This is a genomic window from Knoellia subterranea KCTC 19937, assembly GCF_000768685.1.
GTDB lineage: Bacteria > Actinomycetota > Actinomycetes > Actinomycetales > Dermatophilaceae > Knoellia > Knoellia subterranea.
On the sequence record NZ_AVPK01000004.1, the window covers coordinates 169,017 to 281,870 of the forward strand.

At 69.6% G+C, this 112,854-nt stretch carries 106 protein-coding genes, 2 pseudogenes and 1 riboswitch; of the genes and pseudogenes, 52 read left to right on the forward strand and 56 right to left on the reverse strand.

The features are described 5' to 3' along the window. Positions 1-55 precede the first annotated feature (55 nt). Both N803_RS08635 and N803_RS08640 read left to right on the forward strand, forming a co-directional pair. Positions 56-1,834 carry an ABC transporter ATP-binding protein gene (locus N803_RS08635; RefSeq protein ID WP_035904231.1) on the forward strand — a complete coding sequence of 593 codons (1,779 nt, stop codon included), beginning with the start codon at positions 56-58 and terminating at the stop codon, positions 1,832-1,834. Between the two features lie 35 nt (positions 1,835-1,869). Further along, the gene (locus N803_RS08640; RefSeq protein WP_035904232.1) at positions 1,870-2,559 is read left to right on the forward strand and encodes a sirohydrochlorin chelatase; all 690 of its coding nucleotides are present in this window, start codon (positions 1,870-1,872) and stop codon (positions 2,557-2,559) included. Positions 2,560-2,630: 71 nt separating this feature from the next. Here N803_RS08640 and N803_RS08645 read toward each other — a convergent pair whose 3' ends face one another. Both N803_RS08645 and N803_RS08650 read right to left on the reverse strand, forming a co-directional pair. Continuing rightward, positions 2,631-3,746, reverse strand: coding sequence for a GNAT family N-acetyltransferase (locus tag N803_RS08645; RefSeq protein ID WP_342666687.1), 1,116 nt, complete (start codon positions 3,744-3,746; stop codon positions 2,631-2,633). Next, a complete protein-coding gene (locus tag N803_RS08650; RefSeq protein ID WP_035904234.1) occupies positions 3,743-4,543 on the reverse strand; it encodes an HAD-IIA family hydrolase in 801 nt (266 codons plus the stop codon). The genes N803_RS08645 and N803_RS08650 overlap by 4 nt, the downstream gene beginning before the upstream one ends. 29 nt (positions 4,544-4,572) lie before the next feature. Between N803_RS08650 and fumC the strand changes: the two genes are divergently transcribed. Continuing rightward, positions 4,573-5,988, forward strand: coding sequence for a class II fumarate hydratase (fumC, locus tag N803_RS08655; protein ID WP_035904235.1), 1,416 nt, complete (start codon positions 4,573-4,575; stop codon positions 5,986-5,988). A gap of 4 nt (positions 5,989-5,992) precedes the next feature. Here the strand turns inward: fumC and N803_RS08660 are convergent, their stop codons facing one another. Further along, on the reverse strand, positions 5,993-6,424 hold the full coding sequence (locus N803_RS08660) for a DUF5990 family protein (protein WP_035904236.1): 432 nt from the start codon (positions 6,422-6,424) through the stop codon (positions 5,993-5,995). A 62-nt stretch (positions 6,425-6,486) separates the two neighbouring features. Between N803_RS08660 and N803_RS08665 the strand changes: the two genes are divergently transcribed. Continuing rightward, positions 6,487-8,307, forward strand: coding sequence for an alpha-amylase family glycosyl hydrolase (locus N803_RS08665; RefSeq protein WP_035904237.1), 1,821 nt, complete (start codon positions 6,487-6,489; stop codon positions 8,305-8,307). Between the two features lie 140 nt (positions 8,308-8,447). Here N803_RS08665 and N803_RS08670 read toward each other — a convergent pair whose 3' ends face one another. Further along, on the reverse strand, positions 8,448-9,788 hold the full coding sequence (locus N803_RS08670) for an aspartate aminotransferase family protein (RefSeq protein ID WP_035904238.1): 1,341 nt from the start codon (positions 9,786-9,788) through the stop codon (positions 8,448-8,450). A gap of 288 nt (positions 9,789-10,076) precedes the next feature. Between N803_RS08670 and trxA the strand changes: the two genes are divergently transcribed. Then, positions 10,077-10,466: a thioredoxin gene (trxA, locus tag N803_RS08675; protein WP_035904241.1), complete on the forward strand. Its 390-nt coding sequence runs from the start codon at positions 10,077-10,079 to the stop codon at positions 10,464-10,466. A gap of 104 nt (positions 10,467-10,570) precedes the next feature. Continuing rightward, positions 10,571-11,506: an SGNH/GDSL hydrolase family protein gene (locus tag N803_RS08680; protein WP_052112074.1), complete on the forward strand. Its 936-nt coding sequence runs from the start codon at positions 10,571-10,573 to the stop codon at positions 11,504-11,506. 122 nt (positions 11,507-11,628) lie between these two features. Here N803_RS08680 and N803_RS18300 read toward each other — a convergent pair whose 3' ends face one another. After that, complete coding sequence (locus N803_RS18300) at positions 11,629-11,802, reverse strand: hypothetical protein (protein WP_156969710.1); 174 nt, start codon at positions 11,800-11,802, stop codon at positions 11,629-11,631. A gap of 82 nt (positions 11,803-11,884) precedes the next feature. On the opposite strand from N803_RS18300, the gene N803_RS08685 reads away from it, so the two are divergent. The 3 genes from N803_RS08685 to N803_RS08695 all read left to right on the forward strand — a co-directional run bounded on the left by N803_RS08685 (position 11,885) and on the right by N803_RS08695 (position 14,247). Beyond that, positions 11,885-12,796, forward strand: coding sequence for a LysR family transcriptional regulator (locus N803_RS08685; protein ID WP_035904242.1), 912 nt, complete (start codon positions 11,885-11,887; stop codon positions 12,794-12,796). Between the two features lie 105 nt (positions 12,797-12,901). Beyond that, the gene (locus N803_RS08690; RefSeq protein WP_035904243.1) at positions 12,902-13,252 is read left to right on the forward strand and encodes a PadR family transcriptional regulator; all 351 of its coding nucleotides are present in this window, start codon (positions 12,902-12,904) and stop codon (positions 13,250-13,252) included. Beyond that, complete coding sequence (locus tag N803_RS08695) at positions 13,249-14,247, forward strand: permease prefix domain 1-containing protein (protein ID WP_035904244.1); 999 nt, start codon at positions 13,249-13,251, stop codon at positions 14,245-14,247. Before N803_RS08690 ends, N803_RS08695 begins: the two co-directional genes overlap by 4 nt. Before the next feature lie 74 nt (positions 14,248-14,321). Here the strand turns inward: N803_RS08695 and N803_RS08700 are convergent, their stop codons facing one another. Together N803_RS08700 and N803_RS08705 are read right to left on the reverse strand one after the other, a co-directional pair. Beyond that, on the reverse strand, positions 14,322-14,672 hold the full coding sequence (locus tag N803_RS08700) for a DUF952 domain-containing protein (RefSeq protein ID WP_035904245.1): 351 nt from the start codon (positions 14,670-14,672) through the stop codon (positions 14,322-14,324). Further along, entirely contained in the window at positions 14,669-15,064 is a 396-nt protein-coding gene (locus N803_RS08705) for a PPOX class F420-dependent oxidoreductase (RefSeq protein WP_035904246.1), read from the reverse strand. The genes N803_RS08700 and N803_RS08705 overlap by 4 nt, the downstream gene beginning before the upstream one ends. A 39-nt stretch (positions 15,065-15,103) precedes the next feature. Between N803_RS08705 and N803_RS08710 the strand changes: the two are divergent. Beyond that, positions 15,104-15,592, forward strand: a pseudogene (locus N803_RS08710) (N-acetyltransferase family protein); the annotation flags it as partial. Between the two features lie 146 nt (positions 15,593-15,738). Here the strand turns inward: N803_RS08710 and N803_RS08715 are convergent. Continuing rightward, complete coding sequence (locus N803_RS08715) at positions 15,739-16,164, reverse strand: endonuclease I family protein (RefSeq protein ID WP_211253491.1); 426 nt, start codon at positions 16,162-16,164, stop codon at positions 15,739-15,741. A gap of 301 nt (positions 16,165-16,465) precedes the next feature. Between N803_RS08715 and N803_RS08720 the strand changes: the two genes are divergently transcribed. From N803_RS08720 to N803_RS19015, 3 genes are all read left to right on the forward strand, one after another. Continuing rightward, the gene (locus N803_RS08720) at positions 16,466-17,056 is read left to right on the forward strand and encodes a carboxymuconolactone decarboxylase family protein (RefSeq protein WP_035904249.1); all 591 of its coding nucleotides are present in this window, start codon (positions 16,466-16,468) and stop codon (positions 17,054-17,056) included. Between the two features lie 11 nt (positions 17,057-17,067). Beyond that, positions 17,068-17,955, forward strand: coding sequence for an RNA polymerase sigma-70 factor (locus tag N803_RS08725; protein ID WP_084764337.1), 888 nt, complete (start codon positions 17,068-17,070; stop codon positions 17,953-17,955). 226 nt (positions 17,956-18,181) lie between these two features. After that, on the forward strand, positions 18,182-18,421 hold the full coding sequence (locus tag N803_RS19015) for a TetR/AcrR family transcriptional regulator (RefSeq protein WP_281174988.1): 240 nt from the start codon (positions 18,182-18,184) through the stop codon (positions 18,419-18,421). A gap of 48 nt (positions 18,422-18,469) precedes the next feature. Here the strand turns inward: N803_RS19015 and N803_RS08735 are convergent, their stop codons facing one another. Continuing rightward, positions 18,470-20,572 (reverse strand): NAD(+) synthase, encoded by a 2,103-nt coding sequence (locus N803_RS08735; RefSeq protein ID WP_035904254.1) that lies wholly within the window; start codon positions 20,570-20,572, stop codon positions 18,470-18,472. A 13-nt stretch (positions 20,573-20,585) separates the two neighbouring features. Beyond that, positions 20,586-21,080, reverse strand: coding sequence for a DoxX family protein (locus N803_RS08740; protein ID WP_035904255.1), 495 nt, complete (start codon positions 21,078-21,080; stop codon positions 20,586-20,588). A gap of 98 nt (positions 21,081-21,178) precedes the next feature. On the opposite strand from N803_RS08740, the gene N803_RS08745 reads away from it, so the two are divergent. Continuing rightward, complete coding sequence (locus N803_RS08745; RefSeq protein WP_035904257.1) at positions 21,179-21,736, forward strand: TetR/AcrR family transcriptional regulator; 558 nt, start codon at positions 21,179-21,181, stop codon at positions 21,734-21,736. A 32-nt stretch (positions 21,737-21,768) separates the two neighbouring features. Beyond that, on the forward strand, positions 21,769-22,815 hold the full coding sequence (locus N803_RS08750; RefSeq protein WP_035904258.1) for a Y-family DNA polymerase: 1,047 nt from the start codon (positions 21,769-21,771) through the stop codon (positions 22,813-22,815). 1 nt (position 22,816) lies between these two features. Here the strand turns inward: N803_RS08750 and N803_RS08755 are convergent, their stop codons facing one another. Further along, a complete protein-coding gene (locus tag N803_RS08755) occupies positions 22,817-23,077 on the reverse strand; it encodes a hypothetical protein (RefSeq protein WP_052112075.1) in 261 nt (86 codons plus the stop codon). A gap of 38 nt (positions 23,078-23,115) precedes the next feature. On the opposite strand from N803_RS08755, the gene N803_RS08760 reads away from it, so the two are divergent. Next, positions 23,116-23,301, forward strand: coding sequence for an ArsR/SmtB family transcription factor (locus N803_RS08760; RefSeq protein WP_035904260.1), 186 nt, complete (start codon positions 23,116-23,118; stop codon positions 23,299-23,301). 22 nt (positions 23,302-23,323) lie between these two features. On the opposite strand, the gene N803_RS08765 is transcribed toward N803_RS08760, so the two are convergent. Next, a complete protein-coding gene (locus N803_RS08765) occupies positions 23,324-23,902 on the reverse strand; it encodes a TetR/AcrR family transcriptional regulator (protein WP_052112076.1) in 579 nt (192 codons plus the stop codon). Positions 23,903-23,971: 69 nt separating this feature from the next. On the opposite strand from N803_RS08765, the gene N803_RS08770 reads away from it, so the two are divergent. Beyond that, positions 23,972-25,969 carry a YhgE/Pip family protein gene (locus tag N803_RS08770; protein ID WP_245617130.1) on the forward strand — a complete coding sequence of 666 codons (1,998 nt, stop codon included), beginning with the start codon at positions 23,972-23,974 and terminating at the stop codon, positions 25,967-25,969. Beyond that, a complete protein-coding gene (locus N803_RS08775) occupies positions 25,966-27,129 on the forward strand; it encodes a DUF4185 domain-containing protein (protein WP_035904261.1) in 1,164 nt (387 codons plus the stop codon). The genes N803_RS08770 and N803_RS08775 overlap by 4 nt, the downstream gene beginning before the upstream one ends. Before the next feature lie 81 nt (positions 27,130-27,210). Here the strand turns inward: N803_RS08775 and N803_RS08780 are convergent, their stop codons facing one another. Next, positions 27,211-28,185, reverse strand: coding sequence for an NADPH:quinone oxidoreductase family protein (locus N803_RS08780; protein WP_035904262.1), 975 nt, complete (start codon positions 28,183-28,185; stop codon positions 27,211-27,213). A gap of 108 nt (positions 28,186-28,293) precedes the next feature. Beyond that, positions 28,294-28,707: a hypothetical protein gene (locus tag N803_RS08785; protein ID WP_035904263.1), complete on the reverse strand. Its 414-nt coding sequence runs from the start codon at positions 28,705-28,707 to the stop codon at positions 28,294-28,296. A gap of 124 nt (positions 28,708-28,831) precedes the next feature. On the opposite strand from N803_RS08785, the gene N803_RS08790 reads away from it, so the two are divergent. From N803_RS08790 to N803_RS08825, 8 genes are read left to right on the forward strand one after another with little or no spacing between them, the layout of a single operon-like run. After that, positions 28,832-29,728 (forward strand): ArgP/LysG family DNA-binding transcriptional regulator, encoded by an 897-nt coding sequence (locus tag N803_RS08790; RefSeq protein ID WP_035904264.1) that lies wholly within the window; start codon positions 28,832-28,834, stop codon positions 29,726-29,728. A gap of 25 nt (positions 29,729-29,753) precedes the next feature. Beyond that, complete coding sequence (locus tag N803_RS08795; RefSeq protein ID WP_035904520.1) at positions 29,754-30,935, forward strand: MFS transporter; 1,182 nt, start codon at positions 29,754-29,756, stop codon at positions 30,933-30,935. A gap of 24 nt (positions 30,936-30,959) precedes the next feature. Then, positions 30,960-31,772, forward strand: a complete 813-nt coding sequence (locus N803_RS08800; RefSeq protein WP_035904266.1) for a crotonase/enoyl-CoA hydratase family protein — start codon at positions 30,960-30,962, stop codon at positions 31,770-31,772. 6 nt (positions 31,773-31,778) lie between these two features. Further along, the gene (locus tag N803_RS08805; protein WP_052112077.1) at positions 31,779-33,947 is read left to right on the forward strand and encodes a molybdopterin-dependent oxidoreductase; all 2,169 of its coding nucleotides are present in this window, start codon (positions 31,779-31,781) and stop codon (positions 33,945-33,947) included. 25 nt (positions 33,948-33,972) lie between these two features. Continuing rightward, positions 33,973-35,250, forward strand: coding sequence for an acyl-CoA dehydrogenase family protein (locus tag N803_RS08810; protein ID WP_035904267.1), 1,278 nt, complete (start codon positions 33,973-33,975; stop codon positions 35,248-35,250). Then, entirely contained in the window at positions 35,247-36,038 is a 792-nt protein-coding gene (locus tag N803_RS08815) for an SDR family NAD(P)-dependent oxidoreductase (protein WP_035904269.1), read from the forward strand. Before N803_RS08810 ends, N803_RS08815 begins: the two co-directional genes overlap by 4 nt. Further along, positions 36,031-37,149: a phosphotransferase family protein gene (locus N803_RS08820; protein WP_035904270.1), complete on the forward strand. Its 1,119-nt coding sequence runs from the start codon at positions 36,031-36,033 to the stop codon at positions 37,147-37,149. Before N803_RS08815 ends, N803_RS08820 begins: the two co-directional genes overlap by 8 nt. 3 nt (positions 37,150-37,152) lie before the next feature. Further along, positions 37,153-37,908, forward strand: a complete 756-nt coding sequence (locus N803_RS08825) for an SDR family oxidoreductase (protein ID WP_035904271.1) — start codon at positions 37,153-37,155, stop codon at positions 37,906-37,908. 100 nt (positions 37,909-38,008) lie between these two features. Here the strand turns inward: N803_RS08825 and N803_RS08830 are convergent, their stop codons facing one another. Further along, positions 38,009-38,671, reverse strand: a complete 663-nt coding sequence (locus N803_RS08830) for a class I SAM-dependent methyltransferase (RefSeq protein WP_035904272.1) — start codon at positions 38,669-38,671, stop codon at positions 38,009-38,011. 33 nt (positions 38,672-38,704) lie between these two features. Here N803_RS08830 and N803_RS08835 point away from each other — a divergent pair, with 33 nt between their 5' ends. Further along, positions 38,705-39,007, forward strand: a complete 303-nt coding sequence (locus tag N803_RS08835; protein WP_035904274.1) for an MmcQ/YjbR family DNA-binding protein — start codon at positions 38,705-38,707, stop codon at positions 39,005-39,007. A 140-nt stretch (positions 39,008-39,147) separates the two neighbouring features. On the opposite strand, the gene N803_RS08840 is transcribed toward N803_RS08835, so the two are convergent. From N803_RS08840 to xylB, 4 genes are read right to left on the reverse strand one after another with little or no spacing between them, the layout of a single operon-like run. After that, positions 39,148-39,639: a GNAT family N-acetyltransferase gene (locus tag N803_RS08840; RefSeq protein ID WP_035904275.1), complete on the reverse strand. Its 492-nt coding sequence runs from the start codon at positions 39,637-39,639 to the stop codon at positions 39,148-39,150. A gap of 15 nt (positions 39,640-39,654) precedes the next feature. Then, positions 39,655-40,392 carry a lysoplasmalogenase family protein gene (locus N803_RS08845; protein ID WP_035904276.1) on the reverse strand — a complete coding sequence of 246 codons (738 nt, stop codon included), beginning with the start codon at positions 40,390-40,392 and terminating at the stop codon, positions 39,655-39,657. Further along, positions 40,389-41,663: a saccharopine dehydrogenase family protein gene (locus N803_RS08850; protein WP_035904277.1), complete on the reverse strand. Its 1,275-nt coding sequence runs from the start codon at positions 41,661-41,663 to the stop codon at positions 40,389-40,391. The genes N803_RS08845 and N803_RS08850 overlap by 4 nt, the downstream gene beginning before the upstream one ends. A 49-nt stretch (positions 41,664-41,712) precedes the next feature. Next, entirely contained in the window at positions 41,713-43,143 is a 1,431-nt protein-coding gene (xylB, locus tag N803_RS08855; RefSeq protein WP_035904279.1) for a xylulokinase, read from the reverse strand. A gap of 181 nt (positions 43,144-43,324) precedes the next feature. Between xylB and N803_RS08860 the strand changes: the two genes are divergently transcribed. Genes N803_RS08860 through N803_RS08870 form a run of 3 tightly spaced genes read left to right on the forward strand, consistent with a single transcriptional unit; the run spans position 43,325 to position 46,365 of the window. Then, positions 43,325-44,740, forward strand: a complete 1,416-nt coding sequence (locus N803_RS08860; RefSeq protein WP_035904280.1) for a YncE family protein — start codon at positions 43,325-43,327, stop codon at positions 44,738-44,740. A gap of 57 nt (positions 44,741-44,797) precedes the next feature. After that, the gene (locus N803_RS08865) at positions 44,798-45,082 is read left to right on the forward strand and encodes a hypothetical protein (RefSeq protein ID WP_156969711.1); all 285 of its coding nucleotides are present in this window, start codon (positions 44,798-44,800) and stop codon (positions 45,080-45,082) included. A gap of 32 nt (positions 45,083-45,114) precedes the next feature. Continuing rightward, on the forward strand, positions 45,115-46,365 hold the full coding sequence (locus N803_RS08870; RefSeq protein WP_035904282.1) for an ATP-binding protein: 1,251 nt from the start codon (positions 45,115-45,117) through the stop codon (positions 46,363-46,365). Positions 46,366-46,379: 14 nt separating this feature from the next. On the opposite strand, the gene N803_RS08875 is transcribed toward N803_RS08870, so the two are convergent. From N803_RS08875 to N803_RS08900, 6 genes and pseudogenes are all read right to left on the reverse strand, one after another. Continuing rightward, a complete protein-coding gene (locus N803_RS08875) occupies positions 46,380-47,417 on the reverse strand; it encodes an alcohol dehydrogenase catalytic domain-containing protein (protein ID WP_052112106.1) in 1,038 nt (345 codons plus the stop codon). Positions 47,418-47,422: 5 nt separating this feature from the next. Then, a complete protein-coding gene (locus N803_RS08880) occupies positions 47,423-48,496 on the reverse strand; it encodes an NAD(P)-dependent alcohol dehydrogenase (RefSeq protein WP_035904285.1) in 1,074 nt (357 codons plus the stop codon). Beyond that, on the reverse strand, positions 48,493-49,983 hold the full coding sequence (locus tag N803_RS08885) for a mannitol dehydrogenase family protein (protein WP_035904286.1): 1,491 nt from the start codon (positions 49,981-49,983) through the stop codon (positions 48,493-48,495). The genes N803_RS08880 and N803_RS08885 overlap by 4 nt, the downstream gene beginning before the upstream one ends. Positions 49,984-49,999: 16 nt before the next feature. Further along, positions 50,000-50,899 carry a carbohydrate ABC transporter permease gene (locus tag N803_RS08890; RefSeq protein WP_245617131.1) on the reverse strand — a complete coding sequence of 300 codons (900 nt, stop codon included), beginning with the start codon at positions 50,897-50,899 and terminating at the stop codon, positions 50,000-50,002. Positions 50,900-50,954: 55 nt separating this feature from the next. Then, positions 50,955-51,893, reverse strand: a complete 939-nt coding sequence (locus N803_RS08895) for a carbohydrate ABC transporter permease (protein ID WP_035904287.1) — start codon at positions 51,891-51,893, stop codon at positions 50,955-50,957. After that, positions 51,890-53,144: pseudogene (locus N803_RS08900) on the reverse strand (ABC transporter substrate-binding protein). The gene N803_RS08895 and the pseudogene N803_RS08900 overlap by 4 nt, the downstream one beginning before the upstream one ends. Before the next feature lie 361 nt (positions 53,145-53,505). On the opposite strand from N803_RS08900, the gene N803_RS08905 reads away from it, so the two are divergent. The 4 genes from N803_RS08905 to N803_RS08915 all read left to right on the forward strand — a co-directional run bounded on the left by N803_RS08905 (position 53,506) and on the right by N803_RS08915 (position 57,412). After that, positions 53,506-54,459, forward strand: coding sequence for a sugar-binding transcriptional regulator (locus N803_RS08905; RefSeq protein ID WP_169743069.1), 954 nt, complete (start codon positions 53,506-53,508; stop codon positions 54,457-54,459). A 129-nt stretch (positions 54,460-54,588) separates the two neighbouring features. Beyond that, the gene (locus N803_RS18305; protein ID WP_156969712.1) at positions 54,589-54,738 is read left to right on the forward strand and encodes a hypothetical protein; all 150 of its coding nucleotides are present in this window, start codon (positions 54,589-54,591) and stop codon (positions 54,736-54,738) included. Positions 54,739-54,748: 10 nt separating this feature from the next. Continuing rightward, a complete protein-coding gene (locus N803_RS08910; RefSeq protein WP_156969713.1) occupies positions 54,749-55,645 on the forward strand; it encodes a ferredoxin family protein in 897 nt (298 codons plus the stop codon). 42 nt (positions 55,646-55,687) lie between these two features. Beyond that, the gene (locus N803_RS08915) at positions 55,688-57,412 is read left to right on the forward strand and encodes an AMP-binding protein (RefSeq protein WP_035904289.1); all 1,725 of its coding nucleotides are present in this window, start codon (positions 55,688-55,690) and stop codon (positions 57,410-57,412) included. 87 nt (positions 57,413-57,499) lie between these two features. Here the strand turns inward: N803_RS08915 and N803_RS08920 are convergent, their stop codons facing one another. Together N803_RS08920 and N803_RS08925 are read right to left on the reverse strand one after the other, a co-directional pair. Continuing rightward, positions 57,500-57,895: a hypothetical protein gene (locus N803_RS08920; RefSeq protein ID WP_035904290.1), complete on the reverse strand. Its 396-nt coding sequence runs from the start codon at positions 57,893-57,895 to the stop codon at positions 57,500-57,502. Positions 57,896-57,900: 5 nt separating this feature from the next. After that, positions 57,901-60,075 carry a DUF998 domain-containing protein gene (locus N803_RS08925; RefSeq protein WP_052112080.1) on the reverse strand — a complete coding sequence of 725 codons (2,175 nt, stop codon included), beginning with the start codon at positions 60,073-60,075 and terminating at the stop codon, positions 57,901-57,903. Between the two features lie 22 nt (positions 60,076-60,097). Between N803_RS08925 and N803_RS08935 the strand changes: the two genes are divergently transcribed. Beyond that, a complete protein-coding gene (locus N803_RS08935; RefSeq protein ID WP_084764311.1) occupies positions 60,098-60,811 on the forward strand; it encodes an HAD-IA family hydrolase in 714 nt (237 codons plus the stop codon). Between the two features lie 95 nt (positions 60,812-60,906). Here the strand turns inward: N803_RS08935 and N803_RS08940 are convergent, their stop codons facing one another. Continuing rightward, positions 60,907-61,671: a peptidylprolyl isomerase gene (locus N803_RS08940; protein WP_035904291.1), complete on the reverse strand. Its 765-nt coding sequence runs from the start codon at positions 61,669-61,671 to the stop codon at positions 60,907-60,909. Between the two features lie 160 nt (positions 61,672-61,831). Here N803_RS08940 and N803_RS08945 point away from each other — a divergent pair, with 160 nt between their 5' ends. Beyond that, positions 61,832-63,484: an FAD-binding dehydrogenase gene (locus tag N803_RS08945; protein ID WP_035904292.1), complete on the forward strand. Its 1,653-nt coding sequence runs from the start codon at positions 61,832-61,834 to the stop codon at positions 63,482-63,484. Positions 63,485-64,144: 660 nt separating this feature from the next. Here N803_RS08945 and N803_RS08955 read toward each other — a convergent pair. The 13 genes from N803_RS08955 to mobA form a co-directional block, all read right to left on the reverse strand. Beyond that, a complete protein-coding gene (locus N803_RS08955; RefSeq protein WP_035904295.1) occupies positions 64,145-65,080 on the reverse strand; it encodes an acyl-ACP desaturase in 936 nt (311 codons plus the stop codon). Between the two features lie 123 nt (positions 65,081-65,203). Beyond that, positions 65,204-66,304 carry a WD40/YVTN/BNR-like repeat-containing protein gene (locus N803_RS08960; RefSeq protein WP_156969715.1) on the reverse strand — a complete coding sequence of 367 codons (1,101 nt, stop codon included), beginning with the start codon at positions 66,302-66,304 and terminating at the stop codon, positions 65,204-65,206. A gap of 80 nt (positions 66,305-66,384) precedes the next feature. Next, positions 66,385-67,026, reverse strand: coding sequence for a bacterial proteasome activator family protein (locus N803_RS08965; protein WP_169743071.1), 642 nt, complete (start codon positions 67,024-67,026; stop codon positions 66,385-66,387). A gap of 33 nt (positions 67,027-67,059) precedes the next feature. Further along, positions 67,060-67,635, reverse strand: coding sequence for a TIGR03086 family metal-binding protein (locus tag N803_RS08970; protein ID WP_035904298.1), 576 nt, complete (start codon positions 67,633-67,635; stop codon positions 67,060-67,062). Positions 67,636-67,669: 34 nt separating this feature from the next. Beyond that, the gene (locus N803_RS08975) at positions 67,670-70,492 is read right to left on the reverse strand and encodes an ABC transporter permease (RefSeq protein ID WP_156969716.1); all 2,823 of its coding nucleotides are present in this window, start codon (positions 70,490-70,492) and stop codon (positions 67,670-67,672) included. An 80-nt stretch (positions 70,493-70,572) separates the two neighbouring features. Further along, positions 70,573-71,304: an ABC transporter ATP-binding protein gene (locus N803_RS08980; protein WP_035904300.1), complete on the reverse strand. Its 732-nt coding sequence runs from the start codon at positions 71,302-71,304 to the stop codon at positions 70,573-70,575. Next, entirely contained in the window at positions 71,301-72,032 is a 732-nt protein-coding gene (locus N803_RS08985; RefSeq protein ID WP_035904301.1) for a PadR family transcriptional regulator, read from the reverse strand. Before N803_RS08985 ends, N803_RS08980 begins: the two co-directional genes overlap by 4 nt. 204 nt (positions 72,033-72,236) lie before the next feature. Next, a complete protein-coding gene (locus N803_RS18720) occupies positions 72,237-72,476 on the reverse strand; it encodes a hypothetical protein (protein ID WP_052112081.1) in 240 nt (79 codons plus the stop codon). After that, positions 72,473-72,721, reverse strand: a complete 249-nt coding sequence (locus N803_RS18725) for a maltokinase N-terminal cap-like domain-containing protein (protein ID WP_211253493.1) — start codon at positions 72,719-72,721, stop codon at positions 72,473-72,475. The genes N803_RS18720 and N803_RS18725 overlap by 4 nt, the downstream gene beginning before the upstream one ends. 49 nt (positions 72,722-72,770) lie before the next feature. Beyond that, the gene (locus N803_RS08995) at positions 72,771-73,751 is read right to left on the reverse strand and encodes an NAD(P)H-quinone oxidoreductase (protein WP_035904302.1); all 981 of its coding nucleotides are present in this window, start codon (positions 73,749-73,751) and stop codon (positions 72,771-72,773) included. Positions 73,752-73,808: 57 nt separating this feature from the next. Beyond that, positions 73,809-74,207, reverse strand: coding sequence for a type II toxin-antitoxin system VapC family toxin (locus tag N803_RS09000; protein ID WP_035904304.1), 399 nt, complete (start codon positions 74,205-74,207; stop codon positions 73,809-73,811). Continuing rightward, positions 74,204-74,455 (reverse strand): type II toxin-antitoxin system Phd/YefM family antitoxin, encoded by a 252-nt coding sequence (locus N803_RS09005; RefSeq protein WP_035904305.1) that lies wholly within the window; start codon positions 74,453-74,455, stop codon positions 74,204-74,206. Before N803_RS09005 ends, N803_RS09000 begins: the two co-directional genes overlap by 4 nt. Before the next feature lie 32 nt (positions 74,456-74,487). Then, on the reverse strand, positions 74,488-75,078 hold the full coding sequence (mobA, locus tag N803_RS09010) for a molybdenum cofactor guanylyltransferase (protein ID WP_169743072.1): 591 nt from the start codon (positions 75,076-75,078) through the stop codon (positions 74,488-74,490). 68 nt (positions 75,079-75,146) lie between these two features. Here mobA and N803_RS09015 point away from each other — a divergent pair, with 68 nt between their 5' ends. Continuing rightward, positions 75,147-76,643 (forward strand): PhoX family protein, encoded by a 1,497-nt coding sequence (locus tag N803_RS09015; protein WP_035904306.1) that lies wholly within the window; start codon positions 75,147-75,149, stop codon positions 76,641-76,643. 87 nt (positions 76,644-76,730) lie between these two features. On the opposite strand, the gene N803_RS09020 is transcribed toward N803_RS09015, so the two are convergent. Next, positions 76,731-78,494: a hypothetical protein gene (locus N803_RS09020; protein ID WP_035904307.1), complete on the reverse strand. Its 1,764-nt coding sequence runs from the start codon at positions 78,492-78,494 to the stop codon at positions 76,731-76,733. 187 nt (positions 78,495-78,681) lie between these two features. Here N803_RS09020 and N803_RS09025 point away from each other — a divergent pair, with 187 nt between their 5' ends. Then, positions 78,682-80,043 (forward strand): MFS transporter, encoded by a 1,362-nt coding sequence (locus N803_RS09025; RefSeq protein WP_245617132.1) that lies wholly within the window; start codon positions 78,682-78,684, stop codon positions 80,041-80,043. A 23-nt stretch (positions 80,044-80,066) separates the two neighbouring features. On the opposite strand, the gene N803_RS09030 is transcribed toward N803_RS09025, so the two are convergent. Both N803_RS09030 and N803_RS09035 read right to left on the reverse strand, forming a co-directional pair. After that, positions 80,067-80,906: an IclR family transcriptional regulator gene (locus N803_RS09030; protein WP_084764314.1), complete on the reverse strand. Its 840-nt coding sequence runs from the start codon at positions 80,904-80,906 to the stop codon at positions 80,067-80,069. Then, the gene (locus N803_RS09035) at positions 80,893-81,333 is read right to left on the reverse strand and encodes a MarR family winged helix-turn-helix transcriptional regulator (RefSeq protein ID WP_035904309.1); all 441 of its coding nucleotides are present in this window, start codon (positions 81,331-81,333) and stop codon (positions 80,893-80,895) included. The genes N803_RS09030 and N803_RS09035 overlap by 14 nt, the downstream gene beginning before the upstream one ends. Positions 81,334-81,582: 249 nt before the next feature. On the opposite strand from N803_RS09035, the gene N803_RS09040 reads away from it, so the two are divergent. After that, complete coding sequence (locus N803_RS09040; RefSeq protein WP_035904310.1) at positions 81,583-83,406, forward strand: ABC transporter ATP-binding protein; 1,824 nt, start codon at positions 81,583-81,585, stop codon at positions 83,404-83,406. Between the two features lie 4 nt (positions 83,407-83,410). On the opposite strand, the gene N803_RS09045 is transcribed toward N803_RS09040, so the two are convergent. The 3 genes from N803_RS09045 to N803_RS09055 form a co-directional block, all read right to left on the reverse strand. Beyond that, positions 83,411-83,653 (reverse strand): hypothetical protein, encoded by a 243-nt coding sequence (locus N803_RS09045; protein ID WP_052112083.1) that lies wholly within the window; start codon positions 83,651-83,653, stop codon positions 83,411-83,413. An 80-nt stretch (positions 83,654-83,733) separates the two neighbouring features. Further along, positions 83,734-86,316 carry an MMPL family transporter gene (locus N803_RS09050; RefSeq protein ID WP_084764316.1) on the reverse strand — a complete coding sequence of 861 codons (2,583 nt, stop codon included), beginning with the start codon at positions 86,314-86,316 and terminating at the stop codon, positions 83,734-83,736. 2 nt (positions 86,317-86,318) lie between these two features. Then, positions 86,319-86,999, reverse strand: a complete 681-nt coding sequence (locus N803_RS09055) for a TetR/AcrR family transcriptional regulator (RefSeq protein WP_156969717.1) — start codon at positions 86,997-86,999, stop codon at positions 86,319-86,321. Positions 87,000-87,239: 240 nt separating this feature from the next. On the opposite strand from N803_RS09055, the gene hutH reads away from it, so the two are divergent. The 3 genes from hutH (at position 87,240) to N803_RS09070 (ending at position 92,776) form a co-directional block, all read left to right on the forward strand. Beyond that, positions 87,240-88,805: a histidine ammonia-lyase gene (hutH, locus tag N803_RS09060; protein ID WP_035904313.1), complete on the forward strand. Its 1,566-nt coding sequence runs from the start codon at positions 87,240-87,242 to the stop codon at positions 88,803-88,805. A gap of 82 nt (positions 88,806-88,887) precedes the next feature. Continuing rightward, complete coding sequence (gene hutU / locus N803_RS09065) at positions 88,888-90,546, forward strand: urocanate hydratase (RefSeq protein ID WP_035904314.1); 1,659 nt, start codon at positions 88,888-88,890, stop codon at positions 90,544-90,546. A gap of 169 nt (positions 90,547-90,715) precedes the next feature. Then, entirely contained in the window at positions 90,716-92,776 is a 2,061-nt protein-coding gene (locus tag N803_RS09070) for an elongation factor G (RefSeq protein ID WP_035904315.1), read from the forward strand. On the opposite strand, the gene N803_RS09075 is transcribed toward N803_RS09070, so the two are convergent. Next, on the reverse strand, positions 92,760-93,251 hold the full coding sequence (locus N803_RS09075; RefSeq protein ID WP_035904316.1) for an aminoacyl-tRNA deacylase: 492 nt from the start codon (positions 93,249-93,251) through the stop codon (positions 92,760-92,762). The genes N803_RS09070 and N803_RS09075 overlap by 17 nt on opposite strands. Positions 93,252-93,326: 75 nt before the next feature. Between N803_RS09075 and N803_RS17465 the strand changes: the two genes are divergently transcribed. Next, positions 93,327-94,277 (forward strand): ArsR/SmtB family transcription factor, encoded by a 951-nt coding sequence (locus N803_RS17465; protein ID WP_052112084.1) that lies wholly within the window; start codon positions 93,327-93,329, stop codon positions 94,275-94,277. 27 nt (positions 94,278-94,304) lie between these two features. Here the strand turns inward: N803_RS17465 and N803_RS17470 are convergent, their stop codons facing one another. Further along, positions 94,305-94,799: a YybH family protein gene (locus N803_RS17470; protein WP_052112085.1), complete on the reverse strand. Its 495-nt coding sequence runs from the start codon at positions 94,797-94,799 to the stop codon at positions 94,305-94,307. A gap of 159 nt (positions 94,800-94,958) precedes the next feature. Here N803_RS17470 and N803_RS09090 point away from each other — a divergent pair, with 159 nt between their 5' ends. Genes N803_RS09090 through hutI form a run of 3 tightly spaced genes read left to right on the forward strand, consistent with a single transcriptional unit; the run spans position 94,959 to position 98,736 of the window. After that, positions 94,959-96,188: an allantoate amidohydrolase gene (locus tag N803_RS09090; protein WP_281174990.1), complete on the forward strand. Its 1,230-nt coding sequence runs from the start codon at positions 94,959-94,961 to the stop codon at positions 96,186-96,188. Further along, positions 96,185-97,516 carry a formimidoylglutamate deiminase gene (locus tag N803_RS09095; RefSeq protein ID WP_035904317.1) on the forward strand — a complete coding sequence of 444 codons (1,332 nt, stop codon included), beginning with the start codon at positions 96,185-96,187 and terminating at the stop codon, positions 97,514-97,516. Before N803_RS09090 ends, N803_RS09095 begins: the two co-directional genes overlap by 4 nt. Then, on the forward strand, positions 97,513-98,736 hold the full coding sequence (gene hutI / locus N803_RS09100) for an imidazolonepropionase (protein ID WP_052112086.1): 1,224 nt from the start codon (positions 97,513-97,515) through the stop codon (positions 98,734-98,736). Before N803_RS09095 ends, hutI begins: the two co-directional genes overlap by 4 nt. On the opposite strand, the gene N803_RS09105 is transcribed toward hutI, so the two are convergent. Together N803_RS09105 and N803_RS09110 are read right to left on the reverse strand one after the other, a co-directional pair. Continuing rightward, on the reverse strand, positions 98,696-99,403 hold the full coding sequence (locus N803_RS09105; RefSeq protein WP_035904318.1) for a helix-turn-helix domain-containing protein: 708 nt from the start codon (positions 99,401-99,403) through the stop codon (positions 98,696-98,698). The two genes, hutI and N803_RS09105, sit on opposite strands and share 41 nt — an antisense overlap. 244 nt (positions 99,404-99,647) lie before the next feature. Continuing rightward, positions 99,648-99,926, reverse strand: coding sequence for a DUF4235 domain-containing protein (locus N803_RS09110; RefSeq protein ID WP_035904319.1), 279 nt, complete (start codon positions 99,924-99,926; stop codon positions 99,648-99,650). A gap of 93 nt (positions 99,927-100,019) precedes the next feature. Next, positions 100,020-100,122: riboswitch (TPP riboswitch) on the forward strand. 89 nt (positions 100,123-100,211) lie between these two features. On the opposite strand from N803_RS09110, the gene N803_RS09115 reads away from it, so the two are divergent. The 3 genes from N803_RS09115 to N803_RS09125 all read left to right on the forward strand — a co-directional run bounded on the left by N803_RS09115 (position 100,212) and on the right by N803_RS09125 (position 104,509). Then, a complete protein-coding gene (locus tag N803_RS09115) occupies positions 100,212-100,928 on the forward strand; it encodes an ECF transporter S component (protein ID WP_084764318.1) in 717 nt (238 codons plus the stop codon). 91 nt (positions 100,929-101,019) lie between these two features. Next, positions 101,020-103,194 (forward strand): ATP-binding cassette domain-containing protein, encoded by a 2,175-nt coding sequence (locus tag N803_RS09120; RefSeq protein ID WP_035904557.1) that lies wholly within the window; start codon positions 101,020-101,022, stop codon positions 103,192-103,194. Positions 103,195-103,249: 55 nt separating this feature from the next. Then, positions 103,250-104,509, forward strand: coding sequence for an MFS transporter (locus N803_RS09125; protein WP_052112088.1), 1,260 nt, complete (start codon positions 103,250-103,252; stop codon positions 104,507-104,509). Here N803_RS09125 and N803_RS17935 read toward each other — a convergent pair. Further along, on the reverse strand, positions 104,496-105,467 hold the full coding sequence (locus N803_RS17935; protein WP_245617134.1) for a L,D-transpeptidase family protein: 972 nt from the start codon (positions 105,465-105,467) through the stop codon (positions 104,496-104,498). The genes N803_RS09125 and N803_RS17935 overlap by 14 nt on opposite strands. 261 nt (positions 105,468-105,728) lie before the next feature. On the opposite strand from N803_RS17935, the gene N803_RS09135 reads away from it, so the two are divergent. Both N803_RS09135 and N803_RS09140 read left to right on the forward strand, forming a co-directional pair. Next, positions 105,729-107,267: a multicopper oxidase family protein gene (locus tag N803_RS09135; RefSeq protein WP_035904320.1), complete on the forward strand. Its 1,539-nt coding sequence runs from the start codon at positions 105,729-105,731 to the stop codon at positions 107,265-107,267. Between the two features lie 23 nt (positions 107,268-107,290). Then, complete coding sequence (locus N803_RS09140) at positions 107,291-108,142, forward strand: alpha/beta hydrolase family protein (protein ID WP_052112089.1); 852 nt, start codon at positions 107,291-107,293, stop codon at positions 108,140-108,142. Positions 108,143-108,149: 7 nt separating this feature from the next. On the opposite strand, the gene N803_RS09145 is transcribed toward N803_RS09140, so the two are convergent. Next, positions 108,150-108,671 carry a MarR family winged helix-turn-helix transcriptional regulator gene (locus tag N803_RS09145; RefSeq protein ID WP_035904321.1) on the reverse strand — a complete coding sequence of 174 codons (522 nt, stop codon included), beginning with the start codon at positions 108,669-108,671 and terminating at the stop codon, positions 108,150-108,152. Between the two features lie 58 nt (positions 108,672-108,729). Here N803_RS09145 and N803_RS09150 point away from each other — a divergent pair, with 58 nt between their 5' ends. Further along, positions 108,730-110,013 carry an MFS transporter gene (locus N803_RS09150; RefSeq protein WP_035904570.1) on the forward strand — a complete coding sequence of 428 codons (1,284 nt, stop codon included), beginning with the start codon at positions 108,730-108,732 and terminating at the stop codon, positions 110,011-110,013. A gap of 31 nt (positions 110,014-110,044) precedes the next feature. On the opposite strand, the gene N803_RS09155 is transcribed toward N803_RS09150, so the two are convergent. The 3 genes from N803_RS09155 to N803_RS09165 are packed head-to-tail and all read right to left on the reverse strand — an operon-like array spanning position 110,045 to position 112,762. Next, positions 110,045-111,124, reverse strand: coding sequence for an SLC13 family permease (locus N803_RS09155; protein ID WP_035904322.1), 1,080 nt, complete (start codon positions 111,122-111,124; stop codon positions 110,045-110,047). Further along, positions 111,121-112,332 carry an L-2-hydroxyglutarate oxidase gene (lhgO, locus tag N803_RS09160; protein WP_035904323.1) on the reverse strand — a complete coding sequence of 404 codons (1,212 nt, stop codon included), beginning with the start codon at positions 112,330-112,332 and terminating at the stop codon, positions 111,121-111,123. The genes N803_RS09155 and lhgO overlap by 4 nt, the downstream gene beginning before the upstream one ends. Then, the gene (locus N803_RS09165; protein WP_035904575.1) at positions 112,325-112,762 is read right to left on the reverse strand and encodes a MerR family transcriptional regulator; all 438 of its coding nucleotides are present in this window, start codon (positions 112,760-112,762) and stop codon (positions 112,325-112,327) included. The genes lhgO and N803_RS09165 overlap by 8 nt, the downstream gene beginning before the upstream one ends. Between the last annotated feature and the right edge of the window lie 92 nt (positions 112,763-112,854).

Below are 112,854 nucleotides of genomic sequence, written 5' to 3' on the forward strand. Positions count from 1 at the left end.
GGCCGTACGGGTGTGACCTGTGGCGGACTGGCGGCGGCCACCTAGGGTTCTCGACGTGACCCGTACTGCCACGCCTGACCAACCGCTGCGCGCCCTGTGGAGCCGGCACCGCCGCTATCGCGGGCGACTCATCGCCGCCGTGACGATGTCGACCATCAACAAGGTCGCCGACGTCATCCCGGAGTTGCTCATCGGCGCCGCGGTCGACGTCGTGGTCCGGGGCGACGACTCGTTCGTCGGGTCACTGCTGGGGATCGAGTCGCGCTACTCCCAGCTCGGGTGGCTCGCCGCGTTCAACTTCGTCGTGTGGGTCATCGAGTCGGCGTCGCAGTACGTCGCTGACGTGCTCTGGCGCGGATTGTCGCAGGGTGTGGAGCACGACCTGCGCGTGGAGGCGTACGACCATGCACAGCACCTCGACATGGGCTGGCACGAGGGCCGGGCGAGCGGCACCACTCTTGCCACGCTCAACGACGACGTGAACCAACTGGAGCGCTTCCTCGACGTCGGTGCTGCGGCCATCCTCCAGACCGCGCTCAACGTCCTCCTCGTCGGTGCGGTCTTTGCCGCGGCGAGCTGGCAACTGTTCCTCTTGGCGTTCCTGCCGATCCCCGTCGTCATCGCTGGCTCGCTGTTCTTTCAGCGGCGACTCGAACCGCTCTATGCGCGCGTGCGCGAGACCGTGGCGGACCTGTCCGGGGCGCTGAGCGCCAACCTCGCCGGCATCTCGACGATCAAGGCCTTCACCGCCGAGTCACGGGAGCGGGACCGGATCGCGGCGCTGTCCACGGCCTATCGACAGGCCAACGTCGATGCCATCCGGCAGAGCGCCGCCTTCGTCCCGCTGGTGCGGATGGCGATCCTCGCCGGCTTCACGTGCACCCTCCTCTTCGGCGGTTGGGCGACGCTGCGCGGTGACCTGGAGATCGGGCTCTACTCCGTGCTCGTCTTCATGACCCAGCGCCTGCTCTGGCCACTCACCGAGGTCGCGACCGTGCTCGACCTCTATCAGCGCGGACGGGCGTCGGCGAGCCGGATCCTGCGACTGCTCGACGAGCCGGTCACGGTCCCGGCCGGCACCGAGGCGCTGGCACGCCCCGTGCGCGGGGCGGTGGAACTGCGCGGTGTGGTGGCTGGCTATGGCGAGGGGCCGGCCGTGCTCCACGGCATCGACATGGTCATCCCGGCCGGCGAGACCCACGCCATCGTGGGGTCCACGGGTTCGGGCAAGTCCACCTTGCTCCGGCACGTCCTCCGGTTCGACGACCCACGTGACGGGGCGGTTCTGCTGGACGGGCGGGACGTGCGCGAGCTCGACTGGGACTCGCTGCGCGGCTCGCTCGGCTACGTCGCGCAGGACGTCTACATCTTCTCCGGGTCGATCGCGGACAACATCGCCTACGGCCGGCCGGATGCCTCGCGTGCCGAGATCCGTGAGGCCGCAGTGGCTGCCGCGGCGGCGGACTTCATCGATGCACTGCCCGAGGGTTTCGACTCCCCGCTCGGAGAGCGTGGGGTCAACCTGTCGGGAGGTCAGCGCCAGCGGATCGCGCTCGCCAGGGCGCTCCTGCGCGACCCGGCCGTCCTCGTTCTCGACGAGGCCACGAGCGCTGTCGACAACGAGACCGAGGCGGCCATCCAGGCGTCGCTCCGCCGGGCCACGATCGATCGGACCGCCATCGTCGTCGCCCACCGGCTCTCGACCGTGCGGCACGCCCATCGCATCTGGGTGCTCGAGGGCGGTGATGTCGTCGAGGCCGGCACCCACGACGAACTGCTGGCGGTCGGCGGCAACTACGCCGGACTCTGGAAGGTCCAGACCGGCGAACTCTGACGCCTGCCGGTGTGCGCCTGTGCTGCACTAGCGGCATGGAGCACACCGCGGTCGTCCTTGTCGCCCACGGCACACGCGACGAGCGTGGCGCAGAGACGGTGAGGAGCCTGGCCCGCCGAGTGGCCGAAGCCCTTCCCGGACAGGAGGTGGCGCTCGCCTACGTCGACGTGCAGGAGCCGTTCGTCGGTGCCGTGCTCGACGACATCATGACGAGGCACACGTCCGTGGTCGTCGTCCCATTGCTCCTGAGTCGTGGTTTCCATGTTGACGTCGACATCGCCGATGCCGTGGCCGGGCACCCGGGCTCGCGTGCAGTGCCTCCACTCGGGCCCGACCCGCTGCTCGCCGAGCTACTAGCTGAGCGACTCAGGGCCGCGAAGGTGCCTGAAGGAGCCCATGTCGTGCTCGCCGCCGCCGGGTCGAGTCGACCGGTCGCTGCCGACGACGTCGAGACCGTCGCGCTCCAGCTCGGGCAGCTCTGCGACGGGCCGGTGATGGTGGCCTACGCCGCGGGCACGCAGCCGACCGTGGCCGATGCAGTGGCAGCGGCGCGATCAGCCGGGGCCGAACACGTGATGGTGGCGGCCTACCTCCTGGCCGAGGGCTTCTTCCACGACCGGCTCTCCGACGCCGGCGCCGACCTCGTCACGGCTCCGTTGGCTGCGGGTGACGATGGTCAGGACGCCCTGCTCGAGGTCATCCTCGCGCGCCTCACCCAGCACTGACCCGACCTATTGCGCGACTGATGGTGACTTCGCACAGTTCGTCGCTGCCCTCCTCATGTGCGAAGTCACCATCAGTCGCGGGTGGTGATGTCGCGATGCCAGGACTCGGTCTTGTGTGCCGTGACCCACCCCATCGAGAGATAGAGACCGTCCGCTCCGGTCGGGGAGTCGGCATCCACCTCGAGCCCGACGCGGTTGCGTCCACGTTCGGCCGCATCGCGAATCACGCTGTGCAACAACGCTTTCGCCACCCCACGACCTCGCGCGTCGCGGTGCACGCCGATGTAGTCGACATAGCTGCCCTCGACGCCGGAAGCATCCGGCTTGAGGATCGACGACACGAGTGCCCCTCCCGGCACGACCTCGCTGGTAACGCCCTCTGCGCCGTCGCCGTCAACCTCGATCTCGGCGATCCACCAGTGGTCCCACCGGTGGCCGGGGTCCTCGCGCAGTCGGGTCAGGAACTCGGGGAAGGACTCCCGATAGCTGTTGAAGTGGTCGGCGAACGACTCCTCGAGCATCCGGTGCACTGTCTGCAGGTCGGCCGCGACGGGCAATCCGTTGTCGTGCTTGGCCACTCGCCGGATCGTCACGCCCTCGCGCGGGCCGGGCAGGGCGCCCGCCTCCGCCTCATCCGCACTCACCGGTCGCGACATCTGCAGCCAGGTTCGGGTCTGGCGATAGCCGGCGGCGGCCAGCCAGCGCCGCTGCCGCGCATCGTCGGCATAGGCGCTCGCGTCCAGCTGCGTCCCCGGGAGGTCGCGTCCAGCGGCAAACACGCGCCCGGCATCCTCGACCCACGCGAACAACACTGACGCCAACCGATCGGCGTCCGCCTCGGACAGCCCTTCCACCGCCACGAGGACCTCGAGCATCGTGCGCCCGCCGGCTCGGTCGTGCACGGATGCCCACCCGAGGATCGTGTTGTCGGCATCGGTCACGACCGCCTGGTGCTTCGTCCACGACCCGGTCCCGGCGACGTTGCTCTCGACGAGGTCGGGGTCGACCGAACCCGAGCCCTTCGCGGCCACCTGGTGCGCCTCGGTGAGAGCGATCAGAGCCGGCACGTCGTCACGTGAGGGGACGCGCGCGACCCAGCCGGACGGCATACCCGTCAGGTCGGGCAATCCGCTCTGGTGCGGCGGAATCTCGGTCTCGGACAACGGATCTGGTGTCTCTGACGTCATGCGATGGGTCCTCTGGACTCGACGATGGGGACAAGGTCGGCGATCGAGTCCATCACAGCGGTGGGCCGATAGGGAAACAGTTCGATGGCTTCGGGACGCGTGGAGCCGGTGAGGACGAGGGCTGTTCGCAGCCCGGCTTCGAGGCCGGAGACGATGTCGGTGTCCATGCGGTCGCCGACCATGACCGTCGTTTCGGAGTGGGCATCGAGGCGGTTGAGGGCGCTGCGCATCATGAGCGGGTTGGGCTTGCCGACGTAGTAGGGCTGGCGGCCGGTCGCCGCCGAGATCAGCGCCGCGACCGATCCCGTTGCGGGGAGCGTCCCCTCGTGCGACGGGCCGCTCACGTCGGGGTTCGTCGCGATGAAACGGGCGCCGCGTTCGATGAGCCGGATCGCCTGCGTGATCTGCTCGAACGAATAGGTGCGCGTCTCGCCGAGGACGACGTAGTCCGGCGTGCGGCTCGTGAGGATGTAGCCGACGTCGTGCAGTGCCGTCGTGAGGCCGGCTTCGCCGACGACGTATGCCGTGCCGCCCGGTCGCTGGTCCGCGAGGAACTGCGCGGTCGCCATGGCCGAGGTCCAGATCGACTCCTCGGGGACATCGATGCCGCTGGCCAACAGCCGCGCCCGCAGGTCGCGAGGGGTGTAGATGGAGTTGTTCGTCAGCACGAGGAAGGGCCGCTCGTGCGCGCGCAGGGCAGCGATGAAGTCCGCTGCTCCCGGGATCGCGTGCTCCTCGTGGACGAGGACGCCATCCATGTCGGTGAGCCAGGTCTCGATCGGATGCGGCTCTGTCATTCCGCCATTGTGGTGCCTAACGTGGAGCCATGGCGGAACCCCAGCACAATGGCACTGCACACCGGACCGAGTCCGACACGATGGGCACCATCGAGGTCCCGGCCGATGCCTACTGGGGAGCACAGACCCAGCGGAGCATCGAGAACTTCGACATCGGGCGCGACACGTTCGTGTGGGGGCGGCCGATGATCCGCGCGCTCGGCATCCTCAAAAAGGCTGCGGCACAGGCGAATGGCGAGCTGGGCGAACTCCCCGCCGACGTCGCAGACCTCATCGTGCGCGCGGCGGACGACGTCATCTCGGGGTCCCTCGACGACCAGTTCCCGCTCGTCGTCTTCCAGACCGGCTCGGGAACGCAGTCCAACATGAACGCCAACGAGGTCGTGTCGAACCGCGCCATCGAACTCGCCGGCGGTGAACGCGGCTCCAAGTCGCCCGTCCACCCCAACGACCACGTCAACCGTGGCCAGTCGAGCAACGACACTTTCCCGACGGCCATGCACATCGCCGTCGTCCTCGAGATCGTCGAGCGGTTGGAGCCGGCGGTCGCGGAGCTGCGCGCAGTCCTCGATGGCAAGCGGACGGCGTACGCCTCGGTCGTCATGGTCGGCCGCACGCACCTCCAGGACGCCACGCCGGTGACCCTCGGTCAGGTCTTTGGCGGATGGGTCGCCCAACTCGATGACGCGACGCAAACCATTGCGTATGCCGTGGAGTCGGCTCGCGCTCTCGCCATCGGTGGGACGGCGGTCGGGACGGGGCTCAATGCCCATCCGCGTTTTGGTGAGCTCGCGGCCGAGAAGATCGCGGCCGAGACCGGGCAGGCGTTCCGTCAGGCACCCGACCTCTTCGCAGCACTGTCGGCGCACGATGCCCTCGTGAACGCCTCGGCCGGTCTCCGGACCCTCGGTGGAGCGCTCATGAAGATCGCCAACGACGTCCGTTGGTATGCGAGCGGTCCGCGAAATGGATTGGGGGAGTTGAGGATTCCCGAGAACGAGCCCGGCTCGTCCATCATGCCCGGCAAGGTCAACCCCACCCAGTGCGAGGCCCTGACCATGGTCGCGACCCGGGTCTTCGGCAACGACGCGACGGTGGCGTTCGCGGGGTCGCAGGGCAACTTCCAGCTCAATGTCTTCAAGCCCGTGATGGCGCACGCCGTGCTCGAGTCGACTCGGCTGCTCGCCGATGCCGTCCGGTCGTTCACCGTCCACTGCGCGACAGGGATCGAGCCGAACGAGGAGCGGATCGAGGCCAATCTCGCGAGCAACCTCATGCTCGTGACGGCCCTCAACCGGCACATCGGCTACGACAAGGCGGCGGCCATCGCCAAGAACGCCCACAAGAAGGGGCTGTCGCTCCGCGAGTCGGCCCTTGCCTCGGGCGACGTCACGGCCGAGCAGTTCGACGAGTGGGTCGTCCCCGAGGACATGACCCACCCCTGACCCGTCAGCGCTCGCTCGCGACGAGGCGCCAACGGATGGCGGGTGGTCGAACGGCGGCGCACACCGGCCCGCCTCGGGCGTCGACGAGTGACAGCCGCCCCTCGAGCACCGCGTCGGGTCGGGCATCGAGCATGTCCGCAGGGTCGAGCACGCCGAGCATGAGCTTGGCCCGCCGGTCGAGGACGAAACCGTCCCCGTCGTCGTGCCCCCAGCTCAGATAGAGGAAGCGCTCGCCCTTGCGGCCCTGGACCCAGGGCCCCCGGTAGTCCACCCCCTCGGGCGTCACCACCACGTCGAGCTCGGCCACGAACGTCATGGACGACCCGGCGACTGGGCGAGGCGACTCGACGACCCGGCCACGCGGCATACCGACAAGAACGGCGCGCCCGCCGACAACGGGATCGGGCAGCGGTTCTCCGACGATGCGGACCTCCATGGCGACATCCTCGCAACGGGACGCACGTGGCGGAGCGCTACGCGCGGACTAGGTTGATCGCCATGGACTTCACCGCTCCCTCACCCCACGGCGGCATGGGCGCCATCCCGGTCGACGACGGCGTGACGTTTCGCGTCTGGGCCCCGAACGCGCAGCATGTCTGGGTCATCGGGGACTTCAACGGATGGGACAGCGGCAACAACCCGCAGTTCGAGCGTGACGGTGACAGCTCGTCCGGGACCTGGTCGGTCCACGTGCCGGGGGTGCGCGCCGGGCAGGAGTACCAGTTCCAGGTCGACACCGGCTCCGAGGTCGTGTGGCGTGCTGACCCCTACGCCCGTCAGATGACGAACAGTGTGGGCAATTGTGTTGTGTACGAACCGAATTCGTTCGACTGGGGTGAGAACGACTTCCGTATGCCGGCGTGGGACGACGTGGTCATCTACGAGTTGCACGTGGGCACCTTTGGTGGCGGCGACGCCGGCCCCCGGGGGAGTTTCGAGTCCGCGATCGGTCGCCTCGGGCACCTGAGCGACCTCGGTGTCTCGGTCATCCAGGTGATGCCGCCGTTCGAGTACGCCGGTGACATCTCGTGGGGCTACAACCCCAGTCATCTCTTCGCCGTCGAGTCCGGTTATGGCGGGCCCGACGCGTTCAAGGCCTTCATCAAGGCGGCGCACGAGCACGGCATGGCAGTCATCGTCGACGTCGTCCACAACCACATCGGCCCATCGGACCTCGACCTGTGGCGCTTCGATGGGTGGTCCGAGAACGACGGTGGCGGCATCTACTTCTACAACGACTGGCGCGCAGCCACGCCTTGGGGCGCGACTCGGCCGGACTACGGGCGGCCCGAGGTGCGCGGCTTCCTCCGTGACAGCGCGCTGCTCTGGCTCGAGGAATTCCACTGCGACGGGCTGCGATTCGACGCGACGAACTACATCCGGTCCGTCACGGGTGGGACATGGGACGGGGGAGCGGCGATCCCCGACGGTGCATCGTACCTGTCATGGCTCACCTCGGAGATCCGGAGCCGCCAACCGTGGAAGCTGCTCATCGCCGAGGACCTCCAGAACGACCCCGTCGTGACGACGATGACCGAGCAGGGCGGCCTCGGCTTCCACGCGCAGTGGGACGCCGGCTTCGTCCACCCGGTCCGCCAGGCACTCACCGAACTCAGCGACGAGGACCGCAATGTCGAGGCAGTCGCGGCCTCCATCGACGGGGCGGGGCGGGGCCCGGCCGGCACGCGCGTCATCTACACCGAGTCGCACGACGAGGTCGCCAATGGCAAGACCCGCCTTCCCGAGGCCGTGGCGCCGGGCGACGCCGACTCGTGGGCGGCGAAGAAGCGGGCGGCCCTCGGGTTCGTCACCGTCATGTGCTCGCCCGGCATCCCGATGATGTTCCAGGGGCAGGAGTTCCTCGAGGACCGTTGGTTCGACGACTCCGTCGCGCTCGACTGGGGCAAGTCCGAGGCCAACGCCGGCATCGTTGCGCTGCACCGCGATCTCATCCGCCTGCGCCGCAACGCCGACAACGTGAGTCGTGGCCTGCGTGGGTCCGGCGCGAACTTCCTGCGCGTCGACAACGGCGCAAAGGTCATCGCCCTCCACCGGTGGGCCGAGGGCGGGGCGCACGACGACACCCTCGTCGTCCTCAACTTCTCGACGCAGGTCTACGGCGAGTTCGCCGTGGGCTTCCCGGCGCCGGGGGAGTGGAAGGTCCGCTTCAACTCCGACTCCCCGCTCTATGCCCCCGAGTTCGGTGGAGTCGACGCGTTCGACGTCGTCGCGGACGGCCCGCCGATGGACGGGTGCGAGCAGAGCGCCGTGCTCACGCTCGGCCCCTACAGCGCCATCGTCCTCACCCGCGAGTCCTGAGCCGGTCTCGACGTGCCCCCGCGGAACGTGGGGCCCGTCGCGAGACGTCACGAGTTCTCACTTCGCTTGACCGCGGCGATCAAGCGGAGTGAGAGGAACCCACTTCAGGCGGGAAAGTTGGGGCTGGTGGGGTGGGTCAGTCAGTCGCGGCAGTAGCCGTCGGCGACGGTGAGGGCGGCGTCGAGCTTCTCGAGGCCCTCGCGCATCTCGGCCGCGGTCGTCGTGCAGGGCGGCACGACATGCGTGCGGTTGAAGTGGACGAACGGCCACAACCCCTGCTCGCGACAGGCGGCAGCAAAGGCACCCATCGGAGCCGCAGCCGGGCCCGACGCATTGAACGGGACCAACGGCTCACGGGACTCCCGAGACCGAACCAGCTCCACGGCATACATGAATCCGACGCCACGGACCTCGCCGACGGACGGGTGCCGCGCGGCGATCTCCTCCAACCCGGGCCGCAGGATCGTCTCCTCGACGCCGCGTACGTGCTCGAGGACGCCCTCCTCCTTGAAGATGCCGATCGAGGCGACGGCCGACGCGCACGCCAGGGGGTGCCCGGAATAGGTCAGCCCTCCCGGGTAGGGCCGATCGGCGAAGGTCGCTGCGATCGCAGCCGAGATGACCACGCCACCGAGCGGCACGTAGCCCGAGTTGACGCCCTTGGCGAAGCAGATGAGGTCGGGCGTCACACCCCAGCGGTCGATGGCGAACCACTCACCGCACCGGCCGAACCCGGCCATGACCTCGTCGGCGATGAAGACGATGCCGTGCTCGTCGCAGATCTCGCGCACGCCGGCGAGGTAGCGATCCGGCGGCACGAGAACGCCATTCGTCCCCACGACGGTCTCGAGCATGATCGCGGCGATCGTCGACGCGCCCTCGACCATGATCGTGTCGCGCAGGTGCTGCAGCGCCCGCGTGCACTCCTCGGCCTCGGTCGTCGCGTGGAACGCCGAGCGATAGAGGTAGGGCCCCCAGAAGTGCACGATGCCGGGCACCGACGGTTCCGACGGCCAGCGCCGCGGCTCACCCGTCGCCGAGATCGCCCCCGCGGTGGCGCCGTGGTAGCTGCGGTAGGTCGTGAGCACCTTCTGCCGCCCGGTGTGCAGTCGCGCCATGCGCATGGCGTTCTCGGTCGCCTCGGCGCCACCGTTGGTGAAGAAGACGGAGTCCAGGTCGCCGGGCGCCAGTTCGGCGATGAGCCGCGCTGCCTCGGAACGCACGTCGTTCGCGTAGGCCGGCGAAACCGTGAGCAGCCGCCCCGCCTGTTCCTGGATCGCGGCGACGAGTTTCGGGTGCTGGTAGCCGATGTTGACGTTGACGAGTTGGCTCGAGAAGTCGAGGTACTTCGTCCCGTCGGCGGTCCAGAAGTGCGATCCCTGCGCCCGGCTGATCTCCGGCGGCGAGATCTGCGCCTGCGCGGACCAGGAGTGGAAGACGTGCTTGCGGTCGGCGTCGGTGGTGCTCACCCTCGGCAGCATATGGCGGTGCTTCCCGTCGCGTGGGCGCTCGCAGCGGCGCGCATCACATTCTCGAAACCTTTTCAACAACCCTTGGTTGTCGCTAGGCTGGCAGAAGCCGGGCGCGCGTCGTGAACCCCTGTACCGACGCGCGCCCTTGGCATGTCCCGGGGGCGGGTGCGGTTTTCGGGTGGGTTCGGCCAGACCGATTGCGTATGCCGTCCGCCCGCCTCGGATGATCCGAGCGACTTCCGGTGTTGTCATGCTGGAGAACGACACGACCCACCCCCAAGTTCCAGGAGTTCACGCATGGCCACTGTCGAGCTGACCGCCGACACCTTCGAGAAGACCGTCACGGGCAACGACATCGTGCTGGTCGACTTCTGGGCCGACTGGTGCGGCCCCTGCAAGCGGTTCGCGCCCGTGTTCGAGGAGGCGTCCGAGAATCACCCGGACGTCGTCTTCGGCAAGATCGACACCGAGGCGGAGCAGCAGCTCGCCGCCGCGGCCCAGATCACCTCGATCCCCACGCTCATGGCGTTCCGCGACTCGATCCTCGTCTTCTCCCAGCCCGGCGCCCTGCCCGGGCCGGCGCTCGAGGGCATCATCGAGAAGATCAAGGAGCTCGACATGGACGACGTGCGTGCCCAGGTCGCGCAGGCGCAGGCCGCCCAGGGTGGGACCGCTCCGCAGGCCTGACCTCGCTCCGGGCCGACCCGCCCGTCCGGTCGAGTGAGAGAACTCGCTGTCCAGCCACGCGCTGGCGCGGCGAGTTCTCTCCTTTCGACTGCTTGGATGGGCGGATGCCGCACCCGTACGTCGCACTCGGAGACTCGTATGCCGCGGGCGTCGGGGGTGGGGCCCGGCGCAGTGAGTGCTGGCGGGCCATGGACGGCTACCCCGTGCTGGTGGCCCGAGCCCTCGGACTCGACCTGGCCTACGAAGCCTGTCTCGGCGCGACGATCCGAGACGTCGAGCGGAAGCAGCTCTCCGCGCTGACGCCCGCCACGTCCCACGTCTCGCTCACGATCGGTGGCAACGACGTGGGGTTCACGCCGGTCCTCATCGAGTGCGCGAAGCCGTCCTGGATGGGGGACTCGGACGCGGCCATCGATGCGGCGCTCGCGACGCTTCGGACCGAACTGCCGTCACGGCTGGCGGGCGTTCTCGGGCGCATCACGCAGGGTGCGCCGACGGCGGAACTGGTGCTCACGGCATACCCCGTGTTGTTCAACGGCGATGACTGCAACGCGCTGACGTTCTTCAGCCCGCACGAGATGCGGCGGCTGGAAGCCGGCGTGGACGAACTCGCCGGCGTCATCGGTGCGGCCGCCCGCGATGCCGACGCGCAGTTCGTCGATCCGCGGGCGGCGTTCGACGGCCACGCGATCTGTGACGCGCAGGAGTGGCTCAACGGTGCGTCCTGGCCGCTCGAGGTGTCCTTCCACCCCAATGGGATGGGGCATGCGGCCTACGCGCGACTCGTGCTCGACGCCTTTGGTCGTGGCGACAGTGAGCTGGGTCGGGAGCGGGACATCGCCATTGCCGAGCGTCCCTCGGCCCGAGGCGAGGCGCCGACCTTCGGGCTGCCCGACCTGCTCTCGGCGGAGAGTCTCGACGGTGCGCGTCGGCACGGTCTCGACCCGGATCACGTCGAGCGACTCGTGCGGGAGGAACGCCACGACGAGCTGCACGCGCTCGATCGTCAGGTGAGGGCCCGGCTCGGGCAGCGTGACTGACGCCCTGAGCCGCCACCCCCGCGGCGGGGGCAAAAGAATCAGCGCTGAACCGAGAGCGGTTCAGCGCTGTGGGGGTGGTGCATCGGCGCTCGTGAGAGCGCGGTGACGTGCCCGATGGAGGCTCAGATGGAGCGGTTGACCTGCTGGAACTGCGAGGCGACCATGAGCTCGTGGCTGGCGCGGGTGCTGTCCATGTCGACGACGGTGGACCAGCCGGACGTGCCGGGGCGACGGAAGTTGCGGAGCTTGTCAGCGATGCGGTGGGCGGTGGAGAGCGTGTGCGTGCGAGGGATCATGGAGATAATGATCCAGCGTTCAACTCCTTAGCACAACGTGACTTTACTTAGCGGTAATTAAGCCATGCTTTAGAGTTGTGGGATGCTCGATCCGCATCGGCTCAGTGTGTTCCGTTCCGTCGTCGCCGGCGGGTCCGTGCAGGCCGCGGCCGACAACCTCGGCATGACCTCCAGCGCCGTCAGTCAGCACCTCAGCGCGCTCGCCCGTGAGACCGGCCTGACGCTCTTCCAGCGCGCCGGGCGAGGCATCGCCCCCACCCAGGCGGCCCTCGAACTCGCGGCCCAGAGCGAGGAGGCCATGAGCCAGTGGGGGCGCCTCGACTCCGTCGTCGCCGACCTGCGCGAGGGGCGCAGTGGTCGGCTGTCCGTCGGCTACTTCAGCTCGGCGGGCGCGGCCTGGATGCCGGCGCTCATCAAACGGCTCACCTTCGAGCACCCGGACCTCACCGTCGACCTCGTCCTCAACGAGCTCGCCAGCCGCAACATCACGCCGGACATCGACGTCGTCATCGATCCTCCCGAGGGGGGAGGTCGCGCGGGCTATCGCCACGTGCCGCTCGCGAGCGATCCGTTCGTGGCGGTGGTCCCGGCCGAGCACGAGCTGGCCAAGGTCCGTTCGATTCCCCTCGCCGACGTGCGTGGTGAGACGTGGGTGTCCAATGACCTTGCGGGAAGCCTCGGCCACCGGATCGTCGTATCCGCCTGTGCCGCAGCGGGATTCACGCCGCGGTTCCGGGTGCAGGCGCAGGAGCACTTCTCGGCCATTGCGTTCGTCGCGGCCGGAGTCGGCATCTCGATCATGCCGCGCCTGGCGGCCCGTTTGCTGCCGCCGGAAGTCACGCGCATCCGGGTCACCGACCCGACCCCCGTGCGCGAGATCTCCGCACTCGTCCGCGAAACGGCGCGCCCCAACCCGTCGGCGCAGCGCCTGCTCGAGATGCTCCTCGAGCTCAACGCCCACCCGACCCGTCGCGGGCGGTCCGCCGACGCCTGAGCTGCGCTGAGGAAGGTCTGAGCGACGCCTGAACCACGCTGGCCTCGGCCGCACGCAAACATGTGCCATTGACGATGCTGTGTCACACACACTATGGTGTGATGCATGGACGAAGACCTCATCGCAGGACACCTGCAGGAGCTCCGCAGGGGAACCGTGGTGCTCGCCTGCCTGACGACGCTGGCGCAGCCGCGTTATGGCTACGCCTTGCTCGAGACCCTCGCCGAGGCCGGTTTCGCGGTCGAGGGCAACACGCTCTACCCACTGCTCCGCCGACTCGAGAAGCAGGGCCTGCTGACGAGCGAGTGGAACACCGACGAGGCGCGGCCACGCAAGTTCTATCGGGTCAGCCCCGACGGCGCCGCCGTGCTCGACCAGCTCATGACCGAATGGCGATCGCTCGACGCGGCGATCGGCTCCCTCGACGGGGCCGCCGACAGAGGAGACACACGATGACTGCCAGGAACAACACCAACACCAAGACCAAGAGCACGCTCGCCGACCGCTACATCCACACGGTCACGCGGCACCTGCCCACGGACGGCCGAGACGATGTCGCCCGCGAGCTCCGCGGAACCATTGCCGATGCCGTCGACGACAAGACGGCGGGCGGCCTCACCCCCGAGGACGCAGAGCGTGAGGCCGTGACCGAGCTCGGCGACCCGATCACGCTGGCGCGCAGTTATGGCGGGCGGCCGGGCTACCTCATCGGGCCGGGCATCTATCCCGACTACATCCGGCTCATGCGGGTCCTGCCCGCGATCGTCCTCCCACTCGTCCTCGTCGCGAACTTCATCGCGAAGGCCACGACGAGCGACGAGCACTGGGGTTCGATCCTGCTCGAGGCGTTCCTGCTCATGCTCTCGGTCGCGGTCCACCTCGCCTTCTGGGTGACGGTGACTTTCGCGATCATCGAGTGGTCCCGTCCCGAGGAGGAGCGCAACCGCCCCCTCGACTCGTGGAACCCGGACCAGCTGGCCGAGGTCCCCGGTCGTGGTGTCGGCCTCGGCGAGACGATCTTCGGCGCGGTCTTCGCAGTGGCGCTCGCAGCCATCGTGGCGTGGCAGTTCGGCGGAGTCGGCGGCAACGCCATCCAGGTCCTCAACCCAGACGTGGACACGGTCTGGCAGGTCGCCCTCGTGGTGCTCATCGCACTCGATGCGGTGCTCGCCGTCCTCGTGTGGCGTGCCGGCCGGTGGACTCCGGTCCTCGCGGCCCTCAACGTCGCGACGAACGCCGCCTCCGCAACGCTGTTGCTCTGGTTGCTCAGCCGCGACGAGCTGCTCGTGGCAGATCTGCCGGGCCAGCTGGAGGAGAAGTTCGGCTGGTCGGCCGACTGGTCGGTACCCGTCGGCCTCGTGGGCGCGGGCATCGTCGTGGTCGCCGCGTGGGAGGCGATCGACTCGATCGTCAAGGCCCGCCGCGACGCCGGTGGTGCGGTCCGCTCCTGAGTCCTGACGTCAGCAGACAGTCCATTGCGTATGCCGGGAGCTCACCGCTCCCGGCGTACGTCGGGAGCGGTCTGTCAGGAGGGCTGGCCGTGGGGCGGGTGGAGGAGTTTCGTGGCGATGACGGCCGAGGGGTTGAGTGGCCCGTAGACGTGGGGGAACTCCTCACCCGTCTCCGGGTTGCCGACCTCGCGGACGAGCGGCGACTCCAGCAGCGTCGGGTCGATCGTCAGGCGGACGAGGTCGTGCGGGACGGCGGCGTAGAAGTTCGCGAGGACGAAGTCGAGCTGCTCCTCATCGCAGCAGTGGATGAAGCCCTCCTCCTCCAGGGACCGGCCGAGCGTCGACTCGGTGAAGGTCCCCTCCGCCACGGCCCGCTCCCACGTCTCGGGCGCGGTGACATGAAAGATGACCGGGGTGGCGCTCACTTCTGCGTCACCTTGTCGATCGACATGACGAGGATGACCCGGTCCGCCTTGTCCGGCGGGACGGGCGTGTCCGGATCGCCGTACCGCGCGCCGAGCACCGGATAGAACGCGCCCTCCGGGTCCGGCACGACCTCGGCCAGGCGCCCGCGCACCTCGATGAAGCGGAATGGGTTGTCCGGGTCGATGACCTCGAGTGCCATGCCGGGGTTGGCCTGCAGGTTGCGGAACTTCGCCCGCTTGTTCGTGTGCGTGAAACGCAACGTGTTGCTCTCCTCGTCCCACAGGAACCACATTGGGTTGACCTGTGGTGAGCCGTCGCGACGCACCGTCGCCAGATGGCCGTAGTTCGGGTCGCGCAGCAGGTGGGCCAGGGCCTCGGGAACGGTCGCCATGGAACCCAACCTACGCGTCCGGCATACCGGCGTAGTTTCGCCACCATGACGACTCGCATCCGCGAAGCCACGCCCGACGACATCCCGGCGATCCTCGACCTCGTCCACGCGCTCGCGGTCTATGAGAAGGAACCCGATGCCGTCGAGGCGACGGAGGAGCACTTCCTCGCGGCGCTGTTCCCGACCGAGGGGACGCCGACGACGTTCGCCCACGTTGCCGAGGTCGACGGGGAGGTCGTCGGCATGGCGGTGTGGTTCCTCAGCTTCTCGACCTGGACCGGACGCAACGGCATCTGGCTCGAGGACCTCTTCGTCCAGCCCGAGCACCGGGGGAGTGGGCTGGGGCGCGAGCTCCTCGCGAGCCTCGCCGCGCTCTGCGTCGAGCGCGGGTACACGCGGCTCGAGTGGTGGGTGCTCAACTGGAACGAGCCGTCGATCGGCTTCTACCGCAGCCTCGGCGCCGTCGCGCAGGACGAGTGGACGACGTTCCGCCTCGACGGCGACGTCCTCCGCGACCTCGGCACCTGAACCCCTGCCTTGTGTGCCTCAGCGGTCCCGTTTTGGGACCGCTGAGGCACACAAGGCAGGAGGTATGCCGTCCTGTCACCTTCGACTTCTTGCGCTGTTGGGACAACTCGCTGGCGCTCGCCGTCCCAACAGCGCAAGAAGTCGGGTCAGGGCCAGATGGACGTGACCCACTCGGGGTGGTCGATGAAGGGGTTGCGGTTGTGCTGCCACTGGGCGTGGATCCGCTCGTTGCGCCGCTTCTCGAAGGCGTCCGGCGGGTCGCCCGCACTCCACGCCTTGAGAACGGAGAGCATGCCGATGTAGGGAGCGGTGTTGTTGTTGACCGACTCGTTCGGCTCGAGGTTGGCGAAGCCGTCACCACCCTCGTAGCGGACCGCCATGTAGAAGATCATCCGGGCAACGTCACCCTTGACCGAGTCGCGCGGCTCGAACGAGTCGCCGTCGCGCCAGCAGTCCGAGCACTGGTTGACCGCCGAGCCGCCGTTGTCGAAGTCGAGGTTGCCGCGGTCCGAGTTCACCGTGACGTCCTCGGGGCGGAGGTGGTGGACGTCGGTGCCGGGCCCGGGCCGCAGTGGCCGATCGGGCCGTGACGGCGGTGAGCGCGAGGACGGTCAGGAGGGCAGTCACGAGGAGCGCGACGACAGTGGTGGCAGGCATCGAGGTGCGCATCGAGGTGCGCGACGCAAGGGGCGCGGTGGTGGGCATGGCGCTGAGCCTGCACCCGGCATACGCCGAGGTGGGCAAAGGCGAGGTGTGCGTTCGGCAAGGGTTTCGCAAAGTCGACCACCGCGTCCTGTCACAGGCCAGCGCCGGGCGGCGTCTTCATGTCAACAGGGCGCCAACCCGGCAGCCCGCCGCACGAAGGAGACGACGATGGACGCTCGCATCCCCGCAGCCGAGGTCACCGGGGTCAAGGGCTGGCTCGTGAAGAGGATGACGAAGCGCATCCTCGGCCAGACGCCCGAATCGATCGGCGTCATGTGGCACCACCAGAAGATCTTCATGGACCTCGGCGGCATCGGGCGCAAGGTCGAGTCCTGGGACGAGCTCGACAAGAACCTTGCGACGTATGCCGTCATGGCGGCTGCCGCTCGGATCGGCTGCAGCTGGTGCCTGGACTTCAACTACTTCATGGCCCACAACAAGGGGCTCGACGAGACCAAGGCCCGCGAGGTACCGCGGTGGCGCGAGTCGGACGTGTTCACGCCGGTGGAGCGGCGCGTGCTCGAGTACGCCGAGGCGATGTGCGAGACCTCGCCGACGGTCACGGACGAGCTGTCGGCGTCGCTCCTCGAGGACCTCGGTGCCGCCGGGCTCATCGAGCTCACCGCGCGGGTCGGGTTCATGAACCTGTCGGCGCGGAGCAACGTCGCGCTCGGCATCCACAGTGAGGAGTTCGCCGCGGCGTGCGGGCTCGCTCCACTCGCCGCACCGGCGAGTGCGCCCGTAGCCTCGACCGCGTGAGCAACCGCGAGATGCGCGACGAGGAGAGGGGCGAGGACCCGTTCACGACGCACCGGAGCCTGCTCTTCACCGTGGCCTACGAGATGCTCGGGTCCGCCGCCGACGCCGAGGACGTCGTTCAGGACGCGTGGCTCAAGTGGTCCAAGGTCGACGCCACGACGGTGCAGGATCCGCGCGCCTACCTCGTACGGATCGTCAGTCGCACGGCCCTCGACCGACTGCGCGCGGTGTCGCGCCGGCGTGAGGAGTACGTCGGTCCGTGGCTTCCCGAACCGCTGCTCACGTCGCGCGACGTCGCCGAGGACGTCGAGCTCGCCGACTCGGTGTCGGTCGCGATGCTCCTCGTCCTCGAGACGCTGTCGCCAACGGAGCGGGCGGTGTTCGTCCTGCGCGAGGTGTTCGGGTTGGACTACGACGAGCTGGCGGAGGCGGTCGACAAGAGCGAGTCAGCGGTGCGGCAGATCGCGCACCGGGCACGATCCCACGTCCACGCCCGCCGACCCCGGGTCGACGTGACGCGGCGCGAGGCCGAGGTGGCGGTCTCGGCCTTCCGCTCGGCCCTCGAGACGGGCGACCTCCAGGCGCTCGCGGACATCCTCGCGCCGGACGTCGTGGCGCTCGCCGACGGTGGTGGAGTCAAGCAGGCCCTGCCCCGCCCGGTCCACGGGCGCGACAAGGTGTCGCGGCTCTTCACGGCAGGGTTCGCGCAGTTCCCGGGGGCGATCACGTTCGAGCCCCTCGAGCTCAACGGCTGGCCCGCCCTGCTCGTCCGTCTCAATGGCGAGGTCGACAGCGTCTTCGCGTTCGCCGTCGAGGACGGGCGCATCACGGGCAGCTACGCCGTTCGCAACCCGGCCAAGCTGTCGCGCCTGCTCGCCGAGACGCACCTGTCTCGCTGAGACGAACCCTGACGGCCTTTGTGTGTATGAGGCCACGCCGGAGCGTGGGCCCATACACACAAGGCCGATAGGGGGCCGGACAGCGGGTTGCCGAGGAGCATGAGCAGGGCGGCGCCGAGCCCGATTCCGGCAGCGCCGAGAATGCGCTGGAGCCCGAGGATGGCGAGGAGGCCGGCCGCGATCGTGGCAGCCATGGCTCCGGCCTCGCCGAGGTAGTTGCCATCGAGTGTGCCGAACCAGAAGTCCAGGACGGCGGCGAAGGCGAGTCCCGCGACGACGCTGTAGATGGCGGCGGAGCTCAGCTGGATCCGGAGACGCGAGGAGAACCGCCTCACAACTCATCGGCATCGCCATGTTCCGGCACGTGCTCGGCATCGAACCGCACGCCAGCCTCCCGCGCGAGCGGATCGTGGCCATCGTCGGGCCGACCGTGCAGCACTACCTCACAGGCGACCTCGGCGGCTGAACCGGTCCGCGGAAGGCGGGCGGACGGCATACCGAAAGAGTGGGTGCCCTAGCCCTTCGGAACGTTGCGTTCGATCTCGGCCAGCCACGCCGCCGACGAGACGTCGGACGGCATGCGCCAGTCACCGCGAGGCGACATCGTGCCGCCGGAGACGACCTTGGGCCCATTGGGCAGTGCGCTGCGCTTGAACTGGTTGGCGAAGTAGCGCTTGACGAAGACTTCCAGCCAATGACGGATCGTCGCGAGGTCGTATGCCGGCCGCTCACCTTCGGGGTAGCCCGCCGGCCAGTCGCCGGTCGCCGCGTCGGACCACGCCTGCTCGGCGAGGAAGGCGATCTTGCTCGGACGGTAGCCCCGGCGAAGGACGTGGTAGAGCGTGAAGTCCTGCAGGGCGTACGGGCCGACGGAGTCCTCGGTCGACTGGATCTTCTCGCCCTTTTTCGTGGGGACGAGCTCGGGGCTGATCTCCTGGTCGAGGATCTCGGTGAGGGTGTCGTTGACTGACTCGCCGCCGCTGCCTTCTCCGTCGAACTGGCCGCTGCTCACGACCCAGCGGATGAGGTGCTGCATGAGCGTCTTGGGCACTCCGGTGTTCACGCCGTAGTGGCTCATCTGGTCGCCGACGCCGTACGTGCACCAGCCGAGGGCGAGTTCGGACAGGTCTCCGGTGCCCAGGACGATGCCGCCGCGCTGATTGGCCGCGCGGAAGAGGTAGTCGGTGCGCAGGCCGGCCTGGACGTTCTCGAACGTGACGTCGTAGACCTCCTTGCCCTCGCCGGCCGGGTGGCCGAGGTCCTTGAGCATCTGGGTCGCAGCCGGTCGGATGTCGAGCGTCTCGAAGGTGATGCCGAGGCTCTCCATGAGGTGGATCGCGTTGCTCTTGGTGCCGTCGGACGTCGCGAACCCCGGCATCGTGAAGCCGATGATGTCGGTGCGCGGGCGACCCAGCCGGTCCATCGCCTTGGCCGCGACGATGAGGGCGTGGGTGGAGTCGAGGCCACCGCTGACGCCGATGACGATCTTGGGCTGCCAGTCCTTCGTCGAGATCGCGCGAAGCCGCTGTTCGAGCCCGGAGACCTGGATGTTGTAGGCCTCGTAGCAGTCCTGTGCGAGGCGGGCCTCGTCGTCGGGGACGAACGGGAAGCGGTCGACCTTGCGCCGCAGGCCGAGGTCACCCGTGGGCGGGTCGAGTTCGAGTGCGATGACGCGGAACGCCTCTCCGCCGGGCTCGCCGATGCCCTCGACGCGACGGTTGTCGTCGAAGCTGCCCTGGCGGATGCGCTCCTGACGGAGGCGGTCGAGGTCGACGTCCACGACAGTCGCCTGCGGTCCGGACGGGAAGCGCTCGGTCTCGCCGAGGAGGTCTCCCATCTCGTAGACCATCGTCATGCCGTCCCACGACAGGTCCGTCGAGGACTCACCCTCGCTCGCCGCGGCATAGAGGTAGGCCGCGTTGCAGCGAGCGCTCGCGGAGCGGGCGAGCAGGTGGCGGTCATCGGCCCGGCCGACGGTGATGGGGGAGGCGCTGAGGTTGAGCAGCACGGTCGCCCCGGCGAGGGCCGCGCGGTGGCTCGGCGGGATCGGGACCCACATGTCCTCGCACACCTCGACGTGGACGGTGAGGCCCGGGACGTCGGTGACCTCGAAGAGCAGGTCGGTGCCGTAGGCGATGTCACCGTCCTCGTCCGCTCCGGGCCAGTGCGGGCGATTGATGAGGGTGTCGACGGCGTCGTCCCCGGCGGCGAACCAGCGCTTCTCGTAGAACTCGCGGTAGTTCGGCAGGTAGGACTTCGGTGCGACGCCGATGACCTCGCCGCCCTGGATGATGACCGCGCAATTGAGGAGCCGGTTGCCGATGAGCAGCGGCGCCCCGACGACGACGATCGGGCGCAGGGAGGCTGTCGCCTTCGCGAGCGCCACGATCGCCGCGTCGACCTCGTCGAGGAGCACGTCCTGCATGAAGAGGTCATCGATGGCGTAGCCCGAGATGCCGAGCTCCGGGAAGAGCGCGACGGCGACGCCGTCCTTGTGGAGGGCCTTGGCCTGCTCGAGGGTGGCCTCGACGTTCCTGGCCGGGTCGGCCATGAAGACCGGGAGGGTGCAGGCGGCGACGCGGGCGAATCCGTGCGCGTAGGCGTTGCGGAAGTCCATGCCGCCGAGTCTGTCAGAGGCGGGCGTCCGTCAGGGTGCGACCCGACCCGGTGCCGGCCCCCGCGCTGGGCCGCCCGGTGCGGCGTCCGCGGATCTCCACCCACGTGAGGTAGCCGGTGGCGGTGAGGAAGACGATCTGGAGCAGCGTGCGCGGCAGGAGTTGGTCGTGCCAGGGGATGTCTTCTCCTGAGAGGGCCAATTGCACGTTCGCCGGGAAGAGTGCGAAGAGCGTGAGGAAGAGGCCTCCCGCGGCAGGCAGGCGCAGTCGGTCGAACCACAGGCCGACCGCTCCCGCGATCTCGAGGATTCCCGAGATCGTGACGAGCAGCCCCGGGTTGGGGAGGGCTGGCGGCACCATGTCGATGAGCTCCTGCCGCATGCCGACGAAATGCACGACGCCGGTGAGGAGGAACATCGCCGTGACTCCGGCGCGGACGGCGAGGGGGAGGTCGCGACGCCATGCGTACGTCGCGAGGGTGACGGCCACGAGGGCGATGAGCGGTTCCATGACGGTCTCCTGGGGATGCGTTGAAATCTTTGCAGTGGCTAGATTGCCGTGATTGCAATGAACTTGTCAATGGAAAGATTCCCGCTAGGCTGCAGGGCATGGCACCGGACGGCTCTCACCACGGCTACCACCACGGGAATCTGCGCGATGCCGTCGTCGCCGGCGCGGTCGAGGCGATCGGACGCTCGGGCGTCGTCGCGCTCAGTCTGCGTGAGGTCGCGCGGGCAGCCGGCGTCTCGCACACGGCACCGGCACACCACTTCGGCGACAAGACGGGAGTGCTGACCGCCGTTGCGGCACAGGGCTATTCACTGCTTGCGGACGCCCTTGCCGCTCCGTCCGTGCGGTCTCTCGTCGATGCCGGGGTGGCCTATGTCGAGTTCGCCGTGGCGCATCCCGCGCACTTCGACGTGATGTTCCGACGTGAGCTCCTGCGGTGGGACGATGCCGACCTCCTCCGCGAGGGCCAACGCGCTCGCCAGGCACTGCGTGCGGCGCTCGCCGACGGGGGACCGGTCGATGAAGCCGCGGCGTGGTCGGTCGTCCACGGCTTCGCCACCCTGTGGCTCACCGGCGCCATCCCCGACGACGGCACCGATCTCGGGGACGACCCGGCAGTGGCCGCGCGGCGAGTCCTCGAGTCCCGCTTCGGCTGAGTCCTGTCGGTGGCCGGTGCGACCGTGGAGCCATGCTCATCCATGCCGACGCCGACGCGTTCTTCGCGTCCGTCGAACAGCGCGACCACCCGCACCTGCGCGGGGTGCCGATGGTCGTGGGTCCGCAGGTGGTCGCCTGTGCGAGTTATGAGGCCCGAGCGCTGGGCGTTCATGCCGGTATGCCGTTGCGTCACGCCCTGCGCCGCTGGCCCGAACTGCGGGTGGCCGAGTTCCGGGGCGAGGTCTACGAGGCGGTCAGTGCCGAGCTGATGACGATGTTCCGGGACGTCACTCCGCTCGTCGAGCCCGGCTCGATGGAGGAGGCGTTCCTCGACGTGACGGCTCTCGACGGGGGAGGGCAGGACGACGCAGCCGCCCACGAGGCCGGCCGCATCGCGGCCCACCTGCGCGAACGCGCCCGGCGCGAGCTCGGCCTGCCTGTGTCGGCCGGTGTCGCTCGGGCCAAGCTCTTCGCCAAGCTCGCCAGCCGCCGGGCCAAGCCGGACGGCCTCGTCGTCGTCGATGCGGCCACCGAGGCGCGAGTCCGTCCCCGGCTCCCCGTCGCCGACCTCTGGGGCGTCGGCCCGGCCACGACAGCCAAGCTGCACGAGGCCGCCATCGTCCACGTCGCCGACCTCGCAGGGTGGACCGTCGAGGGTCTCGTCGAGCGCCGCGTCGCCAAGGCCATGGCGAAGAACCTTCTCGCCATCCGTGACGGCGTGGATGACGCCACCATCAAACTGCCCGGACCGCGCAAGTCGATCTCGTCCACACGCTCCCTCGGTCGCGCCACGCGTCAGCGCTCGATGGTCGAGAAAGCATTGCAGGACAACGTCCTTCGCGCGCTCGATCGCCTTGGTGAGGATCCGCGTGAACCCACTCGCCTCGACGTCCACCTACGCTTCGACGACCAGTACGCCGTCATCCAGCAGGGCCACCTCGATGAGCCGACGCGCGACCCGACCACGCTCGTGGGTGCGGCGCTCGCGGCACTGGAGCGGACGGCATACGAAGAGGATGGGAGGGGAGTCGCGATGGTGGGTGTCTCCTTCGCACTCCCCTCACCCCCGCAGGACTGAGTCAGGCGCGCCAGGTCTCGCCCCAGCTGAGGTAGGCCGACGTCCACGGCCGGTCCGGGATGTCGTAGTTGACGACTGCACCCGGCAGCGAGCGACCGGCGACCGAGATCTGGCCGTGCGCGCACGGACCGACGACGAAGTTGAGCGACTCGATGCGGCCCCCGAGCTCGAATTCGGGCACGTCGACCCACCGCCGGTCGAGCACGCCGCTCATGCGCACCGTGATGTCGCCGGCGCGGGCGACGAGGCGACCGGCTGCCATGTCGAGGTCGAAGCTGACGTGCTGCCGACGGTGGGTCGGTGCCGGCAGCGGCGGGTGAGCCGGCGGCCACGTCGCGGCTGGCCCGGGCGTCGGGCTGGTCGCAGGCGACGGTCTCCTACCACCTCGGCATCCTCGCGAGGTCCGGTCTGGTGGAGGGGCGGCGTCGAGGGCGGATGGTCGTCTACCGGCGCACGGTCCGCGGGGACTCGCTCATCGGCGGCTGACTCACAATCAGTCGTCTGGCGGTCAGGGGGTCGTGACGACGGCGGTGATGAAGTCGACCGCGGCATCGACGTGAGCGGGGCGATCGAGGCGCTCGTCGTCCAGGGCCGCCCGCAGTGTCAGCTCGGTGAGGCCCGCGACGACGGCGACGGACTCGGCCTCGGACAGGGCCCGCAGGTCCGGGTGGTGGGCCCGCGCCCGGTCGACGAGGTCGCGGACATAGGCGGCGTGGCTGTCGATGAGGGTCCTGCGCGCCTCGAGTCCGGTGCGGCCGAGGGAGTGCGACTCGAGCATGTGGGCGCGGGCCAGTGCAGGGTTGGCCGCGAGGTGCCCGAGGTAGGCCTGCACCCCGCCGCGGATCTGGTCCGCGATCGGCGCCGAGGGATCGGTGACCACAGCGGAGATGGCGGCGATGAGCTCGGCTGCACGGCCGGCATACAGGGCCAGGAAGGCCTCGTCCTTTGTCGCGAAGTGCTCATAGAACGTGCGCTTGCTGGTGCCGGCGATTCGCGCGATGTCGGCGACGGTGGTGCGGGCGAGACCCTGGTCGACGAGTGCTTCTCCGAGGGCGTCGAGCAGTCGGTTGGCGGCGGGCGAGGTCATGGTGGTACGGTAGCGTACCGAAGTGGTACGCACCAGTACCAGCGACGATGGAGCGGGAAACTTCTCGCGATGGGAGACCACATGACCGCGCTGCGTGTCGCGCTCACCGAGCTGCGACGGCTCACCGACTCGACCTTCGCGAGGGTCGCACTCGCGGCCATGGTCCTCGTCCCGTCGCTCTACGCCGGGCTGTATCTCTATGCCAACAAGGACCCCTACGCGAACCTCGACGGTCTGCCGGCGGCGGTCGTCGTGCAGGACCGCGGGACGACCCTCGCGACCGGCGAGAAGCTCCAGGTCGGCGACGAGGTGGCCGACACCCTGATCACCGGGCGCGACCTCGAGTGGCACCGGGTGGACGAGCAGCAGGCACACCACGGACTGGAGGAGGGCGACTACGCCTTCGTCCTGACGATCCCGGAGTCGTTCTCCGCCGACCTGGCGTCGAGCGCCGACTTCACCCCACGCCTGGCCAACCTCGAACTCGAGACCAACGACGCGACGAACTACCTCGCGGGGACCATCGCGGAGCGCGTCGTCGACCAGGTGCAGACCTCGGTCGCCCAGCAGGTGAGCCGGACGGCCGCGAGCCAGCTGCTCGGTGGCCTCTCCACCGTCCATGACCAGGTCGGCAAGGCCGCCACCGGCTCGGCCCAACTTGCGTCGGGGGCCCACGACGCCCACGCCGGCTCCACCAAGCTCGCCTCGGGTGCCGCCGAACTCGTCACCGGACAGCAGCAACTCGCCAACGGTTCCGCCCAACTCTCGTCCGGTGCGGCCCGGCTGAACAGTGGCCTCGCCACCCTCGACCAGCGCACGAATTCCCTTCCGGGACAGACGCAGCAGCTCGCCAAGGGCGCGCGCCAGGTCGCCGACGGCAACGCCAAGGTCGCCGAGGCAGGCGCCCGGGCTGCTGCCGCCGGGTCGCGCATCACCCGCGACCTCGAGGCCTTCGACAGCGAGTTGCCGACGCGTCTCGCCGGGGCCGGGCTGACCCAGGACCAGATCGACGCCGTCCTCGCTGAGACGGCCCGGCTCCGCCAGCCCATCGCCGATGCGAACTCCACCCTCCAGTCGACCTCGAAGGACCTCGGTGCCCTGTCGAGCGGCGCCAACCAGGTCGCCGACGGTGCCGAACAGCTCGCGAGCGCGTCGTCGGACCTCGAGTCAGCCATCGACACGGCCGCCGCCGGCAGCGCCGAGTTGGCGACTGGCGCGCGGGACCTCAACGCCGGTCAGCAGAAGGCACTGACGGGATCCAAGGACCTCGCCCAGGGTGCGAAGGATCTTGATGCCGGTCTGGCCAAGCTCGATTCCGGTGCGGCACAGTTGAGTTCGTCCCTTGCAGAGGGAGCGAAGGGCATCCCGAACCCGACCGACGCGCAGCGCACGGCCGTGGCCCAGACCATCGGTTCGCCGGTCGGCATCGTGTCGGAGGCCCTCGCCAGGGCGGGCTCCTACGGAGCGGGCCTCGCCCCGTTCTTCCTCTCGCTCGCGCTGTGGATCGGTGGATTCACGCTCTTCACCCGCGCCCGACCGCTCGTGGAGGAGGCCCTGACGACCCGGTGGGCCATCCTGCCAGTGGCCCTCGGAGGCTGGCTCGCGCCGGCCATCATCGGTGTGGCACAGGCGATCCTGACGTGGGTCATCGTCCGCTTCGCCGTCGGCATCGACCTCGCGCACCCGTGGTGGATGCTGGCCTTCATGGTGCTCGTGTCGATGGTCTTCATGGCGATCATCCACGGCCTCATGGCCCGACTCGGGGACACCGGGCAGTTCATCGCTCTCGTCCTCATGGTCCTCCAGCTCGTCAGCGCCGGCGGAACCTTCCCGTGGGAGACGCTGCCCGGACCGCTCCAGTGGCTGCACCACGTCCTGCCGATGTCCTACTCGGTCGCCGGACTGCGGACCCTCGCCTATGGCGGTCCCACGACGCACCTCTGGCTCGACGTCGCCGTGCTGCTCGCGTGGGGTGCCGGGGCGCTCTTCCTCTCGACCGCGGCCGCGCGCCGGGTCCACCTCCGCGTCCGCGACCAGGGCTCGCTTGCCGAGCCGGTCGGCGCATGACGTCACGCCGGTATGCCGTCTTCGCAGCGGCGCTCGCCACCTCGCTTGCGCTCGGCGCGTGTTCCACACTGCCGGGACTCGGAGGTGAGGGAACCGGAGAAGGCGAGGGAGCGGCATACGCCATGTCTGTCGACTGCCCCGCAGCGCCAACCGAAGGGCACCTCAAACCCACTGTGGCCCAGCTGAATTCGATCCTCGCCGAGGCCGACCTGCCCTATTGGCAGGCAGCCGACATCGGGGCCAGTGCGCGCCTGGACGACGGTCGTCTCGTGTGGGTCTTCGGAGACACGATCCGACGATCCGGCATCGGCCCCTCCATGGTCGCGAACTCCATGCTCATCACGTCCGGGCTCTGCCTCAGCCAGCTCATGGCGCCGTCGCGCGGCCCGATCATCCCCGACGTCGAGCCCGGGACGGTGCGCTGGCCGATGTCGGTCTCCGTCGTCGAGGAGGGCGGTACCGAACGCATCGTCGTCTTCACCGCACGCATCCGACGTGGCAGCGGCAACGACGTGTGGGGGTTCCGCTACCTCGGCTCGGACGCCGTGACGTTCACCGTCGCCGAGGGCGAGGCGCCGCAGCTCGAGCAGATCCTCGAACTCACCCCCGACCGCGACGACGCCTACCAGGTGAACTGGGGGTCGGCGTCGATGGTGTCCGGCGACCACATCTATGTCTATGGGACGGAACTGCCCAGGGCGACGGCGTTCGGACGATCCCTGCGGGTAGGTCGGGCTGCGCTCGCGACGGCGCAGGATCGCGGGACGTGGGAGTTCTGGGACGGCGAGAGGTGGCAGGCCGACGAACTCAGGGCCACGGCGATCATCCCGTCCCAGGGCGGGGTGTCGCAGACCCTGTCCGTGCACGAGATCGACGGCAAGGTCGTCGCCGTCTCCAAGAAGGACGGCGACCTCGGCTCGACCGTTGCGACCTGGGCGTCGACCGAACCCGTGGGCCCGTGGAAGGTGAGCGCCGCCCTCGATGCGCCGTTCCTCACGGGCAAGGACGAGTTCGCCTACGCACCTCTGGCCCACCCCGAGGTGGCGCTCGCGAGCGGCAAGCTGCTCGTCTCGATCTCGCGCAACACCACCGACCTGGCACGGCTCAAGCAGAACCCCGTCATCGGCCGACCCCGGTTCGCGGAGATCGCCCGTCCCTGATTCCCCAACAGCTCGACTCATTGCCCTCTTGGGACAGGCTCGCTGGCGCTCGCTGTCCCAAGAGGGCAATGAGTCGAGGGCTCAGGGAGTGAGGAGGATCTTGCCCGTGGCCCGGCGCTCGTCGATGTCGCGCAGCGCCACCGACATCTCGTCGAGTGACCGCACCGAACCGATGACCGGATCGAGCTTCCCCGCCTCGAGCAGAGGCACCAGCTCGTCCCACTGACGGCGCACGAACGACGGGTCGGCCCCACCTCCCGTCCAGAAGGCGCCCCACCCGACGCCGACGACGTCGATGTTGTTGAGCAACAAGCGGTTGACCTTCACTTCCGGGATGGCCCCGGCGGTGAAGCCGATGACGAGGAGCCGACCCAGTGCAGCCAGCGAGCGCAGTGAGTCGGTGAAGCGGTCACCGCCCACGGGGTCCACGACGATGTCGACGCCGCGGCCCGAGGTGAGGTCGGCCACGGCCTCCCTGAACCCGTCGGCGAGCACCACGTCGTCGGCCCCGGCCGACCGCGCGACGTCCGCCTTCGCGGAATCCGACACCACGGCATACACGGTTGCTCCCCACGCCTTGGCGAGCTGGATCGCGGCGGTGCCGATCCCGCCGGCAGCGCCGTGGACGAGCACCTTCTCGCCCTCGGCAAGGCGACCACGCACGCGCAGCGCGAAGTGGCAGGTGAGGTAGTTCATCGGAAGCGCCGCGCCCTGCTCGAAACTCACCGAATCCGGGAGCGGGAAGACGAGGGAAGGATCGCAGACGACCTGCTCGGCAAACCCGCCGAGGAACGGGAAGGCGGCCACACGGTCGCCGGCCTCGAGGCCGCTGCCTGCCGGCGCCGACTGCACGACGCCGGCCACCTCGGATCCGGGCACGAAGGGGAGTGGCGGCTTGATCTGGTACTCGCCTCGCGAGATGAGGACGTCGGGGAAGGTGACTCCGGCCGCGGCGACGTCGATGAGGACCTCACCGGCGGCGGGCTCGGGGTTCGGCACGTCGCCGACCTCCACCGCGTCGGGTCCGTCGAGTCGGGTCACCTGGGCAGCTCGCATGCCCGCGATCCTAGGTGTCGTTGCGGCTGGTGTGGCGCACCAGTGGTGGACGCGACGAGGACCCGCCGACAGCCGGTGCGACGGGTCCTCGCCAGCTCACCGGACCGGTCAGCCGCAGCTGGTCGCGGCCGCTGCCCCGACCCACGTCCCGAGCATCTCGTCGGCGAGGGTGGATCCCTGCTCGAAGTCCTCGAGACCCACACCGTTGGAGCGGTTCGGGTTCTTGCTCTGCCCGCCGATGACGCCGTGCTCGAAGATCTTGATCGCCACGGGGAGCCCCGCAGCCCGGAGGGCGGCGTACCCGGCGTCGACCTGGGCGTCGCACTCGGGCGTGAAGATGCCGAACTCCTCCGCGGCTCCGGCGGCAGTGAACGTCAGCCAGTTCGGGGACGCCGGGGCGTTGAGCGTGTACATCGGGATGTAGCAGTGGTGAGCGGATGCGGCGCTGACACCGAGGCCGAGGGCCGCGGCACCACCCACCGTGCTGAAGAGGGCTCGGCGCCCCCATCGGGACAGGCTCATGGTTCCTCCTGGGTCGGGCACCTCCTCCGGGTGCGTGTTTCGACGCTACGGAGAGGTGGATCGGCCCACCTCGGATTTGGGGGATCGCCCGATGAAACCTCCTGAACGGTGGTGAACTGGATTCATGAACCTGGAGCAGGTTCGCGCGCTCGCGGCCATCGTCGACACGGGCAGTTTTGAGTTGGCCGCGCGATCCCTGCACCTCACCCCATCGGCGGTCAGCCAGCGGGTGCGCGCCCTCGAGTCGAGCGTGGGCCAGGTCGTCGTGCGTCGAACCCACCCGTGCACGGCCACCCCGGCGGGGGCCGTCCTCGTGCGCCTGGCGCGGCAGGTCGAGCTGCTCGAGGAGGAGTCGCGCGACCTCCTCGGGATCACTCGCGCGGAGCCGCTCGCACTGCGGGTCGCGGTCAACGCTGACTCCCTCGACACCTGGCTGATCGGACTCCTCGACGCCGCCTCGACCTGGCCGGACGTCCGGTTGCGGTTCGAGGTCGCCGACGAGGACCACACCCTGGCTCTCCTCCGGGCGGGGCAGGTCGGCGCGGCGATCACGACCGAGTCGGAGCCGGTCCCCGGGTGCCGGACGTTCCCGCTCGGAGTCATGCGCTACCTACCCGTGGCCTCCGCTGACCTCGCCGCGCGGTTCACCGGCCCGGATGGCGTGGTCGACTGGGCCGGCATCCCCGGCCTGCGCTACGACGACCGCGACGACCTGCAGGAGCATTTCCTCGCGGCCCGCGGAAGTGAGGCCGAGACTCCGGCGTCGCAGATCCCGTCGGCAGCCGGACTGCGTGCTGCACTTCGCGCCGGGCTGGGTTGGGTGCTGGTGCCCGAGAGGACGGTGGAGGACGAGTTGGCCGCGGGGCTCCTCGTCACGTTGTCGGACGACGTCGTCGACGTGACGCTGCACTGGCACGTGTGGAAGGTGCCGTCGCACCGGCTCGACCGCCTCAACGAGGCGATCGCGCGGGCCGCTCGCGACGGCCTGGGTCCACTGCCCGGAGGTGCCCGGGGAATGTGACGGCCGTCTCGTACATTGAGTGTTCGTGCCGCAGCCTCGCCATGCCCTCCTCGCCACCATCGCCCTCGTCGTGGGCGGATTCGCCATCGGCACGACCGAGTTCGTCACGATGGGGCTCCTCCCCGAGATCGCCGACGGCGTGTCCGTGTCGATCCCGACGGCCGGGCACAGCATCTCCGCGTATGCCGCGGGGGTCGTTGTCGGGGCGCCTCTCCTCGCGATCCTGGGTGCGACGTGGCCCCGCAAGGAGCTCCTCATCGGGCTGACGGTCGCGTTCGTCATCGGCAACGTCATGACGGCGCTGGCGCCGGACTACGGCTGGCTTCTCGTGGCCCGCTTCATTGCCGGTATGCCGCATGGCGCCTTCTTCGGTGTCGCCGCCCTCGTGGCGGTGGACCTGGCGCGAGCCGGTCAGGCCGGGCGCGCGGTGAGTCGGGTCATGCTCGGTATCCCCATCGCGAACGTCGCCGGCGTGCCGGGTGCGACGTGGCTGGGCCAGCAGTTCGGGTGGCGCTCGGCCTATTGGCTCGTCGCCGTGCTCGGAGTGCTGACGGTGGGGCTCTTGGTCGCGTTCGTCCCGCACATCGAGCGCAACCTCGAGAGCACCATCAAGCGCGAGCTGCGCGGGTTCGCCACCACTCAGGTGGCGTTGACCCTGCTCGTGGGCGCGATCGGCTTCGGTGGCATGTTCGCCATGGCGAGTTACATCGCGCCGACGGTCACGGATGTCACGGGCCTCGACGCGAGCGCAGTGCCGATCTTCCTCCTCGCGGCCGGTCTCGGCGGGCTCGTCGGGACGCCGTTGGCGGGTCGGCTGGGGGAGTGGTCGGTCCTCCGGTCGATCACGATCGGCTGCGTCGGCATGGGTGCCAACCTCGTCGCCTTCGCACTCACGGCGCAGTGGTGGCCGACCGCGATCTTCTTCTACTTCCTGTCGTCGGTGCTCGCCGGAATCCTCGTCGTCAACCTGCAGCTGCGCCTCATGCAGGTCGCCGGTGAGGCCCAGACCCTCGCCGCCGCGAGCAACCACGCCGCCCTCAACACCGCCAACGCGCTGGGAGCCTGGCTCGGTGGTGTCGTCATTGCGGCCGGCTACGGCTACACCGCGCCGAGCTGGGTCGGGGCCGGGTTGTCGGTCCTCGGCGCCGGTGTCCTCGGTGTGAGCCTTCTCAAGCACCGCGCCGACACGAGGCCAGTGACCGCCTGACGGTGCGGGCCTAGAGTTCGGGTCATGGCCGAACTCGTCACCACCCGCATCGAGGACGGCATCGCCCATGTCGCCCTCAACCGCCCGGACAAGCTCAACGCGCTGACCCTCGACACGCTCGAGCAGCTCATCGACACGGCCGGTCGGCTGCGCAGCGACCGCACTCTGCGCTCGGTCGTCGTCTCCGGCGAGGGTGACGCCTTCTGCGCGGGACTCGACTTCGGCACCGTCCTGCGCGAACCCCGTCGCGTCGCGGGCGCCTTCACCCCGCGCCCCTGGCGCGGCACCAACACCTTCCAAGAGGCGTGCTGGGCCTGGCGTCGACTGCCCGTCCCGGTCATCGCCGCAGTGCACGGTCACTGCCTCGGCGGCGGTGTGCAGATTGCGCTCGCGGCCGACTTCCGCATCACCGCACCCGACGCGAAGTGGTCGGTCCTCGAGGCGCGCTGGGGGATCATCCCGGACATGACGGGCATCAAGGCCCTCTCCCAGCAGGTCGGCATGGACATCGCCAAGCGACTCACGATGACCGGAGAGACGGTCCCCGGGACCGAAGCCGTTCGGCTCGGCCTCGCGACCGAGGAGAACATCGACCCGTATGCCGGTGCGCTGGCCCTCGCGGGTCGGCTCGCCGAACGCTCGCCGGACTCCGTCGCTGCGGCCAAGCGTCTCTTCAACCGGACGTGGTCGGCCAGTGATCGACGCACCTTCATGTGGGAGCGCCTCGAGCAGGCCCGGCTCCTCATGGGCGCGAACGCGGCGGAGGCGCGGCGGGCCAACACGAATCGGGAGAAGCCGGCATACAAGCCGCGCGCCGGAATCAACCCGAGAGGGTGACGTCCGATGGCCGCCGGTGAATCGGCAGAGGTCACGCGACACATCACCTGCGTCCTCTGCGAAGCGTCGTGCGGGCTGGAGGTCCGGCTCCGCGGCGAGGAGATCCTCAGCATCAAGGGCCACGCCGACGACCCGCTCTCACGGGGGCACATCTGTCCCAAGGGCGTTGCGCTGCAGGACATCCACGCCGATCCGGACCGGCTGCGGCGCCCCGTCAAGCGGGTCGGCGACGAGTTCGTCGAGATCGGCTGGGACGAGGCGATCGGTCTCGCGGCGGAGTTGCTTGTCGGGGTCCAGCAGCGACACGGGCGTGACGCCGTCGCGACCTATCTCGGCAATCCCAACGTGCACAGCCTCGGCGCGCTGACGCACGGCACGGCCATCCCCCGCGCGCTGGGGAGCAAGCACGTCTTCAGCGCGACGAGCGTCGACCAGCTGCCGCACCACGTCGTGGCGTGGGCGATGTATGGCCACCAATTCCTCCTCCCGGTCCCCGACATCGACCGGACGAAGCTGCTCGTCCTCGTCGGGACGAACCCCATGGCATCCAACGGCTCGCTCTGGACGGTGCCCGACTTCCCCGGTCGATTGCGTGAACTGCGTTCTCGCGGTGGCCGACTCGTCGTTCTCGACCCGCGCCGCACGGAGACGGCAGCCGTGGCCGACGAACACCACTTCGTCCGCCCGGGCACGGACGCGGTGGTGCTGCTCGCTCTCGTCCACGTGGTGCTGGCCGAAGGTCTGGCGCGGCCGCCGGCGTGGGCGGACGGTGTCGAGCAACTGCGTGTTGCCGTCAGCGACTTCACTCCGGAGTTGGCAGAGTCGGTCAGCGGCGTTGCGGCAGAGTCCATTCGACGTCTCGCGCGGCGCATCGCCAGCGGCTCTGCAGCCGTCCACGGCCGAATGGGTGTCTCGACGCAGGAGTTCGGCGTCCTGTGCCAGTGGGCCATCCAGTGCCTCATGGTCATCACCGGGAACCTCGACCGTCCCGGCGGCACGATGTTCACGACACCCGCCGTCGACATCGTCGGGCGAGGTCTGGTCGGGCGGGGGCACCGAGGACGGACGGTTTCTGGAGTGCGTGGTCTGCCCGGGTTCGCCGGTGAACTGCCCGTGTCTGTTCTGGCCGAGGAGATGGAGGGCCCGGCTGCGGCGATTCGCGGTCTGCTGACGGTGGGTGGTAACCCCGTGTCGTCGACGCCAGCGGGTTCGAGACTCAGTGACCGCATCGTCGGCCTGGATGCCTATGTCGCCATCGACCCGTGGATCAACGAGACGACCCGTCACGCGCACGTCATCCTGCCGCCGACCGGACCGCTCGAGCGGGACCACTACGACCTGATCTTCCACACCCTCGCCGTCCGCAACACCGCTCGGTGGTCGAAGGCTCTCTTCCCGCGCGGTGAGCACCAGCGACACGACTGGGAGATCGCCCGCGACCTCGTCCTCGCGTTGCACCAGTGGCGCGGGACGCGTCTCCCGCTGCATCGCCGCGTGCGACTCATGGCTTCGCCCCGCCTCACGATCGACGCCCTCCTCCGGTCCACCCGGCAGGGGCTGTCGGTGCGGCGTCTCTCCCGCACTCCCGGAGGGGTGGACCTCGGTCCGCTGGAGCCCCGCCTGCCCGAGCGGCTCATGACCGAGAACAGCCTCGTCGACCTCACCCCACCCGTCGTCACCTCCGGGCTCGCGACGCTGAGGGCACGGGTCCCTGAGCTCCGCACGGCCGCCGCGAGCGATGACCTCCTCCTCATCGGTCGCCGCCACCAACGTGACAACAACTCGTGGATGCACAACTCCCCGAGGCTCACCAAGGGCCGTCCGCGTCACCACCTCCTCATGCACCCGGATGACCTGACGGCGCGAGGAGTGGCCGACGGTGACCTCGTCACCGTGACCTCCGAGGTCTCGTCGCTGCGGGTCGAGGTGCGGGCCAGTGCCGACGTGATGCGCGGGGTCGTGTCATTGCCGCACGGCTACGGCCACCGGCGACCGGGCGTCCGACTGGGCAACGCGGTCGAGGTCCCCGGCGTGACGATGAACGACCTCACCGACCCATCCCGGGTCGAGGGGGTGTCGGGCAACGCGGTGCTCAACGGCATACCCGTCGTCGTGACGTCCGCAGTCGGAGTCGACGACGTGGCCCATGCCCTCGACAGCGGGGCTTCCCACTAAGCGAGCGCTCACCTAGGGTCGGGGCATGGACTTCTCACCGTCGGCGCGTTCCGTCGATCTGGCCTCGCGCGTGCGCGCCTTCGTCGACACCGAGGTGGCCCCGGCCGAGGTCGTCATGGCCGCCGACGTGGCGGACCGGAGGGCCCGCGGCGAGGACCCCTGGCCGGCCCACCCGCTCATCAAGGAACTCCAGGACAAGGCCCGCGCCCAGGGATTGTGGAACCTCTTCCTCCCCGCCGGCCACGAGGGTCCCTATGCCGAGCGCTTCGGCACGGACGGTGGCACTGGTCTGACGAACGCCGAGTACGCACCGATCGCCGAGGAGATGGGCCGGTCCTTCTCCGCGCCGCTGATCTTCAACTGCAACGCCCCCGACACGGGCAACATGGAGGTGCTGCTCAAGTACGGCACCGACGAGCAGAAGGCGGAGTGGCTGGAACCGTTGCTGGACGGGCGGATTCGCAGTGCGTTCCTCATGACGGAGCCGGGGGTCGCGTCGTCGGACGCCACCAACATGGAGGCCACGGCGACGATCGACGGTGACGAGGTCGTGCTCAATGGGCGCAAATGGTGGTCCACCGGCGTCGGTAACCCCGACTGCAAGGTCGGCATCTTCATGGGCGTCACTGACCCGGGGGCCTCCCGCCACTCCCGGCACTCGATGGTGATCGTGCCGTTCGACCACCCCGGTGTGAAGGTCGAGCGGATGCTGTCGGCACTCGGCCACCACGACGAGCCGATCGGGCACGGCGAGGTCTCGCTCACCGATGTCCGCCTGCCCGTCACCAACATCATCGCGGGGCCCGGGCGCGCCTTCGAGATCGCCCAGGGACGGCTCGGGCCGGGCCGCGTGCACCACTGCATGCGCCTCATCGGACTGGCCGAGCGTGCGCTCGAGCTCGCCTGCGAACGCGCCACGAGTCGGGTGGCGTTCGGCAAGCCCCTGGCCAACCTCGGCGGCAACCGTGAGCGCCTCGCCGAGGCTCGCATCGCCATCAACCAGGCCCGGCTCCACGTGCACCACGCCGCGTGGAAGCTGGACACCGTGGGCTCTCTGGGTTCGATGAGTGAGGTGAGCGAGATCAAGGTGGCCGTGCCGCGCATGGCGTGCAACGTCATCGACATGGCGATCCAGCTGCATGGAGGCGCCGGCATGTCCGACGATTTCCCCCTTGCGGCGGCGTACTCCGCGGCCCGTTCGCTCCGCCTTGCCGACGGACCCGACGAGGTCCACCTCGGCGTCATCGCGAAGATCCTGCTCCACCCCTACGCCGAAGCCGCAGAGAAGGCGAGCCACTCATGACCCGTCGAGTCCTCATCACGGGAGGCGCGTCCGGTCTCGGACTCGCCCTGGCCAAGGCCTTCCACGGTCGCGGCGACAAGGTTCTGATCGGTGACCTCAGCGAGACCCGACCCGACAGCGTTCCGGACGGGACGGCATACCTGCGCCTGGACGTCCGCAGCCAGCAGGACTGGGATGCCGCGCTCGCGCACGTGCGCGAGACGTGGGGCGGTCTCGACGTCCTCGTCAACAACGCCGGCGTCGCGACGGGCGGACGCATCGACGTCGAGTCGATCAGTGACTGGGAGCGGGTCATCGACATCAACCTGCTCGGTGTCGTGCGCGGCTGCCAGACGTTCACACCGCTGTTCAAGGAGCAGCGCTCCGGGCACATCGTCAACACGGCTTCCCTCGCCGGGCTCGTGCACGGTCCCGGGATGTCGTCCTACAACGCGGCCAAGGCCGGGGTCGTCGCGCTGTCGGAGACGCTCGGGTTCGAGCTCGCGCCGTGGAAGATTCACGTGTCGGCGATCTGCCCGGCGTTCTTCCGCACCAACCTGCACGAGTCCCTCCAGGGCAAGGACGTCGCCATGGAGGAGACGGCGGTCAAGCTCATCACCCGCGCGTCGATGACGGCCGAGGAGGTCGCGGAGGTCGTGCTCAAGGGCATCGACAAGCACAAGCGGATCATCCTGACGGACCGGATGGGGCACCAGGCCTACTGGACCAAGCGACTGGTGCGGCCGGCATACAACGCCGTCGCGACGAAGGCGGGAGCCCGCCTGGCCCGGAAGTCCCGGGATGTCTGAGCCCTCGCCGGACGCACGCTCGACACCCGGCAACGCCGTTGCGGTCCGCGACGAGGACGCGTTCGACGTCGAGGCGCTCGCCTCGTGGTTGCGCGAGCACACGACCGAGCCCGGCCTCGACGGGGTGCCGGAGGTGCGGCAGTTCAAGGGCGGAGCGTCGAACCTCACCTACCTGCTCCGGTATGCCGGCCGCGATCTCATCCTTCGACGTCCCCCCATCGGGACGAAGGCCAAGGGCGCGCACAACATGCGTCGCGAGAGCGACATCCAGGCATCGCTGGGTCGTGTCTATGACCAGGTGCCCCGGATCATCGCGTGGTGCGGCGACGAGGCGGTCATCGGCTCCGAGTTCTATGTCATGGAGCGGATGGTCGGCACCGTCCTGCGGCGGGACATCCCGGACTCGCTCGGTATGAGCCGTGGTGACGTGAACCTGTTGTGCCGCAACGCTCTTGACACCCTGGTCGACCTGCACCGGGTGGACGTGGAGGCCGCCGGGCTGGGTGGGCTCGGCAAGGGCCCGGGCTACGTCGAGCGGCAGGTGACGGGGTGGTCGGCGCGGTTTCGCAAGGCCCGGACCCCCAACGTCGGGTCGTTCGAGAAGACGATGGCGTGGCTCGAGGAGAACCGGCCCGAGGACGTCGGCCAGGTCCTCATCCACAACGACTTCCGCTTCGACAATCTCGTGCTCGCCGAGGATGACCCGACCCGCATCGTCGGTGTCCTCGACTGGGAGCTCGCCACGGTCGGCGATCCGCTCATGGACCTCGGTGGGGCGATGGCCTATTGGGTGCAGGCGAAGGACGACCCCGCGGCGAAGTTTCTTCGGCTGCAGCCGACGCACACGCCGGGGATGCTCACCCGGATTGAGGCCGTCCGCTACTACTGCGACCGGATGGGCATCCCGATGGACGCGCAGAAGTGGGCTTTCTACGAGGTGTTCGGGTTGTTCCGGCTCGCCGTCATCGCGCAGCAGATCTACCTCCGCATCTATCGCGGAGAGACCACCAATCCCCAGGCGAGCCGGATGCGCTGGTTCGTCGTCTACCTGGACCTGAAGTGCCGCTGGCTCATCCGGCAGCACCGACGTCGCACCTCGAGGAGCTCCTGACCCATGACGACCACCCTCATCACCGGGGCCAGCTCGGGACTCGGCGCCGAGATGGCGCGCCAGTTGGCCGCGGCCGGGAACGACCTGGCCCTGTGTGCCCGCCGAACCGAACGGCTCGAGGAGCTGCGCGCGGAAATCGTTGCGGCACACCCGGATCGGCGCGTGGCCATTGCTGCACTGGACGTCACCGACGATGCTGCGGTGTTCGACGTGTTCCGGGTGTTGACGGATGAGCTCGGTGGTCTGGACCGGGTCATCGTCAATGCGGGTCTCGGCAAGGGCGCGCCGATCGGCAAGGGCCGCTTCGACGCGAACCGCGAGACGGCGATGACGAACTTCGTCGGCGCCCTCGCCCAGTGTGAAGCGGCGATGGAGCACTTCCGTGAGGTGGGCAAGGGCCACCTCGTCGTCATCTCGTCGATGTCGGCCCTGCGCGGGATGCCGAAGTCCATGACGGTGTATGCCGCGACGAAGGCCGGGATCGCCGCGCTCGCCGAGGGCATTCGGTCCGAGATGCTCGGGCGCCCCGACCTCGACATCACGGTGACGACGATCTATCCGGGCTACATCCGTTCGGAGATGAACGACAAGGTCGAGCAGCAGACGAAGTTCATGGTCGACACCGAGACGGGCGTGCGGGCCATGGTCGAGGCCATCGAGAAGGGCGTCGACACCGCCCGAGTGCCGGCGTGGCCGTGGAAGCCGCTCGGCACGGCGATGCGCCACCTGCCGCTCAAGGTCGTCCGCAAGCTCGGCTGAGCCTGCCCGAGTCTCACCGATCCGGCTCGCGAGCCGGGTTGGCTCTCGGGAGCCGCATCGATGAGGCCCGCGAGGCAACCCCCGGCTCGCGAGCCGGATCTCAGAGGGGCAGCTGCGCGAGGAGCACGGTCTGGTCGTCGCGATCGGGACCCTGCGCTCGTCGCACCATGCGGGCCACCTCCGTCAGGCCGGCGTCGGTGACGAAGCCGACGACCTGGTCGGGCGTGTAGAGGTAGCGCTCGAGTTCGACCTCGAGGTTGAACCGTGCATAGGACGGGCCGGCGTCACGCACACCCTCGCCCGACTGGAACGCCACGACGAGGTGCCCACCGGGACGCAGCACCCGCGCCAGCTCCGCGAAGATCGCGGCCTGCCCGGAGAGGGGTGTGTGGATCGCGGAGTACCAGACCATGACGCCTGCGAAGGTGGCGTCGTCGAACGGGAGGGCATCGAGCGATGCGACCTCGAACGACAGGTCGGGGTGGTCGCGGCGGGCCATCTCGATCATCCCGGGGGAGAGGTCGACGCCCGTCACGTGGCATCCGCGGTCCGCGACGTAGCGGCTCACGCGCCCGGCGCCACAGCCGGCGTCGAGCACCTGCCCCTCGTGCCCCGCCGGTCCCGCCAGCACCGCCGCGATGAAGGCGTCCAGCACCGCAAGGTCGAGTGCTGACTCGGCACGCGTGTCGGGGAGGTGCTCCGCGTACAGCGACGCCACCACGTCGTAGGCCCGTCGCACGTCATCCTGCCCCTGTGAAGTCATGCCTGTGATGGTGCCACGGGCTACGTTGGGGCGATGACGCTCGATGAGATCGACGCGTACGCCACGTCCCTCGAGGGCTGCAAGCGCAAGGGTCACCCGGGTCGGGTTGCGTGGTACGTCCACGACCGGCTTGTCGTGCGCCAGGACGAGCCCGGCACAGTCCTCGTCCGCGTCGGGTTCGACGATCGCGAGAGTCTCCTCGCGGCATACCCGGAGACCTTCGGAGTCCCGCCCCGCTGGGAGGCGCACCTGAAGGTCCAGGCCGACCTCGACGGCGACCCGGATGCGATTCGTGAGGCGATCCGACTGGCCTGGGCGATGCAGCGCAGCTCCTGAGCCCGCACAAGGCGACCGGCGGACGATCAGCTCGTGCCCCGCCGCCCGAAGTTCATGCTCGGACGGCTGGGCCCGAGTTCGAGCTGCTGGTCGGGCCGTATGCCGGACAGTCGGTCCGGATCCCGGAAAGCGGGGAACGCTCAGAGGTACTGATGCATGACGTGCAGACCCACCCGCCCGTGGGCACGGCTGTCGAACGCCTCCGGAACAGTCCCAATGATGGTGAAGCCGAGGTCCTGCCACAGCTTCACCGCGACGGTGTTGGTCTCGACGACGGCGTTGAACTGCATCGCGGCATAACCCTGTTCGCGCGCCCACGCCAGCACCCACTCGCCGAGGGCACGCCCGACGCCACGACCCCGGGCGCCCGACGAGACCATGAACGACGCGGTCGAGATATGGGACCCGCGACCGGGACGGTTGGGACCGGTCTTGGCCGACCCGAGCACCTCACCGGTCTCCTCGTCGACCGCCACGACAGTCACCCCCGGAGGTGACTCGAGCCACCACCCGCGCGCCTCGTCGATGTCCAACCCGGCCGGGAACGCATAGGTCTCTCCGGCCTCCACGACCTCGGTGAACGTGGGGAAGAACGCGGTCCAGTCGGCCTCGGTGATCGAGCGGATGAGCATCCGGTGGAGGGCCTCTCAGGTGTGGGGAACGGTCGGTGAGTCGCGCAGCCCGTGCACGAGGAGCGCGAGTGCTGCGGCATACGTGGACATGACGATGCCCGACGCGACGGCCTGCTGTCGCGGGGTTTTCGCCAAATGCTCGCCCACGATGATCGCGGCGTCGGACAGGAGGAACAATCCGCCACCCACCGCGACCGATCGCCGCCTCCGACCCGTGCTGGCCTCCGACAGAGCCAGGGCCGACATCGAGCCGAGCAGGAGGCCGTAGCCGGTGAGGACCGGATCGGGCTCCCCGGTGCCGACCGCATCCACGGCGCCAAGTCCGGCCAGGACCGCGGAAACCACTGCGGCAGAACGGAGTTCGGGGCGGGCGCCATCGCGGAGCTGCATGCCGATGAGTCCCGCCTGTTGCACGGCGAAAGCGCTGGCGCCGCGTCGAATCAGGCTCCGGCGAGCGGCAGGAGTGGTTGTGCGCCCGGAGGCGTTCATGAACCAGTCGCCGACCGCCGATCCGACGAGAGCGACGGTCAGGGCAGCGGTCCGCCCGGCTGGGCGCCGGTCGCGCGAGGCGAGGACTCCCGCGGAGAGCGTCGGTGCCAGGAGCAACTTGGTGGCGAGGTGGGCACGTTCGCGGCCCGCGACAGATGCGGCTGTGGTCGCCACGGCCAGCGGCAGGTATGCCGTGAGGTCGCCTCGCGCTCGAAGCGCACCTGACCGGGTGAGCCGGTCCCGGACGCGCCCGTGCCGACTCACACGCGGTCCGCGGAGAACTCGAAGTCAAAGACCTCGAGTCGCTTCACGAGAGCCTCGCCCAGCGCGACGGAAGGCGTGAGCACCCCATTGCGAGAGGGGAGCTCGTCGAAGGCGAGGGCGAGTCCGGCCTGGCCGAGCATGATCGCCGTCCCCGAGTAGCCGGGGTCATAGGGAGCAGCCACCCTCGCCCGGTAGCGGACGCCGGTCGTCGTCGTGGTCTCGATCTCGAAGACGAATCGACCGCGAGCCTGGGACTCCTCCGACGGCCCCTCACCGGGCTTGGGCAGCACGCGGTCGAGCACGGACCGCGTCGGCCCGGTCGACATGCCCGCGAAGAGCCCACCCAACACGGCCGACGTCAGCCCGGCCTTGACCGCCCCCATGGGACCGCGACCGGTGTCCATCACCTCGTCGTAGCGGAACTCCCGACCGTAGGACCAGTTGGTCAGAGCGTTGCTGCGGCGCACGATACGCGTGTTGAACGAGGCCATGAAGAAGGGCGCGACCCACCGCTGGGTCACCTCGTCGAAGCGCACACCCGCAGCGGACTGCACCTTGCCGAGCGCTCCGGCCACACCCGACGGGGCCGGCCCGGTCGGGCGGTTGCGCGACGGCGGCTCGGCCTCGCGGTCGGGGGACAGGCCGTAGGGGTCACCCACGGCACGCCGACGCTCGCGCGATCCGGAGGACTCGATGGCCTGTTGGCGCATCGAGTCGATCGTCCCGCCGCTCACGCCACCGCGCAGGGTGCGCACGTGGGTCACGGTCTCGCCGAGCGTCCCCTCGCCGTCGGCGGCCACCTTCTGTGCCAGCGTCCACACGCCGAGGTCGGACGGGATCGAGTCGAAGCCGCACGAGTGGACGATCTTGGCGCCGCTGATCTCGGCGAGCGTGTGGTTGGCCTCGGCACTGTCCTTGACGAACAGCACCTCGCCCGTGAGGTCCGCGTAGTGGGTGCCGGCGGCAGCGCACGCGGACGCGAGCGGCATACCCAGCTTGGCGTAGGGACCCACGGTGGTGACGACGACGCGGGCCCGCGCGGCGAGATCGACGACCGCGGCGGAGTCCGTCGTGTCGACGACGATCAGCGGCCACTCGGCGGCGGCACCCGGCAGTGAGGCGCGCACCTCCGCGAGGCGGGCCTCGGACCGGCCGGCCAGCGCGATCCGGACCGTGTCCGGGGCGTGCTCGGCCAGGTGGGCGGCCGTCAACTTGCCGACGAAGCCGGTGGCGCCGACAAGGACCAGGTCGAACTCGCGTGCTGTGCTCATCACCCGAATCTAGGCGACCCGTCTGTGGCCGCCGAGGGCGACCGTGTCTTCACTTCCCTTGTATGCCGTGGAGCTGGGTTCTCAGGTCGGCGTACCGTCCGCGGAGCTCACCCACTGAGCCGGCCGCGTCGGCATTCGGTTCGAGCACCGCGTCCGTACGGACGTCCCAGTCCGGCTGGTCGCTGCCGACGAGTGTGGCAGCCGCCTGGCGGGCAGCGCCGAGTGCCACGTATTCGCCGGAAGCGGGGACGTGCACCTCCGCCTCGAAGAGGTCAGCGGCCAGTGCACGGACGGCGCGTGAAGCGGAGGCGCCTCCGATGAGCAGCACGCGCTCGACACGAACTCCCTGTCCCCGCAACGCATCCAGCGCCTCGGCGAGGTTGGTGAGCATGCCCTCGACGATGGCCCGGGCGAGGTTCTCAGGGGTGGCGTTGGCCCGAGTGAGGCCGTGCAGGGAGCCGGTCGCCTCGGGCAGGTTGGGGGTCCGCTCGCCATCGAGGTAGGGCAGCAGGGTGAGTCCGCCGGCACCGGGTTCGGCGGCAAGCGCGAGGTGGTCGAGCTCTGCGAGGTCGACGCCGAGCATGGACGCGCCCGCGGTGAGGACCCGCGCCGCGTTGAGGGTGGCGAGCAGGGGCAGGAAGCCGCCCGTGGCATCGGCGAACGACGCCACTGCGCCGCTGGCGTCAGAGATCGCGGCATCGTGCCGGGCGAAGGCCGTGCCGCTCGTGCCGAGGGAGATGACGGCGTCGCCGGGACGCAGGCCGAGGCCGAGGGCCGCGCCCATGTTGTCGCCGGTGCCCGGGGCGACGACGAGGCCGGAGTCCGTGCGGCCCGCTGCCTCGGTCGGACCGAGGACGTGCGGGAGGTCAAGGGGGCGGCCGACCGCGAGGTCGAGCACGTCGGGGAGATAGTCGCCGGAACCCGCCGACCAGTAGCCCGTGCCCGACGCGTCGCCTCGGTCGGTCGTCCAGCGCTCGAAACCGCTGCCCTGCTTGAGGATTCGCCCGGTCAGCCAGTCATGGGGGAGGACGCACGTGCGGGTGCGCCCGAGGTTGTCCGGCTCGGACCGGCGCAGCCAGCGCAGCTTGGTCACGGTGAACGACGCCACCGGGACGACGCCCACGTCGTTCGCCCAGCGCTCGGCCCCACCGAACTCGTCGATGAGGTCCGTCGCGTCCTGGGCGGACCGGGTGTCGTTCCACAGCAACGCGGGGCGCACGACCTCGTCGGCTGCGTCGAGGGTGACCATGCCGTGCTGTTGCCCGCCAACCGAGATGGCACTCACCCCGTCGAGGAGCCCACCCACGGTGGCTTCCTCGTATGCCGTCCACCAGGCTCCCGGGTCCACCTCGGTCCCGTCCGGGTGCGACGCGCGGCCCTCACGAACCACCTCTCCGGTCTCGGCATCACACACAAGGACCTTGCACGACTGGGTCGACGAGTCGACGCCGGCGACGAGTTGTCCGTGAGTCGAAGGCATGTCCCCATCCTCGCCGAAGTCCTCGTGACCTGCACGGAGATGAACCAGTGGGGAGTTCTCCCCACTGCCGACTTCGCCGATGCGTGCTTGGATCGGAGGATGCGACCTGCGTGATCCGGCAGGTGGGTCAGGAACGCGACGGGGGCACCCGGCATACCGGCATCGCAGAGGAGGAGCGGGTGTGGTCGATCCGGAGGAGCTGTACGGCAAGCTCGTCTCGGGCAACTCGTCGACCGTTCGCGGTCAGGCCGACTCCGTCGGCGACGCGATCAAGAAGGTCAAGGAGTCCTCGAGTCGGGTGGCCGAGGCGGCGGAGCGGCCCAAGTGGACGAGCGACGCATCGACGGCCTACAAACTGCGGACTGCCGGCCTGACCCAGGGTCTCAACGTCAACGTCTTCGCGCTCGGGCGCATGCAGACGGCGCTGAGGTCCGGGGCCAGCGCCTACGACGCGATGGCGAGCAAGGCCAAGGAGGTGATCCCTCCATGGCGCAACCGACCCGCTGGTCTCAACCCCGTGATCGAGGACCTGCTCGCGCTCGGCGTCCACCTCGGACTCGTGACCATCGCGGCGTCCTATTCCTCCCGACTGAGGACGATCGCGGCGTTCGCGTCGGGCGAGACGATCGACGAGAACGCCCTCGACGAGGACACCCGCAAGTGGCTCGCGAACGGCATGGACAAGACCGCCGAGTGGCTCAAGGAGAACGGGGGCGGCCTCGGACCGCAGATTCCCAACCTCGGCCTGGGCGGCGACGACCGCGGCCTCATCCCGCAGGGGCTCGGAATCGATCCGGACACGGGCTGGATCATCCAGACGAACTACTCCAAGAACGGTGACCCCTCCACGCTTTCCATGATCGACCCGACGACGGGCCGCGAGATGGTCGACGTGCAGCTCGGTGGCACCGAGGAGATCCCGACTCCCGACCACGCCGGTGGCGTCGCGTCGGACGGCAAGTACACCTACGTGACGTCGAGCGGGGACCCGTCGCACGTGTTCACCTACCTCACGTCGGATCTCCGCAAGGGCGGCACCGAGCCGGTCGATCCGATCGGGCCACCGACCCGCATTCCCAGCGGTGCTGGCGCGTACGGCACGGTCAAGGACGGGATGCCATATGTCGGCACCCACAGTGAGGACATCGGCGGCGGGGGCAACAAGTACGACGGGGAGAACGACGACGGGCGGATGTATCGCTCCATCTCCGATGGGCACGGTGGCTGGGTTCCGGACCCGAGTTTCGGCGGGGGCACCGGCTACGTGCACACGCCACCCCAGGCCCAGGGTGTCGTCGTGCGAGACGGGGAGTACGTCTTCAGCACGTCCCTCGGCCGGGACAATCCCGGGCGACTCATCACCCAGGAGCGACAGGACGACCAGCCCGGCAACGGTGACCGTGGCGATCCCTACGAGCTGCCCTACATGTCCGAGGGCATCATCGAACTCGACGGCAACATCATCGCGACCTACGAGTCCGGCGCCGACTACTACGGCCCGCACGCCGACAGCAGCGTCGACGACGACGACCTGTGGGCCAACCCCTACATGACGAAGACGTCGCTGGAGGCCCTCGGGCTGAGCCCGGACTTCTAGGTCTCGCCGCAGTCGTTGCGGGCAGCTGCCACGGACCTGGACACGGCGGCGGGTCCGTTGACCAAGGGCGCCGACTTCCTCGCGGCCGTCACGGTCTCGGCCGGCGACTTCGGGGAGGTGGCGGCTGCGACCACGCTCGCCACGGCACTCAACGACCAGTTGGGCAAGGGCGAGCGCAGTCTCGATGCCGGAGGCAAGGTCGTCCGCCGCACCGCGAACGGGCTGACGAGCAACGCGAGGGTCTACACCGACACGGACGACAACGCCCGGGACACGATCGTGGGGCCGCAACAAGCCGTAGGCGCCCTGCTCATGGTAGCGCTCAGCGACTGCTATTGGTAGCGTCCATCACCGGCTATTGGTAGCGTAGAAACATGGTGTATCTCCCCCGAACTGTCGATCGGGAGCTGGATGACCTGCTTCCGTTCGCGCCCGCCATCGCTTTGGACGGCGCGAAAGGAGTCGGGAAGACGGCAACCGCGCGGCGGCGCGCAGATCACAGTTGGCTCCTGGACGACCCGGCGCACCGTGCTCTGGTCGAGGCTGACCCGTCCTTCCGCGCCGCTCCTGCCGGAACGTTGCTCCTTGACGAGTGGCAACGCAGCCCGGAGGTGTGGGACTCGGTCCGCCGTCAGGTCGACCAGGGGGCAGGCCCGGGCCGCTTCCTGCTGACGGGGAGTGCGACGCCATCCAGGGGTGTGGACACGCACAGCGGCGCCGGTCGCATACTGTCCCTCCGGGTGAGGCCGATGGCACTCCATGAGCGAGGCGTCGGGCAGCCGTCGGTGAGCCTCGGTCGACTGGTGCGCGGCGAGGAGTCGGACGTCCGCGGCACGACGGAGATGTCAGTGCTCGACTACTTCGAGGCGATCGAGAGGAGTGGCTTCCCGGGCATCAACCGCCAGCCCCGACGACTCGTGCGCGGTCATCTGGAGACCTACCTCCAGCGCATCATTGACCGAGATCTCCCGGACGTCGGTCTCGCGATCCGCCGACCCGAAACGCTGCGTCGCTGGCTCGCCGCATACGCCGCTGCCTCCTCGACGCCGACGTCGTACACGAGGATCCTCGACGCCACGACGTCGGGCGACGGTTCGCAACCCGCCAAGACGACCACGATCGCCTATCGCGACCACTTGACGCAGTTGTGGCTGCTCGACCCCGTGCCGGGCTGGAGTCCGGCGCGCAATCCCCTGGCTCGGCTCCAGCAGGCACCCAAGCACCAGTTGGCCGATCCGGCGCTGGCCGCTCGGCTTCTCAACCTCTCCGCGCACACTCTCATGACGGGACCGGGGGCACCCATGGCCGGGCCGCTGTTCGAGTCGTTGGCGACGTTGACGGTTCGAGTGGCTGCGCAGGCGGCCGAAGCGCGCGTCGGTCATCTCCGAACTCGCAACGGGGACCACGAGGTCGACCTGGTGGTCGAAGGTCCGGACGGTCAGGTGGTCGGAATCGAAGTCAAGCTGGCAGCCAACGTGAGCGATGCCGATGTCCGCCACCTTCGATGGCTTCGGGGCCAGCTTGGTGACGATGTCGTCGACCTCATGGTCATCACGACGGGGACCACGGCATACCGTCGCTCCGACGGGATCGCCGTTGTGCCCCTGGCGCTGCTCGGCGACTGACCGCGCTGCGTCGCTCAGTCCCAGGTGATGACGACCTTGCCAGCGGCCCCCTCGGCGGCCACCGCATAGGCCTCGCCCGCGTCGGACAGGGCGAAACGGTGCGTGACGATGCGCTCCGGACTCTCGCCCCAGCGGTCGAGAAGGTCGAGGAGCTCCGCCATGTGTCCGAGCGACGTCACCCACGAGCCGAGGAGCGAGGCCTGCTTGTGGATGAGCAGGTCGGACACGGCGAAGTCGATGCGGCCGCCCTCGCCCACCATGACGCACCGACCGCGGGCGGCGGTGTGGGTGAGGGCGGCCTCGCGCGCGTTGGCGTTGCCGCTGCAGTCCATGGTCACCTCGCACCCGTGTCCGTTCGTCGCATCTCCGACCGCGCCGGCCAGGTCCGCTGGGTCGGTCACGACGACGTCGAGGAGCCCGAGCTCCGTTGCGAGAGAGGCGCGTTCGGCAACGGGCTCGAGACCGATGATCGTGGTGGCGCCGAGGTGGCGTCCGAGCATCGCCGCTGCCAGACCGACCGGGCCGAGGCCGGTGATGAGGAGTCGGTCGCGTCCGCTGACCTGGCCCCGCAGCAACCCTTCGTATGCCGTCCCGAAGCCGCACGAGACCAGCGCACCATCGACGTGGGTCACGTTCTCGGGCAGGCGGAGGCAGGACACGGCCTCGGCGAGCATGAACTCCGCGTGCCCGCCGTCCCGTTGCCAGCCATGGGCGGCACGGGTCGGCGCAGTGCATCCGATGGGATAGCCGCGACGGCATTCGGCGCAGGACCCGCAACCGGTGATGTGGTAGACCGCGACCCGGTCGCCAACGTCCAGAGTCGTGACGCCTGGGCCGAGCTCGACGACGTCCCCGGCGGGCTCGTGCCCGGCGATGACGCCCTGGTAGGCCTCGGCGCCGTGGCCCAGGTGCTCTCGATAGATCGCCCGGACGTCACTGCCGCAGATCGAGGAGGCCCGCATGCGCAGGAGCACCTGTCCCGGGCCGGGGACGGGCACGGGGACGGTGACGTGCCCGACGGTGCTGTTCCCGGGGAGTCGCACTCCCGGCATCGTGCTCACGGGTTGACCCCCTTGGGGTGTCCGGCCGGGTGGATGATCGACTTGATGGCACGCGGGTCGGACCGGGCTGCCGTGAGCGCTGCCTCGGTCTCGTCAAGGGAAAAGTGCCCGGTGGCCAGTGGAGCGAGCGTCACCCGCCCTGTTGCGACGAGGTCGATGGCCGTCGGCCAGGTGTTGGCGTAGCGGAAGACGCCCGTCACCCACAGCTCGCGCCCCTGGACGACTCCCAGCGGGAGGCCCACCGTGTCACCGCCCATGCCTATGAGGACGACCCGGGCTGCCGGTGCAGCGACACCGATGGCAGCCGCCGTCGAACCCTCGTGGCCCGAGCACTCGAGGATGACATCGGGACCGGGGCGGCCGGCATACACGTCGGAGAGCGAGCGCGATGTGACGTCGACGACCTCGGTGGCTCCGAGTGACGCGGCGACGTCAAGACGGTGCGAATTCACGTCCGCCACAACGACTTCCGTCGCACCGAAGGCAACCGCCACCTGCGCGGCGAGCTGACCCACGGGGCCCGCGCCGGTGATGAGGACACGCGTCCCGGGCGCAGCGCCGGCACGCCGGCACGCCCAGATGCCGACGGAGAGCGGCTCGAGCATGGCGCCCTCGTCGAACGAGATCCCGTCGGGCAGCGCGAAGGTGAAGACGGACGGGTGGGTGACGTACTCCGCGAGCGTCCCGTCGACCGGCGGAGTCGCGTGGAAGACCATGTCGGGGCAGAGGTTGTAGCGCCCGGCAAGGCACTCGCGGCACGACCGACACGGCACACCGGGCTCGATCGCGACACGTTCGCCGACTCGCTTGGTATCCACTCCGGACCCGACCGCAACGATGACTCCGGCGCTCTCGTGTCCGAGGACGAGTGGACCGGTGACGACGTGGTCACCGATGCGTCCGTGGTCGTAGTAGTGCGTATCGGACCCGCACACGCCGACCGATCGGACCTCGATGAGCACCTCGTCGCCGGCCGGAGTGGGGACCGGACGGGACTCGACGACGATGCTGCCGGGCTCGGCGAGGATGGCCACCCGCATTGCGTCGAGCGGTTGCCCTCCGCTCGTCATCGACTGGACTCCAGGTCCTCGAGGGTCGTGCGAGCACCGTTGTCGTGCAACGACTTCAGGAAGGCCGTGTATGCCGTGGTGAAGTCCTCGTCGTCGACGAGACTTCCGAAGAAGTCCCGGTCGCGCAGGAACGCGAGCTCGTCCTCGTCGTAGGCGCGCGCCGCCACCATGACCTTGTCCTTGAACCGGTCGACGAGCTCGATCGGCTCACCGGACTCGTCGACACCCTCGGCGTAGCGGGCCCACGACGCGACGACGAGGGCGCTGCGCTCAATGGACCCGCCAGTCTCGAGGTTGCGTTGGATGACGGGCACGAGCCACTTAGGGATCCGGTCCGAGCTCTCGGCGCACAGCCTCGCGAGGGTGTCGCGGACCTCGGGGTTGGCGAAGCGCTCGATGAGCTGGCGGCGATAGACGTTGAGGTCGACGCCGGGCACGTCGGGCAGCGTCGGGGACCCCTCCTCCTCCATGTAGCCGAGGAGGAAGCCGGCGAAGAGCGGGTCCTGCGCGACCTCGTGCGCGTAGCGGTATCCGGAGAGGTAGCCGAGGTAGCAGAGGGCCTGGTGGCTCGCGTTGAGCAGCCGCAGCTTCATGAGCTCGTAGGGCACGACGTCGTCGACGATCTGGACCTCGACGTCCTCGAACGACGGTCGACCCGTGGGGAAGTGGTCCTCGAGCACCCACTGCGTGTAGGGCTCGCAGACGACCGGCCACGCGTCCTCGACCCCGAACTGCTCGGCGAGCGCCGCGATGTCCTCCTGCGAGGTGACCGGTGTGATCCGGTCGACCATGCAGTTGGGGAAGGCGACGTTGGCCTCGATCCAGTCGCCGAGGTCCGCGTCGCGGAGTCGAGCGAACGCGACGATCATCTTCTTCGCGACGTCGCCGTTGCCGGGCAGGTTGTCGCACGACATCACGGTGAAGGGGTCGGTGCCGGCCTCGCGCCGACGCCGTGCGGCCTCGACGACGAAGCCGAACATGCTCTGCGGTGCGTCCCCGCCGGCGTGGTCGGCGGCCAGGTCCGCCTGCAGCACAGGGTCGTTCGCGTCGAACTCACCCGTCACCTGGTTGACGTGGTAGCCACCCTCGGTCACCGTGAGCGACACGATCCGCGTCGCCGGGTCGACCATGCGGTCGAGCACCGCGCCCGGGTCGTCGGGGGCGAAGAGGTAGCCGACCATCGACCCGATGACGCGCGGCTCGAGGCGCCCGTCGGGGTGCTTGACGACGAGCGTCCAGAGGTTGTCCTGCCCGGCCATCGCGTCGCGCATCCTCGCGTCGCCGGGCATGAGCCCGACGCCGACGATGCCCCAGTCGAGGGCCTTGCCGTCGTTCATGAGCGCGTCGAGATACATCGCCTCGTGCGCGCGGTGGAAGCCACCGACGCCGAAGTGGACGATGCCCGGGGTCACCTCCGACCGGTCGTATGCCGGCCGCGCCACCTCCGCGGGCAGGTCGCCGAGCGTTGCCTGGCTGAGCTTCACCACTGGGGAACTCCTCCGATCACTTGACGGCACCCATCGACAGGCCCTGGACGAGCTTGTCCTGCGCCGCGAACCCGGCCGCGAGCACCGGCAGCGAGACGACGAACGACGCCGCGCAGACCTTGGCGAGGAAGAGGCCCTGGCTGGTCACGAACCCAGTCAAGAACACCGGGGCCGTTCCGGCAACGGTCCCGGTGAGGACACGCGCGAGGAGCAGCTCGTTCCAGCTGAAGATGAAGCAGATGAGCGCGGCCGCCGCGATGCCCGGCATGACGACGGGAGCGATGACCTTGCGCAGCGTCGTCATGAGTGAGGCGCCGTCCACCTGGGCGGCCTCGAGCATCTCGACCGGAACCTCGGCGAGGAAGGAGCGCAGCATCCACACGGCGATCGGGAGGTTCATCGACGTGTAGAGGATGATGAGCAGCCAGATGTTGTCGAGCAGGTTGACCTTCTGCGCGAAGAGATAGATCGGCAGGATGCCCGCCACGATCGGGAGCATCTTGGTCGAGAGGAAGAAGAAGAGGACGTCGGTCCACTTCTTCACCGGCCGGATCGACAGCGCGTAGGCCGCGGGGAACGCGAGCAGCAGCACGAGGATCGTCGACAGGACGCTCGCGGTGAGGGAGTTGAGCAGCGGCGGCCACGGCCCGGCGTCGAAGAACGACCGGTAGCCGTCGAGGCTCAGTGGCGCGAAGAGGCTCGGCGGGTTCGTCGCCGCGTCCTCCTCCTTGTGGAACGACGTGAGGATCATCCACAGGACGGGCAGGGCGAAGAGGATGCCGCACGCCCACGCCGCGATGGTGAGCAGGATGTGCGACTTGGGATTCCTGGCGTGGTTGACCTCCTGCGGTTCACGGCCCTCGGCCGCCACCTCGGCGCCGTTCACGGTCTCGGTGGGTGGGGTGCTGGTGCTCATCGGGGTCCTCGCAAAGTATCGGAGCGACGCAGGAGCGGAGAACTTTGTGGGGTGATCACTTGCCCTCCTCCTTGAACAGGCTGAACGCGGTTCGCAGGGCAGCGGTCGCGATGAGGATGGTGCCGATGACGACGACCACGCCTGCGGCAGAGGCGCGTCCGTAGTCCTGCGCGGTGTAGAAGGTCTGGTAGATGAAGTACGGCAGGTTCGCCGTGCCCAGACCACCGGACGTGATCGTGAAGACGTGGTCGAAGTTCTGCACGACATAGATCGCGCCGAGCAGGGCCGACAACTCGATGTACTGCCTCATGTGCGGCAGCGTCATCGACCGGAAGATCTGCCATGAGCTGGCGCCGTCGATGCGGGCCGCCTCGACGACGTCCAGGGGCCGTGACTGCAGACCGGCCAATAGGATGAGCATCATGAACGGCGTCCACTGCCACACGAGCGCCGCGACGATCGCGAGCAGCGGGTTGTTGGAGATCCAGTCCGGCTGTGGAGCGTTGTCGCCGAGGACGGCCTTGAGGGTGCCGTTGAGGAGGCCGTACTCGGGGTTGTAGAGGGCGTGCTTCCACAGCAGCGCCGCGGCCACGGGCACGACGAGGAACGGCGTGATCATGAGCGTGCGCACGATGCCGCGACCCATGAACTTGCGGTCGAGCAGCAGCGCGATCGCCATGCCCAGCACGAGGGAGATCCCGACGACGAGCACCGTGAGCAGGATCGTCACGATGACGGCGCTGCGCGTGTTGGAGTCGGTGAAGACCCGCGCGAAGTTGTCGAATCCCGCGAACCCGCGCTCGTCCGGGTAGTACGCGTTCCAGTTCATGAACGACACGACGAGCGTGGCAATGAACGGCAACTGGGTGAGGATGATGACGAAGATCAGCGCCGGCAGCAGGGGTGCTCGCCGGGACCAGTCGCCAGCCTTCGCCAGGCGGGTCGCCCGTGCCGTCTCGTCCGACGCGACCTTCTCGGCAGTTTCGGCGCTCATCCCTCACTCCTCTTCTGGTAGCGCTCGGCCACGTCCTCGGCGAGCTCCTGCCCCTTGTCGAGGGCGTCCTTGACCGACGTCTTGCCGGCGATGGCCGAGCTGACGTCCTGGCTGACCTGGGTGCCGAGGTCGGGGAACTCGGGGATGTCGACGAACTGGATGCCGATGGCCGGCCGTGGCTGGAGTCCGGGGTTGGTCGGGTCGGCCGCCTCGATCGCGGCCTTCGTCGGCTCGGCGAACGCCGATGCCACCGCCAGGTAGTCAGAGTTCTCATAGGTCGACGCCCGCTTGCCCGAGTTCCTCGCCGACGAGCTGCTCGTACTCCTTGCTCGACGCCCATGAGATGAACTTCCAGGCGTTGTCCTTCTTCTCGCTCGCCTGCTGGATGCTCCACGACCAGGCGTAGAGCCAGCCGGCGGAGTCGGTCTTGACGACCGGCGCGGGCGCGTAGCCGAACTTGCCCTTGTTGGGGGAGTCGTCGGCCTCGAGTGATCCGGCGGCCGACGTGGCGTCGTACCACATGGCGACGTTGCCCTGGACGAGGTTGTTGAGGCACTCGGTGAAGCCGGCCTGCGGTGCGCCGTTCTCGCCGTGCTTGCGGACGAGGTCGACGTAGAACTGCACGGCCTCGCTGAACTCCGGCGCGTTGACCTTCGGCGTCCAGTCCTCCTCGAACCACGTCCCGCCGAAGGTGTTGACGACGGTCGTGAGCGGCGCGAAGAGCTGTCCCCATCCGGGTTGGCCGCGCAGGCAGATGCCCTTCATGCCGGGCTCCGCACCGTCGACCTGGGCCGCAATGTCCGCGACCTCCTGCCACGTCGGCTTGGCCGGCATGGTGATGCCCTTGGCGTCGAGGATGTCCTTGCGATACATGAGGAACGAGCTCTCGCCATAGAACGGCTGGCCGTAGATCTTGCCGTCGCTCGAGAGCGATTCGGTCATGGGCCCGAGGATGTCGTCCTGGTCGAACTCGGGGTCGGCGGCAATGAAGTCGTCCATCGGAGCGATCCACTTGGCCTTGGCGTAGATCGGGATCTCGAAGTTGCTCAGGGAGGCGACGTCGTACTGCCCGGACTGGCTCGAGAACTCCTGGCTGATCTTGTCGCGCACGTCGTTCTCGGGCAGGACGGTGAAGTTGACCCGGATGCCCGTCTCGGCGCTGAAGTGCTTCGCCGTGAGCTGTTGGAGGTCGACCATCTGCGGGTTGTTGACCATCAGGACGTCGATGGAGTTGGCGCCGCCGCCGCCGATCCCGCCACCGCCCCAGCCGGCGCAGCCGGTGAGCGCCGCGACGAGACCTGCGGTCGTTGCGACAGCCGCCCAGCGGTGCCTTCGGTGACCGCGCCGTCGCCGCACAACCTTGCGGGTATGCCGTGTGCTCCCGGGCATCGTTGCCCTCCCGTTCTCCGCTGGATCAGTTCGTTCCGCTGCTGCGGGGTTCCACTGGTGCTGCAGTTGAGATGGTGATGCGCTCAAATGAGCGCCTATGCTGCACACATGAGCCTGTCGGAACCCGGGCGTCGTGTCAACAGGTCGCCAGTCGGCCTCGTGTGCATGAGCCCACGCCCGAACGTGGCCACATACACACGAGGCAACAGGGAGGATGGGAGGCGTGCCTGAATCGCTCGGTCCCTCGGAAGCCGTCCTCGCGGCCGCCGTCGCGCGCCGTCACCTCATCGACGGCGAGTCCAAGGTCGACCTCGCGAACGCGCTGGGGATCAGCCGCTTCAAGGTCGCGCGCCTCCTCGACGCGGCCAGGCAGAGCGGCATGGTCCGCATCGAGATCGTCTCGCCCCTGGGCATCGACACCGACCGCTCGGCACGCCTGCGTGAGGCGCTGGCACTGGAGCACTGCGTCGTCGTGCCGGGCTCCGGGACGCAGGCGGACCCGGGCGTATCCGCCGCAGCCGCAGCCCTGCTCACCGAAATGGCCACCGACAAGGACGTCCTCGGGCTCCCGTGGAGTCGCTCGGTCAGTCGCATGGTCGACGCGCTCGAGTGGTTGCCCGAGATTCCGGTCGTCCAACTGTCCGGCGCCATGGTCACGCCGGAGGAGGACAGCAGCTCGGTCGACGTCGTGCGGCGGGCCGGCCGTATCGCCGGCGGCAGGTGGCACGTCTTCTACTCGCCGCTGTTGCTCGACGACGCGGCGAGTGCGGACGTCATGCGCCGTCAGCCACCCGTCAAGGCGGCGCTCGACCATGTCAAGGACGTCACCCTCGCCGTCATTGGGCTGGGGGCGTGGACGTCCGGACGGTCCACGATCCACGACGTCCTCAGCGTCGCCGAACGCAGGGCGGTCACTCGGGCCGGTGCCGTGGGGGAGGCTGCCGGTGTCTTCTTCGACACCGAGGGTCGCGTGGTCGAGACCCCACTCACCGCGCGAGTCGTCGGTCTCACCGGAACCCAGCTGCGCGGCATACGCCATGTCGTGGCGATCGCGCACGGCGCCGAGAAGGTGGACGCCATCGCGGCAGCGGTCCGCGGTGACCTCATCGACTCCCTCGTGACGACCGCCGAAACCGCCGACGCCCTCCTCGCCGCGTCACCCGACTCCCGTCCCTGACTCACCCAATTCCCGGGTTGGGGACACGAGTGGCCGGTATGCCGTCCGCCAACCTTCGCGTCCCTAACTCACCCAATTCCCGGGTTGGGGACATGAGCGGCTGGTACGCCTGCTGCTCACCTCCGTGTCATGGCGCACGGCATGGCCAACTGGTCGGCGGTCTTCGGCCTCGTGAGCTTCGCGCTCTTCCCCGCGTACGGACCCCTGTCGGCACCCGAGGAGCTCTTCGACGACCAGGTGCGTGCCATCACCTGTCTGCTCGGTCTGGCCCGCACGTAGCATCGACCGCGTGAGTCCCGAAGCCGTCCGCTGTTCCAACGCCTTCCGTGAGCGTGGGGAACCGATGCTCGGGTCGGCGCCGGTCGCGCGTCGCTGGCTGCTCATCGAGCACCCCGGTCCGTGGGCGAAGAACCATCTCGAGACCACGCCCATCGCCGGCGGTGTCGCGACGACCATCGAGAAGGCGTGCGCGGAACTGCAGGGCCGCTCGCTCCTCATCCGTCGGACGGGCCGCCGCCAGCCCGGTCAGGACCCGTCGTGGTTCGCCATCGACACGGCGATGGGCACGTGGGTCACCGGCACGTGGCGCACGAGCGACGACCTCCTCCATGCGACCGCAGCCCTCGGGACGCAGCTGTCGCAGTCGGAGAGCCTCGCCGAGCCGATGCTCCTCGTCTGCACCCAGGGCACGCGCGACGCCTGTTGCGCCCTGCGTGGCCGCCCCGTGACGGCGGCGCTCGCCAGGGTCTGGCCCGACGAGGTGTGGGAGTGCACGCACCTGGGCGGCCACCGCTTCGCCGGCACGTTCATCTCGATGCCCGACGGCACTTGCTACGGAACCGTCGACCTGCCCAATGCCGTCGACGTCGTGCGCGCCCATCGGGCCGGCCAGGTCGACGCCACCCACCTGCGTGGAGTCGCGCGCTACTCACCTGCGGTCCAGGCCGCGACCGGCGCAGTCCTCACCGAACACGGACCGGCGCCCATCGGATCGGCACGCCCCGGTGCCGTCGACGTCATCTCGGAGACGGTGACGCGGGTCGAGGTCATCGGCGACGAACCCGTCCCCGACACCACCTGGGTCGAGGTGACCGCTGAGGCCCTGCCGCCCGCCCCGCTCTCGTGCGGCAAGGGACCGGGTGAGCACACGGCATACCGAACGGTCTTCATCCCCGACCCCCGCTGAGTCGCGCTGGAAATCGCGACACTCGCGCGGCACAGTGAAGCCATGACAGAGACGTCGACGCCGACCACGGAAGCCACCGAGAAGTACCGCGCCGCTCGTGACCAGATCCTCGCCCTGCGAGGCGACCACGAGCGAGCCGTCCGGGAGTTCTCTTTCCCCGATCTGGGGGAGCGCTTCAACTGGGCGATCGACTGGTTCGACGTCATCGCGCGGGGCAACGACACGAACGCGCTCGTCGTCGTCGAGGAGGACGGGTCCTCGCGCGCCATCACCTTCGACGCCATGGCGAATCGCTCTGACCGTGTCGCCCACTGGCTGGCGGATCGCGGTGTGGCACAGGGGGATCCGGTCATCCTCATGCTCGACAACCAGGTCGAGTTGTGGGATTCCATGCTCGCCGTCATGAAGCTCGGCGCGGTCATCATGCCGACGACGTCAGCGGCGGGCGCGGCCGACCTCGAGGACCGCGTCACCCGTGGCGGCGCCCGACACGTCATCACCAATGCGTCGCAAGTCGAGAAGTTCGGTGGGCTCGCCGGGGACGTGACGCGGATCAGCGTTGGGCCAGCGGACGGGTGGCACGACCTTCATGACGCGTATGCCGTTGACTCGCCTCCGCTGCCCCACCCCGGCACCGCGCCGGGGGACCCGGTGCTGCTCTACTTCACGTCGGGGACGACGAGCAAGCCCAAGCTCGTGCAGCACACGCAGGTGTCGTACCCGCTGGGGCACCTCTCGACTGTCTATTGGCTCGGGCTCCAGCCGGGGGACGTGCACCTCAACATCAGCTCGCCGGGTTGGGCGAAGCACGCCTGGTCCTGCTTCTTCGCGCCGTGGATCGCAGAGGCGACGATCCTCGTCTACAACTACGCACGCTTCGACGCGCCGTCGTTGCTGAAAGTGTTGCGGGACAACGGAGTCACGACGTTCTGCGCTCCACCGACGGTGTGGCGGATGCTCATCAACGCCGACCTCTCCGACGGGCCGGGTACGCTGCGCGAGGTCATCGGTGCAGGTGAACCGCTCAATCCCGAGGTCATCGCCCAGGTGCAGGACAAGTGGGGTCAGGCGCTTCGCGACGGCTACGGACAGACCGAGATGACGGCGGCTGTCGGCAACACCCCGGGATCGCCGCTCAAGCCGGGGTCGATGGGCCGGCCCCTGCCCGGCTGCCCCGTCGTTCTCGTCGACCCGACGACGGGCGAGCGGGTCGAAGGGCCCGGCGAGGGCGAGATCTGCCTCGACCTCGGCGCGTCGCCGCTGCCGCTCATGACCGGCTACCAGGGCGACGAGGAGCGCAACGCCGAGGCGATGGACGGCGGTTTCTATCACACGGGTGACGTCGCCTCGATCGACGCGGACGGCTACATCACCTATGTCGGCCGCACCGACGACGTGTTCAAGGCGAGCGACTACAAGATCAGTCCGTTCGAGCTCGAGTCGGTCCTCATCGAGCACCCCGCCGTCGCGGAGGCGGCTGTCGTGCCCGCGCCCGACGAGGTGCGGCTGGCCGTGCCCAAGGCCTATGTCGTCCTCGCGCCCGGGCACGAGCCGACCGAGGAGACGGCGCGGTCGATCCTCGGCTACGCGCGCGAGCACCTCCAGCCGTGGCAGCGGATCAGGCGCCTCGAGTTCGGCGAGCTGCCGAAGACGATCTCGGGCAAGATCCGCCGGGTCGAGTTGCGTGGGCGCGAGGAGGAACTCGCCGCCGGCACCGCGGAGGCGCCCACCACCGAATGGCGAGACGACCTCCTCAAGGACGACTGACCGGCATACCCGATCGTTCGTCCGTCTTTTTGCCCAGAACGGACAGCTCGCTAGAGCTCGCCGTCCGTTCTGGGCACAAAGACGGAGCTAGCCGAGGGCGGCCTTGACCTTGTCGAGGACTGCCTGCTCCTCGGGTGCGACGCCGTCCGATGCGTCGGCGACGGCCTGGGCCGCCTCGAGGATGACGCCCTTGAACGCCTCGGCGGAACCGTCCGCCTTGGCGTTGAGGATGCTCACGGCCTGGGTCAGGCCGCTCGTCACGGCCTGTTCCTGAGCGGCGGCGTCACCCGTGGGCGGTGTGGGGAAGCCGCCGGAGCGGAGGATCTCGGTGATCTCCTTCGGCCCGGAGGCGAGGGCCTTCGAGCCGGCAAGGCTCTCCTTGAAGGACGAGAAGAAGCCCGGGTCGGCCTTGCTGACCAGGGCAATGGCACCAAATGCTGCGGTGCGGATCGTGTCGCGTTCTGCATCCGTGTACTCAGCCATGCTCGTCAGTCTGCCGCGTTCGGTGCGGTTGCGGGGGCGTCGGCCGCGGGGACTTCGGTGAGCGTGAGCGAGTCCAGCGGACCGGTTCCCTTCTCGGGTCGGGTGCAGCGCCGCGACGCGTCCTCGGTCGCCGTGTCGATGCGGCTCCCGTTGACGAGGCTGACGTCGTCGTATGCCGGGCGCCCCTCGATGACGTTGCGGAACCGGTAGCGCGTCACGGACGTGAGGTGGCATGCCTCGCCGAAGGCCAGCACGTCGAACGCCGACGGCTGCCCGACGAGCTCCTCGCCGTTCTCCTCGCCGACGAAGTGGGTGAGCGGCCCGCCGCCGGTGAACGTGCCTGCCTGGATGCGGTCCCCCTCGAGGTCAGGCGTGTGCATGTGCCCGTTGACGGCGACGTCGGCGCGCGGGACGTCCTGCACGGCCCACGGCTCGTGGGAGACGAGCAGGTCGAGCTTCGGCTCCTCGGCGAACGCCGCCTCGAACGCCCGCTTCGCGGGCTGTTGCTTGTCGCGGCTGCGCTTGCCGTCGTCGCCGAACCAGCGTGGGTCGTTGAAACCGCCGATGCGTATGCCGCCTGCGTCCACAACGTTGTAGGTCGCCTCATCCGGTTGCAGGAGAACGACATTGGGGATCTGCGCCATCCGGTCGAGGATGGTGCGGTCGGTGGCGGAGGTGGCGTCGTGGTTGCCGCGCGTGAAGATGTAGGGGACCGGGAGGGACGCGATCCCGGCGAACATGCCCGAGGCCTCGCCCTCGGTCACGGTTCCGAAGTTCACGAGGTCGCCCGTGTCGACGACGACGTCGACGTCCTCCTGCTCGATGATCGTCCGCATCAGGGAGTACTGGTTGCCGGCGTGGAGGTCGGACACGAGGAGCACCCGCAGCGCCACCGGTTGACCCAACTCTGTCGGTGAGTACTTGTCCTGCAGCGCCGACGACAGGGCGATGAGGTTGACGAGGTAGGGGGAGACCTGGTTGGCGCGGGCCTCGACGTCGCTGAGCAGCGACTGGTTGCGCTGCACCGTGCCGAGCACGCCGGTCGACGTGAATTCGTGCTGCCGGTCGGGTTGGTAGGTCTGCCAGATGCCCAATCCCGTTGCGGCGCAGGCGATCGCCCACGCTGTCGTGGCTCCGACAAGGGCGCCCGCGGTGGGTCGGCGACGACGCACGAGTGTGGTTCCGAGGACCGTCAGGGCAGCGACCCCCAGCGCGCCGAGGGCAAACCGCAGGCCCACGCCGATGGCGGCGCGACGGATGGCCGCACTCAGGTCGAGCGGACCCGGCTGGAGGTCGGAGATCGTCACCCCGGGCCGGCCGAGAACCTCGGCGATGGAGGCCTTGACCTGAGGCGTCGCCTCGATGCCGGGAGCGAGTCCGGTGAACCCGACGTCGATGTCACCGAAGAGCGTGCGTGCGACGAGCCGGGTGGAGTCCCGCGGATCCATCGACAACTGAACCTGGGCGGAGTAGTGCTTCGTCTCGGCGCTCGCCGGAGCCAGTCGAGTCGCGGCGACACCGCCCGCGGCGCAGGCGAGGGTGAGAGCCACGACAGCGAGGAGGCCACGCGCCCGCCGCCCACCGACGCGGTGCCCAAGGGCCCACCACGCCGTGACTGCCGTCGCCAGTGGCCAGAGCACGAGCAGGCCGGCGACGATGCGCTCGTGCGCACCGAACGGCATACCGGCTCGAACGCCGACCGTCAGGGAGGCGACGAGAACGAGCAGGAGGCCGGCCACGGGGCGAGCGACGCGCCGCCGCTGCAGTGGCCCGGCGTCGTCGTCGGCCGCGAACCACGGCCACGCCGCAAGCAGGACGAAGCTGAGCGAGGCGACGAGCGTGTGCGCGAGCGAGCCGTCCGAACGCGAGGGGAGTGGGACGAGGGCGACCGCGATGGTGGCGAGGCCGGCGCCCGCGAGGACGAGACGGCCCGCGCGCCGGGCGCCGGGCAGCAGCGCGGCCGTGCCGAGGTGGGCCACGCCGGTGAGCAAGAGCGCCACCGTCATGATCCAGCGGTGCGGCGTCTCGACGGCCGCGAGCGCGCTGATCGACTCGCGCACGCTGTCGAAGCCGGGAGGCTGCTGCATCGCCGCCCACGTCCATCCACCGATGAGGGCGACGGCAGCGAGGACCGCAGTGAGGAGGGCGCCCCGGGGGCGTCCCCCGAGTGGGGTAGCCATGCCCCAACCCTAGGCTGACGTCATGCCCGAACCTCAGTCTGCACCGCTCGCCGGGCGGTTCCCCGATGGCACGTTCGCCGGTGTCCTGTTCGACATGGACGGGACGCTCATCAACTCCACGACCGCTGTCGTGCGGTCGTGGTTGCGGTGGGCCGAGGAGTTCGGCGTCGACCCCAAGGCGCTCGAGCACTCGCACGGCATGACGAGCATCAACACGATCCGGTTGGTCATGGCCGATCGGCCCGAGGCCGACCAACTGCGCGCGCACGCACGCATCCGAGAGATCGAGCTGGCCGACGTCGACGACATCACGGCGCTCGTCGGGGCGCGCGAGGCGTTCGAGGAGCTCGACCGGTTCGGCGTGCCCCACGCCATCGTGACGTCGTGTGAGCGCGAACTGGCGGCGGTGCGCATCGAGGCCGCGAGGCTGCCCCGCTCGACCGTGGTTGTCACGGCGAGCGACGTCTCGCACGGCAAGCCCGGGCCGGAACCCTATGAGCTCGGGGCGTCTCGTCTCGGGCTCGCGCCGGCGGAGTGCGTTGTCGTCGAGGACGCCACGTCGGGGCTCGTGTCCGGACGCGCGGCCGGCGCGGGAGCGGTGATCGCCGTCCTTGGGACGACCCCGGTCGAGGTGCTGGCCCGGGATGCCGACGTCGTCCTCACGTCCGTCGGCGACATCCCCTGGCCAACCCTCGTCACCGGCGCCCTCGCCGACGGCACCCCTGCGCGTCCCTAACTCACCCAATTCCCGGGTTAGGGAGGGGGAAGTCTGTCCGCAAGCCGGGAATTGGGTGAGTTCGGGACAGGAGTGTGCGAGTTGGGGACAGGGAGTCAGTGGCCGCCGGAGCGCTTGGCGCGCTCGATCGTCGCGCCGATGGCGGGGGCGCCGTCCTCGGGCGTGCCCTCGGTGCCCGGGTCGATGCCGCCGGCGACGATGGTGTCGAGCACCTTCATGCCCTCCTCGGTGACGTGCCCGAAGACGGTGTAGTCCGGGCGCAGCCGCGAGTCCGCGTAGACGAGGAAGAACTGGCTGCCGTTCGTGTCCGGGCCACCGTTGGCCATCGCGAGCGTGCCCCGCGGGTAGACCTTGCGTGAGCCGTCGGGGAAGCCGGGCCAGTTCTCCAGGGCCTGCGCCGAGTCGAGCTCGTCCTTGAAGGAGTAGCCCGGATCGCCCCACCCGGTCCCGAGCGGGTCACCGCACTGGAGTACCGACAGTGCCGCTGGGGGAGTCGTGTATGCCGTGAGTCGGTGGCAGTTCGTGCCGTCGAAGTACTTGGCCCGGGTGAGGAACTCGAAGTTGAGGACCGTGCAGGGGGCCTTGTCGCGCTCCAGCACGATCGGGATGTCGCCGTGGTTCGTCGCCAGCATGACCTGCGAGTCGCCTCGGCTCGGTGTGACCGCCGGGTCCTGCGGCATGCCGACGAACGTCGAATACGTCTGGTCCTCGAGCGGCGCGAACGCGCAGGCACCGGACGTCGGCTCGGTCGGTACGTCGGTTCCGGTCGGTGCGGCGCTCGCGGTTGCCGTGGCCAGTCCGCCGGTGAGGACGACGGTCGCAGCGGTCGCTGCCAGCCGTCGGGTCAGGGTCAGGGACATCGTTGTCCTCCTGGGTTGGTGTTCAGGGGTTCGAGTGTTCGGGTGATTTCGACCCTAGGGCGGTGGGCACGGTCTCGCCTGTTGAGCGGAAGGTGGGCGGACGGCATACCGCAACGGGGTTTGGTGTGACCGACGAGTATTGGCGCACTAGGGTCGCGTAATGGACGCTGACGCCCTCGTCGTCGGGGCCGGTCTCGCCGGTCTCGTCGCTGCCAATGAACTCGCCGATGCCGGACGATCCGTCGTCCTCCTCGATCAGGAGAGCGAGGCGAACCTCGGGGGTCAGGCGTGGTGGAGCTTCGGTGGCCTGTTCATGGTTGACACCCCGGAGCAGCGCCGGATGGGCATCAAGGACTCGTTCGACCTCGCCTGGCAGGACTGGGAGGGCACCGCCGGCTGGGACCGCGACGAGGACCATTGGCCGCGGCAGTGGGGGCGTGCCTACGTCGAGTGGGCGGCGGGTGAGAAGCGAGAGTGGTTGCGGCAGTTCGGGATCAGCTTCTTCCCGGTTGTCGGTTGGGCCGAGCGCGGCGACGGTCGCGCGGGCGGCCACGGCAACTCGGTGCCGCGCTTCCACATCCCGTGGGGGACCGGCACAGGTGTCGTGTCGCCGTTCATCGAGCGGGTGCGCGCACACATCGCCGGCGGACGCATCATCTATCGCCCGCGCCACCGCGTCGATGAGCTCGTGACGACCGGTGGCTCGGTCACGGGAGTGCGCGGAGCCGTTCTCGCAGAGGACAATTCGGCTCGAGGTGTCGCCTCCAACCGCGACGCTATTGGTGACTTCGAGTTCGGCGCCCATGCCGTCCTCGTCACGAGCGGAGGCATCGGCGGCAACCACGACCTCGTGCGCGCCAACTGGCCCGAGCGGCTGGGATCGGCGCCCGAGCACATGATCACCGGCGTGCCCGAGTACGTCGACGGCCGGATGATCGCCATCACCGAGGCGGCCGGTGGCACGGTCATCAACCGCGACCGCATGTGGCACTACGTCGAGGGCATCAACAACTGGAACCCGGTGTGGCCCAACCACGCCATCCGCATCCTCCCCGGCCCGTCGTCGCTGTGGTTCGACGGCAATGGCGACCGCCTGCCCCCGCCGCTCTTCCCCGGCTTCGACACGCTCGGCACGCTCGCCCACCTGCGGACCACCGGCCACGACCACTCGTGGTTCATCACGAACCACGCCCTCGTCGGCAAGGAGTTCGCGCTCTCGGGCAGCGAGCAGAACCTCGACCTCACCGAGCGCAACTATCGCGATGTCGCCAAGCGGCCGATCACACCGGTCCCGCCGGCGGTCAAGGCATTCCTCGACCACGGCATCGACTTCGTCCAGGCGACGACGCTCAGCGAACTCGTCAGCAAGATGAACGCCCTCACCCCCGAGGCGCCCCTCGACTTCGCCCACATCGAGCGCCAGGTCCTCGAGCGCGACCGGCAGCTCGACAACCCCTACACGAAGGACGCGCAGATCGCGGCCATGTACGTGGCCCGCCAGTACCGCGGCGACAAGCTCACCAAGCGCGCCTTCCCGCCGCACAAGATCCTCGACCCCAAGCGCGGCCCGCTCGTCGCGGTGCGACTCAACATCCTCACCCGCAAGTCACTCGGAGGCCTCCAGACCAACCTCGACTCGCAGGTCATCGGCACGTCCGGCGAACCGATTCAGGGCCTGTATGCCGCGGGCGAAGTTGCCGGGTTCGGCGGCGGTGGGGTGCATGGGTACCGATCGCTCGAGGGCACGTTCGTGGGTGGCTGCCTCTTCTCCGGTCGCGCCGCGGGACGCGCGGCAGCCCGCCAGCTCGGCTGACGCCCACCACCTCGACTTATTGGGCTCTCCTGCCGCATGTGTGGGTCGGTGGGGCCTGGATGCAGGTGCGCACGCCGTTCTCGTGACTAGGTTTCTGGCTTGTCTAGAGTCCGAAATCTGGTGCAACGGAGAGCGGCGTGCGCGGTGCAAGCCTATGGCGTGTCCTGGTTGGTGCGGAGAGGACGGTCGTTCAGGGGGTGGAGTTCGACGACGAGAACGCGACCGTCGTTGTCGCTGTGCGCCCCTCGAGCCGGGCTGCGGGCCGGTGCGGCGTCTGTTCTCGTCGTTGTCAGCGCTATGACGCGGGACGGGCTCAGCCACGCCGTTGGCGCGCGCTGGACCTGGGCACGCTGCGACTCGAGGTTGAGTACCGGTTGCCGGGTCGTGTTCAAGACCCGCGGCACCGACCAGGACGACGGGCTGGACGGGTGGATCGCGTGGGCCGCCAGCAGCGACGTGCCCGCGTTCGTGAAGCTCAGCAGACGCATCACCAAGCACCGGGCCGCGATCAGAGCGACCCTGAAACACGGACTGACGCAAGGGCTGATCTCCCGGGCCGGAAATGACCCACACATTCAGCAGGAGAGCCACTTATTGCGACTTCGCAGAGTGGCTCGCTGCCCTCGCAACTCCGCGAAGTCGCAATAAGTCGAGGTGGTGTCAGAGGTTCATGCGGGCGGCGAGGGTGTCGCGCTTGTCCTCGAACCGTGAGGCCTTGGTGTCGAGGTCGTCCATGAACGCCGACAGCTCGAGCCGGGCCGCCTCGCCCTCGCCCGACAGGCCCTCGAGGTCCCACACCTTCCAGTAGCGCAGCACCGGCGCTACGACATCGTCGCGGTGCTGGCGCAAGTCATAGATCCCCGCGACCGCCATCTCGACGGCCTTGCGCTGGAACCCGGGGATGTCCGTGCCCGGCATCTGGAAGCCCTTGACCACGTCGCGGATCGCCATCATCGCGCCGTTCGGGTCGAGCTCGAGCGCCGCGCCCAACAGGTTGCGGTAGAAGATCATGTGGAGGTTCTCGTCGGCCGCGATCCGCTGGAGCAGCTGGTCGCACATCGGGTCCTTGGTGAACTTGCCCGTGTTGCGGTGCGACACGCGGGTCGCGAGCTCCTGGAACGACACGTACGCCAGTGAGTGCATGAGCTCGCCACTGTGCGCCGACTCGTAGCCCTGCGACATGTGCGTCATCCGGAAGTCCTCGAGGGCCTTCGGGTCGACCATGCGCTTGACGAGCATGTAGTCGCGCATCGCGATGCCGTGCCGCCCCTCCTCGGCCGTCCAGCGGTGCACCCACTCACCCCACGCGTCGTCGCGGCCGAAGATCAGCGCGATCTCGTGGTGGTAGCTCGGCAGGTTGTCCTCGGTGAGGAGGTTGACGATGAGCGCGCTCCGGGCGACGTCGGAGACGTCCGCGTCGTCGGGGCTCCACGGCTCGCCACCCATGAGCCCGTCGAAGTTGCGGCCGTCGCTCCACGGGATGAAGTCGTGCGGGTACCACTCCTTCGCGACACCGATGTGCCGGTTGAGGTTGGTCTCGACGACCTGGTTCATCTCGCGCAGGAGATCGGTCTGGCTCCACTGGGTCGCGGTCATGTGCGCCAACCTACGCTTCCGTAGGTTGGCCCCGCCAGTTACTCGTGAGTTCGATCCAACCCACTCGTCTTGTGTGTATGAGGCCACGCCGGAAGGTGGCCTCATACACACAAGGCTGGGGTTTCAGAGGCGGCCTACGCGACCCTGGCCGCCCGCCGCCCAGCAGGCACCGTCGCGGGTGCAGCCGAGCGTGTGGAAGCCGATGTCGCTGAACCGCTCCCACGTCGCCCCACCATCACGGGAGACGCTGCTGCCGCCGATCGGTCCGCCCTCGCCCACCGCGATGAGTGAACGACGCAGGTATGCCGCGTCTTCGCCGAGGTGGGTCAGCTCGCCTCCGTCGCTGGTCCAGGTGCGTCCGCCGTCGCGCGTCACCGAGACCGCGTCGACGCCGTCCGCTGCGTCGGCGAAGTCGCCGCCCACGGCCACGCCGTGGCGCGGGTCGGAGAAGGCCAGCCCGAAGACGCCGGCAGCCTCTCCCGCGGGGATGCCGGAGTCGGTCGCGGTCCACGTGAGGCCGTGGTCGCGCGAGTGGAAGACCCGCGCCTTCGCGCCACCACTGCCGAACCACGCGTCGCGTCCGCTGATCGTGAGGCACTCTCCGCTGGCCGAGAAGTTCGCCTCGCCGGTGGAGTCCGGCATCCCGGCGGTGGGCAGGACCTCCCACGACTGACCGCCGTCCTCCGTGGAGATGATCCGGAACGTCCCGTCCACTGGGTCGCTCACGGCCAGCCCGCGCTTCCCACCCGGATAGAACGCCATGCAGTTGAAGAACGCCGTCGACTCGGTGTTGCGGAAGGTCTCGGTCCAGGTCGCGCCACCATCGGTCGTGCGGTAGATCCGCGACGCCTCGCCCTCACCGATCGCGAGAACCGTTGCGACAGAGGCACTTTCGGCTTCGACGTCACGGAAGTTGAGGCCCGTGGTCTCCGGCGGGCTGACGTCCTTCCAGGCGGTCCCGCCGTCCGTCGTCCGATAGACCTTGGCGGCCCCACCGCTGAGACTCGCCCCCGTCACCCACGCCGTGGATCGGTCGAGGGCGTCGAGTCCGCGGAAGCTCTGGTCGGCGTCCACCGTCGTCACATCCCACGCGAGCTCACTCGATGCAGGGCCGGCAACGGGGGGTGAAGCGACGGGCGGTGCGGCGACCGCAACGGGAGCCGACAGCGCCAGGAGCGCGACGGCATACAGCGGAGCGGTGATCGTTCTCGTGAAGATGCGCATCCCAGCACCCTGCCCCACCCACCCCTGCCTTGTGTGCCTGAGCGGTCCCACATTGGGACCGCTCAGGCACACAAGGCGGGTTAGAGGTACTGGCCCGTGCCTTCGGCCGGCCCGGTGTCTGCCGACCCCGACGACCCGCCCGGCATGTTCGGCATACCCATCGGCGAGCCCATCTGACCCGGCGCCGGCGCGTGGCCCGGCGGCAGGGCGCGCATCTGCTGGAGCTGCGCCTGCGCCGCCATCTGCTGCGCGACGAGCGCGGTCTGGATGCCGTGGAAGAGGCCCTCGAGCCACCCGACGAGCTGGGCCTGGGCGATCCGGAGTTCGGCGTCGGTCGGTGCCTCCTCGCTGAAGGGAAGCGAGATGCGCTCGAGCTCCTCGACGAGCTCGGGAGCGAGGCCGTCCTTGAGCTCGGAGAGGGAGCGGTCGTGGATCTCGGCGAGGCGGGCACGGCCCTTCTCGTCGAGCGGGGCGTTGCGCACCTCCTCGAGGAGCTGCTTGATCATCGACCCGATGCGCATGACCTTGGCCGGCTGCTCGACGAGATCGGCGGGGTTCTGGCTCGGTTTGCCCTCCTGGTCGCGCTCCGCCACGCCCATGCCGTCGGGCGTGACGATGACGACGCGGTCGTCGTCGACCGTGGCGGTGGCGTGCACCTCGCGCGGCTCGTCGGCCGACTCGTCGGTGGGCTTCTCCTCGGACTGGTGCGGCTGCTCCGTCATGTCACCCATCCTGCCCCACCGGTCCCACAGCCCTCAGGAAGGCGGCCGCCAGGCTGGGTCACGGCCGATGAACCCGATGATCCTGTCCGTGATGTCGGCGTCGTCCGGCACGGGGACGCGCGGGCCGTACTGGCCGGACGTGCGCAGCACCTCGTCGTACTGCTCCATCCCCGCGAACATCTGCGTCGCGAACTCCTCGTCGAGCCGGTCGCGTTGCCCAGTTGCACGGGCCAGGTCCCACGTGTGCATGAAGACGTCGGCCGTGTAGAACTGGTCGATCGCCTGCGGCAGCGGCATCGCACCGATGTGCCGGTTCTCGAGAATGATCTCGGCCTTCGCTGGGTCGTCGAGAAGCGCCTGAATCGCCGTGGTCTGGCTCGTCCACGCACCGGCCGGGTCGTCGTCGACCGACGGCCCCTCGGGCAGGTGCACCCCCGCGCCCGAGGCGAGGAATCCGGGGAACCACTCCACGAGGTGGCGGACGACATCGCGGGCGGTCCACTCGGGCACGGGGGAGGGCACGTCCCAGTCGTTCACCCCCAGCACCTTGTCGGTGAACACTCCGGCAATGGCCCAGTGACGTCCGGCTGGGTCGGTCGGGAACGGCATACGGCTCAGTCTGTCAGCCGGTTCGCGAATCCGGTCAGGAAGCGCGGTGGGTGGCGTTCGGAGCCTTGCGTATGCCGGCCGCAGCAAGTCCCGCTGCGACCGCCGGGACGGCCATGGCGAACCCGAGCAGGATGAGCCACGGGAACACGAGGATGGGATCGCCCATCATCGGGTTCCCCGTGATCGGGTTGTACGACTGGGCCGTCAACGGGTGGGCGAGGGCGATGCCGGGCACGATGCCGACGGCCACGCCGAGCACCGCTCCGATGACGCCGAGGACGAACGCCTGCGCTGCCGCCATAACCCGTCGTGTCCCGCGTCCGGAGCCGAGCGCGGCCAGGGTGGCCTGGTCGTTCTCCTGCTCGGCGAGCGAAAGCGCCGTTGAGGTGAGCGTGATGACGAGCAGGAGCAACGTGAAGATCCCGAGGAGGACGGCGATGATCGTGCCGTACTCGGAGACGTAGCCGCGTTCCGTGGTGAGGTGGACGTTGTCGTCCACGCCGAACCCCAGGCGATCCGACAGGTCCTGCGAGATCGGGCCGGCCGGGTCGTGCACCGTGAGGCGCGTCGTCAACGTGGGCCAGCCCTGCTTGGTGGCGGTGTCGGTGGACACGAGCATGCGCCCACCGAAGAACGCGGCCGAGGATTTCCGATCGAGGGGTACTTCGACTGCTGGGACGGCTGTCGTGCGGACGTCACGCAGGTTGGCCGCCGGATCGACGTTCTCGGTGGTGGCACGGGGATCGACAGGCGTCGTTCCGGTCATGACGGTGACGTGCCCGTTCTCGAGCAGGGACGACTGCCCTTCCGGGAGGCCAACGACGACAGCCCCGGCCCGGACGGCCGCCACATCGCCCTCGCGGTCGAGGGCCACCAGCCGTCGTTCGAGTTCGGCTGGGGTCAGGACGACGATCTGTCCGCCGTTGCCCATGCCGTTGGTCCCGAGGACCTGGCACGGAGGCACCTCCGCGTTACTCGTGGGTGCGAAATCCGCGTCCCAGACCGTGTCGGCGGGAGAGCAGCCGCGCGGGACGACGTTGACGGAGTGCAGTTCGTAGGGCTCCGTGGGCATCGAGCCGTCGGTCGAGTATCTGAGAGGGTCCCCGTTGTCGATGTCGGACACCGGCGAGATGTCCAACCCGGGACGAATGGCCCTGAACTGGTCGGCGACCCTGGTCTGAGCCTCGGCGTCCAGCAGCCCACTCCCGCCGTAGACGATCGTGTCTCCGAAGAGATTCTGGGCGGCGTACTCACGCCGTCGCTGTTCTTCGTCGCTGCCGCTCGCAATGAGCGTCATGGTCAGAACTGCGACGCCGGCGAGGATGGCGGCGACGGCCGGCACGCTGCGTGACCGCTGTCGGCCCGCATCGCGCGTGGCCATCCGCAGGGCGACGGGAAGGCGTGAACTCCCTCGGGCGATGGCGACGAGGAGCATCGGCGACAGCATGACCGCCCCGACCACGAGGGCAATGGCCGTAACCACCGTGCGGATCTCTCCGCCATCCGTGCCCGTCTGCGACTGCTGGCTGGCCAGGGCGATGAGGGCGACCCCACCGAGAGCCGCTGCGATCGCGCCGATGGCGAAGACGACCACGCTGGGGCGCGGCGAGACGCTCTGCCCCTTCATCACGCCGATGATGTCGAGGCGGCCCAGCCGACGCGCCGGGAGGAGTGCGGCGATGACGGCACTGGCCATGGCGATGACGGTCGTGGCGAGGACGGCCACGACGGGAACGTCGAGCGGTCCCGTCATGCCGAGGGTGCTGGCGAGCCACTCGGAGCGAGCGACGAGCCAGCCCGCAGCGACGCCGAGAACGGCACCGGCACCAGCTGCGACCACGCCCAGGACGATTGCTTGCGCCAGGACCGTGTGGCGCAGTTGGGCGGTGGTCGCGCCGTTGCTCGCGGCGAGGGCCAGGGCTCGGCGTTGGCGGGCCGCGCTCACAGCGAACGCCGGGCCGACGAGGAGGGTCGTGATGACGAGGAGGAGCGCCCCACCGATCGCCAGGAACGAGCCCATGCGGTTCTCGTTGAAGTTCTCCATCGACGCGACCTCGGGGGAGAGGGCGCTGGCCGGCGGGGGGTTACGCAGCACGTCGGCGGACCAGACGGTGAAGCCCTGGCGGTTGAGCCCTTTCACCTCGTCCCACCCGACGGGGTCGCCACCCAGGAGGATCCAGCCACCTCCGGTCGTTGCTGGCTCGAAGGGGACAGGGGTGACGATGTGGTTCCAGGACGGGCCACCGTACTCGGAGAGCACCTTCGCAGTTCCGACAACGGTGACGTCGACGTCCTTGTCGTGGACTCGGAGCCGGAGAGTCCCGCTGGTGGGCAGTCCCGCCCTGACGCCGGCAGTCGCCACGAGGATCTCGCCTGCGCGCTCGGGGAGGCGTCCGGCAGTGAGGGTCAATTTGTCGACCACACCAGGCTGTGGGTCGAAAGCGAGTGACTGGACGGAGAGCCGACGACCGTCCAATCGGGTGCTGGCCGACTCCTCGAGCAGTGGCACTGCTGTCCGACCGGTGAGCCGGCTGACGGCGCCGGCGTTCTCGAACGACGAACCGCCCTCGACCCACCCCGGGATCGGCGCCGCGGTCTCACCGCCCATGGTGCCGATGCCCGGATTAGGGGTCTGCTCGAGCGCATTCGGCTGCGGGTACTCGAGCATGGCGACGCCATTGCCCATCCGTCCCGGGATCGCTTCGACGCTCGTGACCTGACTTGTCATCGCGGCGACGAGTGCGAACGTCAGCAGCATGGTGGGCAGGGCGACCATGATGACGATCAGCGCGCTGCGTCCCTTGTGTCGACGCACGTCGCGCTTGGCCATTCGCAGGGCGATGCTCCAGCTGCCCACGAATCGTCCCCAGGCAGAACGGTTTTCGGGCGCAGACAGGTTGGCGGGGGCCGCGTCGGCCGCCCGCTCGAGCACTGAGGTCACCGCCGCGCGCCAGCCGTGTCGAGCAGGTCCTCTGCCCGTGACGCGTGCCCGGTCGAGTCGACCACCACGCCGTCACGGAGGAAAACGACCCGGTCGGCCCATGCCGCGTGCCGCGCCTCGTGCGTGACGAGGAGCCCGGCCACGCCTTCGTCGCAGCGCTCGCGCAGGACTCTCAGCACGTCCTCACCGGTGTGGCTGTCGAGGGCACCGGTCGGCTCGTCGGCGAGGACGAGACGGCGCGAACCAATGAGCGCGCGAGCGATGGCGACACGCTGCTGCTGGCCGCCCGACATCTGGTCGGGGAAGCGGTCACTCAGCTCCCGCAGTCCCATGAGGTCGAGGGTCTGGCGGGCGTGGCGGCGTGCCTTGCCCGGGCGCTCGCCATCGAGTTCGAGGGGGAGGGACACGTTCTCCGCGGCCGTCAGGCTGGGGATGAGGTTGTAGTCCTGGAAGACGAATCCCACTCTCCTGCGCCGCAATTGGGCGACGCCCTTGGCGCCGAGCGTTGAGAGGTCCTCGCCCTCGATGACGACTCGACCACTGGTGGCGAGGTCGAGTCCGCCGGCGAGATTGAGGAGCGTCGACTTGCCGGACCCGCTCGGTCCCATGACGGCGACGAGCTCGCCGGGCATGACCTCGAGGCTGACGCCGTCAAGCGCGCGGACGGCTGTCTCACCCGATCCGTGCACTCGCGTGACGTTGTCGAGCAACAGGCTGGGGGTGCTCATCGTCGTGCCCCCGCCCGGCCGGTCTGCGGCTGGCCCTCGTCCTCAAGCCGGTATGCCGTCTCCTCGGCTTCCACGCGTGCCGTCGCCTCCGCCGCTGTCTCTCCGGCGGAGGAACGGCGAAAAGGTCGCAGCGACTCCCGGTGCAGGCGGGTCTCGACGTGGTCGAGCCATCGGACCTCGGCCTCGGCGGTGAAGATGAGGTTCTCGAGGACGAGCAGCCACGCGAGGTCGTGATTGCCATCCCGTCCTGCCTCATCCCCTTCGTTGGCGGCCGGGGCCTCCGAAGGGGCGGCGCCGGACTCTGCCGCACGCTGCTTGCGCAGCACGTCCTGCTTGAGTCGGGTGAGGTCGTGGAGTTGGCGCAACGTCGCGGTGCGCTGGGTCTGTGCCACGGCCTGCACGTCGACGCCGGGCACCGTCACGGCGAGGGCAAGCTTGATCGTCAGCTCGTCGCGAGGGGTGTTGTCGCGGTCGACCGGCGTCGACCACCAGGTGCCCACCTCGGCCTTGCCGGCGTCCGTCAGTCGATAGGAGATCCGGCCCTCGGCATCGGGCTCGCCGACAGGCTCGACCAGCCCGTCGCGCTCGAGGCGGGCGAGGGTCGTGTAGACCTGCCCGACGTTGAGCGGCCACGTGCCGCCCGTGCGCTCCTCGAACTCCGAACGCAGTTGCGCGCCGTACATCGGTGCCTGCGCGAGGAGGGCCATGAGTCCCTGCTTGACCGACATCCTGCGATCCCCTTTCGATCTTCCGGAACGTCTGGCCGCGAGAACCCCTGCGCTCCCGCGGACCGTGCCGAGCCGGCATACCGAGCGGTTCAGTTGGCCCCTGATCCGACTGAATACTCGGTATGCCGCGCTCGGGCAAGGCATGTATACCGAGTATTCAGGCAGTTCGCAAGCCCCAACTTCCCAGCCCGAAGTGGGTTCCTCTCACGTCGCCTGATCGCGGCGATCAAGCGAAGTGAGAGGTTGTTGCCCCTCGGTCAGGCGGACACCGGTGCCGTGGGCGCGGGCGTTGCGTTCGCGGGTCACGACGGACCCGTCGGCCCAGTGGACCTCGAGCTCGGCCTCGCCCGTGCCGTTGCGGATCGCGTCGACGAGGGTGGCGACGAAGACGGGGTCACCGCAGCCGTCGTAGACCCACCGCTCACCAAGCGCCGAGTGGGTCACGTGCCGAGGAGGTGCTGCTCGGCCCCAGCGAGTGGCGCACCGCGATAGGTCAGGGGAACGAAGAGCGTCGACCCACCGGCCGAGCCGAAAAGGAAGCACTCCATACCGACCTCACCGGCTGGGTCGTCGAGGCGGAACGTTCCGACGGGCCCGCGCTCGGCGATGCCGTCCCACCACGCTCGGGTCGGGAGCCAGGGCTCGACGAGCTCGCCCTTCGTCGGAGTGATCGTCGCCCGGTGAAGGATCGCCGTGCTGCGAGTATGCCGGTCGGTCGAGCCGCGCGACCCTGTCCCGTCAGCGCGTGACGAGGAGGATTTTGCCGATGTGGCCGCTGGCCTCCATCTCGGCGTGCGCCGCGGCGGCGTCGGCGAGCGGGTGTCGCGAGTGCACGATCGGCTTCACGCGACCCTCGGCGATCATCGGCCACACGTGCTCGCGAACGGCTGCGACGATCGTCGCCTTTTCGGCCTTGGGACGGGCCCGCAGCGACGTCGCGATGACGGCGGCGCGTTTGCGCAGGAGCATGCCGAGGTCGAGCTCTCCCTTGACGCCGCCCTGCATGCCGATGACGACGAGCCGCCCTGCAGTGGCGAGGGCCTGGACGTTGCGGGGGAGGTACTTCGCGCCCATGTTGTCGAGGATGACGTCGGCTCCATGCCCATCCGTCGCCTCCTTGAGCACCTCGACGAAGTCCTGCTCGCGGTAGTTGACGAGGATCTCGGCGCCGAGCTCGCGGCAGAAGTCGAGCTTCTCCTGCGAACCGGCCGTCACCGCGACGCGGGCGCCGACCTCGCGCGCCAGCTGGATTGCCATGGTCCCGATGCCGGATGAACCGCCGTGGACGAGGAAGGTCTCGCCGGGCTGGAGGTTCGCGGTGAGGAAGACGTTGGACCACACCGTCGACACGACCTCGGGCAACGCAGCCGCCTCGATGAGGTCCACGCCAGCAGGCACGGGCAGCACTTGCCCGACCGGCACCGTGACCTGCTCGGCGTAGCCGCCACCGACGAGCAGCGCGCACACCTCGTCGCCGACGACCCACTCGGTGACACCGTCGCCGACGCCGTCGATGACACCGGACACCTCGAGCCCGGGGATCTCGGTCTCACCGGGCGGGGGGTTGTAAAAGCCCTGTCGCTGCAGGACATCCGCGCGGTTGACGCCCGCCGCGGCCACCGAGATCCGCACTTCGCCGGGAGCCGGCTCGGGCGCGTCGATGTCGGACAGGACGAGGGCCTCGGGGTCGCCGGGTACGGGGATGGTGATCGCCTTCATGTGCCCAACGTACGACTCCGACCGGCGGCCCTCACTGCTGGGTTGTGTCCTTGTGGGTCAGACCGCAATGACGTTGACGAGCGCGTCCAGGCCCGCGAAGTCGTCGGGGTTCCGTGTGAGGAGGGAGGCGTCATGCGCGTGAGCGGTGGCGGCGATGAGCAGGTCCATCGTGCGTCGCCGAGGCTGTCTGCCGAGCTCGACGACGGCAGCTGCGAGGTGGCCGTAACTTGCGGCAACCGCGTCATCGATGGGCAGAGCGTCGAAGTGTCGCTGGATGATGCTGAGCCGACGCAACCGCTCCGCTCGCACCGCGGCGGTCTTCGCGACCAGGACACCGAAATGCAACTCGGCCAGAGTTGCCGCACTGATCGCCACGATGCCGGGGATCGGGGCCGCGTCCGGGCCGATGACCACGCTGGTGTCAAGGATGGTTCGTTCGGCAGCCGGCGAGGTCACTGCTCCACCCAGCGGTCGCGCAGTTCGTCGTCGATGAGTTCGCGGTCCTGCGCCCACTCGGTATCTGCAGGTCCGTTGAAGAGGTCGGCGAGGTCCGTCCACGGTCGCCACTGCGCAGGCTTGGCGGCCACCAGTCGCGCGCTGGGGCGGCCGGCGACGGTGATGACGATCTCTTCACCCTGCTCCACGCGCCTGACCAGGTTGGAGGCGTCGTGCCTCAGCTCTCGCAGTCCCACGGATTCGGCCATGGCACCAGCGTAGGCGCGATGTTGCACAAGTGCTACCTCTGCGTCGTGCCGATGGCGTTCGGGTCCTGCCGTTCAACGTTCTCGAGGTCATCCCGCGTGTCGACATCGAGGACGTCGGCGGGCACGAGGACGTGCGCCATCTCGAGGAGGACTCGGGCGGGCCGGTCTGCGGGTTCGCTCGGCAGAGTGCCCCTCAGGGCATCCACGCTGTATGCCGCGAGCACCGGATTCGGTTGTCCCTCACCGTCGCTCGCGACAGCTGCGTCGGCCTCTGGGGACGCGGTGAGAGCCGAGACGAGACCGGGAAGGACCTCACCGGCGCGGGGTGTGTCACCGGCGACGACGCACACCACCTCCGACGTGACCAAGTCCAGCCCGGCGGCGATCCCCGCCAGTGGCCCGCCGCCCGCCGGCGACTCCCGGGTGAACCGCACCCGGGCCGACACCTCCGACGGGACCACCCGCGAAGGTCCGACGACCACCACACCCCAGCCGGCCGGCATACCCAAAAGGCAGTGATCCAAAACGGACACACCATCGGGCAGCAATGCTGCGAGCTTGTCCGAACCGAACCGGCGGGACGCGCCACCAGCCAGCACGATGACGCTCACGGATTCGGTCATGTCTGCCATTGTCGCGGCCCACGGCTGGGCCTACGTTGATTCGATCCCCTGACGACAAAGGAGTCGACATGGCTGTTGACGATCTCTCGATCGAACGACGCACCGTGCTCAAGGGCGCGGCGGTCGCGGCCGGCGCCACCGCGCTGGCCGGACCATTCCAAGGGCTCGTGGCGGGACCGGCCGGAGCCGCCCCCGTCGGCGCACTGGGCGGCCCAGCATTCCGCGGACTGCGCCCGACGCCCGACCTGCGCGACGGCAAGGTCCGCCTGCACCTGCCCGAGGGCTTCTCGTACCGCTCGTTCCACGACACCGAGACGCCCGTCACGCTCGATGACGGCACGAACCTGCCCGGCCGCCACGACGGCATGGGCGCCTTCGAGGGCCCCGACGGCGCGATCACCCTCATCCGCAACCACGAGGTCAACAACCCCGGACCGGCGTTCGGGCCGGCGGGATCGCCCACCTATGACCCCATGGCACGCGGTGGATGCACCCACATCGACGTCGACGGCGAGGGCAACGTCCAGGCGGCGTGGACCGCGATCAGCGGCACGATGATGAACTGCTCCGGCGGCCAGATGCCGTGGGGTGCCTGGGTGACGTGTGAGGAGACGGTCAACGGACCCGACGTCGGCCCCGACTTCACCGGCGCCCCCAACCTCGCGCTGACAAAGCCGCACGGCTTCGTCTTCGAGGTGCCCACCGACGGCACGGCTACGGCGACCCCGATCACGAAGGCCGGCCGCTTCCCGCACGAGGCAGTGTCGTTCGATCCGCGCGAGGGGCGGCTCTACCTCACCGAGGACAACTTCGCGTTCCCCTCCGGCTTCTATCGCTACACGCCGGCGACGAACCCGATGGAGAGCGGCCACCTCGACAACGACGGAACCCTCCAGATGCTCGCCATCAAAGGGCGGCCCAACGCGCACCTCGAGGGCCACCAGAAGAAGGGTGTCGTCTACGACGTCGAGTGGGTCGACATCGCCGACCCGGACCCGACCTTCCCCTACGCGCCCGGTGAGACGGCTCCGACGACCAACGACGAGGCGCTCCAGCACGTAGGTGGGCAAGGGCGTGCACTTGGTGCCGCGGGCTTCTCCCGGCTCGAGGGGCAGATCTACGACAACGGCGTCGTCTACTTCACCTCGACCCAGGGCGGTGGTGACCCGGAGACCGGCGACGAGCTCATCAACGGTTATGGCAACGGTTTTGGGCAGGTGTGGGCCTACGACGCCCGCTCCGAGAAACTCCGCCTCGTCTACCAGTCGCCGGGGAAGCAGACGTTCGACTTCCCCGACAACATCACCGTGAGCGACACCGGGACACTCGTCGTCTGCGAGGACAGCAACCAGGACAACTACCTCCGCGGCCTCAACCGCGGCGGCCAGCTCTGGGACATCGCCCTCAACCGCGCCGAGTCCGCCCGCACCGGACTGCCGCGCTACGACGACGAGTTCGCCGGTTCGACGTTCAGCCCCGACGGGAAGACGCTCTTCGTCAACATCCAGGCGAGCGCCGGCATGACGTTCGCCATCTGGGGTCCGTGGGAGCGCATCGGCGTCTGAGCCGTTCGGCCCTGTCCCACGACAAAGGCGGCGTATGCCGGGTGGCGAGCACCCGGCATACGCCGCCTTTGTCTGTCGTCCCGTCCGTCAGAGGACGGTGAGCATTTTGGCCATCACGCGATACTGCGCGTGGTCGGTGAACGTCAGCATCATCTGGGTCGAGTTGCTGAAGTCCGGGTGGCCGTAGGCGCTGTAGATCCAGCCCCCGACACCGTTGTTGGCGTCGCGGCACTCCTTGCAGACGCCGAGGTTCGTCACCTTGGTCGACGTCCACGGGCCGTACGGAGTCGAGCTCTTCTGGACCGTGATGGTCTGCCAGGACGGCTGGGTCACCTTGAGGTACGGCGAACCGGTCATCGACGGGTAGCGGGCGATAGCTGCGCCGCCGCCGTCGAAGCTGCCGGCACCGATGCTCGTGGCGCTGGCCGGGGTCGTGCCGGTGAAGCCAGATGCCGTCTTCCAGCGGTAGGCCGACGGGGTGGCCCACTGCGCGGCCGGAACGCGCACGGCGTAGGTGCCCGTGCTGTCCGCCGAATAGAAGTAGAGGTAGGTGCCGTCCGAGACCGGGCTCACGAGGCGCTGGCGCGGGTGCAGCTGGCCCTTGCTCTGCGCGACGAAGATGTTGCGCAGGGTCGCGGCGCCCGTCGTCGGGTTGACGTCGGCGATGCCCTCGACCTGATGGCGCGAGTAGTCGGCCGTGGTGCCCGTCGGCTTCTCGGTGCACATGGACATGAAGGTGACGAGCAGGTTGTTGTTGGCCGGGTTCTTGACCATGCCCGTCGGCCAGGTGAGGAAGTAGTCGCACTTCCCGCCCTGCGGGTCGGTGAGGCCGACCTGTTGCTGGATCTTGCTCATGACCGGCTCGGGCGCGAGATGGTTTGACGCGTTGGGCGACTCGGTGAGCGGCGCCGGCACGCCGGGGGCGATCGGTGCGCTCGCGAACGTGCTGTGAGGAACCCACTGGGACGTGCCCTGCTTGGGGCCGGTGGTCCAGACGTACTCCCCGTCGCCGAAGGCGAACAGAGCGCGGCTGGTGCCGGGGATGCGAACGCTCCACCCTCCGTCGCGCGCCACTCGACCGCGGCCCTCGGTCTCGAACGTCGAGAGGAGCGGCGACGATGCAGCGTCGGACTTGTTGAGGTGCACGAGGACCGGCTTGCTCTTGGCCCAGACGCCGTTGCCGCCCTTGGCGGTCGCGGTGATGATGCGCAGGCCGGCCTTGGCGTTGCTGTCCAACCACGGTGAGGCGTGGTTGATCGGGTTCCAGGTGGCGGTGCACACGCCTGCCGAGCAGGGGGCGGTTGCGACCGGAACGCCGTCGACCTTGAACGTCGCGCTCGTCGGCAGCGTCGTTCCTGTGGCGGAGACAGTGGCCTTGAGGGTGACGAGGGGTGCGCCCGTCGTGGCGTCGACGCGGCGGTTCGCCGTCGGACTCGTGATGAGGATGCGGACCGAGTTGTTGAAGGTCACCGGCACCGATGTCGACAGGGCGCCTCGGCCCCACGTGCCGAAGTCGCGACAGGTGAGCGTGTGTGCGCCGTTGGCGTACCCCGAGGTCGAGAGTCCGCCGGTCTTCTCACCGGGCGCGACGAAGTGCCGCTGCCAGTCGACGCCCGTCTCGGAGTAGCCAATGCGGTTCCCGTCGAGATAGAACTCGCTGCCCTGCGTCCCACCCCAGAACTCGGTGGACTGCACCGGGCGGGTGTAGCTGAGCGTGCTGTTGGCGGTCGGCGTGGTGATGGCGCACCGGTCGCTCGGACCAGCGACGACGGCCGGCGCTGCCGTGCCGATCGTCAGTCCGGTCAGGGCCGTGACGACCCCGACCCGCAGTGCTGTGCCGATGTGTTTCATCGAAACCCCCGGGTGTTCGTGACTCGTGTCTGTCTGACCGCTCCCTCCGCGGCCACCGCGAGGATGCTAGCGACCTCGCGGCAGAGTCGGAAGCGGCCCACGCTGGAGTGGCGGGTTCCCGCACCCGGGCGATTCGGGGAAATCCGCTGGCGCGCTGTCAGTGGCCGGGTGGAGGCTGGAACCCACCATGGACGCCGAGACCGACACCCAGATGCCGGACGAGGACCGCACCGTCGCGACGGATCACGCCGACGGCCAGCGGAAGTTGCCGCGCGCGCTGACGCCATTCCGCGGCTCGGCCTATCGGCGGCTTGCCATCGCGCTGGTGTTCTCGACGTTCGCGACGGGTGTGTGGGGCATCGCCCTCGTGTGGGAGGTCATCCGCATGGGTGGCGACGCGTCCCAGTTCAGCGTCGTCGCCACGGCCTCGGCCCTCGGCGTCATCATCCCCGCGCTCCTCGGTGGGGTGGTCGCCGACCGGATCCCGCAGAAGCGCATCCTCCTGGTCGTCGCCGGACTCGAGCTCCTCACGATGTCGCTGGTCGCGACCCTGTCCCTGCTCGACATCACCCAGCTGTGGATGCTCGCCACTGTCGCCTTCGTCAACGGGATGGCGCTGGCGTTCTACTACCCGGCCTACACCGCGTGGCTGCCGGCGCTCGTCGAGGAGCGCGACCTCATGGCGGTCAATGGCTTCGAGGGCATGGTGCGTCCGACGATCGGGCAGGCGATCGGCCCCGCGGTCGCCGGTGCCGCGATCGCCGCTGCCAACCCGGGCACGGCCATCGTCATCGCCGCCACGTCCGTGCTCCTCGGGTTGCTTGCGCTCATGGCCGTGCCCGAGACGCCACTCCGACGCCAACTCGACGAAACCCACTCGGTGCATCCGATCAAGGCCGCGGCGATCGACGTGCGCGAGGGCTTCACCTACATGGTGCGGACCCCGTGGCTGCTCGCGACGTTGATCTTCGCGAGCCTGATGATCCTCGTGATGATGGGCCCGTTCGAGGTGCTCGTCCCGTTCCTCATCAAGGATCGCCTCGGCGGTGGCCCGCGCGATCACGCCTGGGTGCTGGCCGCCTTCGGGATCGGCGGTGCCGTCGGCTCGCTGATCATGGCCTCGCTGCCGATGCCGCGCCGCTACCTCACCTGGATGAACCTGTTGTGGGGTGTGGGCTCGCTTCCGCTCGCCGTGATCGGGTATGCCGGTCACATCTGGATCGTGATCGCCGCCGCCTTCGTGCTGGGCACGACCTTCTCGGCACCGATGGTCATCTGGGGCACCCTCTTGCAGCGCCGCGTTCCGCCCGCATTGGTCGGACGAGTCGCGAGCCTCGACTTCTTCGTCTCGATCTCGCTCATGCCGGTGTCGATGGCGATGGCCGGTCCGGTGTCCGACGTCATTGGCATCCGGCCGACGTTCCTCATAGCGGGGGTGGTGCCGGGGGTCATCGCGATCATCGCGATCCTCTGGGCGCGACTTCCCGCCGACGAGATCGCCCACCCGCTGCGCGACGACGAGCCGGATGTGATTGCCCCGGCCGTCTGAGCGCGAAGGTCGCGTCGGACGGGTCAGGTCCCCGACGGCGAGCGCGGTTGCCGATGCAGCCGTGCAGACAGGTCGTCGGCGGAGCGACCCACGGCTGACACGATCCGGCCGAAGGTCGCGTCATCGACCAGGTCGGATCGGAAGGTGACCGCGACCGACGCCACGGGGTGCTCGCTGTGGTCGAGCACCGCGACGGCCACGGACTTGAGTCCACTCGTGATGTGACCGTCCTCCACGGCATACCCGCGTTGTCGCACGGCCTGGAGCAGCGAACGCAGCTCGGTCGTCGTCGTGGGCCCGTGACCGTCGCGCTGGACGAGGGCGTCGGCATGGGGGAAGAGCGCTCGCACCTGGGGCTGGGGCAGCGCCGCGAGGAGGGCCAGCCCGGTGGCCGTGAGTGTGGCCGGCAGGCGGACGCCAACGTCGGAGACGAGCACGGGCCCCCGCGGTGCGCGCTGCTCGATGACATAGAGGACGTCGCGTCCGTGCAACACGGCGAGGTGGGCGTTGTGTCCGGTGGAGTCGACGAGCCGGTCGAGGGTGCTTCGCGCGATCCGTTGCAGCGGCGCCTGTCGCTGATAGGCCGAACCCAGTTCGTATGCCGCGACGCCGAGTCCGAACCGCCGCTCCCCATCGAGGTGGGAGACGTAGCCGCGTTCCCTGAGGAGGCTGAGCAGGTGGTACGTGCTCGAGCGGGGAATCCCCAGTTCGCGCGCGACCGCGGCGGCGGGCAGGGGTTCTCCGCGGCCCGCCAGCAGTTCGAGGACGTCGAGTGCGTGCGCGGCGGCCCGGGCATTGCTCGGCGCGGTGCCGCGGCCGGGTCGCGTCCGCCCGCTATCCGCCGGCTCGTCAGATGCGGTCATCGAGCAACTGGGTGAGGATGCGCGTGAGCGCGTCGCGGTCACGCGCCGACAGGTCGGCGAAGTAGGCCTCGTGATCGGCCTTGCGGGCATCGTTGAGGTCGGTGAGGGTCGTGCGCCCCGCCGGAGTGAGCCGGACCTGGGTGGCGCGCCGGTCGGTGGGGTCGGGTTCGCGCACGACGAATTCGCGCCGCTCGAGGGAGTCGACGACGTCGGTCACCGAGCGGGGTGCGATGCGCAGGTGCTGGGCGACCACTCCCAGGCGGGTCGGCTCGTGCTGGCCGATGACCCGGAGTGCCCGTGACTCGTGCGGCGTGATGCCCCACGGCTCGAGGCTCGCGGCGTGGTTGCGCCGCAGGCCACGCGCCACCTCCATGACGAGCTCCCCGAGCCCCGGCTCAACCCCCGACTTCTTGCCCTCTTGGGACACGACTCAGCCTCCTCCGTCGGCGCGTCGTGTCCCAAGAGGGCAAGCAGTCGCACGGTGAGGGCGGGCTGGGAGGTGGGCGGACGGCATACGGGAATAGTAGCGACGGATGCCCTGTTTGACTCATTGTGAGTTAGCCTCACTAAAGGCGCTCACCACAGACTTCAGCACCAACAGAAGGGAGAGCCCATGACTGCCACGGCACATGAAGCTCCCAAGGATCACTCCTCCCGCCTCCCCGGCGGTCGAGGCATGGGCGTCGGCGGCGGACGCGGCGGCGGGGGAGGGCCGATGAAGATCGACCCCAAGGACCGCGCCCAGCTCGAGCTCGCCCCGGTTCCCCTGAAGCGCGTCACCGCGCTCTTCCGCGGCTTCGGCCGCCCCATCACCATCGTCACCGCGATCATCGTGGCGACCTCGGTGATCTCGATGGCCCAGCCGTTCCTCGTCCGCGAGATCGTCGACACGGCCATCCCGCAGCAGGACGTGCGCCTGCTCCTCCTCACCGTCGCCGCGATGGTCGCCGTCGCCGCGACGACCCAGCTCCTCGGCGTGGTGCAGACCTGGCTCTCCACCCGCGTCGGCCAGCGTGTCATGCACCGCCTGCGCACCGACCTCTTCGCGCACCTGCAACAGCAGTCGCTCGGCTTCTTCACCCGCACCCGCGCTGGTGAGGTCCAGTCTCGACTCACCAACGACATCAACGGCATGCAGGGCGTCGTGACCACCACGGCCACAAGCATCGCGAGCAACCTCACGACCGCCGTCGCCACGTCGGTCGCGATGGTCGCGCTCTCCTGGCGGCTCAGCCTCCTCTCGCTCCTCGTCATCCCGCCGGCCGTGTGGATGACCCGTCGCGTCGCGCTCATCCGCCGCGAGGTCACCGCCCGCCAGCAGTCGCGCCGCGCCGACCTCAACGTCCAGATCGAGGAGGGCCTGTCGGTCTCCGGCGTACGCCTCTCCAAGACCCTCGGCGCCGGCCGCCGTCACGCCGAGCGCTTCGCCACGACGTCCGAGGAACTCGTCGACCTCGAGCTCCGCTCCCAGCTCGCCGGTCGCTGGCGTATGGCGACGATGCAGATCATCTTCTCGGCGATCCCCGCGATGATCTATCTCATCGCCGGGCTGCCGGCGACCTCCGGCGGCATGACGATCGGAACGCTCATCGCCTTCACCGGGCTCCAGGCCGGCATCTTCCGACCGCTCATGGGCCTGCTCAACGTCGGCGCGCAGTGGGTCTCGTCGATGGCGCTCTTCTCGCGTGTCTTCGAGTACCTCGACCTCATCCCCGACGTCGCCGCCCCGACCGCGCCCGTCGATCTCGACCCCGAGTGGGTCCGCGGCGAGGTGCGCTTCGAGGACGTCTCCTTCCGGTATGCCGGTGACGCCCCTCTCGCTCTCGACTCGATTTCCGCTGTGGTCCCGGCGGGTGGATCGCTCGCGCTCGTCGGTCACACCGGCTCGGGCAAGTCGACGCTCGCCTCACTCGTGGCCCGGCTGCACGACCCGAGCTCTGGACGCGTGACGATCGATGGTGTCGACCTGCGCGACCTCGACCCCGAGGTGCTCGCCCGCATCGTCGGTGTCGTGTCGCAGGAGACCTACCTCGTGCACGCGTCCATCCGCGAGAACCTGCTGCTGGCGGCGCCCGACGCGACCGAGGTCGAGTTGTGGCAGGCGCTCGGCGCGGCCCAGGTGGCCGACCTCGTCGCCACGCTCCCGGAGGGTCTGGACACCGTCGTCGGCGCTCGCGGACACCGCTTCTCCGGTGGTGAGCAGCAGCGCATCGCCATCGCCCGCACCATCCTGCGCAACCCGCGCGTGCTCGTCCTCGACGAGGCGACGAGTGCGCTCGACAACGACACCGAGCGGGCCGTGCAGAAGGCTCTCGACGAGCTCGTGAAGGGCCGTACGACGATCACCATCGCCCACCGGCTCTCGACCATCGAGGGCGCGGACGAGATCGCGGTCCTCGACCACGGCCGCATCATCGAGCGCGGCTCGCACCACGAACTCCTGGCCCTCGGCGGACGCTACGCGGACCTCTCCGGCGAGCGGCCGGCATACGCCGCCTGAGGTTTCAGGAGCGCCGGCGGCTACGCACGGCGCGCTGCGACTGGGACGACAGGGCCGACAGGTCGCTCTGGTGGGACAGGGCCGATCCGCGGGACTGGTTCGACAGCACCGAGAACATGCTCATCGCCGAGCCGATGCTCCCGATCGAGAGGGCCGAGTCCACGCTGCCGATGGACAGGAACGAGTGCGACGAGCCGATCGACAGGACCGAGTTGTGGGAACGCCACGCGAGGATCGACCGGCCCATCTCCCAAACCTCCTGTGCCACAACAAAACTCGAGGTATGCCGGTCAGTCCAGTGACCGGTATACCTCGAGTCTGTCAGGGTCAGGAGCCGGTGGTGAGGAGTTCCGGCTTGTCCTGGGAGTCCTCGCTTGCGTCCTTCGGCTCGGCCGCCGCCTCCTCGCGGGCGAGGTGCGAGCGGAGCTTCGTACCCTCGACGTCGAGGTCGGGGAGGATCCGGTCGAGCCAGCGGGGGATCGACCAGGCCCGGTCACCGAGCAGGTGGAGGACCGCTGGCGTGAGCGTCATCCGGACGAGGAAGGCATCGACCGCGACACCGATCGCCAGTCCGAGCCCCATCGGCCGGATCATCGTCAGGTGGGCGAAGATGAAGCCCGCGAAGACGGCGATCATGATGAGGGCAGCAGCCGTGACGACCCGATAACCCTGACGGAATCCGGTGCGGATGGCCGTCCGGCTGTCCTGGCCGTGGGCGCGCGCCTCGTGCATGCCGGACACGAGGAACATCTGGTAGTCCATCGCAAGTCCGAAGAGGACGCCGATGAGCAGTGTCGGCATGAACGGCATGATCGGGCCGGGGCGGCTCACCTGGAGCAGGTCGCCGAGAAAGCCCCACTGGTAGACCGCGACGACGGCTCCGAAGCTCGCGGCGACCGACAGGAGGAATCCGGCCGTCGCGACGAGCGGCACGAGCACGGATCGGAAGACCGCCATGAGCAGTAGCAGCGAGAGTCCGACGACGAGCGCGACGTAGAGCGGCAAGGCCGATGCGAGCCGCTCGGAGATCTGGATGTTGGCCACGGTCATGCCGGTGATGCCGAGGTGGGTGCCCTCGGGCATCTGCTCCGAGCGGGCCTCGAGCTCGTGGACGAGCTCGACGGTCGCCTCGCTCGTCGGGCCCTCGAGGGGGACGACCTGGAAGGCGAGGGTGTCCCGGTCGGCGCTCACGCCGAAGGGGACGACCCGCTCGACGCCGGGAAGGTTGAAGAGTGGGCGGCCATTGCTGACCTGTGCCTTGGCGACGTCGGCCTCGGCGAGCGGCTCGTCGAACGTCACCATCGCGATGATCGGGCCGTTGGCGCCGGCGCCGAACTCCTTTTCGATCGTCGTGTAGGAGTGGAACGCGCTGGAGTCGCGGGGTTCGCTGCTGCCGTCCGGGAGGCCGAGGCGCAGTGACGCGGCCGGCACGGCGAGGAGGGCGATGAGGCCCACAGTGAGCCCGATGGCCTGCCACGGCCGGTTCGTCACGCGGACCGCCCAGCGGCCCGATCCGCGACCCGTCACAGGGGCATCGAGATCGTCGGCGGACGCGTCCGCGAGGCCGGCCTCGTGCTTGCGCCAGGCGCGCTTCGAGATGACCCGGCGACCCATGAGGCTGAGCACTGCAGGCGTGACCGTGAGGGCGACGAGCACGGTCATCGCCACTGTGCCGGCGGCGACGAGGCCCATCTGCGCGAGGATCGGCAGGCCCGAGACGGTGAGCGCGGTCAGGGCGATGACGACGGTGATGCCGGCGACGACGACCGCGTTGCCGGCGGTGCCGGTCGCGAGTCCGATCGAGTGCTGCAGGGGCACCCCGTCGAGGATTTGCTGGCGGTGCCGGTTGACGATGAAGAGCGCGTAGTCGATGCCGACGGCGAGGCCGAGCATCAGGGCGAGCGCCGGCGTCATCGAGTTCATCTCGAAGAACGCGGTCGACGCCATCGCGGCGAGCAGGCCCGCGCCGACCCCGATGAGGGCGACGAGCAGGGGAAGCCCGGCGGCGATGAGGCTGCCGAGCATGACGAGCAGCACGGCGGCGGCGATCCCGAAGCCGATGACCTCACCGACGCCGACGATGCTGCGCGTCTGCAGGATGTCGGCGGCGTAGTCGACGCGCAGGCCGTGCTTCGTCAGTTCGGTGCCGATCTCGGGCACGTGCGCGCGGATCTCGGGCGAGAGCTGGGCGATGGCGTCGTCGTACTGGATCTGCAGCATGACGGCGCTGCCGTCCTCGCTGACGAAGCGCAGCCCGTCACTCATGCTGAGCAGGCCGTGTCCCTCGGCGATCTGGTCCCGGGCGTTGGCGAGCTGAGCCTCGGCGTCGTCGAGCTGCTTCTTGATCTCGGCGTTGCCCTTCTCGCGCGCGGGGATCTCGAAGCGCAGCTCGCGGGCGCGCTCACTAGAGCTCTGGCCCGACGTCTCGAGAGAGGCGAGCTCGGCCTTGGCCTCGGCGAGGTCACGCTGCCCCTCGCCATAGATCCACTCGCCCTGGAGACGCTTGTAGTCGCCGTCCTTGTACTGCTTCTGCCCATCGGCGAGCTGCGCGTTGGAGTCGTCGACCTGCTTCTGCGTCTCGAACGGGTTCATCACCGAGGTGACGTGGGGGGCCTTCTCCCACTTGGCGAGCGTGGCCTCGATGGCGGTGCGCTGCACAGGGGTGATGGGCCCGTTCTCGTTCTCGATGGTGATGGCACCGATGCCACCCGCCGCCTTCGGAATCTCGCGGCCGAGCTGGCTGAGGACGGTCTGGAACCCGGCACCCGGGATTGAGATGGCCGAAGTGGGCGTCGTGGCGACGGCCGCCATGGTGCCACCGAGGGCTCCGAGGACGACGACCCACGCGACGAGAGTGAGCCACGCGTGGCGGGCGGTGAGACGTCCGAGTCGGTAGAGGGCGAGTGCCATGGTCAGTCCCTTCCGGGGATGTCGGGGGAGTGGGTGGGGCCGGCGGCGGCCATGGCGCCGGGGGCGAAGGCCGTCGCGAGGAAGGCGAAGGCCTGCTGCAGGAGTTCGAGGTGGCGGGCGCGGGTCGTGTCGTCGACGAAGCCGTCGACCTCCTCGACCCAGGCCTCGGTCGCGGCGCATCCGGCGGCCATGGTGGCGCGCGCGAGGACCTGCGCGTAGAGCGGGTTCGTCCCGGGGCCGCCGCGCTCCGCGATGGCCCGGGCGATGACCTCGACCTCGGCTGCTTCGGCCTCGCGGACGAAGGAGCGGGCCTCGTCGGAGAGCCGGGCCTGGCCGAAGGCGATGATCGACTTCCCCAGCACCTCGGCGTCGAGCGGCTCATCGAGGATGGCGATCAGCGACTCGTGAGGGCTCTCGTCGATCGGCCGGGCGATGAAGCGGTCGACGAGGCTGGCGACGGCCTGGCGGAGGTTCTCGCGGAGCACGAGCTCGATGCGCGGGTAGTAGTTGAAGAAGGTCCGGCGCGAGACGCCCGCGCGGTCGGCGACGGCGTCAGCAGTCAGCGCCTCGAAGCCCTTCTCCGCCACGAGCTCCCACGCGGCCTGCTGCAGCTGGCGCGCGGTCCGTTCACGGTTGCGAGCGCGCAACCCTTCGGTCGTGTCGGGTCCGACAGTGGTGGCCATGCCGACGACGGTACGCGCGCTCTGCACTGCCGTGCAAGTTTGCCCTTGAGTGCATTGCGCCACGTTTCCCTCTCGCCTTGCCCCTCGACTTCTTGCTCTTGTGGGACAGCTCGCTGGCGCTCGCCCGGTCCCAGGCGGGCAAGAAGTCTGGTTGGGTCGCCTTCTCGTATGTCTTGGATCCGAGACGGTATGCCGTCCGCGTGCCTCGCGCGGACGGCATACCTGAGGTGTGCTTGACCCATGACGGACACCGCCCCTTCGCAACAGTCGATCACTCTCGGCGACGGACCCCTTCGCATCGACGACATCGTGCGGGTCGCCCGGCACGGAGCCCGGGTCGAGCTCAGCCCGGTCGCCCTGGACGCCGTGCGCGCGACGCGCGGCACGATCGAAGGTCTCGCCAACGACACCGTCCCGCACTACGGCGTCTCGACCGGGTTCGGTGCGCTCGCGACCCGCCACATCCCCGTCGAACTGAGGGCCCAGTTGCAGCGCTCCCTCGTCCGCTCGCACGCCGCCGGCGCCGGCCCCGAGGTCGAGCGCGAAGTCGTGCGTGCCCTCATGCTCCTGCGCATCGCCACCCTGGCGACCGGTCGGACCGGTATCCGTCCCAAGACCCTCGAGACCTACCTCCAGATCCTCAATGCGGGGATCACGCCGGTCGTCCACGAGTACGGCTCGCTCGGCTGCTCCGGCGACCTCGCCCCGCTGTCGCACTGCGCGCTCGCCCTGATGGGTGAGGGGCTCGTGCGCAACGACGATGGCGAGGTCATGGACGCCGCCGACGCCCTCGCGGCCGCGGGGATCACCCCCGTCGAGCTCGCCGAGAAGGAGGGGCTCGCCCTCATCAACGGCACCGACGGCATGCTCGGGATGCTCTGCCTCGCCATCACCGACCTCCGTCAGCTCGTCACGACGGCCGACATCTCGGCGGCCATGTCCGTTGAGGGCCTCATGGGTTCGGACGCTCCCTTTGCGGCTGATCTGCACGCCCTCCGGCCTCAGCCGGGCCAGGCGCGGTCGGCGGAGAACATGCGAAAGGTGTTGTCGGGCAGCCCCATTCGCGACTCGCACCGGGACAAGGAGTCGGACACACGCGTTCAGGACGCCTACTCCCTGCGCTGCGCACCGCAGGTCGCTGGAGGAGTGCGGGACACGATCGATCACGCCGCCCGCGTCGCCGAGTGGGAGCTCGCGTCGGCCATCGACAACCCGGTCGTCACGCTCGACGGCCGCGTGGAGAGCAACGGCAACTTCCACGGCGCGCCCGTGGCCTACGTCCTCGACTTCCTCGCCATCGTGGCCGCCGACCTCGCGTCGATCTCGGAGCGCCGGACCGATCGCTTCCTCGACAAGGCGCGCAACCACGAGCTGCCGCCCTTCCTCGCCGACGACCCGGGCGTGGACTCGGGGCTGATGATCGCGCAGTACACCCAGGCCGCGATGGTCTCCGAGATGAAGCGCCTCGCCAACCCGGCCAGCGTCGATTCCATCCCGAGCAGCGCGATGCAGGAGGACCACGTGTCGATGGGCTGGTCGGCCGCCCGCAAGCTGCGCCGCTCCGTCGACGCCCTGACGCGCGTCGTCGCCATCGAACTCATCACCGCGGCTCGTGGCATCCAGCTGCGCGCCCCGCTCGAACCGGCACCCGCGACGGCTGCCGTCATCGCGGCCCTCGCGGAGTCCGGCAACGTCGCGCCCGGACCCGATCGCTTCCTCGCTCCCGACATCGAAGCGGCCTACGAAGCTGTGGTCGACGGCACCGTGGTGACCGCCGCCGAGACCGTCACCGGCCGCCTCAACTGAATCTCTCTCAACCCGCCTTGTGTGCCCCAGCGGTCCCAGAACGGGACCGCTCAGGCACACAAGGCACGATGAAAGGACCGTCATGGAAGGTGCACGTCCCGTCCGCGCCCCGCGCGGCACGTCGCTGACCCACGCCACCCACTGGGGTGCCGAGGCGCCGCTGCGGATGCTCATGAACAACCTCGACCCCGAGAACGCCGAGCGCCCCGACGACCTCGTCGTCTACGGCGGCACCGGCAAGGCGGCCCGCGACTGGAAGTCGTTCGACGCCATGGTCCGCACCCTCAGCACGCTCAAGCAGGACGAGACGATGCTCGTGCAGTCCGGCCGTCCGGTCGGTGTCATGCAGACGCACGAGTGGGCGCCCCGGGTCCTCCTCGCCAACTCCAACCTCGTCGGTGACTGGGCGAACTGGCCCGAGTTCCGCCGGCTCGAGCACCTCGGGCTGACGATGTACGGCCAGATGACCGCCGGGTCGTGGATCTACATCGGGACGCAGGGCATCGTCCAGGGCACCTACGAGACGTTCGCCGCCATCGCCGAGAAGCGTTTCGACGGCACTCTCGCCGGCACGCTCACCCTCACCGGTGGGTGCGGCGGCATGGGTGGCGCGCAGCCCCTCGCGGTCACCCTCAACGGCGGCGCCTGCCTCATCGTCGACGTCGATCCCGCCCGCCTCCACCGCCGCGTCGAGCACCGCTACCTCGACGAGGTGGCCGACAACCTCGACGACGCCATCGACAAGGCGCTCGCAGCCAAGGCCGAGCGCCGAGGCTGGTCCGTCGGTGTCGTCGGCAACGCGGCAGAGCTCTTCCCCGAGCTGCTGCGTCGTGGCGTCGCGATCGACATCGTCACCGACCAGACGTCGGCCCACGACCCGTTGTCCTATCTGCCCGAGGGGGTCGCCCTCGAGGACTGGGCCGAGCTCGCCGAGAAGAAGCCCGAGGAGTTCACCGACCGCGCCCGCGCCTCGATGGCCAAGCACGTCCAGGCGATGGTCGAGTTCCAGGACGCCGGCGCCGAGGTCTTCGACTACGGCAACTCGATCCGGGACGAGGCGCGTCAGGGTGGCTATGACCGGGCGTTCGACTTCCCCGGGTTCGTGCCGGCCTACATCCGTCCGCTCTTCTGCGAGGGCAAGGGTCCGTTCCGCTGGGCGGCGCTCTCGGGCGACCCCAAGGACATCGCCGCGACCGACCGCGCCGTCCTCGACCTGTTCCCCGACAACGACCGCCTGCACAAGTGGATCAAGGGAGCGCAGGAGCGAATTGCGTTCCAGGGCCTGCCTGCTCGCATCTGCTGGCTCGGTCAGGGTGAGCGCGACAAGGCCGGTCTGGCGTTCAACGAGCTCGTCCGCACGGGCGAGGTGAGCGCCCCGATCGTCATCGGCCGCGACCACCTCGACACCGGCTCGGTGGCCAGCCCCTACCGCGAGACCGAGTCCATGGCCGACGGCTCCGACGCCATCGCCGACTGGCCGCTGCTCAACGCCCTCGTCAACACGTCCTCGGGTGCGAGCTGGGTCTCGATCCACCACGGCGGCGGCGTCGGCATGGGTCGCTCGATCCACGCCGGCCAGGTCTCCCTTGCCGACGGCACGGACCTCGCCGCCCAGAAGCTCGCCCGGGTCCTCACGAACGACCCGGCGATGGGCGTCATCCGCCACGTCGACGCGGGCTACGAGATCGCCGACCGCACCGCGGCCGAGCAGGGCGTCCGCATCCCGATGCGCGAGAGTTGACCCGACCCAGACGCAGACCCGACCCAGACGCAGACCCGACCGGAGGGAAGGTGAAGGGTCAGGAGGGCACATAGGCCTCCGGACCCTTCACCTCGCCTCATGGGGAGCAAATGTTGGGGCGAACCTTTGGGTCTTGTGCGTGAGGTGGGCACGGGAGCAGGGTGAGGGGATGAGCCGCACAACCGGGTCCGGCGACGCGCCCGCCCCCAGTAGCCCCGAGCAGATCCGCAACGTCGTGATCGTCGGGCCGCCCGGCTCCGGCAAGTCCACGCTCTTCGAGCACCTCGTAGCAGCCCGGGTCGAGGGGAGGCGACCGAGAGGTGAGGAGCGTTCTGGTTCAACGGGACTCACCGCGGCGACCTTCGCCAGTGGCGAGGTGGTGGTGAACCTCGTCGACACACCGGGCAACCCCGACTTCGTCGGTGAGGTGCGAGCAGGGTTGAGGGCGGCAGATGCCGCCCTCTTCGTCATTTCGGGGGCGGACGGGGTCGACCAGGCGACGCAGATGCTGTGGCGAGAGTGCGCGGCGGTCGGTATGCCGCGGGCCATCGCGGTGACGCGGCTGGAACAGGCCCGCGCCGACTTCGCCGAGACGATCGCGACGTGTCGGCGGATGTTCGGGGACGCGCAGGCGCTCGCGGAGCCGGTGCAGCCGGGCGGCCCGGGGACGGAGGTCGAGGGGCTCGTCGACCTGCTCGCGCAGCGTGACGGCGACCTGCTCGAGGCGATCATCGAGCAGTCCGAGGACGAGGCGCTGCTCGAGCGCTACCTCGAGGGTGAGGAGGTCGACCTCGACACGGTGCGCGGCGACCTCCACAAGGCCGTCGGGACAGGGCGGTTCTTCCCCGCGCTGCCGACCCACGCGTTCCGTGGGGTCGGCATCGAGGAACTCCTCGACCTCATCGAGCAGGGCCTGCCCTCGCCCGTCGAGGCCTGGATGCCGCGGGTGTTCCGGACGAACGGTGGGGAGTTCGGCGAGGTGACGTGTGACCCCGACGGGCCGCTCGTTGCCGAGGTCGTACGCACCACCACCGACCCGTTCGTGGGGCGACAGTCGCTCGTGCGCATCTTTTCGGGCACGCTCCGACCGGATGACGCCGTCCACGTCTCCGGTCACCTGAGCCAGTTCGCACAGGGCCGTGAGGGCTCTGCCGGCGACACCGGGTCAGGCGGCCACGCCGACCATGACGAGGACCTCGACCGGGTGGGCGCCCTCGGTGCGCCGCTGGGGGACGAGTTGCTCGCCAAGGGGTCCGCGATCGCCGGTGACCTCGTGCTCGTGAGCCGGCTCGCCGTCGCGGAGACGACGGACACGCTGTCCTCGCCAGCCCGGCCAGCGCTCGTCGAGCCGTGGCTCCTGCCCGAGCCGCTCCTGCCCGTCGCCATCCACGCGAAGAGCAAAGGCGACGAGGACAAGCTCGCCTCCGTGCTCCAGTCGCTCGTGTCCGAGGACGTGACGATGCGGCTCGACCTCAACGCCGAGACCCATCAGGTCGTCCTGTGGGCCATGGGCCCGGCCCACATCGACCTCCTCACGACCGCACTGGAGGAGCGCTTCCACGTCCCGGTCGAGACCGAGACGGTGCGGACCGGGTTGCGCGAGACGTTCATCGCGGGGTGCGAGGCGCAAGGACGACTCGTCAAGCAGTCCGGCGGTCACGGTCAGTACGCCGTCTGCCGGCTCACGATCGAGCCGCTGGGCCGCGGCGAGGGCATCGAGTTCGTCGACAAGGTGGTGGGTGGGTCGGTGCCGCGCCAGTTCATCGCCTCGGTCGAGAAGGGTGTGCGCGCCCAACTGGAGAAGGGGCTGCTCGCCGGCTATCCCGCGGTCGACGTCCGGGTGACGCTCGTCGACGGCAAGGCCCACTCAGTCGACTCGTCGGACATGGCCTTCCAGACTGCTGCCGGCCTGGCCCTGCGCGAGGCCGCGAACGAGACGACCGTTGCGATGCTCGAACCCATCGACGCGGTCGACATCGACGTGGCCGACGAGTCGGTGGGCTCGACTCTCGCCGACCTCCGCGGTCGCCGCGGCCAGGTGCACGGCACCGAACCGTCACAGCACGACGGCCGCACCGTCATCCACGCCGAGATCCCCGCGATCGAGCTGTCCCGTTACCCCATCGACCTGCGCTCGGTCTCGCACGGGACGGGGACATTCACGCGGACGTTCTCCCGCTACGACTACCTGCCGCCCCAGCGTGCCAAGGAGCTCACGCAGGGTCGGTGACGTCGGCGACCTCGGCCGACAGCGCACGCACGAGGTCGTCAGCCGCAACGGTCGCACCGACGCCGTGTTCGCCCGCGCCCATCGAAATCGTCCGGCCCGCAGCAGTGGCGTCGACGATGACCGGCCACGCGGTCGTCGACCCGAACGGCGTGATCGTTCCGCGCTCGTAGCCCGTCGCCTTGAACGCCTTGTCCGCCGGCGGCATGGACAGCCGGTTGACGCCGAGGTGCTCGCGCAGCTTGGGCCACGAGATCTCGCGGTCGCCGGGCACGAGCACGAACACGTAGTCGCCCGACCCCCGCCGCACCACGAGCGACTTGACGATGTCGCGTGGTTCGATGCCGCGCAGCTCCGCCGACTCCGAGAGGGAGCGCGCCGGTCCGTAGCGCGCGATCGTGTGCGGGATCCCGCTTGCCTCCAACGCCTCGCGCGCCCGCCGGGCCCCGTCGCTCTCCGCACCCTCGGTTGCAGTCATGTCACGACTCTAGGGCGATTCGTCCGTTCCCGGCTCGCGTCGGCCTATGGTCGCCAGAGCAAGGGGAGGTATGCCGTGAAGCAGCTTGCGATGTCACCCGCCGGACTGGGGGCGGTCCGGTTCCACATCTCGCCGGTCAACCAGGTGGCCGGCCTGTTGCGCCTCGCCGTGTCCGGTGCATGGCACCCGCAGCACTCACGGTGGGCGGCCACGGTGCGCCCGCTGCTCGGCCACCCACGGCTGGCCCTGCTCGCCGAACTCGTCCCTGCCGGGGGCGTCGGATCGCTGCCCATCGTGCATCTCCGCCCGGATTCCGGGGCGACGACGTGGGACGAGGAGCTCGCGGCGATCGAGGCGATGTCCGAGGCAGTCCTGCGCGCTGACCTCGACCGGTCCGGTTCGCCGCGCCCCCTTGCACGGCGCAGCCTCGAGCGTGGCACCCTCGGCCCAGACGTTGCCGCAGCACTGGCGTACCTCTGGCAGGAGGTCATGGCCGACGAGTGGGCCCGCTTCGAGCGGGGCCTGCGCGCCGAGGTCGCGCGGTGCTCCGACGTGGCCGCGGCTCGCGGGATAGGTGCCGCCCTGGGTGAGCTGCACCCTCGGGTGCACTGGGTCGCCGGCGCCGATGAGGTGAGCGTCGTCGTCGACAAGCCGATCGATGGGCGCCACGAGGTCGGCAGTGAAGGGCTCGTCCTCATGCCCAACGTGTTCCTCTGGGACGAGCCGCTCGTCACGGTCGAGGCGCGGACGGAAGGCCTGCTCTATCCCTGCCGCACCGACGAGGCGGCCGGGCGCGAGCCTTCCCGCTCCCGCCCGACCGCCAGTCCCATGTCCCGGCTCATCGGCACGACACGCGCCCGGGTGCTCGACGCCCTCGCCGTCCCCGTGACCACGACGGGGCTGGCCAGTCAGTTGGGGCTTGCGCCATCGACGGTCTCCACGCACCTCACGGTGCTGCACTCTGCCGGGCTCGTCGTGCGCCGCAGGGACGGCCAGCGCGTCCTCTACGCACGGACCGCACCCTGACGGCATACACGGTGGTTCGTTCGAGCGTCAGCTCGGCAACTTGGTGTTCTGGTCCGCGATGGCGACCCAACGACCCTTGTCGAAGGTCCACGTCAGGGCGAACATGTTGTGGGACTCCGACTCGACGTTCCCGGCGTCGTCGAGCGACTGGTAGCGGTAGTCGACGAGCGCCCACGCCGTGCGGCAGCCCTCGACGGTGACGTCGGTGACGGTGTAGGGCTGACGCCAGTTCGGGTCCGCGAACCAGCCCTCGTGGAAGGCCATGAAGGCGTCCTTGCCGCGGCGGATCGACCCGCTCGGGAAGATGAGGGTCATCGACTCGCCGACCGTGGGCTCGAGCGCGGCGAGGTCGCGGTTCGTGATCGCGTCGAGGTGGGTCTGCAGGGTGCGGTGGAAGGCCGCTTCGCATCCCGCGGCGCCGGTGGAGGTGCTGCCGGCGTTCGCGACGGGGACGGCGACGGCGGCCAGGGCGGTTGCGGTGAGGGCCGCGGCGGACGCGGCGAGGGTCGTGCGGGACGTCATGGGAGTTCTCCTTCGTGTGGGCGATGCTGATGGGGAGACCTCACCAGTGGTGGTCGTCGGGTCGCCAACGTTTCGGCCGTCACCGAATCGTCTGGCATTTCAGACAGGTATGCCGTCCCCTTGCCTCCCTGCGGACCGTCCGGGGTGTGGAATGGCGGGGTGAGCACCCCGAGCCAGACCTTCGACTCGATGTGGCGCGATCTCATGCCGGTGGGCCGGGACGCGACGTCCGGCGGCTACCGCAGATTCGCCTGGACGCGGCAGGACCACACCCTGCGCGAGTGGTTCGCGGCGGAAGCCGCGCGACGAGGCCTCGACCTCACCGTGGACCGCGTCGGCAACCAGTGGGCATGGTGGGGCGACCCCGATGCTGCCCTTGCTGCTGGACGTCCGGGGATCGTGACGGGCTCGCACCTCGACTCGGTGCCCGACGGCGGCGCATTCGACGGACCGCTCGGCGTCGTCTCGGCTTTCGCTGCGCTGGATGCATTGCGCGCCAACGGTTTTGAGCCGGACCGTCCGATCGGCATCGTGAACTTCGTCGACGAGGAGGGTGCGCGCTTCGGGGTCGCCTGTGCCGGCTCGCGCGTCCTCACAGGAGCGATGACGGCCGACCGGGCTCGGTCGCTGACGGACGCCGACGGGGTCTCGATGGCCGAGGCATTGGCGGCTGCGGGTCGATCGGCCGAAGAGCTCGGGCCCGATTCGGAGACGGTCCGGCGCGTTGGCGCGTTCGTCGAGCTTCACGTGGAGCAGGGGCGGCACCTCTCGCTCCCCGAGGTCGACCAGCCCTTGGCCGTGGGCAGCGACATCTGGCCGCACGGACGCTGGCGGGTGCGCACCCTCGGCGAGGCGAACCACGCGGGGACCACGCGCCTCGAGGACCGCGAGGACGCGATGCTCGGCTTCGCGGCTGCCGTCATTGCCGCTCGCCGGGCGGCGGAGCAGCACGGTTGCGTGGCGACCGTGGGCAAGGTGGCCGTGACCCCCGGTGGAGTCAACGCGATCCCGAGCGAGGTCACCGGGTGGCTCGACGCGCGCGGTGCCGACGAGGACGCGGTGCGCGCCGTCGTCGCGGCCGTCACCGAGGTCGTCGAGGAGTTCGGCGGTCTCGTGGTCGAGGACTCGTGGACCGGTTCGACACCCTTCGACCCGGGACTGGCGCGTCGCCTCGCAACCAGGCTCGGCGGCATACCCGTCATCGGCACGGGTGCCGGCCACGACGCCGGGATCCTCGCCAACGCGGGCGTCCCGACGGCGATGCTCTTCGTGCGCAACCCGACCGGGATCTCGCACTCGCCCGAGGAGTTCGCGACGTCCGAGGATTGCCTGCTCGGCGTCGAGGCGCTCACGGACGTCCTCACCGATCTGGCCGGAGCGCACTCATGACCGGCTCGACGACGTACTGGTGCGAGCACGCCCAGCTCCCCACCAAGGTCCACCGAGGGGTTCGGCTGACCGTCGTCGACGGACGCTTCACCGAGATCGCGACCGACACGACGCCCCGTCGCGACGACGTGCGGCTGCGCGGCATTGCCCTGCCGGGATTCGCGAATGCACACAGCCACGCCTTCCATCGGATGCTCCGTGGGCGCACCCACGCGGACGGCGGCAACTTCTGGACGTGGCGAGAGCAGATGTATGCCGTCGCCTCCCGTCTCGATCCCGACACCTACTTCGCCCTCGCGAGAGGGGTGTTCGCCGAGATGGTGGCGTCGGGCTTCACCGTCGTCGGGGAGTTCCATTACTTGCACCACGGCCCCGACGGCCGGCCGTACGACGACCCCAACGCCATGGGTGCGGCACTCATCGCGGCCGCCAGGGAGGCGGGCATCCGGCTCACGCTTCTGGACACGTGCTACCTCTCGGGCGGGCTGTACGCGGAAGGGCACCAGCCGCTCGACGAGGTGCAGATCCGGTTCTCCGACGGCTCCGTCGCGGCCTGGGCTGAACGCGTGGATGCGTTGCAGGACACCGACATTGCCCGGATCGGTGCCGCGGCGCACTCGGTGCGCGCCCTGACCCGTGACCAGCTCATCGAGTTCGCCCGCGTGGTCGGCGATCGACCCGTGCACGCCCACGTGAGTGAACAGATCGCCGAGAACATCGCCACCGAGATGGTCTATGGCCGGACTCCCGTTGCGCACCTCGACGAAGTGGGTCTGCTGCGTGACGGGTTCACCGCGGTGCACGCCACTCACCTCACCGACGCCGACGTCGACCTCATGGGCCGGGCCGGCGCGGGTGCCTGCTTCTGCCCGACGACCGAGCGTGACCTGGCTGACGGGATCGGCCGGGCTCGGGACCTCGCCGATGCCGGGGCGACGCTCAGCCTGGGGTCGGATCAGCACGCCGTCATCGACCCCTTCGAGGAGGTGCGCGGCCTCGAGATGCACGAACGCCTCACGACGAACGAGCGCGGTCGCTTCGGCCTGGGTGAGTTGCTCGACGTCGCCACCCTGAGCGGCTACCGTGCCCTCGGCTGGGAGGGGGGGCGGCTCGCTGTCGGGTCGCTCGCCGACTTCGTCACCATCCGCACCGACAGTCGACGCACGAGCGGTGCCGCTCCGGGGCAGATCCTCTTCGCCGCGACCGGGTTGGACGTCCTCGACGTTGTCGTCCACGGGCGGCGGGTCGTCGCCGAGGGAGTGCACAGCCTCGGGCACGTCGACGACCTCGTTGCCGAAGCCATCGCCGTCGTGAGGAGCGCATCGTGAGCTCGACCCTCTACACGTCCATCGGTGAGCTGGTGACCTGCGACGGGCCCGACTCGGGGACGCTCGCAGGGGTCGCTGGCGATGGCGTGCTGGGGATCGTGCGCAATGCCGCCCTCGTCGTCGAGGACGGGCGCATCGCGTGGATCGGTACTGCCGCGGATGCGCCGGACAGCGACACCCGAGTCGACCTCGAGGGGCGAGCCGTCCTGCCGGGCTTCGTCGACAGCCACAGCCATCTCGTCTTCGACGGTGATCGGGCCGCCGAGTTCGCGGCGCGGATGACGGGGGAGCGCTACGACGGCGGAGGCATCGGCGTCTCCGTCGACGCCACCCGCGCGGCATCGGACGAGCGATTGCGAGAACTGGTCGGGCGCAGGGTCGCGGAGATGCGCGCGCAGGGCACGACGACGGTGGAGATCAAGAGTGGCTACGGCCTCACGGTTGAGGACGAGGTCAGGGCCCTGCGGATCGCCGGTGAGTTCACCACGGAGACAACGTTCCTCGGCGCACACGTCGTGCCGCCGGAGGCGCGGGGCGATAGGGCGGCCTATGTCGAGCTCGTCACCGGGCCCATGCTGGAGGCGTGTGCGCCGCACGCGAAGTGGGCCGATGTCTTCTGCGAGCCGAACTCGGCCCACGCCTTCACCGAGGACGAGTCACGAGCGGTCCTGACCGCCGCCCGCGACGCCGGTCTGGAGCTACGTGTCCACGGCAACCAGTTGGGTCCCGGGCCGGGAGTTCGGCTCGCGGTCGAGCTCGCCGCGGCGAGCGTCGACCACTGCACCTATCTGTCCGACGACGACGTCGATGCGCTCGTTCAGGCGTCCGACACGACGGCCGCCACGCTGTTGCCCGGGGTGGAGTTCTCGACGCGTTCGCCCTATCCGGATGCGCGACGCCTCATCGACGCCGGTGTGTCCGTCGCGCTGGCCACCGACTGCAACCCGGGCACGTGCTACTCGGACTCGATGCCGTTCGTCATCGCGCTCGCCGTGCGCGAGATGGGCATGACGCCGAGTGAGGCGGTGTGGGCCGCCACCCGCGGGTCGGCCCGAGCGTTGCGCCGCGACGACATCGGACGCATCGTCGTCGGCGGTCCCGCCGACCTTGCCGTGCTCGACGCACCCAGCCACCTGCACCTCGCCTATCGCGCAGGTGTCCCCATCGCCCGTGCCCTCGTCACGCCGAGCGGGACATCGGAGGATCGCCCTCAGGCGTGAGGGGCACGCCCGCACCGTCGGGCCCCCGATCGGGCACCTCGTCGTGCCGCATCACCCGCACATCGACTCTGAGGAGCATCCCGAGTCGGCCGGACGTCGACAGCAGGGTGTTGAAACTTGTGTCGGGCGCGGGCGTCACTCCGATGAAGACGCGGGAGGCAACGCCCTCGCAGCCGTTGGCGATGTCTCCGTAGAGGCAGGGGTCGGTCGCCCCGATCGCGGCGAGCACGTCGAGGACCTCGGCCAGGTTGGCGCTGATGCGCCGCCCGATCGGCCCGGGAAGTGCGAGCGCTGGCGCACCTTCCGTGACCACGCAAGCGCCAGCCTGGTCGATGGTGGCCACCACGCCAGCGTCAGCTTGGTCGATGGTGGCCACCAGGCCGGCGTCCGCCTGGTCGACGTTCGCCACACCGCTGACTGCCGATGCTCCGGCGCGGACCGCGCCGATGTTGTTCAGACTCCATCGGAGCTCGTATCCGCATCCCGCGACAAGTCGCTCCAGGGCGGGCAACGTCGGTTGTTGCGCGCCGGTCTCGTAGCGGGCCAGAACGGCCTTGTCGATCCCGACGCGCTCGGCCAACGCCGCCTGGGTCAGTCGTTGCAGGTGCCTCGCGTGCCGCAGGATGTCGCGCGCTGTGGAGGTGGGAGGGGCTGGTCGGCGTGTCATGGATCCACGATGCCTTCTCGCCGGAGGGGGACCGTCGGGTTTTCCACAGCCGCCGTGCGGACTCAGCCTGCGTGGGGCGCGTCCGCTCTGGTCCTCCACTGGGTGTCGACTCGGGTCGATGACCCAAAGGTCATCGGGACGATGACTGATAAGTCAGCGGTGCGTCCGAGCACAGAGTGGATTGCCCTCGGGTTGGTTCGGCCCAAGGAGGTGTCCAGTGATTGAGCTCCTCGGGCCGCTCGCCTCAGAGGTCGCGGTCGGTGATCTCGTGCGGCTTGTGGCCGGCCGACCGGGCGTAGTACTGGGCGGCCTTGCGGGTGGCCATCGTGCGGGCGACGCCCGCCGCGAGACCGGTGAGGGCGGCATACGCGAGAGCCGTGACGAACGGCGAGTCGGGATCCTTCGGGTCAAACCCCTTGTCCTGCCCGGCCTTCTGCCAGATCTGGTCGGCCACCTTCGTCGCGGCAATTCCGGCGAGAACGGCCGACCCGGTTCCGAGGATCTTCCACACAGCGCTGCCCACGATGACTCCTTCAGGTTGCGATGGCCGCCGCGCGATCTCCCGCACGGGGCGTGCTCAGTTCCAGCCTGCCACAGCACAGGAGTAGGGTGACCACGTCAACGACAGGGGAGCGCTTCGGCGCTGAGAGTGCGGGCAACCGCAGACCCTCACACCTGATCCGGTTCGCACCGGCGTAGGGAGTCGAGTTCTCAGGTGAGCCCAGAGGATGCCGCAGGGCATTCAAGGGGTTCACCTCCCCGAGGTATCCACCGGGCACGCCCGGAGACCACGGGAGAAGAAGTTCACATGGCAACACCCACCACCAAGTCGGCCGCCGTCGACCCCACGGCCAACAGCACGGCCACCACGGCAGCCGAACCGTCCACCGCGAAGACGGGCAGCGTCCTGCGTGCCCGCAGCATCCTGGCGACCCGTCCCCTCATGGGGTGGCGGACCGTCGACATCCTCACCATCGCCTTCCTCGGCGCCGCCCTCGGCATTGCGTTCTGGGGTTGGGGCGTTTTCTACAACGGCCCGCTCAGCGCCATCACCTTCGGCTTCGCACCACTGGGCGGGCTCTTCGCCGGGCCCTGGTTCCTGGCGGGAGTCGTCGGCGGACTCGTCGTCCGCCGCCCCGGTGCCGCCCTCTTCTGCGAGGTCGTCGCCGCCCTCGTCTCGATGATCCCGGGCACGGAGTGGGGCGCCACCACCCTCGTCTCCGGCATCGTCCAGGGCCTGGGCACCGAGCTCGCGTTCGCGCTGCTCGGCTACCGCGCGTTCGGCATCGCAGCGGCCATGCTCGCCGGTGCACTCGCGGGGCCGTTCGCCGCGTTCTACGAGTCCTTCACCTGGATCCAGGACTGGTCCTTCGCGTGGAAGGCCGCGTATGCCGGCGTCCTCGCCTTCTCCGGTGCCGTGGTCGCCGGGGCCGGCGGGTGGCTGCTCACCCGAGCACTCGCCGTTGCCGGTGCCCTCAACGCGTTCCCGCCCGGGCAGGAACACCGCGAGAACCGCGCACTCTGACGTGGTCTCCCTCGACGCCAGCGCGGGCAGAGGGGCCGGCGCTGACGCGGGGTCCGACCCGGTGATGGGCGGCCACGTCACCCTCGAGGGGGTGACGTGGCGCCCGTTCGGCCGCCGCGAACCTGTTCTGCGCGACGTCTCGCTCTCGCTGACTCCGGGTCAGCGTGTCCTCCTGGTCGGCCCCAGTGGCTCGGGCAAGTCGACCCTGCTGCGGGCCCTCGCCGGCCTCCTCGAGACCGCCGACGCCGGCGAACTCTCCGGCTTGGTGACGATCGATGGTCACGCACCCGGCTCGCGCGCCGGCGAGGTCGGACTCGTCCTCCAGGAGCCCGGCGCCGGGGTCGTCGCCTCCTCGGTCGGGCGCGACGTCGCGTTCGGCCTCGAGAACGTCGGCCTGGCGCGTTCGGACATGCCGGCCGCCATCCGTGCCGCCGTCGAGGCCGTCGGCCTGCGCATGCCGCTCGACACCCCGACCGGAGCGCTCTCCGGCGGCGAGACCCAGCGGCTGGCGCTCGCCGGCGCGCTCGCCCTGCGCCCCAGCGTGCTGCTCCTTGACGAACCGACCGCGATGCTCGATCCCGGCCACGCCGCCCAGGTGCGGGCAAGTGTGGAACGGGCGCTCACGGCATACCCGATCACCACGGTCGTCGTCGAGCACATCCTCGGACCGTGGGTCGATCTCGTCGACCGCATGCTCGTCCTCGATGCGGACGGAGTCCTCGTCGCCGACGGTCCCGTGCGCGACGTGCTCGATCGCGAGCGGGAGCGACTCCTCGACATGGGCATCTGGGTGCCCGATGCGCCACCCCCGACGCCGATCGCGTCGGTTGCCGGGGCGGCGGCCGCCCCGGAGGGACGCCAGATCCCCGCAGCGACCCCCCTCACCATCGAACGCACGACCCGCCTGCTCGACGGCTCGACACGCACTCACGTCGCCGCCCTGGTGGACCGGGCGCTCACCCCGCGCCCCGGCACGACCACCGCCCTCGTCGGCCCGAGTGGTTCCGGCAAGTCGACCGTTCTCCTCGGCTTCGCCGGCGGCCTGACCCCCTCGAGCGGGGCGATCACGGCCGAGGAGCGACCCGTCGCCGACCTCTCCAGTCGCGAGCTCGCCGCGCAGGTGGGTTGGGTCCCGCAGTGGTCGAGCTCGACGATCATCGGCCGCACCGTCCTCGACGAGGTGCTCGTGGCGAGTCGGGCACTCGGGGAAGAGACTCCCGAGCGAGTGGAGGAGGCCCGCGCCCTGCTCGTCTCGCTCGGTCTGGACCACCTCGAGGCCGCCGACCCGCGCGAACTCTCGGGTGGCGAACAGCGCCGCCTCGCCATCGCCGCCGCCCTGCTGCACCGACCGCCACTGCTGCTCGCCGACGAGCCCACGGTCGGGCAGGACCGCCACACCTGGGCGGCCGTCGTCGGACTCCTCGACGCGCAGCGCGCCGGCGGGGGTGCGGTTCTCGTGTCGACGCACGACGCAGCCCTGATCGAGCGGTGCGACGACGTCGTGGAGCTCAGCCCGCCACCACGCGAGGCAGCTCCACCGGCGTCCCGTCGCGTGCTCGCCGGGCGCGCCGGTCCGTTGGCTCTGATGGGCGGCGCGATGCTCGCCATCCCGGCCGGGATCATCCCCGGACACTGGCGCACGTCCCTCCTCGTCCTCGCGGTGCAGGTCGTTCTCGGCGTCATCGCCCTGTCGGCGCCCGGACCCGGGCTGCGCCCACGAGGTCGGCTGCGTCGCGTCGTTCTGCGACTGTTGCCCGGTGTGCTCGGTGGGCTCTCGGTCGGCTGGTCGACGTGGTTGCTCGGCGGGCACGACACGACCACGGCCTTCACCGCGGCGCTGCGGGTCCTCATCATTGTCCTGCCGTCGGCGGTCCTCCTGCCGCTCGTCGACCCGGATCGTCTGGGCGACCATCTGGCCCAGAGGTTGCGACTGCCGGCCCGTCCGGTCGTGGCGCTCTCCGCAGCCCTCCAGCGCGTGCACACCCTCGGCGCGGTCTGGTCCGAGATCTCCCTGGCCCGGCGGGTGCGTGGTCTCGGCATGGATGCGCGACGTCCCGTGGCGATGGTGCGGGACCTGGCGACGATCACGTTCGGCCTGCTTGTTCGCACCCTGCGGATGGCGGCCGATCTCGCCGTGGCGATGGACGCGCGAGGGTTCGCCTCGGCCTTCCGCCGGACCTGGTTCGCCTCGGCACCGTGGCGCTGGGCCGACACTCTCCTCCTGATCGGCGCCGCGGTCCCCATCGTCGCCGCGGTGGTGCTCTGACGCCCGAAAACTCCGTGGGGGAATGTCAGGACCGAGGGCATACTTGACCACTGTCATGACCACCCTGAACCCCGCGCCGGTCGAGCGTGCCCGCATCCCGCGCGAGATCTGGGTGCTCGTCGCCTCGGCGTTCGTCATCGCTCTCGGCTTCGGCCTCATCACCCCGGTCCTGCCGCAGTTCGCGCAGAGCTTCGGGGTCGGCGCGACCGCCAGCGCGATCGTGGTCAGCGTCTTCGCGTTCTTCCGGCTCGTGTTCGCGCCGGCCGGTGGGTCCCTCATCGTCAGGCTCGGCGAGCGCCCCATCTATCTCGCCGGGCTGCTCATCGTCGCGGCATCCACGGCCGCGACGGCCTTCGCGCAGAACTACTGGCAGCTCCTCGTCTTCCGCGGACTCGGCGGCATCGGCTCGGTCATGTTCACCGTCTCCGCGACCGCGCTGATCGTCCGGCTGGCACCGCCGGCGATCCGGGGGCGCGTGGCCTCGGCCTACGGCTCCGCCTTCCTCATCGGCGGTATCGGTGGTCCCGCCGTCGGTGGCGCTCTCGGTGGTCTTGGGTTGCGTGTGCCGTTCCTCGCGTATGCCGGTGCGCTCGTTCTCGCTGCCGCTCTCGTCGCGACGTTCATCAGTTCGCAGGCGTTGCGCCCGGCCCCGGATGCACCCGTGCTCCCGGTCATGACGGCGCGAGAAGGGTTGCAGGACAACGCCTATCGGGCCGGTCTGGTCTCCGCGTTCGCCAACGGATGGGCCAACTTCGGGGTGCGCAACGCGATCATCCCGCTCTTCGTGGCGGCCAACATCGGCAAGGAACCGTGGCTCGCCGGCGCGGTGCTCGCGATCTATGCCGGGGGCAACGCGGTCGGGATGAACGTGGCCGGGCGACTCAGCGACCGCGTCGGGCGACGCCCCTTCATCGTGGGCGGTCTCGTGGTCGCGGGCGTTGCGACGATCGCGACCGGGTTCGCCACGAGCTTCCCCGTCCTCGTCGTCCTGTCGATCATCGCGGGGCTCGGGTCGGGCGCGCTCAACCCGGCGCAGCAGGCGGCCATCGCCGACATCGTGGGTCGTGACCGCAACGGTGGTCCGGCGCTCGCGGCCTTCCAGATGTCGTCCGATGCCGGGGCGATCATCGGGCCCGTCCTCGCCGGGGCCCTCGTGGACTCCGGCAGCTTCGCTCTCGCGTTCGGCGTCACCGGCGTGCTCAGCCTGTTGGCGACCATCCCGTGGTCACGCGCTCGCGAGACCCTGCCGCGCCACCTCGATCACGACGCGGTGGTCGGGGTGACCTCCGCCGACCAGCAGGTCAGCGAACGATGACGGTGGAGCCCTTCGGCATGTAGTTGCGGGCCCAGATCATGTTCATGGCCGCGTTGCTCACCCGGGCGCAACCGTGTGACGCGGCGTGGGCAGGGATCGACGGGGAGCCGTGAACTGCGTAGCCGCCGTTGAAGTAGCGGGGCCGCCACATGTCGCCCAGGAAGCCCTCGTCCTTGCCGTCGACGGTGTAGTAGACCGAGAAGGTGCCCTTGGGCGTGCGTGCCGTGACGACGTCGCCGTCCTTCTGCGTGTACTTGTAGCCACCGCCGGTGCTCGTGTTGAGCGTGTAGCGGACCTGGCCGTCGCGGACGATCATGAGGATCTGGCGCTTGAGGTTGATGTCGACGCCGTTGCCCCGAAGGGTGGTCGAGGGGCGCACGCCCTTGTCGATGGCGCGTTGGGTGGCCGGGCCGACCCTGCCATCGCGGGAGATGCCGGCCGTCTTCTGGAGCGCCCAGACGGCCTGCTGAGTCAGGTGGCCGAAGTCGCCGTCCGGCTCGCCGAGCCAGTAGCCCAGGGCCGACAGCTCCTGCTGCAGCTTGAGCACTCGGGGGCCGCTGTCGCCGGAGCGCAGGTCGGCGTGTTCGGGCTTGGTCGGCGGCTTGGGCTTCGGGGACTTCGTCTGGCTCGGCGTGGCCTTCGTCGGGGTGGGCTTCGGGCTGGCCGTCGTGGGCTTCGGCTTGGACGTGCCCGTGGTGGCACCGGGCTGCGCGGTGGTCGTCGGTGACGCGGGGCCAACGGTGCCGGGTGCGGTGGTGGACGCGGACGGCCCGGACGGGCTCGCGGTGGAGCCGTTCGTACTCGAGGTTGCGCTTCCGGAGGTCGTGGAGGACGACGTGTCGGGCAGGGCGATCGGACCGCCGGCCGAACTGTCACCGGTGCCGCACGCGGCGAGTCCGAGCATGAGTCCTGCCGCCAGCGCCGCGGTCGCGGTGCGTCGTGCGGTGTGTGTTGCCATGTGGTCCCCCTCGACCGTGAGTTGTTGACATCCTCAACCGTCCAGACGCCCAGCGCACGCAGCAGGTTGCGTGCGTGGCCAATTCGTGACCGTCCCGTGCGTGGCACCCGTGGCACCCGTGGGGCGCGAGGCGCCCGTGGCGTCCCTGGCGCTCATTGGCACGGACCAGTGGGGGTGGCCCCGGACCCATCCCTGAGGTCGCCCCTGAGGGCACCCCGAAAACCCTGTTCGGCGCCGGAGCCGTCGGTGACGGTGGAACCCATGCGCACCGCCATCAAGCTCGTCATCGCCCTCGGAACCGTCGTCGTCCTCACGGTCGGCGGGTTCGCTGCCTACATCGCCTGGTCGTTCGCGCAGTCGAGCATCGACACGGTGGGCAAGGTCGACTTCGATCGCCCGCTCGTCATCCCGCCGCTCGCGGAGTCGACGGTCGATCCCTCGGGTGTGCGCACCTTCGACCTGACCATGCAGGCGGGGGAGTCCGATCTCGGGCGCGGTGCGCCGACTCCGACGTGGGGCTTCAACGGCTCCTTCCTCGGCCCCACCCTCCGCGCCACTCGCGGCGAGCAGGTCCGGGTCAATGTCACCAGCCGGCTCGGTGAGACGTCGACGGTGCACTGGCACGGCATGCACCTGCCGGCGTCGATGGACGGCGGCCCCCGCCAGCCGATCCAACCCGGTGGTCGCTGGTCCCCGCACTGGACGATCGACCAGCCGGCGGCGACGCTCTGGTACCACCCACATCCCCATGGCGAGACGGCCAAGCACGTCTATCGAGGGCTGGCCGGGATGTTCCTCCTCGACGACGCGAACGACGTCGCCCTCCCGAAGACCTACGGCGTCGATGACTTCCCGATCATGGTGCAGGACAAGGCATTTGACGGGAACCAGCTCGACGAGTCCCACGGTCTCTTCCAGTCGACGGGCATCCTCGGCGACACAGTGCTCGTCAACGGCACTCCCGGTGCGTTCCTTCAGGCCACGACCGAAAGGGTCCGCCTGAGGGTGCTCAACGGCTCGAACGCGCGCGTCTACCGCTTCCATTTCGACGACAACCGTCGGTATGCCGTCGTCGCGAGTGACGGGGGACTCCTCCCTCGTCCAGTGCTCACCGATGAACTCCTGCTGTCGCCGGGCGAGCGCGCCGAGATCGTCGTCGACGTCCGACCGGGCGACCGCACCGTCCTCCAGAGCGCCCCGCCGACCGGGGATGGCAACCGCTTCACGGGCGGCTCGGACCGCCTCGACATCCTCGAGCTCCGAGGCGCGACCACGCTCGCACCGAGCCCGCCCCTGCCTTCCGAGCTGGCCCCGGCCCCGGACCTCGCCGACGACGTCATCGGGGCGACCCGATCCATCAGCCTCAGCGGCACGCGGACGAACTTCGGGAAGATGGACATGGGGCGCGTCGACATCGTCTCGACGCTCGACACCACCGAGTCGTGGACCGTCACGAACGCCGACGGCCAGGTGCACAACTTCCACATCCACGACGTGCAGTTCCAGGTCATCCGGTATGCCGGCGGCCCACCTCCCGCGGTCCTCGCCGGCTGGAAGGACACCGTCCTCATCCCCAACGGAGCCTCGGTCGAACTCCGGATGCGCTTCACCGACTTCGCCGACACACAGAGCCCCTACATGTTCCACTGCCACCTCCTCCGACACGAGGACGAGGGGCTCATGGGCCAGTTCGTCGTGGCCCGGCCGGGCGAGACCGCCGACCGCATCGAGGTCTCTGACCACGCCGACCACGGCGCCGGTGCGGCGGCCGAGAAGCGGACCACCCGGCATACCCACTGAGGGTTCGCCCTACCGTTCTCCTCGTGGATCACGTGACTGACCTGGAGCTGCCTGGCGGCGGGCACACGACCGTTGTCGGTGCCGACGGTGGCGGCGCGGGCGACCCTGTGGTGATCCTTCTGCCGGCGCTGGGAGTGGCCGCGGGCTACTACGGCCCGTTCGTCGACGCGCTCGCGGCCGAGGGGGTCGCCACCCTCGTGGCCGACTTCCCGGGGCAGGGCGTCAGCCGCCCGGTCGCGAGCCGCCGCAACGATTTCGGGTATGCCGTGGTGTCCGACGACGTCGTCGCTGCGACTGTCGCCGTGGCTCGCGAACGGTACGCCGGACGCCCGCTCGCGTTCATCGGACACTCCTTCGGCGGTCAGGTCGGGGCCATCCACCTCGCCACGCACGAGTCGGGTGTCGCGGCGCTGGTCCTCATCGGTTCGGGCTCGCCCTACTGGCGCGGATTCCCCAGGCGGCTCAAGCTCCTGGGCCAGACCCAGCTCCTCGGTGCCGTGGCGCAGGTCCGCGGGCACTGGCCGGGACACCGGCTCGGCTTCGGCGGACGCCAACCACGCCGGCTCATGCGTGAGTGGGCACGCTTCGCCCGGCGTGGTGACCTCGTCGTCGAGCGGGCAGGGGTGAGCGCCGAGCCCGATTTCGGTGGTGTCGACCTGCCGGTCCTGGCAGTGACACTCGACAACGACGACCTCGCCCCGCGCGGGTCGGTCGACAACCTCGTCGACAAGCTGAGCGGCGCCCGCGTCGAGCACCGGTTCGCGACCCGGCCCGCGGGCGAGGCCGGCCCGGCGTTCGACCACTTCACGTGGGCCCGGCACCCGGGGTCGTTCGCGGGCGAGATCGCGGCCTGGCTCCGCGCGGCCCTCGCCTGAGCCGCCCTCAGCGGTTGCGCTCGCCCTCGATGTGCAGCGTGACCCGCTTGAGCAACGTGCTCAGCGTCTCGCGCTCATGCGCGCTGAGGACGCCGAGCATCTCGTCCTCCTCCTGGCCGCGCCTGGCCATGACCTCGCGCCAGATCTCGATGCCGGCCGGGGTCGCCTCGACCCCGAGTCGTCGCCGGTCGGTCGCGTCCGTGGTGCGCTGGATGAAGCCGGCCTTCTCCATGCCTTCGAGGCGTCCCGACATGCCAGCCGGCGAGATGCCGAGGTCAGCGGCCAGGGCGGTCGGGGAGCTGGTGCCGGGGGTGTCACGGATCATCAGCGCATGGAGTGTGTCGTACTCGAAGTCCTGCAGACCGGCCTCGGTCGCGGCTCGCTTCTTGTGCTCGCGAAGGTGGCGCATGATCGCCCCGATGCGCGTTGTGATCGCCTCGACGGTGTCGTCGTAGGGGGCGGTCTCCAGCACCCAGTGCCCGCGCCACCGCGCGACGTGCCGGTCTGTGCTGTCCTCGGGCTGGGCCATGGGAGGAGCGTAGCAACTTCGGTGGTGAATAATTCGCTGGCGAAGTAATATGGCGCCCGTGACCGATCTCGCCACCCGACGACCAGCCCTTCGCGCGGTGCTGGGTCATCCGGCTTACCGCTACCTCGTCGCTGGCACCACGGTGACGGCGCTCGGCAACGCCATCACGCCGGTGGCGCTCGCGTTTGCGGTGCTCGAGCTCGGCGGGAGCGCCACGGAGTTGGGGCTCGTTGTGGCGATCTTTGCCGCGGCGGAGGTCGTGACGATCATGTTCGGCGGCGTGCTCGGCGACCGAGTCTCGCGCCGGCTGATGATGCGGGGATCTGCGACCGCGACTGCCGTGACGCAGACGGTCATGGCAGTGAGCCTCATCGGCGGCTGGGCGACGATCCCGATGATCGCGGCCATCGGGATGCTCAACGGCTGCCTCGGGGCCCTGAGCGGCCCTTCTTCCCAGGCGATGACCCGCCAGACAGTTCCCGCCGCTGAGTTGGCGGACGCCGTGGCGCTCCGACGACTGAGTTCCCAGACCGCCCAGGTGCTGGGCTTCGCCGTGGCCGGCATGCTGGTCGCTGCCTTCGGGCCGGGGTGGGCCATCGGGGTCGATGCACTCACCTTCGCCGTGGCAGCGCTGTGCTTTGGCCGCATCGACGTGTCGGGGGCGGTGCGCGCCGGGGCCGACGATGCCTCGGACGAAGGATCTGGCGCTGCTGCCGAAGGGGCAGCCGCGCGCCGCTCGATGTTCGGCGACCTGCGCGAGGGTGCGAGGGAGGTGCTGCGGCACACCTGGTTGTGGCTCCTCATCGGGCAGGCCCTGCTCTACCACCTCTTCTACGGCGGGGTGCAGGGCGTGCTCGGGCCGGTCGTGGTGAAGGACCGCTGGACCGAGGCTGCGTGGGGCTGGGCGCTCGCCGCCCTCATGGCCGGCTTCATTCTCGGCGGGTTGATCTCGCTGCGCTGGCGCCCACGCCGTGGGTTGCTCGTCGGGACGGCGACGCTGTCGCTGACCGCTGCGTTCCCTCTCGCCATGGCACTCTCCGACAGCCTCGTCGTGCTGCTCGCCGGCGCCGCGCTGCACGGCTTCGGGCTCGAGATCTTCAGCGTCAACTGGGACCTCTCGATCCAGCAGAACGTGGCCGAGGAGAAGCTCTCTCGTGTCTACGCCTTCGACATGGTCGGGTCGTTCGTGGCGCGCCCTCTCGGGCTCGTCCTCGCAGGCCCGGTCAGCGCGCTCGTGGGCATGGCGCCCTGGCTCGTCATCGTCGGCTGCGTCATGGGTGGCACTGCCCTGCTGTCCACCCTGCTTCCGTCCGTGCGACGACTCGAGCGCCGCGCCACCTGACGCGGTCCGCCGGCCAGCTGTGGTCGGCGGGTCAGACGAGGGTGAGGGTGAGCAAGGCTGCGCCCACGGCGGCGACGGCGCACGCAAGGCTGCGGACGGCATACGGCCACGCCTTGATGGTGAGTCCTGCGCGCCGGCACCGATCCCGCCAGAGAAGGGTCGCGAGCGAACCCCAGAGCGTGACGATCGAGCCGGCGTTGACGCCGATGAGGAGTGCCATGAGGCGCTCCGGCGACCCGTCCGAGACGGGTTCAAGAGCCACGTAGGCCGGTAGGTTGTTGACCGCGTTCGCGCTGACGGCGCCGGCGGCAGCGACCTGCCACGGGCTGTCGCCCACCAGTGACGCGAGCAGCGGCTCGAGTCCGTGACGCATGCCGACCTCGACCGCAACGAACAGGACGCACACGATGAACACCATCGGCCACGGCACCTGGATGTCGCGAAGTCGGGGCCGCCACCGCCAGGCAAGTGTCGCCACGAGCACGACGGCGGCGATCGAGGCGGGGATGGCCGGGGTGATGCCGGAGACGAACGCCGGACCCAGCGCGACGCACGTGATCCCCGCGACCCAGAGCAGGATCCGGTCGTGCGGGTCCGCCGGCGGATCGGGGGCGTAGCGCGTCATGAGATCGCGCCGGTGGAGGACAAACAGCACGACGACTGTCGCGAGGATCGCGGCGAGGGCGGGTCGCCAGGCGAGTGCGATGTATTCGTGCGTGCCGATGCCCATCGCCGAGAACCGGTGCAGCGCAAGGAGATTCGAGAGATTGGAGACCGGCAGGAGGAGCGAGGCGGTGTTCGCGAGCCAGACCGTGGTCAGGGCGAACGGCATGGCGGGGATGCCGAGTTGACGCGTCATGGCGATGACGACGGGGGTGAGGAGGACGGCTGTCGTGTCGATGCTCAGGACGATGGTGCAGGCCGTCGCGAGGGCGACGACGAGCAGCCAGAGCAGCCACGTCCGGTGGCGCCCGGCGTGCGACGTCCAATGGGCCGCGACGTCGAACACCCCGGCCATCTCGGCGATCTCCGCGACCACTGTCATGGCGACGAGGAAGAGCATGACCGGGCCGATCCGGGCGGCGAGGTCGAGGAGGTCGTGCCAGGTCACGCCGCCACCCCCGCGAGGTCGGCGACGTGGGCCGCGATCGGGAAGGCGGACGTGGCCGCCGGAGAGGGTGCGTTGCAGACGTGGACGGTGCGGTCCGTGCGCCGGATGAGGAAGTCGTGGACGAGGGTGCCGTCCCGCAGGACCGCCTGAGCCCGTATGCCGGCCGGTTCCGGAAGGAGGTCGTCGACGGTGAGCTCGGGGCAGTAACGCCGGATGAGCTCGAGATACGTGCGGCGGGACAACGAGCTGTGCTGCTCGGACAGCCCTGTGCGCCAATGGTTCTGGGCCACACGCCAGGTGCCGGGGAAGCGGGTGAGGTCGGCGAGGTCGCGCAGGCTGACCGAGCCCTTGCGGTAGCCCTCCCGGCTCAGGCCGAGGACGGCGTTCGGCCCGACGGTGATGCCTCCGTCGATCATTCGGGTGAGGTGCACGCCGAGGAAGGGCAGGTCCGGGTCGGGGACGGGGTAGATGAGCGTGTCGATGAGGTCGTTGCGGCTGGCCGGGAGCCGGAAGTACTCGCCGCGGAACGGCACGATCCGGAACGCATCCGCGCCGTGGTTGAGCCCAGACATCGCGGCCAATCGGTCGGCCTGAAGTCCCGCGCACACGATGACGAGCCGGGCCGATTCGGCTGTCTCCCAACCGTTCTGGCTCACCGTGACGGTGACTTTTCCGGCCAGCTCGTCGAGTCTGGTCACGGCCGTGGAGGTGCGCACCTCGCCACCGGAAGCCGAGACCGCGGAGGCGAGCGACCGGCATACCGAGACGTAGTCGGTGATGCCCGTTGCGTGGACATGGAGCGCCGCGAGCCCGGTGACGTGAGGCTCGCGTTCACGCAGATCGGCACCGGACAGTGGAGTCACGGCGAGGCCGTTGGCGCGGGCGCGCTCCGTGAGGGCCTCGAGTCGGGTCACCTCGATCGGGGAGGTGGCGACGACGAGCTTTCCGGTGTCGGAGAACGGAATTGAGTGCTCGCGACAGAACTCGCGCGTCCGCGCGGCGCCTTCGGTGCAGAAGCGCGCCTTGAGGCTGCCCGGCGCGTAGTAGACGCCGGCGTGGATGACTCCACTGTTGTGGCCGGTCTGGTGCTGCGCGACCTCGGCCTCCTTCTCGACGACGAGGAGGTCAGCGCCCGGTCGCCTGCGCAGGATCTCGTATGCCGTGGCGAGACCGACAATCCCGCCTCCGACGACGATGACGTCACGCATGTGCGGTGAGGCCCGGTTGGCGGCGACCCTCGACGAGGTCCTCGACAGCGGCGGCGAATCGTGGGCACGCGGTGATGTCGTGGGCGCGGCAGCGCAGGGCATGCTCGGTCATCTCACGTGAGCGCTCGAGGGCGACGCGGCGCTCCTCGAGGTCGCGCAGGTGCGCCTCGAGGACCTCGTGCCGGTCCTTGGCCCCCGCGTCGAGGAGGACGTGGATCTGCTCGAGCGTCATGCCGGCGAGCTTGTTGCGCTGGATGACGGCGACGCGGACGAGGTCGTCGTGGCCGTAGCGCCGGTAGCCCGAGGCGTCGCGCCGCGGTGTGAGCAGGCCGATGTCCTCCCAGTGGCGGAGCACGTGGGTGGGCAGGTCGAAGCGTCCGGCGAGGTCGCTGATGGACCAGTTCTCGGCGCGTTCGGTGTCGTCGGACATGGTGACCTCCTTCAGGCTCACCTGAAGGTACTCCTCGCCCCTGTCGGTCCCGCCAGAGCGTTCGCGCTTGGGGTCAGCTGTGGTCCTTTGCC

Excerpts from the sequence above, each read along its gene's own strand:
- N803_RS18300 (WP_156969710.1), bottom strand. The coding sequence starts at position 11,802 with ATGATCCCTCGCACGCACACGCTCTCCACCGCCCACCGCATCGCTGAC.
- lhgO (WP_035904323.1), bottom strand. The coding sequence starts at position 112,332 with ATGCGTGACGTCATCGTCGTCGGAGGCGGGATTGTCGGTCTCGCCACG.
- N803_RS08895 (WP_035904287.1), bottom strand. The coding sequence starts at position 51,893 with ATGAGCGCCGAAACTGCCGAGAAGGTCGCGTCGGACGAGACGGCACGG.
- N803_RS08745 (WP_035904257.1), top strand. The coding sequence starts at position 21,179 with ATGGCACCGGACGGCTCTCACCACGGCTACCACCACGGGAATCTGCGC.
- N803_RS08880 (WP_035904285.1), bottom strand. The coding sequence starts at position 48,496 with ATGACGAGCGGAGGGCAACCGCTCGACGCAATGCGGGTGGCCATCCTC.
- N803_RS09145 (WP_035904321.1), bottom strand. The coding sequence starts at position 108,671 with ATGGCCCAGCCCGAGGACAGCACAGACCGGCACGTCGCGCGGTGGCGC.
- N803_RS08970 (WP_035904298.1), bottom strand. The coding sequence starts at position 67,635 with ATGCCGTTCCCGACCGACCCAGCCGGACGTCACTGGGCCATTGCCGGA.
- N803_RS08660 (WP_035904236.1), bottom strand. The coding sequence starts at position 6,424 with ATGGAGGTCCGCATCGTCGGAGAACCGCTGCCCGATCCCGTTGTCGGC.
- N803_RS08775 (WP_035904261.1), top strand. The coding sequence starts at position 25,966 with ATGACGTCACGCCGGTATGCCGTCTTCGCAGCGGCGCTCGCCACCTCG.
- N803_RS09165 (WP_035904575.1), bottom strand. The coding sequence starts at position 112,762 with ATGTCCGACGACACCGAACGCGCCGAGAACTGGTCCATCAGCGACCTC.
- N803_RS08960 (WP_156969715.1), bottom strand. The coding sequence starts at position 66,304 with ATGCGCATCTTCACGAGAACGATCACCGCTCCGCTGTATGCCGTCGCG.
- N803_RS08985 (WP_035904301.1), bottom strand. The coding sequence starts at position 72,032 with ATGTCGGTCAAGCAGGGACTCATGGCCCTCCTCGCGCAGGCACCGATG.
- N803_RS08870 (WP_035904282.1), top strand. The coding sequence starts at position 45,115 with ATGGTGTATCTCCCCCGAACTGTCGATCGGGAGCTGGATGACCTGCTT.
- N803_RS18305 (WP_156969712.1), top strand. The coding sequence starts at position 54,589 with ATGGCGCACGGCATGGCCAACTGGTCGGCGGTCTTCGGCCTCGTGAGC.
- N803_RS09125 (WP_052112088.1), top strand. The coding sequence starts at position 103,250 with ATGACCACCCTGAACCCCGCGCCGGTCGAGCGTGCCCGCATCCCGCGC.
- N803_RS08945 (WP_035904292.1), top strand. The coding sequence starts at position 61,832 with ATGGACGCTGACGCCCTCGTCGTCGGGGCCGGTCTCGCCGGTCTCGTC.
- N803_RS08800 (WP_035904266.1), top strand. The coding sequence starts at position 30,960 with ATGGCCGAACTCGTCACCACCCGCATCGAGGACGGCATCGCCCATGTC.
- fumC (WP_035904235.1), top strand. The coding sequence starts at position 4,573 with ATGGCGGAACCCCAGCACAATGGCACTGCACACCGGACCGAGTCCGAC.
- N803_RS08690 (WP_035904243.1), top strand. The coding sequence starts at position 12,902 with ATGGACGAAGACCTCATCGCAGGACACCTGCAGGAGCTCCGCAGGGGA.
- N803_RS09020 (WP_035904307.1), bottom strand. The coding sequence starts at position 78,494 with ATGAAACACATCGGCACAGCACTGCGGGTCGGGGTCGTCACGGCCCTG.
- xylB (WP_035904279.1), bottom strand. The coding sequence starts at position 43,143 with ATGCCTTCGACTCACGGACAACTCGTCGCCGGCGTCGACTCGTCGACC.
- N803_RS08965 (WP_169743071.1), bottom strand. The coding sequence starts at position 67,026 with ATGACGGAGCAGCCGCACCAGTCCGAGGAGAAGCCCACCGACGAGTCG.
- N803_RS08680 (WP_052112074.1), top strand. The coding sequence starts at position 10,571 with ATGCCGCACCCGTACGTCGCACTCGGAGACTCGTATGCCGCGGGCGTC.
- N803_RS09045 (WP_052112083.1), bottom strand. The coding sequence starts at position 83,653 with ATGGGCCGGTCGATCCTCGCGTGGCGTTCCCACAACTCGGTCCTGTCG.
- N803_RS08790 (WP_035904264.1), top strand. The coding sequence starts at position 28,832 with ATGAACCTGGAGCAGGTTCGCGCGCTCGCGGCCATCGTCGACACGGGC.
- N803_RS09075 (WP_035904316.1), bottom strand. The coding sequence starts at position 93,251 with ATGACTGCAACCGAGGGTGCGGAGAGCGACGGGGCCCGGCGGGCGCGC.
- N803_RS08935 (WP_084764311.1), top strand. The coding sequence starts at position 60,098 with ATGCCCGAACCTCAGTCTGCACCGCTCGCCGGGCGGTTCCCCGATGGC.
- N803_RS09050 (WP_084764316.1), bottom strand. The coding sequence starts at position 86,316 with ATGGCACTCGCCCTCTACCGACTCGGACGTCTCACCGCCCGCCACGCG.
- N803_RS08705 (WP_035904246.1), bottom strand. The coding sequence starts at position 15,064 with ATGGCGACCGTTCCCGAGGCCCTGGCCCACCTGCTGCGCGACCCGAAC.
- N803_RS08830 (WP_035904272.1), bottom strand. The coding sequence starts at position 38,671 with ATGACTTCACAGGGGCAGGATGACGTGCGACGGGCCTACGACGTGGTG.
- N803_RS08640 (WP_035904232.1), top strand. The coding sequence starts at position 1,870 with ATGGAGCACACCGCGGTCGTCCTTGTCGCCCACGGCACACGCGACGAG.
- N803_RS08645 (WP_342666687.1), bottom strand. The coding sequence starts at position 3,746 with ATGACGTCAGAGACACCAGATCCGTTGTCCGAGACCGAGATTCCGCCG.
- N803_RS08735 (WP_035904254.1), bottom strand. The coding sequence starts at position 20,572 with ATGGACTTCCGCAACGCCTACGCGCACGGATTCGCCCGCGTCGCCGCC.
- N803_RS08940 (WP_035904291.1), bottom strand. The coding sequence starts at position 61,671 with ATGTCCCTGACCCTGACCCGACGGCTGGCAGCGACCGCTGCGACCGTC.
- hutU (WP_035904314.1), top strand. The coding sequence starts at position 88,888 with ATGGAAGGTGCACGTCCCGTCCGCGCCCCGCGCGGCACGTCGCTGACC.
- N803_RS08955 (WP_035904295.1), bottom strand. The coding sequence starts at position 65,080 with ATGACCGCGACCCAGTGGAGCCAGACCGATCTCCTGCGCGAGATGAAC.
- N803_RS08750 (WP_035904258.1), top strand. The coding sequence starts at position 21,769 with ATGCTCATCCATGCCGACGCCGACGCGTTCTTCGCGTCCGTCGAACAG.
- N803_RS09005 (WP_035904305.1), bottom strand. The coding sequence starts at position 74,455 with ATGGCCGAATCCGTGGGACTGCGAGAGCTGAGGCACGACGCCTCCAAC.
- hutH (WP_035904313.1), top strand. The coding sequence starts at position 87,240 with ATGACGGACACCGCCCCTTCGCAACAGTCGATCACTCTCGGCGACGGA.
- N803_RS09115 (WP_084764318.1), top strand. The coding sequence starts at position 100,212 with ATGGCAACACCCACCACCAAGTCGGCCGCCGTCGACCCCACGGCCAAC.
- N803_RS08785 (WP_035904263.1), bottom strand. The coding sequence starts at position 28,707 with ATGAGCCTGTCCCGATGGGGGCGCCGAGCCCTCTTCAGCACGGTGGGT.
- N803_RS09030 (WP_084764314.1), bottom strand. The coding sequence starts at position 80,906 with ATGACCGCATCTGACGAGCCGGCGGATAGCGGGCGGACGCGACCCGGC.
- N803_RS09095 (WP_035904317.1), top strand. The coding sequence starts at position 96,185 with ATGACCGGCTCGACGACGTACTGGTGCGAGCACGCCCAGCTCCCCACC.
- N803_RS08810 (WP_035904267.1), top strand. The coding sequence starts at position 33,973 with ATGGACTTCTCACCGTCGGCGCGTTCCGTCGATCTGGCCTCGCGCGTG.
- N803_RS08925 (WP_052112080.1), bottom strand. The coding sequence starts at position 60,075 with ATGGCTACCCCACTCGGGGGACGCCCCCGGGGCGCCCTCCTCACTGCG.
- N803_RS08765 (WP_052112076.1), bottom strand. The coding sequence starts at position 23,902 with ATGACCTCGCCCGCCGCCAACCGACTGCTCGACGCCCTCGGAGAAGCA.
- N803_RS09070 (WP_035904315.1), top strand. The coding sequence starts at position 90,716 with ATGAGCCGCACAACCGGGTCCGGCGACGCGCCCGCCCCCAGTAGCCCC.
- N803_RS08755 (WP_052112075.1), bottom strand. The coding sequence starts at position 23,077 with ATGGCAGCCGGTCGCCTCGTCGCCCGCGCCGGCGACATCACGGTGCGC.
- N803_RS08665 (WP_035904237.1), top strand. The coding sequence starts at position 6,487 with ATGGACTTCACCGCTCCCTCACCCCACGGCGGCATGGGCGCCATCCCG.
- N803_RS09015 (WP_035904306.1), top strand. The coding sequence starts at position 75,147 with ATGGCTGTTGACGATCTCTCGATCGAACGACGCACCGTGCTCAAGGGC.
- N803_RS08995 (WP_035904302.1), bottom strand. The coding sequence starts at position 73,751 with ATGAAGGCGATCACCATCCCCGTACCCGGCGACCCCGAGGCCCTCGTC.
- N803_RS09040 (WP_035904310.1), top strand. The coding sequence starts at position 81,583 with ATGGGCGTCGGCGGCGGACGCGGCGGCGGGGGAGGGCCGATGAAGATC.
- N803_RS09105 (WP_035904318.1), bottom strand. The coding sequence starts at position 99,403 with ATGACACGCCGACCAGCCCCTCCCACCTCCACAGCGCGCGACATCCTG.
- N803_RS08850 (WP_035904277.1), bottom strand. The coding sequence starts at position 41,663 with ATGAGCACAGCACGCGAGTTCGACCTGGTCCTTGTCGGCGCCACCGGC.
- N803_RS08720 (WP_035904249.1), top strand. The coding sequence starts at position 16,466 with ATGGACGCTCGCATCCCCGCAGCCGAGGTCACCGGGGTCAAGGGCTGG.
- N803_RS08670 (WP_035904238.1), bottom strand. The coding sequence starts at position 9,788 with ATGCTGCCGAGGGTGAGCACCACCGACGCCGACCGCAAGCACGTCTTC.
- N803_RS08780 (WP_035904262.1), bottom strand. The coding sequence starts at position 28,185 with ATGCGAGCTGCCCAGGTGACCCGACTCGACGGACCCGACGCGGTGGAG.
- N803_RS08650 (WP_035904234.1), bottom strand. The coding sequence starts at position 4,543 with ATGACAGAGCCGCATCCGATCGAGACCTGGCTCACCGACATGGATGGC.
- N803_RS08835 (WP_035904274.1), top strand. The coding sequence starts at position 38,705 with ATGACGCTCGATGAGATCGACGCGTACGCCACGTCCCTCGAGGGCTGC.
- N803_RS08805 (WP_052112077.1), top strand. The coding sequence starts at position 31,779 with ATGGCCGCCGGTGAATCGGCAGAGGTCACGCGACACATCACCTGCGTC.
- mobA (WP_169743072.1), bottom strand. The coding sequence starts at position 75,078 with ATGACCGAATCCGTGAGCGTCATCGTGCTGGCTGGTGGCGCGTCCCGC.
- N803_RS08840 (WP_035904275.1), bottom strand. The coding sequence starts at position 39,639 with ATGCTCATCCGCTCGATCACCGAGGCCGACTGGACCGCGTTCTTCCCC.
- N803_RS08920 (WP_035904290.1), bottom strand. The coding sequence starts at position 57,895 with ATGGCTGAGTACACGGATGCAGAACGCGACACGATCCGCACCGCAGCA.
- N803_RS08685 (WP_035904242.1), top strand. The coding sequence starts at position 11,885 with ATGCTCGATCCGCATCGGCTCAGTGTGTTCCGTTCCGTCGTCGCCGGC.
- N803_RS09055 (WP_156969717.1), bottom strand. The coding sequence starts at position 86,999 with ATGGCCACCACTGTCGGACCCGACACGACCGAAGGGTTGCGCGCTCGC.
- N803_RS17470 (WP_052112085.1), bottom strand. The coding sequence starts at position 94,799 with ATGACGTCCCGCACGACCCTCGCCGCGTCCGCCGCGGCCCTCACCGCA.
- N803_RS09025 (WP_245617132.1), top strand. The coding sequence starts at position 78,682 with ATGGACGCCGAGACCGACACCCAGATGCCGGACGAGGACCGCACCGTC.
- N803_RS08725 (WP_084764337.1), top strand. The coding sequence starts at position 17,068 with ATGCGCGACGAGGAGAGGGGCGAGGACCCGTTCACGACGCACCGGAGC.
- N803_RS08915 (WP_035904289.1), top strand. The coding sequence starts at position 55,688 with ATGACAGAGACGTCGACGCCGACCACGGAAGCCACCGAGAAGTACCGC.
- N803_RS09135 (WP_035904320.1), top strand. The coding sequence starts at position 105,729 with ATGCGCACCGCCATCAAGCTCGTCATCGCCCTCGGAACCGTCGTCGTC.
- N803_RS08695 (WP_035904244.1), top strand. The coding sequence starts at position 13,249 with ATGACTGCCAGGAACAACACCAACACCAAGACCAAGAGCACGCTCGCC.
- N803_RS08820 (WP_035904270.1), top strand. The coding sequence starts at position 36,031 with ATGTCTGAGCCCTCGCCGGACGCACGCTCGACACCCGGCAACGCCGTT.
- N803_RS08815 (WP_035904269.1), top strand. The coding sequence starts at position 35,247 with ATGACCCGTCGAGTCCTCATCACGGGAGGCGCGTCCGGTCTCGGACTC.
- N803_RS08825 (WP_035904271.1), top strand. The coding sequence starts at position 37,153 with ATGACGACCACCCTCATCACCGGGGCCAGCTCGGGACTCGGCGCCGAG.
- trxA (WP_035904241.1), top strand. The coding sequence starts at position 10,077 with ATGGCCACTGTCGAGCTGACCGCCGACACCTTCGAGAAGACCGTCACG.
- N803_RS08875 (WP_052112106.1), bottom strand. The coding sequence starts at position 47,417 with ATGCCGGGAGTGCGACTCCCCGGGAACAGCACCGTCGGGCACGTCACC.
- N803_RS08770 (WP_245617130.1), top strand. The coding sequence starts at position 23,972 with ATGGGAGACCACATGACCGCGCTGCGTGTCGCGCTCACCGAGCTGCGA.
- N803_RS08980 (WP_035904300.1), bottom strand. The coding sequence starts at position 71,304 with ATGAGCACCCCCAGCCTGTTGCTCGACAACGTCACGCGAGTGCACGGA.
- N803_RS08890 (WP_245617131.1), bottom strand. The coding sequence starts at position 50,899 with ATGAGCACCAGCACCCCACCCACCGAGACCGTGAACGGCGCCGAGGTG.
- N803_RS08740 (WP_035904255.1), bottom strand. The coding sequence starts at position 21,080 with ATGGAACCGCTCATCGCCCTCGTGGCCGTCACCCTCGCGACGTACGCA.
- N803_RS17935 (WP_245617134.1), bottom strand. The coding sequence starts at position 105,467 with ATGGCAACACACACCGCACGACGCACCGCGACCGCGGCGCTGGCGGCA.